General features: G+C 70.9%; 101 protein-coding genes and 1 tRNA gene (1 of these 102 cut by a window edge). 29 read left to right on the top strand and 73 right to left on the bottom strand.

Annotation, left to right across the window (positions count from 1 at the left end):
* Positions 1-645 carry the 3' portion of a ribonucleotide-diphosphate reductase subunit beta gene (locus tag BLQ63_RS17055; protein WP_091037878.1) on the top strand. It extends 351 nt beyond the left edge of the window, so the window shows 645 of its 996 coding nt (coding positions 352-996); its start codon lies beyond the left edge, outside the window; it ends in the stop codon at positions 643-645.
* Positions 646-745: 100 nt separating this feature from the next.
* On the opposite strand, the gene BLQ63_RS17050 is transcribed toward BLQ63_RS17055, so the two are convergent.
* From BLQ63_RS17050 to BLQ63_RS28525, 5 genes are all read right to left on the bottom strand, one after another.
* Positions 746-2659, bottom strand: a complete 1914-nt coding sequence (locus BLQ63_RS17050) for a serine/threonine-protein kinase (protein ID WP_177154979.1) — start codon at positions 2657-2659, stop codon at positions 746-748.
* 532 nt (positions 2660-3191) lie between these two features.
* Complete coding sequence (locus BLQ63_RS17045) at positions 3192-6557, bottom strand: adenylate/guanylate cyclase domain-containing protein (protein ID WP_177154978.1); 3366 nt, start codon at positions 6555-6557, stop codon at positions 3192-3194.
* A 423-nt stretch (positions 6558-6980) separates the two neighbouring features.
* Positions 6981-8102, bottom strand: coding sequence for a GuaB3 family IMP dehydrogenase-related protein (locus tag BLQ63_RS17040; RefSeq protein WP_091037873.1), 1122 nt, complete (start codon positions 8100-8102; stop codon positions 6981-6983).
* Between the two features lie 24 nt (positions 8103-8126).
* A complete protein-coding gene (guaB, locus tag BLQ63_RS17035) occupies positions 8127-9617 on the bottom strand; it encodes an IMP dehydrogenase (protein WP_091037870.1) in 1491 nt (496 codons plus the stop codon).
* Positions 9618-9856: 239 nt separating this feature from the next.
* On the bottom strand, positions 9857-10024 hold the full coding sequence (locus tag BLQ63_RS28525; protein WP_177154977.1) for a hypothetical protein: 168 nt from the start codon (positions 10022-10024) through the stop codon (positions 9857-9859).
* Between the two features lie 229 nt (positions 10025-10253).
* On the opposite strand from BLQ63_RS28525, the gene BLQ63_RS17030 reads away from it, so the two are divergent.
* Positions 10254-10622, top strand: a complete 369-nt coding sequence (locus tag BLQ63_RS17030) for a DUF5319 family protein (protein WP_091037867.1) — start codon at positions 10254-10256, stop codon at positions 10620-10622.
* Between the two features lie 81 nt (positions 10623-10703).
* Here BLQ63_RS17030 and BLQ63_RS17025 read toward each other — a convergent pair whose 3' ends face one another.
* The 7 genes from BLQ63_RS17025 to BLQ63_RS16995 form a co-directional block, all read right to left on the bottom strand.
* Positions 10704-12011 (bottom strand): amidohydrolase family protein, encoded by a 1308-nt coding sequence (locus tag BLQ63_RS17025; RefSeq protein ID WP_177154976.1) that lies wholly within the window; start codon positions 12009-12011, stop codon positions 10704-10706.
* A 117-nt stretch (positions 12012-12128) separates the two neighbouring features.
* Positions 12129-13256: a hypothetical protein gene (locus BLQ63_RS28520; protein WP_091037862.1), complete on the bottom strand. Its 1128-nt coding sequence runs from the start codon at positions 13254-13256 to the stop codon at positions 12129-12131.
* 83 nt (positions 13257-13339) lie between these two features.
* Entirely contained in the window at positions 13340-14191 is an 852-nt protein-coding gene (locus BLQ63_RS17015; protein ID WP_091037859.1) for an ABC transporter permease, read from the bottom strand.
* On the bottom strand, positions 14188-14940 hold the full coding sequence (locus BLQ63_RS17010) for an ABC transporter ATP-binding protein (protein WP_091037856.1): 753 nt from the start codon (positions 14938-14940) through the stop codon (positions 14188-14190). Before BLQ63_RS17010 ends, BLQ63_RS17015 begins: the two co-directional genes overlap by 4 nt.
* A gap of 169 nt (positions 14941-15109) precedes the next feature.
* Positions 15110-16297, bottom strand: coding sequence for an amidohydrolase (locus BLQ63_RS17005; RefSeq protein ID WP_091037852.1), 1188 nt, complete (start codon positions 16295-16297; stop codon positions 15110-15112).
* 72 nt (positions 16298-16369) lie between these two features.
* Positions 16370-17113 (bottom strand): sulfite exporter TauE/SafE family protein, encoded by a 744-nt coding sequence (locus BLQ63_RS17000; protein ID WP_091037850.1) that lies wholly within the window; start codon positions 17111-17113, stop codon positions 16370-16372.
* A gap of 430 nt (positions 17114-17543) precedes the next feature.
* Positions 17544-18245 carry a GntR family transcriptional regulator gene (locus BLQ63_RS16995; RefSeq protein WP_091037847.1) on the bottom strand — a complete coding sequence of 234 codons (702 nt, stop codon included), beginning with the start codon at positions 18243-18245 and terminating at the stop codon, positions 17544-17546.
* 72 nt (positions 18246-18317) lie between these two features.
* Between BLQ63_RS16995 and BLQ63_RS16990 the strand changes: the two genes are divergently transcribed.
* The gene (locus tag BLQ63_RS16990) at positions 18318-19388 is read left to right on the top strand and encodes an acetamidase/formamidase family protein (protein ID WP_091037845.1); all 1071 of its coding nucleotides are present in this window, start codon (positions 18318-18320) and stop codon (positions 19386-19388) included.
* Positions 19381-20547 carry an amidase gene (locus BLQ63_RS16985; RefSeq protein ID WP_091037843.1) on the top strand — a complete coding sequence of 389 codons (1167 nt, stop codon included), beginning with the start codon at positions 19381-19383 and terminating at the stop codon, positions 20545-20547. The genes BLQ63_RS16990 and BLQ63_RS16985 overlap by 8 nt, the downstream gene beginning before the upstream one ends.
* Before the next feature lie 384 nt (positions 20548-20931).
* Here BLQ63_RS16985 and BLQ63_RS29310 read toward each other — a convergent pair whose 3' ends face one another.
* The gene (locus tag BLQ63_RS29310) at positions 20932-21552 is read right to left on the bottom strand and encodes a helix-turn-helix transcriptional regulator (RefSeq protein ID WP_091037842.1); all 621 of its coding nucleotides are present in this window, start codon (positions 21550-21552) and stop codon (positions 20932-20934) included.
* 188 nt (positions 21553-21740) lie between these two features.
* Here BLQ63_RS29310 and BLQ63_RS16975 point away from each other — a divergent pair, with 188 nt between their 5' ends.
* A complete protein-coding gene (locus BLQ63_RS16975) occupies positions 21741-23477 on the top strand; it encodes an ABC-ATPase domain-containing protein (protein WP_091037839.1) in 1737 nt (578 codons plus the stop codon).
* Between the two features lie 362 nt (positions 23478-23839).
* On the opposite strand, the gene groL is transcribed toward BLQ63_RS16975, so the two are convergent.
* Together groL and groES are read right to left on the bottom strand one after the other, a co-directional pair.
* Positions 23840-25477, bottom strand: a complete 1638-nt coding sequence (gene groL, locus BLQ63_RS16970; RefSeq protein ID WP_091037837.1) for a chaperonin GroEL — start codon at positions 25475-25477, stop codon at positions 23840-23842.
* Between the two features lie 81 nt (positions 25478-25558).
* The gene (gene groES, locus BLQ63_RS16965) at positions 25559-25858 is read right to left on the bottom strand and encodes a co-chaperone GroES (protein ID WP_091037834.1); all 300 of its coding nucleotides are present in this window, start codon (positions 25856-25858) and stop codon (positions 25559-25561) included.
* A gap of 229 nt (positions 25859-26087) precedes the next feature.
* Here groES and BLQ63_RS16960 point away from each other — a divergent pair, with 229 nt between their 5' ends.
* Complete coding sequence (locus tag BLQ63_RS16960) at positions 26088-27269, top strand: class I SAM-dependent methyltransferase (RefSeq protein ID WP_218125309.1); 1182 nt, start codon at positions 26088-26090, stop codon at positions 27267-27269.
* Here the strand turns inward: BLQ63_RS16960 and BLQ63_RS16955 are convergent.
* The 6 genes from BLQ63_RS16955 to BLQ63_RS16930 all read right to left on the bottom strand — a co-directional run bounded on the left by BLQ63_RS16955 (position 27235) and on the right by BLQ63_RS16930 (position 30402).
* On the bottom strand, positions 27235-27672 hold the full coding sequence (locus BLQ63_RS16955; RefSeq protein ID WP_091037831.1) for a PIN domain-containing protein: 438 nt from the start codon (positions 27670-27672) through the stop codon (positions 27235-27237). The two genes, BLQ63_RS16960 and BLQ63_RS16955, sit on opposite strands and share 35 nt — an antisense overlap.
* Positions 27669-27929, bottom strand: a complete 261-nt coding sequence (locus BLQ63_RS16950) for a ribbon-helix-helix protein, CopG family (RefSeq protein ID WP_091038048.1) — start codon at positions 27927-27929, stop codon at positions 27669-27671. The genes BLQ63_RS16955 and BLQ63_RS16950 overlap by 4 nt, the downstream gene beginning before the upstream one ends.
* 37 nt (positions 27930-27966) lie before the next feature.
* Positions 27967-28356, bottom strand: a complete 390-nt coding sequence (locus BLQ63_RS16945) for a RidA family protein (RefSeq protein WP_091037828.1) — start codon at positions 28354-28356, stop codon at positions 27967-27969.
* A 38-nt stretch (positions 28357-28394) separates the two neighbouring features.
* A complete protein-coding gene (gene purE / locus BLQ63_RS16940; RefSeq protein ID WP_091037826.1) occupies positions 28395-28907 on the bottom strand; it encodes a 5-(carboxyamino)imidazole ribonucleotide mutase in 513 nt (170 codons plus the stop codon).
* A 2-nt stretch (positions 28908-28909) separates the two neighbouring features.
* Positions 28910-30043 (bottom strand): 5-(carboxyamino)imidazole ribonucleotide synthase, encoded by a 1134-nt coding sequence (locus BLQ63_RS16935; protein WP_091037824.1) that lies wholly within the window; start codon positions 30041-30043, stop codon positions 28910-28912.
* Positions 30044-30141: 98 nt separating this feature from the next.
* Positions 30142-30402: a helix-turn-helix domain-containing protein gene (locus BLQ63_RS16930; RefSeq protein WP_091037823.1), complete on the bottom strand. Its 261-nt coding sequence runs from the start codon at positions 30400-30402 to the stop codon at positions 30142-30144.
* A gap of 93 nt (positions 30403-30495) precedes the next feature.
* Between BLQ63_RS16930 and map the strand changes: the two genes are divergently transcribed.
* Positions 30496-31263, top strand: a complete 768-nt coding sequence (map, locus tag BLQ63_RS16925) for a type I methionyl aminopeptidase (RefSeq protein ID WP_091037820.1) — start codon at positions 30496-30498, stop codon at positions 31261-31263.
* A gap of 6 nt (positions 31264-31269) precedes the next feature.
* Here the strand turns inward: map and BLQ63_RS16920 are convergent, their stop codons facing one another.
* From BLQ63_RS16920 to BLQ63_RS16905, 4 genes are all read right to left on the bottom strand, one after another.
* A complete protein-coding gene (locus BLQ63_RS16920) occupies positions 31270-31932 on the bottom strand; it encodes a GNAT family N-acetyltransferase (RefSeq protein ID WP_091037818.1) in 663 nt (220 codons plus the stop codon).
* 167 nt (positions 31933-32099) lie between these two features.
* Positions 32100-33338 (bottom strand): molybdopterin molybdotransferase MoeA, encoded by a 1239-nt coding sequence (locus BLQ63_RS16915; protein ID WP_245680997.1) that lies wholly within the window; start codon positions 33336-33338, stop codon positions 32100-32102.
* A 54-nt stretch (positions 33339-33392) separates the two neighbouring features.
* Positions 33393-34283: a UTP--glucose-1-phosphate uridylyltransferase gene (locus BLQ63_RS16910; protein WP_091037816.1), complete on the bottom strand. Its 891-nt coding sequence runs from the start codon at positions 34281-34283 to the stop codon at positions 33393-33395.
* Positions 34284-34434: 151 nt separating this feature from the next.
* Positions 34435-36426, bottom strand: coding sequence for a diguanylate cyclase (locus BLQ63_RS16905; RefSeq protein ID WP_091037814.1), 1992 nt, complete (start codon positions 36424-36426; stop codon positions 34435-34437).
* Between the two features lie 157 nt (positions 36427-36583).
* On the opposite strand from BLQ63_RS16905, the gene BLQ63_RS16900 reads away from it, so the two are divergent.
* Both BLQ63_RS16900 and BLQ63_RS16895 read left to right on the top strand, forming a co-directional pair.
* Positions 36584-37216 carry a 5-formyltetrahydrofolate cyclo-ligase gene (locus BLQ63_RS16900; RefSeq protein ID WP_091037812.1) on the top strand — a complete coding sequence of 211 codons (633 nt, stop codon included), beginning with the start codon at positions 36584-36586 and terminating at the stop codon, positions 37214-37216.
* Positions 37217-37306: 90 nt separating this feature from the next.
* Positions 37307-37636: an FmdB family zinc ribbon protein gene (locus BLQ63_RS16895; RefSeq protein ID WP_091037810.1), complete on the top strand. Its 330-nt coding sequence runs from the start codon at positions 37307-37309 to the stop codon at positions 37634-37636.
* Between the two features lie 62 nt (positions 37637-37698).
* Here BLQ63_RS16895 and BLQ63_RS16890 read toward each other — a convergent pair whose 3' ends face one another.
* The 5 genes from BLQ63_RS16890 to BLQ63_RS16870 all read right to left on the bottom strand — a co-directional run bounded on the left by BLQ63_RS16890 (position 37699) and on the right by BLQ63_RS16870 (position 42386).
* Entirely contained in the window at positions 37699-39810 is a 2112-nt protein-coding gene (locus BLQ63_RS16890) for a transglycosylase domain-containing protein (protein WP_091037807.1), read from the bottom strand.
* A gap of 72 nt (positions 39811-39882) precedes the next feature.
* Positions 39883-40836, bottom strand: coding sequence for a complex I subunit 1/NuoH family protein (locus tag BLQ63_RS16885; protein ID WP_091037804.1), 954 nt, complete (start codon positions 40834-40836; stop codon positions 39883-39885).
* Positions 40826-41470 carry an NADH-quinone oxidoreductase subunit C gene (locus BLQ63_RS16880; protein WP_091037802.1) on the bottom strand — a complete coding sequence of 215 codons (645 nt, stop codon included), beginning with the start codon at positions 41468-41470 and terminating at the stop codon, positions 40826-40828. The genes BLQ63_RS16885 and BLQ63_RS16880 overlap by 11 nt, the downstream gene beginning before the upstream one ends.
* On the bottom strand, positions 41467-42027 hold the full coding sequence (locus BLQ63_RS16875) for an NADH-quinone oxidoreductase subunit B (RefSeq protein WP_091037800.1): 561 nt from the start codon (positions 42025-42027) through the stop codon (positions 41467-41469). Before BLQ63_RS16875 ends, BLQ63_RS16880 begins: the two co-directional genes overlap by 4 nt.
* The gene (locus BLQ63_RS16870) at positions 42018-42386 is read right to left on the bottom strand and encodes an NADH-quinone oxidoreductase subunit A (protein WP_091037798.1); all 369 of its coding nucleotides are present in this window, start codon (positions 42384-42386) and stop codon (positions 42018-42020) included. Before BLQ63_RS16870 ends, BLQ63_RS16875 begins: the two co-directional genes overlap by 10 nt.
* A 567-nt stretch (positions 42387-42953) precedes the next feature.
* Here BLQ63_RS16870 and BLQ63_RS16865 point away from each other — a divergent pair.
* The 4 genes from BLQ63_RS16865 to BLQ63_RS16850 all read left to right on the top strand — a co-directional run bounded on the left by BLQ63_RS16865 (position 42954) and on the right by BLQ63_RS16850 (position 47736).
* Positions 42954-43565 (top strand): RNA polymerase sigma factor, encoded by a 612-nt coding sequence (locus tag BLQ63_RS16865; RefSeq protein WP_218125308.1) that lies wholly within the window; start codon positions 42954-42956, stop codon positions 43563-43565.
* The gene (locus tag BLQ63_RS16860; protein ID WP_091037796.1) at positions 43562-44467 is read left to right on the top strand and encodes a hypothetical protein; all 906 of its coding nucleotides are present in this window, start codon (positions 43562-43564) and stop codon (positions 44465-44467) included. Before BLQ63_RS16865 ends, BLQ63_RS16860 begins: the two co-directional genes overlap by 4 nt.
* A gap of 388 nt (positions 44468-44855) precedes the next feature.
* A complete protein-coding gene (locus BLQ63_RS16855; RefSeq protein WP_143014963.1) occupies positions 44856-46712 on the top strand; it encodes a 2-oxoacid:acceptor oxidoreductase subunit alpha in 1857 nt (618 codons plus the stop codon).
* Complete coding sequence (locus BLQ63_RS16850; RefSeq protein ID WP_091037794.1) at positions 46705-47736, top strand: 2-oxoacid:ferredoxin oxidoreductase subunit beta; 1032 nt, start codon at positions 46705-46707, stop codon at positions 47734-47736. Before BLQ63_RS16855 ends, BLQ63_RS16850 begins: the two co-directional genes overlap by 8 nt.
* A gap of 80 nt (positions 47737-47816) precedes the next feature.
* On the opposite strand, the gene BLQ63_RS28515 is transcribed toward BLQ63_RS16850, so the two are convergent.
* Positions 47817-47969, bottom strand: coding sequence for a hypothetical protein (locus BLQ63_RS28515; protein ID WP_177154975.1), 153 nt, complete (start codon positions 47967-47969; stop codon positions 47817-47819).
* A 216-nt stretch (positions 47970-48185) separates the two neighbouring features.
* On the opposite strand from BLQ63_RS28515, the gene BLQ63_RS16845 reads away from it, so the two are divergent.
* On the top strand, positions 48186-48569 hold the full coding sequence (locus tag BLQ63_RS16845; RefSeq protein WP_143014962.1) for a hypothetical protein: 384 nt from the start codon (positions 48186-48188) through the stop codon (positions 48567-48569).
* A gap of 62 nt (positions 48570-48631) precedes the next feature.
* Here BLQ63_RS16845 and BLQ63_RS16840 read toward each other — a convergent pair whose 3' ends face one another.
* Positions 48632-49855, bottom strand: coding sequence for a hypothetical protein (locus BLQ63_RS16840; RefSeq protein WP_091037790.1), 1224 nt, complete (start codon positions 49853-49855; stop codon positions 48632-48634).
* Positions 49856-49932: 77 nt separating this feature from the next.
* Complete coding sequence (locus BLQ63_RS16835; protein ID WP_091037787.1) at positions 49933-50712, bottom strand: IclR family transcriptional regulator; 780 nt, start codon at positions 50710-50712, stop codon at positions 49933-49935.
* A 615-nt stretch (positions 50713-51327) separates the two neighbouring features.
* Between BLQ63_RS16835 and BLQ63_RS16830 the strand changes: the two genes are divergently transcribed.
* Together BLQ63_RS16830 and BLQ63_RS16825 are read left to right on the top strand one after the other, a co-directional pair.
* A complete protein-coding gene (locus BLQ63_RS16830) occupies positions 51328-52500 on the top strand; it encodes an MFS transporter (RefSeq protein WP_143014961.1) in 1173 nt (390 codons plus the stop codon).
* A 77-nt stretch (positions 52501-52577) separates the two neighbouring features.
* Positions 52578-53573 (top strand): polyprenyl synthetase family protein, encoded by a 996-nt coding sequence (locus BLQ63_RS16825; protein WP_245680996.1) that lies wholly within the window; start codon positions 52578-52580, stop codon positions 53571-53573.
* Here the strand turns inward: BLQ63_RS16825 and BLQ63_RS16820 are convergent.
* The 4 genes from BLQ63_RS16820 to BLQ63_RS16805 are packed head-to-tail and all read right to left on the bottom strand — an operon-like array spanning position 53570 to position 56368.
* Positions 53570-53968 carry a type II toxin-antitoxin system VapC family toxin gene (locus BLQ63_RS16820; protein WP_218125307.1) on the bottom strand — a complete coding sequence of 133 codons (399 nt, stop codon included), beginning with the start codon at positions 53966-53968 and terminating at the stop codon, positions 53570-53572. The two genes, BLQ63_RS16825 and BLQ63_RS16820, sit on opposite strands and share 4 nt — an antisense overlap.
* The gene (locus BLQ63_RS16815) at positions 53965-54234 is read right to left on the bottom strand and encodes a type II toxin-antitoxin system Phd/YefM family antitoxin (RefSeq protein WP_091037777.1); all 270 of its coding nucleotides are present in this window, start codon (positions 54232-54234) and stop codon (positions 53965-53967) included. Before BLQ63_RS16815 ends, BLQ63_RS16820 begins: the two co-directional genes overlap by 4 nt.
* Before the next feature lie 39 nt (positions 54235-54273).
* On the bottom strand, positions 54274-54858 hold the full coding sequence (locus BLQ63_RS16810) for an acyl-CoA-like ligand-binding transcription factor (protein WP_091037775.1): 585 nt from the start codon (positions 54856-54858) through the stop codon (positions 54274-54276).
* Positions 54836-56368: an MFS transporter gene (locus tag BLQ63_RS16805; RefSeq protein WP_091037773.1), complete on the bottom strand. Its 1533-nt coding sequence runs from the start codon at positions 56366-56368 to the stop codon at positions 54836-54838. The genes BLQ63_RS16810 and BLQ63_RS16805 overlap by 23 nt, the downstream gene beginning before the upstream one ends.
* A gap of 313 nt (positions 56369-56681) precedes the next feature.
* Here BLQ63_RS16805 and BLQ63_RS16800 point away from each other — a divergent pair, with 313 nt between their 5' ends.
* Complete coding sequence (locus BLQ63_RS16800) at positions 56682-57230, top strand: hypothetical protein (RefSeq protein WP_091037771.1); 549 nt, start codon at positions 56682-56684, stop codon at positions 57228-57230.
* Positions 57231-57284: 54 nt separating this feature from the next.
* Here the strand turns inward: BLQ63_RS16800 and BLQ63_RS16795 are convergent, their stop codons facing one another.
* From BLQ63_RS16795 to BLQ63_RS16715, 17 genes are all read right to left on the bottom strand, one after another.
* Entirely contained in the window at positions 57285-57572 is a 288-nt protein-coding gene (locus BLQ63_RS16795; RefSeq protein WP_091037769.1) for a hypothetical protein, read from the bottom strand.
* Positions 57572-58138, bottom strand: a complete 567-nt coding sequence (locus BLQ63_RS16790; protein WP_091037767.1) for a hypothetical protein — start codon at positions 58136-58138, stop codon at positions 57572-57574. The genes BLQ63_RS16795 and BLQ63_RS16790 overlap by 1 nt, the downstream gene beginning before the upstream one ends.
* 160 nt (positions 58139-58298) lie before the next feature.
* Positions 58299-59852 (bottom strand): NADH-quinone oxidoreductase subunit NuoN, encoded by a 1554-nt coding sequence (gene nuoN, locus BLQ63_RS16785; protein WP_091037765.1) that lies wholly within the window; start codon positions 59850-59852, stop codon positions 58299-58301.
* Positions 59845-61389 (bottom strand): NADH-quinone oxidoreductase subunit M, encoded by a 1545-nt coding sequence (locus BLQ63_RS16780; RefSeq protein WP_091037764.1) that lies wholly within the window; start codon positions 61387-61389, stop codon positions 59845-59847. The genes nuoN and BLQ63_RS16780 overlap by 8 nt, the downstream gene beginning before the upstream one ends.
* Entirely contained in the window at positions 61386-63287 is a 1902-nt protein-coding gene (gene nuoL / locus BLQ63_RS16775; protein WP_091037762.1) for an NADH-quinone oxidoreductase subunit L, read from the bottom strand. The genes BLQ63_RS16780 and nuoL overlap by 4 nt, the downstream gene beginning before the upstream one ends.
* Positions 63288-63297: 10 nt before the next feature.
* Complete coding sequence (gene nuoK / locus BLQ63_RS16770; protein ID WP_091037760.1) at positions 63298-63597, bottom strand: NADH-quinone oxidoreductase subunit NuoK; 300 nt, start codon at positions 63595-63597, stop codon at positions 63298-63300.
* A gap of 40 nt (positions 63598-63637) precedes the next feature.
* Positions 63638-64420: an NADH-quinone oxidoreductase subunit J gene (locus BLQ63_RS16765; protein WP_245680995.1), complete on the bottom strand. Its 783-nt coding sequence runs from the start codon at positions 64418-64420 to the stop codon at positions 63638-63640.
* Positions 64417-64998 (bottom strand): NADH-quinone oxidoreductase subunit NuoI, encoded by a 582-nt coding sequence (gene nuoI / locus BLQ63_RS16760; RefSeq protein ID WP_091037759.1) that lies wholly within the window; start codon positions 64996-64998, stop codon positions 64417-64419. The genes BLQ63_RS16765 and nuoI overlap by 4 nt, the downstream gene beginning before the upstream one ends.
* Positions 64999-66315, bottom strand: coding sequence for an NADH-quinone oxidoreductase subunit NuoH (gene nuoH / locus BLQ63_RS16755; protein ID WP_091037757.1), 1317 nt, complete (start codon positions 66313-66315; stop codon positions 64999-65001).
* Positions 66312-68771 (bottom strand): NADH-quinone oxidoreductase subunit G, encoded by a 2460-nt coding sequence (locus tag BLQ63_RS16750; protein ID WP_091037756.1) that lies wholly within the window; start codon positions 68769-68771, stop codon positions 66312-66314. Before BLQ63_RS16750 ends, nuoH begins: the two co-directional genes overlap by 4 nt.
* 1 nt (position 68772) lies before the next feature.
* The gene (nuoF, locus tag BLQ63_RS16745) at positions 68773-70023 is read right to left on the bottom strand and encodes an NADH-quinone oxidoreductase subunit NuoF (RefSeq protein WP_091038032.1); all 1251 of its coding nucleotides are present in this window, start codon (positions 70021-70023) and stop codon (positions 68773-68775) included.
* Positions 70024-70100: 77 nt separating this feature from the next.
* A complete protein-coding gene (gene nuoE / locus BLQ63_RS16740; RefSeq protein WP_091037755.1) occupies positions 70101-70799 on the bottom strand; it encodes an NADH-quinone oxidoreductase subunit NuoE in 699 nt (232 codons plus the stop codon).
* The gene (locus BLQ63_RS16735; RefSeq protein ID WP_091037754.1) at positions 70796-72130 is read right to left on the bottom strand and encodes an NADH-quinone oxidoreductase subunit D; all 1335 of its coding nucleotides are present in this window, start codon (positions 72128-72130) and stop codon (positions 70796-70798) included. Before BLQ63_RS16735 ends, nuoE begins: the two co-directional genes overlap by 4 nt.
* Positions 72127-72825, bottom strand: a complete 699-nt coding sequence (locus tag BLQ63_RS16730; protein WP_091037753.1) for an NADH-quinone oxidoreductase subunit C — start codon at positions 72823-72825, stop codon at positions 72127-72129. Before BLQ63_RS16730 ends, BLQ63_RS16735 begins: the two co-directional genes overlap by 4 nt.
* On the bottom strand, positions 72822-73457 hold the full coding sequence (locus tag BLQ63_RS16725; protein ID WP_091037751.1) for a NuoB/complex I 20 kDa subunit family protein: 636 nt from the start codon (positions 73455-73457) through the stop codon (positions 72822-72824). Before BLQ63_RS16725 ends, BLQ63_RS16730 begins: the two co-directional genes overlap by 4 nt.
* A gap of 11 nt (positions 73458-73468) precedes the next feature.
* Positions 73469-73828, bottom strand: a complete 360-nt coding sequence (locus tag BLQ63_RS16720) for an NADH-quinone oxidoreductase subunit A (RefSeq protein WP_091037747.1) — start codon at positions 73826-73828, stop codon at positions 73469-73471.
* Between the two features lie 4 nt (positions 73829-73832).
* Entirely contained in the window at positions 73833-75152 is a 1320-nt protein-coding gene (locus BLQ63_RS16715; RefSeq protein ID WP_091037743.1) for a geranylgeranyl reductase family protein, read from the bottom strand.
* A 442-nt stretch (positions 75153-75594) separates the two neighbouring features.
* Between BLQ63_RS16715 and BLQ63_RS16710 the strand changes: the two genes are divergently transcribed.
* Entirely contained in the window at positions 75595-76215 is a 621-nt protein-coding gene (locus BLQ63_RS16710) for a flavodoxin family protein (protein WP_091037739.1), read from the top strand.
* 106 nt (positions 76216-76321) lie between these two features.
* Here BLQ63_RS16710 and BLQ63_RS16705 read toward each other — a convergent pair whose 3' ends face one another.
* The 4 genes from BLQ63_RS16705 to BLQ63_RS16690 all read right to left on the bottom strand — a co-directional run bounded on the left by BLQ63_RS16705 (position 76322) and on the right by BLQ63_RS16690 (position 79737).
* Positions 76322-76891, bottom strand: a complete 570-nt coding sequence (locus BLQ63_RS16705; RefSeq protein WP_091037736.1) for a hypothetical protein — start codon at positions 76889-76891, stop codon at positions 76322-76324.
* A 62-nt stretch (positions 76892-76953) separates the two neighbouring features.
* Positions 76954-78762: an alpha/beta hydrolase gene (locus tag BLQ63_RS16700; protein WP_091037733.1), complete on the bottom strand. Its 1809-nt coding sequence runs from the start codon at positions 78760-78762 to the stop codon at positions 76954-76956.
* 13 nt (positions 78763-78775) lie between these two features.
* Positions 78776-79135: a hypothetical protein gene (locus BLQ63_RS16695; protein ID WP_091037730.1), complete on the bottom strand. Its 360-nt coding sequence runs from the start codon at positions 79133-79135 to the stop codon at positions 78776-78778.
* A gap of 143 nt (positions 79136-79278) precedes the next feature.
* Positions 79279-79737 (bottom strand): MarR family winged helix-turn-helix transcriptional regulator, encoded by a 459-nt coding sequence (locus tag BLQ63_RS16690; RefSeq protein ID WP_091037726.1) that lies wholly within the window; start codon positions 79735-79737, stop codon positions 79279-79281.
* A gap of 80 nt (positions 79738-79817) precedes the next feature.
* On the opposite strand from BLQ63_RS16690, the gene BLQ63_RS16685 reads away from it, so the two are divergent.
* Positions 79818-80678 (top strand): DODA-type extradiol aromatic ring-opening family dioxygenase, encoded by an 861-nt coding sequence (locus BLQ63_RS16685; protein ID WP_091037722.1) that lies wholly within the window; start codon positions 79818-79820, stop codon positions 80676-80678.
* Positions 80679-80877: 199 nt separating this feature from the next.
* On the opposite strand, the gene BLQ63_RS16680 is transcribed toward BLQ63_RS16685, so the two are convergent.
* The 4 genes from BLQ63_RS16680 to BLQ63_RS16665 all read right to left on the bottom strand — a co-directional run bounded on the left by BLQ63_RS16680 (position 80878) and on the right by BLQ63_RS16665 (position 85511).
* On the bottom strand, positions 80878-81516 hold the full coding sequence (locus BLQ63_RS16680; protein WP_091037719.1) for a ubiquinone/menaquinone biosynthesis methyltransferase: 639 nt from the start codon (positions 81514-81516) through the stop codon (positions 80878-80880).
* 973 nt (positions 81517-82489) lie between these two features.
* Positions 82490-83728, bottom strand: a complete 1239-nt coding sequence (locus BLQ63_RS16675) for an amidohydrolase family protein (RefSeq protein WP_091037716.1) — start codon at positions 83726-83728, stop codon at positions 82490-82492.
* A 10-nt stretch (positions 83729-83738) separates the two neighbouring features.
* A complete protein-coding gene (locus BLQ63_RS16670; protein WP_091037714.1) occupies positions 83739-84854 on the bottom strand; it encodes an adenosine deaminase in 1116 nt (371 codons plus the stop codon).
* Between the two features lie 36 nt (positions 84855-84890).
* Positions 84891-85511, bottom strand: a complete 621-nt coding sequence (locus BLQ63_RS16665) for a DUF4272 domain-containing protein (protein ID WP_177154974.1) — start codon at positions 85509-85511, stop codon at positions 84891-84893.
* A 425-nt stretch (positions 85512-85936) separates the two neighbouring features.
* Between BLQ63_RS16665 and BLQ63_RS16660 the strand changes: the two genes are divergently transcribed.
* The 3 genes from BLQ63_RS16660 (at position 85937) to BLQ63_RS16650 (ending at position 89391) form a co-directional block, all read left to right on the top strand.
* Positions 85937-87028 (top strand): hypothetical protein, encoded by a 1092-nt coding sequence (locus BLQ63_RS16660; protein WP_143014959.1) that lies wholly within the window; start codon positions 85937-85939, stop codon positions 87026-87028.
* 168 nt (positions 87029-87196) lie between these two features.
* Positions 87197-88597: a serine/threonine-protein kinase gene (locus tag BLQ63_RS16655; RefSeq protein WP_177154973.1), complete on the top strand. Its 1401-nt coding sequence runs from the start codon at positions 87197-87199 to the stop codon at positions 88595-88597.
* 107 nt (positions 88598-88704) lie between these two features.
* Positions 88705-89391, top strand: coding sequence for a ComEA family DNA-binding protein (locus BLQ63_RS16650; RefSeq protein WP_091037703.1), 687 nt, complete (start codon positions 88705-88707; stop codon positions 89389-89391).
* Between the two features lie 111 nt (positions 89392-89502).
* On the opposite strand, the gene BLQ63_RS16645 is transcribed toward BLQ63_RS16650, so the two are convergent.
* Complete coding sequence (locus BLQ63_RS16645; RefSeq protein WP_091037699.1) at positions 89503-90234, bottom strand: hypothetical protein; 732 nt, start codon at positions 90232-90234, stop codon at positions 89503-89505.
* 321 nt (positions 90235-90555) lie between these two features.
* Positions 90556-91158 carry a hypothetical protein gene (locus tag BLQ63_RS16640; protein WP_091037695.1) on the bottom strand — a complete coding sequence of 201 codons (603 nt, stop codon included), beginning with the start codon at positions 91156-91158 and terminating at the stop codon, positions 90556-90558.
* A gap of 129 nt (positions 91159-91287) precedes the next feature.
* Here BLQ63_RS16640 and BLQ63_RS16635 point away from each other — a divergent pair, with 129 nt between their 5' ends.
* Positions 91288-93033, top strand: coding sequence for an N-6 DNA methylase (locus BLQ63_RS16635; RefSeq protein ID WP_091037691.1), 1746 nt, complete (start codon positions 91288-91290; stop codon positions 93031-93033).
* Between the two features lie 42 nt (positions 93034-93075).
* Here BLQ63_RS16635 and BLQ63_RS16630 read toward each other — a convergent pair.
* Positions 93076-93151, bottom strand: a tRNA-Thr gene (locus BLQ63_RS16630).
* 427 nt (positions 93152-93578) lie between these two features.
* On the opposite strand from BLQ63_RS16630, the gene BLQ63_RS16625 reads away from it, so the two are divergent.
* A complete protein-coding gene (locus tag BLQ63_RS16625; RefSeq protein ID WP_143014956.1) occupies positions 93579-94334 on the top strand; it encodes a hypothetical protein in 756 nt (251 codons plus the stop codon).
* 71 nt (positions 94335-94405) lie between these two features.
* On the opposite strand, the gene BLQ63_RS16620 is transcribed toward BLQ63_RS16625, so the two are convergent.
* The 5 genes from BLQ63_RS16620 to BLQ63_RS16600 form a co-directional block, all read right to left on the bottom strand.
* A complete protein-coding gene (locus BLQ63_RS16620) occupies positions 94406-96385 on the bottom strand; it encodes a hypothetical protein (RefSeq protein WP_091037683.1) in 1980 nt (659 codons plus the stop codon).
* Positions 96386-96623: 238 nt separating this feature from the next.
* The gene (locus BLQ63_RS16615) at positions 96624-99221 is read right to left on the bottom strand and encodes an Hsp70 family protein (RefSeq protein ID WP_091037678.1); all 2598 of its coding nucleotides are present in this window, start codon (positions 99219-99221) and stop codon (positions 96624-96626) included.
* Between the two features lie 190 nt (positions 99222-99411).
* Positions 99412-100419 carry a 23S rRNA (guanosine(2251)-2'-O)-methyltransferase RlmB gene (gene rlmB / locus BLQ63_RS16610; RefSeq protein ID WP_091037674.1) on the bottom strand — a complete coding sequence of 336 codons (1008 nt, stop codon included), beginning with the start codon at positions 100417-100419 and terminating at the stop codon, positions 99412-99414.
* 49 nt (positions 100420-100468) lie between these two features.
* On the bottom strand, positions 100469-101866 hold the full coding sequence (gene cysS / locus BLQ63_RS16605) for a cysteine--tRNA ligase (RefSeq protein WP_091037671.1): 1398 nt from the start codon (positions 101864-101866) through the stop codon (positions 100469-100471).
* Between the two features lie 156 nt (positions 101867-102022).
* Positions 102023-103759, bottom strand: a complete 1737-nt coding sequence (locus BLQ63_RS16600) for a choice-of-anchor I family protein (protein ID WP_218125306.1) — start codon at positions 103757-103759, stop codon at positions 102023-102025.
* Positions 103760-104028: 269 nt separating this feature from the next.
* Here BLQ63_RS16600 and BLQ63_RS16595 point away from each other — a divergent pair, with 269 nt between their 5' ends.
* Positions 104029-105009 carry an ABC transporter ATP-binding protein gene (locus BLQ63_RS16595; RefSeq protein ID WP_091037668.1) on the top strand — a complete coding sequence of 327 codons (981 nt, stop codon included), beginning with the start codon at positions 104029-104031 and terminating at the stop codon, positions 105007-105009.
* Positions 105002-105793: an ABC transporter permease gene (locus BLQ63_RS16590; protein WP_091037666.1), complete on the top strand. Its 792-nt coding sequence runs from the start codon at positions 105002-105004 to the stop codon at positions 105791-105793. Before BLQ63_RS16595 ends, BLQ63_RS16590 begins: the two co-directional genes overlap by 8 nt.
* Before the next feature lie 238 nt (positions 105794-106031).
* On the opposite strand, the gene BLQ63_RS16585 is transcribed toward BLQ63_RS16590, so the two are convergent.
* Both BLQ63_RS16585 and BLQ63_RS16580 read right to left on the bottom strand, forming a co-directional pair.
* Positions 106032-107102 carry an aspartate-semialdehyde dehydrogenase gene (locus BLQ63_RS16585; RefSeq protein ID WP_091037663.1) on the bottom strand — a complete coding sequence of 357 codons (1071 nt, stop codon included), beginning with the start codon at positions 107100-107102 and terminating at the stop codon, positions 106032-106034.
* Between the two features lie 2 nt (positions 107103-107104).
* The gene (locus tag BLQ63_RS16580) at positions 107105-108370 is read right to left on the bottom strand and encodes an aspartate kinase (protein WP_091037659.1); all 1266 of its coding nucleotides are present in this window, start codon (positions 108368-108370) and stop codon (positions 107105-107107) included.
* A gap of 143 nt (positions 108371-108513) precedes the next feature.
* Between BLQ63_RS16580 and BLQ63_RS16575 the strand changes: the two genes are divergently transcribed.
* The 3 genes from BLQ63_RS16575 to leuA all read left to right on the top strand — a co-directional run bounded on the left by BLQ63_RS16575 (position 108514) and on the right by leuA (position 111977).
* Positions 108514-109317: a hypothetical protein gene (locus tag BLQ63_RS16575; protein ID WP_143014955.1), complete on the top strand. Its 804-nt coding sequence runs from the start codon at positions 108514-108516 to the stop codon at positions 109315-109317.
* A gap of 132 nt (positions 109318-109449) precedes the next feature.
* Positions 109450-110028 (top strand): nitroreductase family protein, encoded by a 579-nt coding sequence (locus BLQ63_RS16570; RefSeq protein ID WP_091037652.1) that lies wholly within the window; start codon positions 109450-109452, stop codon positions 110026-110028.
* A 167-nt stretch (positions 110029-110195) separates the two neighbouring features.
* Entirely contained in the window at positions 110196-111977 is a 1782-nt protein-coding gene (gene leuA, locus BLQ63_RS16565) for a 2-isopropylmalate synthase (RefSeq protein ID WP_091037645.1), read from the top strand.
* Between the two features lie 51 nt (positions 111978-112028).
* Here leuA and BLQ63_RS16560 read toward each other — a convergent pair whose 3' ends face one another.
* Positions 112029-112316 (bottom strand): DUF1905 domain-containing protein, encoded by a 288-nt coding sequence (locus tag BLQ63_RS16560; RefSeq protein WP_091038030.1) that lies wholly within the window; start codon positions 112314-112316, stop codon positions 112029-112031.
* Positions 112317-114046 lie beyond the last annotated feature (1730 nt).

Genomic DNA, 114046 nt, shown 5'->3' with positions numbered 1-114046 from the left:
GAGCGCACGAAGGCGTTCGACGCGGTCAACAACATCCCCTCGATCAAGCGCAAGGCCGACTTCTGCTTCAAGTGGATCGACTCGGTCTTCGACATGCAGGAGCTGAAGACCGGCGAGGACCGCCGGACGTTCCTGCTCAACCTCATCTGCTTCGCCGCGTGCATCGAGGGCCTGTTCTTCTACGGCGCCTTCGCCTACGTGTACTGGCTGCGCAGCCGCGGCCTGCTCGACGGCCTCGCCACCGGCACCAACTGGGTCTTCCGCGACGAGTCCTGCCACATGAACTTCGCGTTCAGCGTGGTCGACATCGTGCGCCAGGAGGAGCCCGAGCTGTTCGACGACCGGATGCGGCAGCAGGTCACCGACATGCTGGAGGAGGCCGTGGAGGCCGAACTCCAGTTCGCCGAGGACCTCATCGGCGACGGCATGCCCGGCATGACCGTCAAGGACATGAAGTCGTACCTGGAGTACGCCGCCGACCAGCGCCTCGCGCGCCTCGGCATGCCGAAGAAATGGGGCTCGGAGAACCCGTTCCCGTTCATGGCGCTCCAGGACGTGCAGGAGCTGACGAACTTCTTCGAACGCAGGCCGACCGCCTACCAAGTGGCCGTGGAAGGCAAGGTCGACCTCGACGAGGAGTTCTGATCGGAAGCCGTACCCCTTCTCCCGGTACGGCGACGACGAAGCGCCCCGGCACCAGGTGTGGTGCCGGGGCGCTTTCGTTCCCGGTCGTCTTGCGGCGCCCTCACCCCTCGCGGAAGAAGGTCGGTCCGGTCGCCTCGGTGCCGTCCTTGAGCTGGGCGACGCACATGAACGTGCCGTCGCCGGGCAGGTGGACGTCGGTGAGCCAGTAGATCGAGTCGCTGCCGACGAGCTGCGCGAGCGGCCCGTCCTCGCGTTCGCCGGAGACGCACGCCGCGGCGACGGTCTCGTCGGCCCGCGCGGCCTCGGCGTCCTCGACGCCCTCCGGCAGCCGTCCGGTCGCGTAGCCCTCCCACATGTGGGCGCCTTCGCAACTGGCCGAAGCGAACTCGGCGTCGAAGCAGGTCGGTTCGGTGACGCAGCCCGCGCCGTCCGCGCTGAGCGGGCACTCGCTGACGTAGTCGTCGGCGATGGACTGCTCGGCGAGGTCGGTCGGCTCGTCGCCGCCGAACAGCCACACGCCGCCGGCGATGAGCAGGCCCAGGATCACCAGGCCCGCGGCGCCCATGCCGATGAGGCGGCCGACGCCGGAGCCGCCGCCGTCGCCGTCCTTGAGGCGGCGTTCGCGGCGGGTCAGGCCGGTCTCGTTGCGCGCCACCGGGACGGGAAGGCGCGCGTCGTAGTCCTCGCGGGCCCCGCCCGAAGAGAAGGACTGCCACTTGGCGGTCTCGTTCGCCGCGGGAGGCGGGCTGACCGGCGCGCTCGCCTGGCGGGGCGGGCTCGCCGGAGGCGTCACCGGGGCGCTGGCGACGCGGGCGGTGCCGGTGCGCTCGGGGCTGATCGGCGACACGTACGGGGGCGCGGCCTGCGCTTCGGCGGGGTGGGTCGGGATGCGGCCGCGGCGCTTGCCGGGGGCCAGGCGCAGCGTCGAGGGCGCGTCGGGGAAGGTCGAGGGGTCGAGCTCGACGTACCCGGAGCGGGGCGCGTCGTCGCGGACCTCGGGCCGCGGCGGCGAGGAGTAGGCGCCGTAGACGCCGACGCCTTGGGGCGCGGGGGAGACCGGTCCGCGCAGGGAGCCGTCGTCGGTGAGGCGCGGGATGATCCCGGTGGAGGCCTCGGGGATGCTCGCGAGGAACTCCCGGAACTCGACCGCGGTGGGGCGGCCGTCGGGGTTGTTGATGAGCGCGGTGCGCAGCATCTCCAGGAGCAGGGGCGATATGCCGGGGATCGCCGGGATCGGCTGGTCGAACAGGGCCGCGACCTGGTTGATGTCGGGGACGCCGTCCGAGGGGAAGCGCGGCGGGCTGCCGCTGAGCATCGTGTAGAGCGTGGCCGCGAGCGAGTAGACGTCGGCGCTGGGGCCCGCCTCGCGCATCTGGAAGACCTCCAGCGGCGCGTACGCCGGGGTGGCCATGGTCGACACGGGCTCGCCGGGGCGCGGCACGGGGATGAGGCTGGAGAGGCCGAAGTCGGCGAGGACCGCGTGGCCGGTGTGGTTGACAAGGATGTTCGCGGGCTTGACGTCGCGGTGGACGATCCCGGCCTCGTGCGCCGCGGAGAGGGCGTCGGCGATGCGGATGCCGATCTCGATGGTGCGGTGCGGCGGGATCGTGGTGTGGCGGTCGAGCAGGTCGGCGACCGACCCCCGGCAGCGCTCCATGACCACGTACGGGTTGGCCTGGTGGGTGAGGCCGGCGGACAGCATCTTGACCACGCAGGGGTGGTCGGAGAGGCGCCCGGCGGTCTGGACCTCGTGGCGGAAGCGCTCGAGCCCCGCGTCGTCGGTGAGCGGCCTGGCCTCGATCTTGACGGCGACTTCGGAGCCGTCGTCGAACCGGGTGGCGCTGAAGACGGTGGAGAAGGCGCCGCGGTCGATCTCGGTGAAGCCGGTCAGGCGTTCTATCCCCTGGAGGAGCGCCTCCGGATCGGCTTCGACGTGCAGTCCCGGGGGCGCGAGAGGGGCGTTCGCGGAGAGGTGGGGACCGGTTGGAGCACCGTAGGACGAGATGGTGTCCACTGGATACAGCCTCCGTTCTCGGCGACGCGCGGCCGTGAGCCTGGCGTCGGGCCTTGGTGCAGGTCGGTGCGCACATGCGTGCACGGGTCATTGCGGGGGGACGTTCCGAACCTCAGGTCAGAGCGACCGGATCTGGGGGTTCCGAGTCATGGGACCTTTTGGGAATAACGGTACGGCAACGCGTCCATGATTCTGTATACCCCTGGACGAAAAGCCAGCGATAACTGGCCGAACGGATGATGTGTCGCTCGCCGAGGGCGAAGTACCGGTGGCGCATAGTGAATGCATCCCCCGTGTGACGCGCGGGAGGACGGGCGGTCCGACTGGAACGGGCCCCGGCCGTAGCGGCAGGAGTCCGAAAGGACCGCCCGTCCACCCGTTGCGTCTGCTTCATCCTCTCAGCATCCCAGCACCGGCCCGGCGGGTCGGCAGACAGGGAGTGCGTCGGTCCGCGCGATCGCGCGCGGGAGCCGGGACGGTTCACACTCCGGTGCGCCGCAGGCGGTCAGACCCGGAGTGATCCCCATGGGGCTCAGACGACCGCGGTGCGCTCGAGGTAGCCCTCGGCCCAGGCGGTGGACGCGGGGTCCTCGCCGAAGGACTTGAGCGCGGTCTCGGCCCACTTGGCGGCCGCGTCGATCTGCCCGTCCTCGTCGAGGAGGCGGGCGTAGCGGGCCACGATGGCGCGGCGGGGCCAGCCCAGGGACGGCTCGTCGTAATGGGCCGCAAGGGGTTCGAGCATCCGCAGGGCTTCGGCGCGGTCGCCCTTGGCGGCGCGCACGTCGGCCAGGAGCGCGGTGTTGGCCGCGCGGCCCGGTTCGAGCACGTCGTCGGTCACCAGCGCGAGCGCCTCCTCGGCGGCGGCCTCGGCCATGGCCGGGTCCCCCGCTTCGAGGGCGCAGCGGCCCCTGAGGTTGTGGGTCAGGCTGATCAGGAGCGGGTGGCCGGTCTTGGCCCCGTACTCCTCGGCGCCGGCGGCGAGGTCGAGGGCGTGGTCGAGCGCGCCGATCGAGCGGGCCGCGAGGGCCCGCACGTACTTGGCGAAGCCGCGGCCCCAGTCGTCGTCGATGCGCTCGAAGTCGCGGAAGGAGTTGCGGGCGGCCGCGTCGGCGCCGGCCGGGATGCCCAGGCTGATCTGGGCGGCGGCGCCGATCGCGCGCAGGAGCCCGACGGCGAACACGTCGCCCGAGCGCTCGCCGATCGGCATGAACACGTCGGAGAGCCGCTTGGCCTCGGTGAAGCGCCCGGCCATGAGGAGGGCGAACGCGGAGACGCCGCGGACCCAGGCGCGGCCGACGAGGTCCATCTGGCGCGCGAAGGCCTTGGCGGCCTCGCGCAGGACGTCGTCGGCGCCGTCGAAGTCGCCGCGGGCGACCAGGACCCAGGCGCGGTGCTGGAGGGCCCAGGCGAGCCGCCGGTCGTCGCCGACGCCGAAGGCGGTGTCGTAGGCGTCGAGGAAGCGGGCCTCGGCCTCGGACAGGTGCCCGGCGAGGAAGTCGAGGAGGCCGATGCGGCACTGCGCGTCGCAGCGGGGCCCGGCGAGGCCTTCGCGCCGCGAGAGCGCCAGCGCGGCCGTCCAGGCGGTGCGGGCGTCCTGGAGCTCGCCCTTGTAGCGGTGGAGGCGCCCGCGCAGCAGGAGCAGCTGGGCGACCAGTTCGGCCTCGTCCTCGGGGAAGTCGTCGCCGAAGAGGCGCCCGGACGGGTGCTCGTCGTGGTCGTCGGTGGGGACGATGAGGCCGATGTCGACGGCGAGGCCCTCGATCTCGGCCTCGGCTTCCACGGTGCGGCCCAGGCGGGTCAGGGCCCGGCCGCGCAGGAGGCGGTCGTCGGAGGAGAGCGTCGCGAGGCGTTCGACGCCGTTGAGCAGGGCGACGGCGCGCTCGGGCTCCGAGGCGTCCATGGCGCGGGCGGCCTGCTTGCGGACGGCCTCGACGGCGAGCGGGAGGACGTTCCAGACCTCGTCGAGCGCTTCGATCTCGACCTCTTTGGCGAGGGTGACGGCCTGCTCGGCGTGGAAGACGACGAGGTCGTCGGCGCTCTGGCCCTCGAGTTCGGTGTCGGCGGCCCAGCGGGCGATCTCGGCGTGCGCGTGCGCGGCGTCGGCCTTCCCGATGGGCGCGTAGGCGGCCTGGCGCAGCAGGGGGGTCACGAAGCGGTAGCCGCCGTAGGAGCGGCGGCGCAGCATGCGGCGGTCGAGCAGTTCCTGGAGGGCGCGCTCGAACTCGCCGGGGACCTCCTTCTCCAGCAGCTGCGTGGCCTCGGGGGGCACGGCGTCGCCGAAGATCGAGGCGGCGCGCAGGAGCGAGCGGGCCGCGGGGCTGAGCGCGTCGATGCGGGCGCCGAGGACCTGCGCGAGGTCGCGGGAGAGGACGCGTCCGGTGAGGGACCCGGCGGCGAGGCGCCAGTGGTCGCCGGCGTCGGCGAGGAGGCCCTGCTCGGTGAGGAGGGTGACGAGTTCGGCGAGGTAGTACGGGTTGCCCTGGGCGAAGCCGAGGAGGCGGTCCTCGTCGGGCTTGGGCATGCGGCCGCCGCCGAGGAACTCGCGCAGGAGGCGCGCGGCGTCGGCGCCGGCGAGGGGCGGCAGCGGGTGGACCTCGGCCTCGGAGATGCGGGTGAGGACGCCGGAGGAGCGGGTGAGCTCGGGGCGCCCGTAGAGGAGCACGAGGACGGGGCCGTGGATCTTCGACAGCGCGACGCCGAGGGCGTCGATGCCGTCGGCCGAGGCGGTGTGGAGGTCGTCGATGTTGAGCACGAGCGGGGCCTGCGTCGCCATGTGGGTGATGAGCTCGGCGACGGCCTCGGGGATCGTGTGCGCGTCGGACTGCTGGCCGGTGAAGCCGCCGACGCGGTCGGCGGAGCCGGGGCGGACGTGGCCGAGGAGGCCGAGCAGGAGCGTGATGTTGAGGCGGCATTCGCCGTGGTCGGCGTGGCCGTCGGCGATGCGGCGGATCTTGGCCTCGGCGGTGGCGCGGTCGTCGTCGAAGCGCAGGCCCGCGGCCTTCCTGACCAGGTCGGCGAGGGGCCCGAAGCGGCGGCCTTCGCCGTAGGGAGCAACCCGGACCGTCAAGACTCGAGCGCCGCGCTCGGTGGCGACGGTCCGCACCTCGCGGGCAAAACGCGTTTTGCCCATGCCGGCTTCGGCGGTGTGGATGAGCACCAGGGGTTCGCTGCGGTCGATGACGGCTTCGAGGCGGCCGGTGACGCGGCCGATCTCGGCGTCGCGTCCGATGAAGGACGCGGTGTCGCCGAGGCTGGCGCGGGTGCCGGGCTCGTCCTCGAGGCCGAGGAGCTGGAACACCTCGACGGGCTCGCGCTTGCCCTTGAGGCGCACGGGGCTGAGGCGGCGCCAGGCGGCGGCGTGCTTGGTCGCGCGCATGGTCTCCTCGCCGGCCCAGATGGTGCCGACGGCGGCGGCGGCGCACAGGCGCGACGCGGTGTTCACGGTGTCGCCGATGACGGTGTACTCGAGGTTCGCCTGCATGCCGGCCACGACGAGCCCGGACCTGAGGCCAATGCGAAGCCCGATGGGAAGACCCCCACCGGACTCGGCCTTGAGGAGCCTGCGCACCCGTTTCTGCATGGCCTGGGCGGCGCGCACGGCGCGCTCGGCGTCGTCCTCGTGCGAGAGCGGGGCGCCGAACACGGCCATGAGGCCGTCGCCCATGAGCTTGTCGACGTGGCCGCCGAACTCGTTGACGGCGGAGACGCATTCGGCCAGCAGACGGTCCGTGACGGAGGAAACGCGTTCGGGGTCGAGGCTCTCGGACCAGGTGGTGAAGTCGGAGAGGTCGCCGAAGAGCACCGTGACGTAGCGGCGCTCCGTTTGCGGAGCGGTCGCCTCGGGGGACAGCGGCGCGCCGCAGTTGTGGCAGTAGCGCGCGCCGGGCACGGTGGGCACGGAGCAGAACGGGCAGGTCACAGCAGCACCAACGCCGAAAGCCGGGTGTGTTGTTCCCCACTCCTTGTGGGAACGGGGTGCTTCTTGCGCTTCACGCTCGCAAGGATACGTGGCCTAGCTGACAGATACCTGTGTGCGGACGCACAAATCGCCGGTAAGCGGACAGCCCCTCCCCCGAACAGAGGACCCCGAACCGGACGCTAGGACCGTACCCACGCGTCCCGCCCACCCCACTAAAATCAAGGCGGTAGAGCCGAAACCCCTCACGGCTCCGAACGCGAAGGAGGCGACGTCGTGGACACTCGCCGACATCGGCCACCGCGGTTCGGCTGCAGCCCGGTCGGACGCACCGTGACCGCTCATGGTTTCCAGACGCGCCGAGGCCCGGTCCGCTTTTGCGGGCCGGGCCTCGATTGGCTCTTGTTATGCGGTGACCAGGCTGGCCTTCTGGAATTCCTTGACCGTGGTGTAGCCGGTCTTGGCCATGGCCCGGCGGAGGCCTCCGAAGAGGTTCTGGCTGCCGTCCGAGCTGTTGCTCGGGCCGTACAGGATCGCCTCCATGTCGGGGACCTCCACGTCGCCCGAGTCGCCCTGGCGGAAGCGTCCGCGCGGGAGCTTCGGGTGCGAGGCCGCCGAGTGCCACCACGCGCCCGCCGCCGGGGACTCGGCCGCGTCCGCGAGGATCGAGCCGAGCATGACCGAGTCGGCGCCGCAGGCGATGGCCTTGGCGATCGCGCCCGAGTGGGTGATCTCGCCGTCGGCGATGAGGTGCACGTAGCGCCCGCCGGTCTCGTCCAGGTAGTCGCGGCGGGCCGCGGCGGCCTCGACGATGGCGGAGGCCATCGGCACGTCGATGCCGAGCACGGTGTCGGTGGTCGACCAGTCGTCGGAGCCGACCCCGACGATGACGCCCGCCGCGCCGGTGCGCATCAGGTGCATGGCGGTCTTGTAGTTGGTGGCCCCGCCGACGACGACGGGGACGTCCAGGTCCGCGATGAACTGCTTGAGGTTGAGCACGTCGCCGCCGGAGGAGACGTGCTCCGCGGAGACGATGGTGCCCTGGATGACCAGCAGGTCCACCCCGGCCTCGACCGCGAGCGGCGCGAGTTCGGCGGTGTGCTGGGGGCTGAAGCGGATCGCCGTGGTGATCCCGCCCGCGCGGATCTCGGCGATCCGCTCGGCGACGAGCTCGGGCTTGACCGGCTCGGCGTAGATCTCCTGGAGCCGCTCGATCGCGCTCTCCGCCGGGGTGTCCGCGAGCTCCTTGAGCAGCGAGGTCGGGTCGACGTAGCGGCACCAGAGCCCTTCGCCGTTCAGGACGCCCAGGCCGCCGAGGCGGCCCATCTCGATCACCGAGGCCGGGCTCATCGTCGCGTCGGACGGATGCGCCACGGCCGGGATCTCGAACCGGTAGGCGTCGAGCTGCCATTCGGTGGAGACATCGTCGATGTCCCGGGTCCGCCGGGTCGGTACGAGCGCCACTTCGGACAGACGCCAGCCCCGCGCCACGATCTTGCCGGGGCCGATCTCGACCAATTCCCGCACAGTCTCTCCTCCTACAGGGCCCGACTACCGGGTGTGGTAGTTGGGCGCTTCCACGGTCATCTGGATGTCGTGCGGGTGGCTCTCCTTGAGGCCCGCAGCGGTGATCCGGACCAGACGCCCGCGCTCATGCATCGCTTCGATGGTACCGGCCCCGGTGTAGCCCATCGCGATGCGCAGCCCGCCGACCAGCTGGTAGACCACCTGTGCGAGGGTCCCGCGGTAGGGCACCTGGCCCTCGACGCCCTCGGGGACGAGCTTGTCGTTGGAGGCGACCGCGTCCTGGAAGTACCGGTCCTTGGAGTAGGACTTCGCCTGGCCACGGGTCTGCATGGCGCCCAGGGAGCCCATGCCGCGGTAGGACTTGAACTGCTTGCCGTTCATGTAGATCAGCTCGCCGGGGCTCTCGGCGCACCCTGCGAACAGCTGTCCCATCATGACGGTGGACGCGCCGGCGACGATGGCCTTGGCGATGTCGCCGGAGTACTGGATGCCGCCGTCGGCGATGACCGGGACGCCGCGTTCGCGCGCGACCTTGACGGTGTCCATGATCGCGGAGACCTGGGGGGCTCCGACGCCCGAGACCACGCGGGTGGTGCAGATGGCGCCGGGGCCGACGCCGACCTTGATGCCGTCGACGCCCGCGTCGATCAGGGCGGCCGCGGCGGCGGCGGTGGCGATGTTGCCGCCGATGATGTCGACCTTGTCGCCGAAGTCCTTGGAGATCAGGGAGATCATGTCGAGCACGCCGCGGGAGTGGCCGTGCGAGGAGTCGACGACGAGGAGGTCGACGCCGGCTTCGACGAGCTGTCCGGCGCGGGCGTACTGGTCCTCGCCGACGCCGATGGCGCCGCCGACGCGCAGGCGCCCGGAGTCGTCCTTGGAGGCGTTGGGGAACTCCTCGCGCTTGGCGAAGTCCTTGACGGTGATGAGGCCCCGCAGGAAGCCGTCGGCGTCGACGATCGGGAGCTTCTCGATCTTGTGCTTCTTGAGCAGTTCGAGGGCTTCGTCCTGGGAGACGCCCTCGGGGGCGGTGACGAGGTTGCGCGAGGTCATGACGTTCGCGACCTTGACGGAGTGGTCGGCCTCGAAGCGCATGTCGCGGTTGGTGATGATGCCGACGAGCTTGCCGGCCTCGTCGGTGACCGGGAGCCCGGAGATGCGGTACTTGCCGCAGAGCTTGTCGACCTGCTCGAGGGTGTCCTCGGGTGAGCACGTGACCGGGTCGGCGACCATGCCCGACTCGGAGCGCTTGACGATGTCGACCTGCTGGGCCTGCTCCTCCGCGGGGAGGTTGCGGTGCAGGATGCCGAGGCCGCCGAGGCGGGCCATGGCGATCGCCATGCGGGATTCGGTGACGGTGTCCATCGCCGCGGTCAGGACCGGCACCGAGATGCGAATGTTGCGGGTGAGCTGGGAGGCCGTATCGACCTCGGAGGGCACTACGTCCGACTCGCCGGGCAGCAGCAGCACGTCGTCGAAGGTGAGGCCGAGCGGGATGGCGCCGATCGACCCCATCGGCACCGTGGTGCCTCCGACACGCTCACCGGTGGCACCTTCGTGCCCCTGAATTCCGAAATCCCCTGAGAACGCCATGGGCCAATGGTAGTGCCGTAACCTGCGTCGCTCCGAGGTGCACACGGCCCCTGAGGTGTGATTCGCAGCTGTGACGAGGGGCCCGGTGAGGGGGTCATGGGATGTGCCCGACCCCGCTGGGCGGAACCGGGCACTATGAGTGAACTGAAGTCTGCTGGGGGTTACTCCAGGAGTTCGCCGGCCTCGTCGGAGACGACGTCCCAGGCCTCGGCGGCGCCGTCGCTGACGTCTTCCCACACCTCGCCCGCGTCGATGTCGCCGATCGCGTCGCTCACATCGTCGACGACGTCGTCGAAGATCTCCTCGGCGCCTTCGGTGAAGTCATCCATTGCCGTCTCCTCGTGTCGGTCGGTTGGCTTGCGGCCCATGTTAATGAGCAGGCCCCTGCTTGTCAGCACCCGATCGCGACACTGGCACGCATCCGGGAGAGAGCGCGGGTCGGCGGGGCGCCGTTCTCGGCGGCCGCCGGGCCCGCCTGCTCGTGCGTTCGTGCGCCGTCCGGGGGATCCGCCGTGCGGGAGCCCTGGCAGCGTCGCTTCCGGGCGTTAGGCTGGAACCGTGTATGAGGAGCCTCGCGACCCGTTCGCCGACGATCCCGATCACGCGGAGGCGCTCGCCCCGTTCGAACCCGAGCTGGACGACGACGACCGCGCCGACCTCCTCGAGGACCTCCACGAACTGGAGATGTTCGAGAAGGTGCTGCAGCCGCAGGGATTCCGGGGCGTCGTCGTCGACTGCGCCGACTGCGACGAGCCGCACTACTTCACGTGGGGCCTGCTCATGGCGAACCTGCGCGGCCTCCTGGAGGCCAATTGCGCGCAGGTCCACGAGCCGGCCTTCGATCCCGATCCCGCGCACTATGTGACCTGGGACTACGCCCGCGGATTCTGCGACTGCTGGCTCAAGCAGCACGGCGAGGCGAACTGAGGCCGCGCCGAAGGCGGAGCCGGGCCGGGACTCGAGACGAGGCCGGACGGCCCGGGGCCGCGCCGCGCCTGATGCGGCGCTTCAGGCGCCGTGGACGAGCGCGCCGTCCTTGACGACGGCGGCGACCGGCGCCGACTGGACGATCACGTCCTCCACCCGGTCCGCCTCGATCACCACCAGATCCGCCCGGGCCCCGGCGGCGGGCCCGTGTCCGGGCAGGCCGAGGACCGCGGCGGGGTTCGCGGTGATCGCGTCCAGCAGCACCCGCCGCTCGGCGCGGCCGACGGCCCTGAACAAGATCCCCGCGAGCCAGGCCGCCTGGATCTGGCTGCCGTTCCCATAGGGCGCGAACGGGTTGCAGAGGTTGTTGTTGGTGATCGAGACGCGCACGCCGAGTTCGGCGGCGCGCAGTAGCGGTGCCACCGAACGGGTCGCGAAGCCGGCGCTCGACGGCCGCGGATGCCCGGCGAGGTAGAGGTCGGTGGCGGGCATGACCGCCAGCGCGATCCCGGCGCCGGCGAGGGCCGCGAAGGCCTTGTCCGCGACGGCCGGTTCCATGGCGGCGAGCGTGGTGGCGTGCCCGATCGCGACGCGTCCGGCGAAGCCGAGGGCGCGGGTGCGTTCGGCGACGAGGTCGATCTGGGAGGCGGACGGGTCGTCGGAGAAGTCCAGGTGCAGGTCGACGGGTGCGCCGGTGCGTTCGGCGAGGTCGAAGACGAAGTCGAGGTGGGCCGCGGGGTCGGTGTCGACGTAGGGGCAGCCGCCGACGACCGCGGCGCCTTCGACCATGGCGGCGGCCATGAGGCCGGTCTGGCCGGGCGGTTCGAGTCCGCGCTGGGGGAAGGCGACGAGCTGGAGGCCGATGCGGTCGGCGTTGCGGTCGGCGAGGTCGCGGTGGAGGTCGAGGAGGCCGAGGCCCGTGGCGGGGTCGATCTCGACCATGGCTCGGGCGGCCACGGTGCCGTTGCGGGACAAGGTGTCCACGGCTCGCTGGGCGCCTGCGGCGACGAGCCCGGCGGGCAGGTGCGGCCGCAGGCGGGCGACGGTGGCGATGGCGTCGGAGAGGTCGGCGGTGAGCTCGGCGCCTTCGGCGGCGAGGGCGTCCTCGACGGCGGGCAGCAGGTAGGCCTTGTCGAGGTGGACGTGCGCGTCGACGAACGCGGGGAGGACGACGCGGCCGGCGGCCGCAAGCGCGACCGATTCGGGGGTTTCGCGCAATCCCGGGGTCGGGTGAGTCGCGGCTCGGGGCCCCCCGTTCTCAACAGTGCCCGGCGGGTCCGACGCCGGGCGGTCGACGCGGGTGACGCGCCCGTCGCCGATGCGGAGGTCCGCTGGACCGTCGGGGGTCGTCGCGCCGGTGACGGCGGTGAGCGGGACTGGTGCGGTCACGGCCGCTCCTTCCACGGGTCGCGCGCGGACGGCGCGATCCACGGGTTCGGGATCGCGGCCGGGTCGCGGGAGCGAAGGCCGCCCGGCCGCGTCGGTGCGGCCGGGCGCCGGGTGCGGCTACCGCAGGCCGATGGCCGGGTCGATGAACTCGTTGGTGACGATGTCCTCGGCGCTCAGGCCTTCGGACACGGTCTCGCCGTAGCCTTCGAAGATCGGGATCACCGAGGCGATGACCCGGTCGACGCGTTCGGTGTCGAAGTCCCCGAGCGCGTCGTCGGGGCCGTTGCCGACGATGCCCTCGGCGAGCTGCACGTCGACCGAGTCCGCGTTGCCCTCCAAGGTGATCGGGGGTCCGTCGGGGATGGTCTCGGCGATGCGCAGGATCGCCTCGTTGACCGGTGCGGGGTCGTTCACGTAGTCGACCTGGGCCTGCTGGAGCATCGGGACGAGGGCTTCGAGGCAGGGGCTGAGCTCCTCGAGCTCGCCCGAGCGCACCGACCAGGCGTGCGGGTAGATCTCGTAGCCCGCCTCGTGGATCAGCAGGTAGTCGGTGGGCTTGAGCCAGCCCTCGACGTCGTGCTCCCAGCGGTAGGGCTCGTTGGAGACGTAGCCCTGCTGCATGACCGCGCCGCCCTCCGCGACGAAGCGGCTCGGGGTGCCGTCGAAGGACGCGTCCGCCTGGGACTGGTCGACGTAGCCGTTCGCGACGAGGTAGTCCATGAAGACCTTGCCTTCGCTGTAGACGATCGGCGCTTCGGTCGCGGCCACGTCGTCCCAGGACTCGACGTCGTAGGTCGCCGGGTCGAACATGACGATCTGCGGGTTGATGTCGAGCGAGGCGAACACGCCCGTGACCGGGAACTCGGCGTTGGCGCGCACCGCGTCGTCGGTGGGCACGAACCCGAGGGTGATCGAGGTGTCCTGGTACATCTGCGCCGGGATCGGCTGGCCGCCGAGGAAGGGGCCGCCGAGGCGGACCTCGACGTTGACGCCGGTGTCGCCGAGCGGGCCGGTGTAGGCGCCCTTGTCGACGTCCACGGTCCCGTCGGGGCCGACGAGCTGGAACGCGGCGGCGCGCTCGGGGGTCGCGAACCAGTCGGTCTGGATCACGATCGTGGCGGGGCAGATGTCGGCGAGGACGCCTTCGCCGGTGGGGGCGGGGACGTCGGTGGCGGTCGCGGTGCAGGCGGCGAGCAGGCTCGCGCCGGTCGCGATCGCCGCCGCGGCGGTGAGTCGGCGTTGCATGGGTCGCTCCTAAGGGTTCGGGGGTCGGTGAGGGGCGCGCCCGCGGCGATGGGGGCGGTGTCGGGTCGGGGTTCGGCGGGGGCTCAGCGTTTGCCGTGCATCCGGTCGATGCGCCCGGCGAGGAGGTCGAAGGCCCAGAACAGGCACAGGCCGACCAGGGAGGACAGGAGCAGCGCGGTGAGGAGTTCTTCGGTGGCGAGGCGCTGGCGGTAGACGTCGATCATGCGGCCGATGCCCGGTTCGCCTTGGCGGAAGAAGAAGTCGGCGACGATCGAGCCGATGACGGCCTGGCCGCCGGAGATCTTGAACCCCGAGATCATGGCCGGGAGCGCGGCGGGCAGCTGGAGCTTCCACAGGCGCTGGAAGCGGTTCGCGCCGTGCAGGGTGAACAGGTCGTGCTCGGCCGGGGCCACGGATTTCAGCCCGAAGAGGGTGTTGGTGATGACCGGGAACAGCGAGACCATCACGCAGACGATGACGCGGGAGCCGAACTCGTAGCCAAACCAGAACCCGAAGAGGGGCACGACCGCGAGGATCGGGATGGTCTGGAGCACGACGGCGTACGGGTAGAGGGAGTACTCGGCCCAGCGGGTCTGGCTCATGACGACCGCGAAGAGCACGCCGAGGACGATCGCGAGCACGAGCCCGACGAGGGCGACCTGGACGGTGGACCACAGGGCCGTGAGGATCTCGGTGCGCGCCGTCGGGTCGAGCAGGCCCTGGGCGACGACCTCCTCGGGCGAGGGCAGCAGGAACCGGGAGGCCTCGGGGACGAGGAGGTGGCTGGAGGCGGCCCACGCGGCGATGACGAGGACGAACACGGCGACCGGCGCGAAGACGCGCACCGGGGCGGTCTTGAACGGCCAGAGCGAGCGCTTCGGCTGGGGCGCTTCGTCTTCGGTGACGGGGGCGGCGGCTTCGAGGGTGGCGGTCATGCGTGGGCCTCCAGCTTCGCGCCGCGCAGGGCCGCCGAGACCTCGGAGGCGATGGCGGCGAACTCGGCGGTGTAGCGCAGTTCCGGGTCGCGCGGGAACGCGAAGGGGACGGGGATGTCGGCGGCGACCCGGCCCGGTTGTCCGTTGAGGATGACGACCCGGGTGGACATGAACACCGACTCGGGGACGGAGTGGGTGACGAACACGCCCGCGAAGCCGTCGCGCACGAAGAGGTTCCCGACCTCGGAGTTGAGGCGCTGGCGGGTGATCTCGTCGAGCGCGCCGAAGGGCTCGTCGAAGAGGAAGAGCTCGGGCTTCATGGTGAGTGCGCGGGCGATGGAGGCGCGCATGCGCATCCCGCCGGAGAGCTGGGCGGGGCGGTGGTCCTCGAATCCGGCGAGGCCGACGCGTTCGACGGCGTCCCGGGCGGCTTCGCGGCGTTCGCGCTTGGGGACGCCGTCGAGTTCGGCGGGGAGCTCGACGTTGCGTGCGACGGTGCGCCAGGGCAGGAGCGTGGCCTCTTGGAAGACGTAGCCGAGGTGGCCGGTGGCGACGTCGACGGTTCCGGCCGTGGCCGTTTCGAATCCGGCGGCGAGGCGCAGCATCGTGGACTTGCCGCAGCCGGAGGGTCCGACGAGGGAGACGAACTCGCCGGGGCGGACCTGGAGGTCCACGTCGGCCAGTGCGCGGGTGCCGTTGTCGAAGGTGAGGGACACGCCGCTGAAGGCGAGGGCCGGGTCGATGCTCATCGCGACCGCCCGTGGGAGTCGTATACATGACCCGGCCGGAGCCCGTGATCGGTGTTGAGCCGTGCGTTCATGGCTCAGTTTTATAGGTATACCATTGCGGTCCGCGTACCGAACGATTACGGGATTATTTCGTATACAATCAGTCTCGGCGAAGCTCGCGAGCCGTAGATCAGCGCGGCATGATGGTGCCGCTCGCCGCGACGACGGCGCCGCCCTTGACGACGAGACGGCGTTGCGGGACGCTGACCACGGCTTCCGCTGGGGCGGAGGCGTTCACGGCGACGAGATCGGCTTTGCATCCGATCGCGAGGCCGTAGTCGCCGAGGCCGAGGACGGCCGCGCCGCCGTGCGTTCCGGCCGCGAGCGCGAGTTCGATCTCGGGGTCGGACACGAGGCGGTCGCGGAAGCCGACCTGGTTGATCTTGCGGAGCATGTCGCCGTCGCCGTAGGGGGTCCAGAGGTCGCGGATGCCGTCGTTGCCGATGGCGAGGCGGGCGCCGGCCTCGGCCATGAGCCGCACCGGGACGACGGGGGCGCCGCCGACGGCGCAGGTGATCATGGCGACCCCGGCCTCGGCGAGCGCATCGGCGATGCGCCGCTGGTGGTCGGCCTCCAAGCCGCCCATGGCGTAGGCGTGGCTGATGGCGACGCGGCCCGCGAGCCCGGCGGCCTTGGTGCGCTCGATGATCAGCTCGTACTCCCAGGCGCCGAGGAGGCCCTGGTCGTGCAGGTGGAGGTCGATCTTGGCGCCGTAGCGCTCGGCGAGGCCGAAGACGAGGTCGAGCTGGCCGGCGGGGTCGCGGTCGTAGCCGGCGGGGTCGAGCCCGCCGATGACCTCGACGCCGTCTTGCAGCGCCGCTTCGAGGAGTGCGGCGACGCCGGGGCGGGTGAGGAGGCCGCCTTGGGGGAAGGCGACGAGTTCGACGTCGACTCTGCCGGCGTGGCGGGAGGCGGCTTCGCGGACCGATTCGACGCCGCGCAGGCCCACTTCGGGGTCGATGTCGATGTGGCTGCGCACGTGGGTGGTGCCGCCGGTGATCATGGCGCCCAGGAGGTTCGCGGCGTAGTCGGGGCTGGGGAGGCCGAGTTCGCCGCGGCGGCCCTCGCCGTTGGCGATGCGGCCGGGGAGGGTGCGGCCGCCGGTGTTGGGGGTCCAGGGGCCGCCGAACATGGTCTTGTCGAGGTGGCAGTGGGCGTCGACGAAGCCGGGGAGGACGATCGCGCCTTCGAGGTCGATGACTTGGGCCGCAACGGGCGCGGACGCGGCGATGCGGCCGTCGGCGATGGCGATGTCGGTGGTGTCGAGGGGTTCGCCGGGGGTCCAGGGGCGGGCGTTCTTCAGGAGGAGGTCGGTCACGGCGGTGCCTTTCTCGTGGGTGGGCGTCGTTCCCGGGTGCGCCCGGGGTCCGAGGCCTGTCGGGGGTCGGGATCAGGTCAGGAGCATCACGCCGCCGGCGGCGGTGCCGAAGGCGATGACGACGATGCGGAAGGCGATCGGCTTGAGCCGGGAGCTGAGCTTGGCGCCGGCGACGCCGCCGAGGAGGGTGGCGGGCGCGAGGACGAGGACGATGAGCCAGTCGATGGGGCCGAAGATCGCGACGGCGACCATCGAGGTGGTGGCGACGGTGAGCGTGAGCAGGGTGCGCAGGGCGTTGAGGCGGCCGATCGCGGCGTCGATGCCGAGGGCCAGCGCGGTGAGGAGCACGATGCCCATGCCGCCGTTGAAGTACGCGCCGTAGACGCCGCCGAAGAAGACGCCGCCGTAGAGGAGGGCCTTCGAGCCGCCGCCGCGCGCGGCGAGGCGTTTGGTGAGGAGCGGCTGGAACGCGAAGAGGGCGGTCGCGGCGAGGATCAGCCAGGGCACGAGCGCGGCGAAGACGTCGGGGGACGCGAGGAGCAGCGCGGCGACGCCGACGGTGGCGCCGAGCGCGCCGAGGGCGACCAGGCGCGGGATGAGCGGGCGGAACTCGGTGCGCTGCGAGCGCAGTGCGACGGCGCCGCCGAGGTAGCCGGGCCAGACGGCGACGGCGTTGGTGACGGTGGCGGTCACCGGCGGCAGGCCGAAGGCGAGGAGCGCGGGGAAGGACAGGAGGCTCCCGCCGCCCGCCACGGCGTTGCAGACGCCCGCGCCGAAGCCGGCGGCGACGAGCAGGGCGAGGTGCAGAGGGTCCATGGGGTCCTTCCGGTCGCAGTGCGACGAGCGGCCAGGGGGCGGCGGCGCGCCACTGCGCGTCCGCAGGCCGCGCGGGCGCGACCCGGACCCGATCGTATACGACTATTCGCGAGGACGATTCCAGGGCACTGGGGGGCTTGTAGTGGAGCACTCTGGGGCTTGCGCTAGGGCGCCTTGGGGGCTTGCGGTAGGAGTTGCCATCCCTAACCCCCACCCACCCGGGGGCCGTGGCCGTAACCTTCCCGCGCGGGTGTGACAGAAGCCGGCCGATCGGGCGGTCTTGTCACCCGGAAGTGTGCACCCACCGGCCGTGGCCTGCGGCCCGGTCGGTCGGCGGTCGGCGGTCGGCGGTCGGCGGTCGGCGGTCGGCCATGCTGCCGCCGGTCGGTCCCCCCGCCGGCGGCGCCCTGCCCGTTCAGGCCGCCGCCGGTCAGTCCCCGCCCGTTCGGGCCGCGGTCGGGGCCGGGTCCTCCGGGGCCTGCGCGGCCTCGCGCACCCGGCGCCGATAAGCGTTGGTGGCCTTGGCGATGTGCTCCGCGAGCAGGGCCGAGGCCCGGTCGGCGTCGCCGGCCGCGAGGGCCTCCAGGATCTCCTCGTGCTCGCGCCAGGAGTCCTCGGCCCGGCGCGGCAGCTCCACCGCATAGACCCAGGCGATCTTCTGGCTGAGCTGGCGGATCATCTGCCCGAGCACCTCCGACCCGGAAGCCTCGGCGATGACCTCGTGGAACCGCGAGTTCAACCGCGGCACCTCGGTCAGCCGCCCGTCGTGCACCGCGTCCCAACCGAGGTTGAGCAGCTCCTTCAAGCGGCCCAGCTGCTCCGGGGTCCGGTTGCGCGCGGCCCGCGCGGCGCACATCGGCTCGACGACCGACCGCAGCTCGAGCAGGTCCTCGGCCTCGGCCTCGCTCAGCTCCCGCACGAACACCCCGATATAGGGCTTGGCCTCGACGAACCCCTCAGCCTCGAGCACCCGCAGCGCCTCGCGCACGGGCACCCGCGAGACCCCGTACCTCGTCGCCAGCGCGTCCTCGGTGAGCCGCTCTCCGGGGGCGAAGACGCCCCTGATGATGTCCTCGCGGACGGCTCGGACCGCCTCCTGCGGGGATCTGCGCGGCCCCTTGTCGCCTGCCATGAATGCCTCCACTACGATCAGGCCACCATTGTCGTATACAGTCCCTCGCCCCTGGAACGCGGTGCCTCTCCCATGAAGCTGCTTCAGCCGTTCGACGCCTGCGACGCCGCGGATGCGTACCTCCCTTCCCGCCCCGAGACGATCTCGTGGGGCCTGCTGCCGAACGCGGTCAGCGAGCCGGTGCTGCGGGTCCGCTCCGGGCAGACCGTGTGCGTGGACACCGTGAGCCACGAAGGGCTGCTGGAGGACCAGGGCGGCGACCCGGCGGCGTTCTTCGCGGCGGCGGGCGTCGGCGCGGTCCTGGAGGACGCGGCCGCGATCGCCCGCGACTGCGAGCGGGGTCCGGATGCGGGTCCGCACGTGGTGACCGGGCCGGTCCGGGTGGAGGGCGCCGAGCCGGGCGACGTGCTCGAAGTCGAAGTGCTGCAACTGGAGCGGCGCGCCTCGTACGGGGTGGTGAGCAACCGGCACGGGCGCGGTGCGCTCGCCGGGGAGTACCCGCTCGGCGAGGGCGACGTCAGCATCGTAGCCACAGTGGACGATGCCGGGCGGGGCGTGATCCCGGTCGGGGACGGCCGGTCGCTGCGGTTCGGCCTCGCGCCGTTCCTGGGGATCATGGGCACGGCCCCGGCGACCGAGGGCCCGGTGCACTCCGTGCCGCCGGGCGCGCACGGCGGGAACCTCGACATCCGGCTGCTCGGCGAGGGCGCGAAACTGTATCTGCCCGTTGCGGTCCCGGGCGCGTCGTTCTACACCGGCGACCCGCATTTCTCGCAGGGGGACGGCGAGGTCGCGCTGACGGCGTTCGAGGCGCCGCTGCGGGCGACCCTGCGGTTGACGGTGCACGCCGATCCGGCCTCGCGCAAGCTCGCCGCGGCCCTGGGCGGCCCGTTCGCCGAGACCGCCGAGCACTGGATCACGACCGGGCTCGACGAGGACTTGGACGAGGCGGCGCGCAAGGCGACCCGCAGCGCCCTGGCGTTCCTGCGCGAGCGCCACGGCCTGCCGGGGCCGGTCGCCCTGGCGTATCTCAGCGCGGCGGTGGACCTGCGCATCTCGCAGGTGGTGGACTTGGTCAAGGGCGTGCACTGCACGCTGCCGAAGCATCTGGACCTGATCGACGAGGAGACCGCCGATGTCTGACCCGTTCATCGCCGCCTACGAGGACCATGCGGGCTGCGGCGGGCCTCTGACCGGGCTGCGGCTCGCCGTCAAGGACCTGTTCGACCTGGCCGGTACGCCCACGGGCGCGGGGAATCCGCGCTGGCTGGAGACGCACGCGGTCCCGACGGAGGACGCGGCGGCGGTGGCGCTGCTGCGGTCCGCCGGGGCGAAGGTGGTCGGGAAGACGGTCACGGACGAGCTCGCGTGGAGCCTCAACGGCACCAACGCGCACTACGGGACGCCGGACAATCCGGCCGCGCCCGGGCGGGTGCCCGGCGGGTCCTCCTCGGGGTCGGCCTCGGCGGTCGCGCTGGGGCTGGCCGACATCGGGCTCGGGACCGACACCGGCGGCTCGATCCGCGTCCCGGCCTCCTACTGCGGCCTGTACGGGCTGCGGCCCACCCACGGACGGGTGAGTCTCGAAGGCGCGGTGCCGCTCGCGCCGACGTTCGACACGGCCGGCGTCCTCACGCGGGACGCGGCCACGCTGCGGGCGGCCATGGGCGTGCTCCTGGGCGAGCCGCGGTCGAGCGCGCCGATCACGAGACTGCTCGTCCCCGAAGACGTCTGGGGCGAGATCTCGGACGCGGTGAAGGCCGCGGTCATGCCCGCGGTCGAAGCGCTCGGGATCGACATCGACCCGTCGCCGCTGTTCGCGGGCGCGCTCGAGGGCGCATTGGGCACGGCCCCGAATCCCGTTGCGCCGCTGGAGCACGCCAGGGTCGCCTACGCGACCTTGCAGGCCTGGGAGGCCTGGCAGGCGCACGGCGCGTGGATCGAGGCCGAGGGCCCCGAGTTCGGACCGGGCGTCAAGGCCCGGTTCGCGAACGCGTCGATGATCGGCAGCGCGGAGGTCGCCGCGGCCGGGAGGGTCCGCAGCGGCGTCGTGGCACTGGTCAGGGACCGGATCCCCGCGGGGACGGCCCTGGCGGTCCCCGCCGCGCCCGGACCGGCCCCCCGTATCGGGCAGGAGCCCGACCGGGAGGCGATCGTGCGGTTGACGTGCATCGCAGGGCTGTCGGGGGCGCCGGCCCTCGCCCTGCCCGCCGGCGCGGTCGAGGATGCGCCGGTCGGGCTTCAGCTCGTCGCCACTCCGGGAGGCGACGAGGTACTGCTCGCGCTGGCCGATCGCCGCTGAACCACCGTGGAGCGGCGGCGGCGGCCCTGTTCGCAGGTCGTCCTGCGCGCGTGGTTCGCCTCGCCCACTTCAGTCTCGGCGAGTCGTTCCGCGAGCGTGGACGGCCGCGCTCATCTCACCGTCGGCGAGTCGTTCCGCGAGCGTGGACGGCCGCGCTCATCTCACCGTCGGCGAGTCGTTCCGCGAGCGTGGACGGCCGCGCTCATCTCACCGTCGGCGAGTCGTGCGGCGGGCGTGGATGGGCCACACCCGCTTCACATCGAGCGAGTCGTTCTGCGCGCGTGAAAGATAGAGAGGACCGGCCGTGCGGGGCCCTGCCAGACGCCCGCGGCCCGAATCGCTCGTCCTGCCAGTCGGAGCATTCGAGTCCTCAGTGGACGGCAACTAGCAGACCAGTCCCGAGCGGAAGGCCTCGGCCACCGCGTGTGCGCGGTCGCGCGCCCCGAGCTTGCGGAACATGCGCCGCGCGTGGGTCTTGACGGTGTCCTCGGACACGAACAGGTCGCGTCCGATCTCGGCGTTGGACTTGCCTTCGCTCATGCCGCGCAGGACCTGGAGCTCGCGTTCGGTGAGCTTCATGCCCTGGAGGGTCGAGCGCTGGCGGGGGACGGTCTCCGTGACGCGCTGGAGGCTCGGCGAGGCGAACATGATCGCCTGCGCCAGGGCGACCAGCAGGTCGTCGGAGTTGTTGGACGGCGTGCGGATGACGCCGCGGGCGCCCGCGGCGACCACCATGGCGGCCGTGCGGGGATCGGCGGCCCCGGACAGGAGGACTCCGGTCCGGGGTGAGCGGGTGCGGACGGTCTTGACGAACTTGACCGGGTCGGGGGCGGCGAGCGCCACGTCGACCAGCACCACGTCCACTTGGCGGCGGCCGAGTTCGATGAACAGCTCGGGGGATCCCTCGACCGACTTGACCGCCTGCGCCAGACCCATGCGGGTCGCGCAGGCCGAGATCTTCTGTCCGGCTTGAGGGGTCTTAACACAGACCAGTACGGTTCTCACTTTGTTCTACCTTTCGCTGCGGTAGGCCGTGCGTGTCTCTATATCCAGCACGCAGGCGGTCCGCCGCCATGACGCGAGTTCGCGCGAATTTTTCGAGTGACTTTTCGAGGTATCCGGGATGAGGCGTGGACGCATGGTGTTCGGGCTCGCTGACGCGAAGACCTCGTCCCCGATGGGAAACTGGGGGCATGACACAGCGAAGAGGCGGACGACTCCACCAGAGTGAGTCCCGCGATTTTGGTGACCATCGTTCACATCCACCTCGCCATGACCTGTCTAACGAACTAACGGCCCTGGAAGGTACGAGTTACGGCCGATATAAATCCCTGCGTGGCAAATGGTGGTCAGGTCCGGCGATTCTGGACATTCTCAAAGTCCAGGCCGATCCGTACGCGCCGCCCAGCCGTATCGAACTCCATTTCGACGCCGAGTCGGCGGACCTCGTGTCCGACTGGCACGCCACGGCCGTGCGCCGCCGGGCCCTCGCGGTGCTGCTCGCCAAGCGGCTGCGCAGCGCCTGCCGGACAAGGGATCTGAGGATCGACGCGGGCGGCCAGGAGATCCTGCGGCGGGCCTCGTGCGACGTCGGCGAGGACGGATCGGTGGTGTTCCGCCTGGGCGCGCAGCTGCCCGGGCACGGCCGGCGCATCGCCGGGCGGGAGGCCGCGCGGCTCTTGTGCGAGCTGCTGCCGGACGCCGCCGACGACGCGCTCGCGGTCGACGCCGCCGAGGCCGAGCGGTGGGTGCGCCACGCCGACGACGTTGCGGCCCTGCGCGAGCAGGTCGCCGAGCGGGGCCTGGTCGCGTTCGTCGCCGACGGGTCGATGCTCGCGCGCCGCTCGGGCGTGGACGATCGGCCGATGGAGTCGGGCGTGCCGTTCGCGGCCCCAGCGTCGATGGCGGTCGAGTTCACGCTCCCGCACGCGGGGACGGTGCGCGGCATGGGCATCGAGCCGGGCGTGACGCTCATCGTCGGCGGCGGCTTCCACGGCAAGTCGACCCTGCTGCGGGCCTTGGAGTCCGGCGTGTGGGACCACGTGCCGGGCGACGGCCGGGACTTCGTGGTGGCCGACCCGTCGGCGGTCAAGATCCGCGCCGAGGACGGCCGGTCCGTCACCGGCGTCGACGTCCACGCGTTCGTCGACCATCTGCCCTCGGGCGACGACACGCGGCACTTCACGACCGAGAACGCGTCGGGCTCGACCTCGCAGGCCGCGGCCGTCGTGGAGTCGCTCGAGGCCGGATCGCGGGTGCTGCTCATCGACGAGGACACGGCCGCGACGAACCTGATGATCCGCGACGCGCGGATGCAGGAGCTGGTCGCCAAGGACCGCGAACCGCTGACCCCGCTGGTGGACCTGGTGCGGTCGATGGCCGACGACCACGGCGTCGCCGTGGTCCTGGTGATGGGCGGCTCGGGCGACTACATGGACGTGGCCGACCGGGTGGTGCTCATGGACGCCTACCGGCCCGAGGACGTGACCGAGCGTGCGAAGGCCCTGGCGGCCAAGCCGACCGGACGGAGCGTGGAGGCCGAGGGCTTCCGGATGCCGCGCGCCAGGGTGATCGACCCGCGGTCGGTGTCCTCCGAGGCGAGGGGCAAGCAGAAGATCCGCGCCGAGGGCACGGACGGACTGCGCTTCGGCGAGTCCGAAGTGGACGTCAGATCGGTGGAGCAGATCACCGACCCGGCGATGACCACCGGGATCGGCCTGGCGATCGAGGCGGCCGTGCGCCAGGGCTGGATCGACGGCGAGGCGACCGTGTCGGAGGCGCTGGACCGCTTGGAGGAAGCCCTCGAGGCGGGCGGGACCGCGGCGCTGCTGAAGATCCGGGACGTGGACCTGGCGGTGCCGCGGCGCTACGAGGTGGCGGCGACGCTCAACCGGATGCGGGAGCTGCGGGTGCGCCGGAGCGGGGAGTGAGACCCGAAGGTCCGCTACCCGAACGGGAGGGCGGGGCGGGCGGTCCGGAACGCCTCCGGGAGTTCGGGCTTCGATACCCGGGCAACGCCTTCGAAAGCGGGCGTAAAAGTGCCTTCGCGGCTCCGATCCCCAAAGGCCGCGAAGGCTCTTGAACTCTATCGGTTTCCCGACAGTTACGCGACAAACTGTCGGGATGTTGACACTTGCAGTTCCGTCCGGGGCCGCGGCCAGGGATTGGAGTCGCGGGCGAAGGCCGGAACGGGTTCGCCGGACCCGCTGAACGCGAAGCAGGGCCGCCGACGCGAGTCGGCGGCCCTGCTTTCCGGCTGCGGCCCGGGACTCGCGCCCCGGGCTTTCAGTCCCTAGTGCGAGTGGCTGTGCCCGCCGTGGGAGTGCGAGTGGCCGTGTCCGGTCTCCTCGTCCTCGTCCTCGGGCTTGTCCACGATCGTCACCTCGGTCGTGAGCAGCATGCCCACGATCGAGCCGGCGTTCAGCAGCGCGTTGCGGGTGACCTTCACCGGGTCGATGATCCCGGCCGCGACCAGGTCCTCGTACTCGCCGGTGGCGGCGTTCCAGCCCTCGCGCCAGCCCTTGCCCGTGACCGCGTTGACGATCACGTCGCCCGACTCGCCCGCGTTGATGGCGATGCGGCGCAGCGGCTCCGACAGCGACTCGGCGACGATCTTGAGGCCCACGCGGGCCTCCGGGTCGTCCAGCTCCACCTTGTCGAGACCGGCGATCGCGTGGATCAGGGCCGCGCCGCCGCCGGCGACGATGCCCTCTTCCACCGCGGCCTTGGTCGCGTTGACCGCGTCCTCGATGCGGTGCTTGCGCTCCTTGAGCTCGACCTCGGTGGCCGCGCCGACCTGGATGACGGCGACGCCGCCCGAGAGCTTCGCGAGGCGCTCCTCGAGCTTCTCGCGGTCCCAGGAGGACTCGGTCTGCGAGGCCTGCTGCTTGATCTGGGCGATGCGGGAGTTGACCTCGTCCTTGGTCCCCCCGCCGTCCACGATCGTGGTGGCGTCCTTGGAGACCGTGACGCGGCGGGCCCGGCCCAGGTGCGACAGGTCGGCCTGCTTGAGCTCCAGGCCGATCTCCGAGGAGATGACCTCGGCGCCCGTGAGGGTCGCGATGTCGCCCAGGATGGCCTTGCGGCGGTCGCCGAAGGCCGGGGCCTTGACGGCGCACACGCGCAGGGTGCCGCGCAGCGCGTTCACCGACAGGGTCGCGAGGGCCTGGCCCTCGACGTCCTCGGCGATGATGAGCAGCGGCTTCGAGGTCTCCACGACCCGCTCCAGCACCGGCAGGAGCTCCTCGATGGAGCCGACCTTGGAGTTGCTGATGAGGATGTAGGGGTCCTCGAACACCGTCTGGCGCGAGTCCTGGTCGGTGATGAAGTTCGGCGAGATGAAGCCCTTGTCGAACTGCATGCCCTCGGTCACCTCGAGCAGCGTCTCCAGGCTGGAGCCGTCCTCGACGGAGATGACGCCCTCGGCGCCGACCGCGTCCATGGCCTTGGCGATGAGCTCGCCGATCTCCGGGTCCTGCGCCGAGACGCCCGCGACCTGCGCGATGTTCTCGTGGCTGGAGATCACGATGGCCTGGCTCAGCAGCTCGGCCGAGACGGCGTTCGCCGCGGCCTCGATGCCCTTGCGGATCGCGATCGGGTTGGCCCCGGCCGTGATCGCCTTGATGCCCGCGTGGCTCATCTTCTGGGCCAGCACGGTCGCGGTGGTGGTGCCGTCACCGGCGACGTCGTTCGTCTTGGTGGCGACCTCCTTGACCAGCTGCGCGCCCAGGTTGGCGTACGGGTCGGCGAGCTCGATCTCCTTGGCGATGGTCACGCCGTCGTTGGTGATCAGCGGCGCGCCGAAGGAGCGCTGGAGGACCACGTTGCGGCCCTTCGGGCCCAGCGTGACCTTGACGGTGTCGGCCAGCTGGTCGATCCCGCCCAGCAGGTTGTGCCGCGCGTCCTCGGCGAAGTTGAGAATCTTCGGCATGGTGTGTCCCTTTCCTAAGACACGAACGGGCCCCCTCAGCGCAGCAAGCGGAACGTTGCGCTGCCGAGGGCCCGAAACGTGCTAGTTCTCGACGACCGCGAGGACGTCGCGCGAGGACAGGACGAGGTATTCCTCGCCGTTGTACTTGACCTCGGTGCCGCCGTACTTGGAGTAGATGACCACGTCGCCGACCTTGACGTCGATCGGGAGGCGGTTGCCCTTGTCGTCGAAGGCGCCCGGGCCAACGGCCAGAACGGTGCCCTCCTGGGGCTTCTCCTTGGCGGTGTCGGGAATGACGATGCCGGAGGCGGTGGTGGTCTCGGCCTCGTTCGCCTGGACCACGATGCGGTCGCCCAGCGGCTTGATGGCAGCCTTGCTCACTTGGTTTCTCCAAACCTGACGTGTTCGATACGTTGTCCGCCACGACAGCACGGCTCTCGTCGTCGCGGGTGCCGAGGCACCGGCCGGGTGGCTGTTGGCACTCTCCAGGTGAGAGTGCCAATCCGATCATAGCGCTTAGCAATCTCGGTCTGCGAGTGCTAAGGCGTAAGTTAATTCGCCCAGGTGGGGGCCGTCAAGGCCGGGTCTCCAAAGTCATACCATGAGACGCGTGGACACCAGCCTGCTCGAAGCCCTGAGAGCCGATGACGACCTCCAGCGGAGGGCCGAGAAGGCATTGCGGGAGGACGGCGGCCGGGCTCCGCTGACGCTGCGGAAGGCGGGCGTGGACCCGGCGATGGCGGCGGCGGCCCTGACGCTGGCGGACCTTCGGGTCCACGCGAGGGGCAAGTTCGGCGAGCGCGCGGAGCGGCTCTACTTCACGAGGGCGGGCCTGGAGCAGGCCACGCGGTGGGTGGTGGCCCGGCGGCGGGCGGCGAGGTTCGCGCGGAGCGCGGGCGAGGTGACGGACCTGTGCTGCGGGCTCGGCACGGAGGCGCTGGCGTTCGCGGAGGCGGGGCTGCGGGTCGAGGCCGTGGACATGAGCGAGGAGACGGCCGCGTACGCGAGGGCGAACGCCGAGGCGGCAGGGGTGTCGGTCGAAGTCAGGGTGGGAGACGCGTTGCAGGCGCCCCTGCTGGAGGCGGCCTTCGCGGATCCGGCGAGGCGTTCGGGCGCGGGGCGGAACTTCAACCCGGCCGCGTATTCGCCGCCGTTGGACCGGTTGCTGGAGCACCTGGCGGGCGCGAGGTTCGCGGCGGTGAAACTGGGCCCTGGGGTGGGGCATGAGTGGATTCCGGAAGGGGCCGAGGCGGAATGGGTCTCGGTGGACCGGGACGTGGTCGAGGCGTGCCTGTGGCTGGGCGAGGCCGCGGAGGTCAGACGGAGGGCGAGCGTCTGCAAGGCGGGCGAGTGGCACGAGCTGACCGGAGAAGGCGAGGAGAAGGCCGTGGTCGGCGAGGTCGCGGCGTACCTCTACGAGCCGGACGGAGCGGTGATCCGGGCGGGTTTGGTGGCCGAGTTGGCGGAGCGGTTGGAAGCCCACACGGCGAACGAGACCATCGCCTACCTGTACGGCGACGAGCTGAAGGAGAGCCCGTTCGCGAGGGCGTGGAAGGTCGAGGAGGTCTGGCCGCTGCACCCGAAGAAGCTGAGGTCGCTACTTGCAGAACGCGGGATCGGCCGCTTGACGATCAAACAACGGGGCACCGGGATCGACCCGGCCGAGCTGCGAAAACAACTGAAGCTCAAGGGCCCGAACGAGGCAACGCTAGTGGCGACCCGAGTGGGCGAAGCCCATGTGGCAATCTACTGCCACGCTACAAGTCGTCGGGAAGCAAGCGGAACGCCTTGAACTGCGCCAGCGGTCGGAGCGCTCGGAAATCCCTTCGATCGAGCGTCAAGATCGCGTCAGTCTCGTACTCGGCGGCGATGACGACATTGATTGCATCCGCCAGGTCGAGATCGAGATCAAGATACTGCCGTCGGATGTCCTGGGCGAGGCCAAGCATCCGGGAGGTGATGTGGGGGATTTCGGCACGCTCATTGTCCACCCGCGCCCGCAGGTCGTCGACCGCATGCATCGCCTCAGGCCGACCAAACTCGCGCGTAGCGAGGTTATCGAACTCTGCCAGCAACAGCGGCGAGATCACCAGGTGGCCAGCTTGTCGAAGGACCTCCCTGGCGCCAGGGCCGTCCGGATCCTCAGCGCTTCGCGCGGCGATCAACCCAGAGGTGTCCGCGACTACAACGATCAACGCTCATCCCGCATTCGCCGGTAACGCTCGTACTGGTCATCCCAGACCTGCTCCTTGGCCTCACGATGAGACTCGCTACGCAAGGGCTTCGAAGTTCTACTGAAAAACGGCTCCTCCCAGATCCGACTCGACATCGCGGCACGGTGGATCGCGTTGCGGATGATCTCCGCCTCGGACACGCCGTACCGCTTCGCGGCTTCCTTGATGATCGCGAGGTCTTCCTCGTCCGCGTAGACCATGGTGCGCTTCTTAGCCATATGCATATGGTACCACCGGCATATATACGAGAAATGTTCAATTGGGGAGGCGGGCGGTGAGGTCGACCTCCACCAGTTGGCCGGCGTAGCCCAGGGTGGTCACTCCTACGACGGTGCTCGCGGCGTTGAAGGCCGGGCCGAGTTCTCGGTGCTCGAAGAAGCGGTGCCAGGCGCCGCCTACCACCTTGCTGTCACTGCTCACCACGTAGACGATCGAGCGGACCACGTCTTCGGGCCTCGCCCCGGCGGCCTTGAGCGCGGCCAGGCAGTTCGCGGCGGTCTGCTCGATCTGCGCTTCCAGGTCCCCGACGCCGACCACGTTCTCGTCGGCGTCGACCGGGCACTGGCCCGCGAGGTAGGCCGTGCGGCCCGCCTCGACGATCGTCACGTGCTCGTAGCCGCCGGTGGGGTGCAGAGTTTCGGACATGGGGCGAGGCTATGGGCGGCGGTCCCGCGCCGCAAGCGCTATTCGGGGTGCGCGATGCGGTAGCGGAGGTTCGCGTCCTTCTCGGTGACCATGCGCTCGAGGTCGACCTGGTAGTCCGACATCTTGGAGCGCAGCGCCTCGTCGGTGGCGCCGAGGATGCGCACGGCCAGCAGGCCGGCGTTGCGGGCCCCGGCCACCGAGACCGTCGCGACCGGGACGCCCGCGGGCATCTGCACGATCGACAGGAGCGAGTCCATGCCGTCGAGGTGCGCCAGCGGCACGGGGACGCCGATGACCGGCAGCGGCGTCGCCGAGGCGACCATGCCCGGCAGGTGGGCGGCGCCGCCCGCTCCGGCGATGATCACCTGGAGGCCGCGGGAGGCCGCGGAGTCGGCGTAGGAGAGCATCCCGTGCGGGGTGCGGTGGGCCGAGACGACGCGGACCTCGTGGGGGACGTCGAATTCCTTGAGCGCTTCGACGGCCGCTCCCATGACGGGCCAGTCGGAGTCCGATCCCATGATCACGCCGACGCGGGGTTGCTGCTGTGCCATGCTTATTCGCCTTCCTGGAGCCATTCGGCGGCGCGCAGTGCGCGGCGCCGCAGGGTCTCGGGGTCGTCGCCGCAGACGGTGACGTGGCCGATCTTGCGGCCGGGCCGGACGGCCTTGCCGTAGAGGTGGACGTGCGCGGCCGGGTCCTCGGCGAGGAGGTGCTGGAGCCGTTCGTCCAGGCGCCGGCCGCCGGGCTTCCCGCCGAGGACGTTCGCCATCACGGTGTACGGCGCGGCGGTCTCGGGCGAGCCGAGCGGGTAGTCGAGGACAGCGCGCAGGTGCTGCTCGAACTGGCTGGTCCGGGCGCCTTCGATGGTCCAGTGCCCGGAGTTGTGGGCGCGCATCGCGAGCTCGTTCACGAAGAGGCCGTGCGAGGTCTGGAAGAGCTCGACGGCGAGCATCCCGCAGACGCCGAGCTCGGTCGCGACGGTCTCGGCGATGCGCTTCGCCTCGGCGGCGGTCGCCGGGTCGAGGTGCGGTGCGGGGGCGATGACCTCGGTGCAGATCCCGTCGGTCTGGACGGTCTCGACCACGGGGTAGACGGCGGTCTCGCCGCGCGGGGACCGGGCGATCTGGACCGCGAGCTCGCGCTGGAGGGCCATGCGCTCCTCGGCGATGAGGCGGATGCCCGAGGCGAGCACGGCCTGGGCGTCGGCGGGGGTGTCGATCATCCACACCCCCTTGCCGTCGTAGCCGCCGGTGGCGGCCTTGAGGACGCACGGGAGGCCGAACGCCTCGACGTCCGAGATGGAGTCGACGGGGGCCCAGCGCGGCTGCGGCATGCCGAGGCCGGCGAGGCGGGTGCGCATGGCCTGCTTGTCCTGGGCGTACAGGAGGGCCTCGGGCCGGGGCTGGACGTCGATCCCCTCGGCGACGAGCGCCTTCAGGGCCTCTTGGGGGACGTGCTCGTGGTCGAAGGTGACCACGGTGCAGCCCTTGGCGAAGCCGCGGAGGTCCTCGACGCTGCGGTAGTCGCCGAGGGTCGTCGCGGGGGTGACGACCGCGGCGCTCTCGGCGGGGTCGCCCGCGAGCACCTTGAGGCTCTGGCCGAGGGCGATGGCGGCCTGATGGGTCATGCGGGCGAGCTGACCGGCGCCGATCATGCCCACCGTCGGAAGTTGCGTCACGGCGTCCACGCGCTGAGCCTATCCCGGGGCGGGCGCGTTTCCGGACCCATCGGGACCGGGCGTGACCTGCGCCCTTGGCGCCGTTGACAGGCCATGGAAGGGTCGAGTCAGCCGGTCATCGGATGTTCGGGGCGGGAATGCCCGGCGAGTTCACCGGGGGCGATGTCGAGGGCGTCGCAGAGGGCCATGATGGTGAAGAACGCCGGCGTGGCGATGCGGCCGGTCTCGATCTTGCGCAGCGTCTCCGGGGAGATGCCGGCCTCGGCGGCGACGTCCAGGATGCTGCGCGGGCCGCGGGCCGAGCGCAGCGCCCGCCCGAGCGCGCGACCGCGGTCGTGCTCTTCGGGCCTCAGCGGCGGTCGAATCATATCGGTATTATAGTACCGGTATACAAATACCGACAGCCCTTGAAGGGCCGTCCGTGAAGTGCTTTCCCAATGAGAACGTCTGAGAGGCCGTCCATGATCGAGCTGTACTCCCCCGCCGAGATCGAGGCGATGCGCCCCGCCGGGCGGTTCGTCGCCGACACGCTCACCGAGCTGTCGCGCGTCGCCGACGTCGGCATGAACCTGCTCGAACTCGACGAACTGGTGGCCCGCCGCATCAAGGAGGCCGGCGCGGTCTCCTGCTACGTGGACTACGCCCCGTCCTTCGGCGCCGGCCCGTTCGGGAAGGTCCTGTGCACCTCGGTGAACGACGCGGTCCTGCACGGCCTCCCGCACGACTACAAGCTCAAGGACGGCGACCTGGTGAGCTTCGACTTCGCGGCCGAGGTCGACGGCTGGGTCGCGGACTCGGCCCTGTCGGTCGTGGTCGGCGCGCCCGCGGACAAGGACCTGCGCCTCATCGACACCACGACGCGGGCGCTCGAGGCGGGGATCGGGGCCGCGACCGTGGGCAACAAGATCGGCGACATCGGCCACGCGATCGCCACCGTCGCGCGCGGCGACGGCTACGGGGTGAACACCCAGTTCGGCGGGCACGGGGTCGGGCGCACCATGCACGGCGACCCGCACATCCCCAACGACGGGCGGCCGGGCCGGGGCATGAAGCTCAAGCCGGGCCTGGTCATCGCGATCGAGCCGTGGTTCCTCCAGACCACCGACGAGATCCGCTACGACCCCGACGGCTGGACGCTGCGCAGCGCCGACGGCTCGCGGGGCGCCCACATGGAGCACACGGTCGCGATCACCGAGGACGGGCCGATCATCCTGACGGCCAGGAACTAGCGGGCCTCACTGCGAGGTCTGGCGGGGGTCCTTCGAGGCGCCGCGCTCGGATTCGGCGCGGGCGAGGCGGGCCATCCGGTCGATCATCCGCTCGGTGGCGATCTCCTCGGCGGTGACGGCGTACCCGTAGTGGTCGCGCCAGTCGCCGTCGATGTAGAGGTAGCGCTTGTGCAGGCCCTCCTGGCGCAGGCCCAGCTTCTCGGCGACCCGGTTCGACGGGCCGTTCTCGGGCCGGATGTTCACCTCGATGCGGTGCAGGCGCCCGACGGTGAGGGCGTGGTCGACGACCATGGCCAGCGCCGTGGCGGTGATGCCCTTCCCGGCGTGGCCGCGGTCGATCCAGTAGCCGGCGTAGGCCGAGCCGAAGGCGCGGCGCACGATGTTGCCGACGGTGAGGCCGCCGGCGAGCTGTCCCTGCCAGCAGACGGCGAGCGGCCAGCTGGTGCCGTCCTTGACGGAGCGTTTGAGGCCGCGGAGCATCGCGCGGAACGCGGCCGGGGAGTGGGCTTCGTGCCAGGTGGTGCCGGTGCCGGGTTCCCAGGGGGCGAGCCAGGCTTCGTTGGCGCGGCGCAGCTGGGACCAGCGGGCGGCGTCGGATCGGCGGAAGGGCCGCACGCTGACGTCGCCGTGTTCGAGGTGCACGGGCCAGCCGGGGTTGGAAAGGGTCATCGGTCTCGGTCCAGATCGCGGCGGGCGGTCATCGGCGGCCGTCCGGCCTCAGGTGGGAGGGCGGGTCGTGGGGGGCGGTCATCGGTCACCGCCCGGGGACGGTTCGGATGGCGAGTGGTGCGGGACGGCCACAGGTCGCCGTCCGTGTGCAATTGGGTTCGGCGGGCTCATCGGTTCCGGTCCAGCAGGAGCACGTCTACGGTCGATCCGGCGGGCACCCGGGTCGCGTTCTCGCCGATCGTCATGAGGCCGGTGGCCTCGGCGAGCCCGGAGAGGGTGTAGGACGCCGATCCCAGCGGGGCGACCGTGTAGCCGCCGCCGCGCCTCTCGGCGACGCGGACGGGGCGGAATTCCCTGAGCCCGCTCGGTGAGGATACGGGCTCGGTCAGGTTGGCGCGCACGCTGGGCCGGAAAACCGGTTCGGCGCCGGCGAGCCGCTGGATGAGCGGGCGGGCGATGACTTCGAACGCGATGGTCGCGGCGACGGGGTCGCCGGGGAGGCATACGACGGGGACCTCTTCGGGGCCGATGGTGCCGAAGCCCATGGTCTCGCAGAGGTACACGGCGATGGGCGCGAAGTCGACGGCGCCGTCGCGGGAGAAGGTGCGCCGGACCATGTCGCCGGGGCCGGTGCCGGTGCCGCCGGTGGTGATGACGAGGTCGGCGCGGAGGATCTGGTCGTCGAGGACGGAGCGGAGCGCGTCGGGCTCGTCGTCGCAGATGCCGACGCGGTAGGCGTGGGCGCCGGCTTCGGAGGCGGCGGCGGTGACGAGGTGGGAGTTGACGTCGATGAGCTGGCCGGGCTGGGAGGGCCGGCCGGTGTCGACGAGTTCGTCGCCGGTGGCGATGACGACGACGCGGGGGGTGGGCCGCACGACGACGTCGGCGATGCCGGCGCCGGCGAGGAGGCCGACGAGCTGGGGGGTGATGCGGCGGCCCTCGTGGGCGAGGATCTCCCCCGCGGGCCGTTCGGAGCCCATGCGGCGCACGCCGTGCCCGCGGCGGGGCGCCTGGCGGACGTCGACGGTCGCCATGCCCTCGTCGGTCCAGGCGAGGGGCACGACGATGTCGGCGCCGACGGGGAGGGCGGCCCCGGCGGCGACGGAGAAGCAGGTGCCGGCGACGAGGCGGACGGGCCGCCACGAGGAGGCGGCGAGGTCGCCGAGGACCTTCAGGCCGACGCCGCGTTCGGGGCTGGCGCCGGCGATGTCGTCGGCGGCGCACGCGTAGCCGTCGATCGCGGCGTAGTCGAAGGCGGGCAGCGGCCCGGGGTTGACCGCGTTCTCGGCCAGGACGGCGCCGGTGGACTGGGTCATGTCGATGTCGACCGGGGGCAGGGGTCGGACCAGGGCCAGCGCCTTCGACAGGAAGTCGGCCAATGGCGTCGCGTCGCCGGTCCCCTTCACTGTTCTTCCCCCCGTCGGTCAAATGCCTCTCAGCGCCGCAGCGCGGTCGCCAGGTCAGTCAAGTGTCGCACTGAATTCCCGCAGCCAGGCGTTGAAGCCGGGCAAGTCGTCGCGCTCGCTGGCGAGCTCGACGAGGGTCTGAAGGTACGCGACGGGTTCTCCGGTGTCGTGGCGGCGACCTCGGAAGATGACCGCGTGGACTGGGGTTCCCTTGGCGCGCATGGTGTCCATGGCGTCGGTGAGTTGGATCTCGCCGCCCGAGCCGGGGCCGGTGGCGTCGAGTACGGGGAAGATCGAGCCGGGGAGGACGTAGCGTCCGATGAGGATGAGATTCGACGGCGCGTCTTCGCGGGCGGGCTTCTCGACCAGTCCGGTGACTTCGACGACGTCGGGGTCGTCGGTGGCCTGGACGGCGGCGACGCCGTAGCGGGAGACCTGGTCGTCGGGGACCTCGATGAGGGCGAGGACGATGCCGCCGGTCTCGGCCTGGAGGTCGATCATGCGCGGCAGGAGGCGGTCGCCGAGGGGGTAGAACTCGTCGCCGAGGAGGACGGCGAAGGGCTCGTCGCCGACGTGGGAGGCGGCGCGGCCGACGGCGTGTCCGAGGCCTTTGGCGCCGCCTTGGCGGATCGAGGTGATCTCGGCGATGGACTCGGGGGCCTTGACCTTCGCCAGCATCGCGTCCTTCTTCTTGGCGCGGAGGGCGTTGTCGAGGTCGGCGCGGGCGTCGAAGTAGTCGACCATGGCGTCCTTGCCGGGGGCGGTGACGAGGGTGATGTCGTCGGCTCCGGCGGCGGCGGCCTCTTCGACGATGTACTGGAGCACCGGCTTGTCCACGATGGGGAGGAGTTCCTTCGGGACGGCCTTGGTGACCGGGAGGAATCGGGTCGCGAAGCCTGCGGCGGGAATGACGGCTTTCGTGGCGCGGGGCGAGGTATCAGACATACCGCGAGGGTAGCGTGCACACGCTGCGTCAGATGTCAGCCACCCTGTCGAACATCGGGTGAAGGTTCGTGACTCGCGGTGCCGGTCGGGACCGGTGCGTCCGGTGTGGCGGGCGGTGCGTCCGCGCAGGCGGCGGGGCCGTTCGGAGGGGTCAGACGGGGGCGGTGCGCCAGGTGCCGCGTCCGGCGGCCTTGGCGGCGTAGAGCGCTTCGTCGGCGGCGGCGAGGACGGCGGTGGCGCTGTCGGCGTGGACGCCGAGGACGGCGACGCCGATGGAGACGCTGACGCGCAGTTCGCGGCCGCCGGAGGACTCGTTGACCTTGAAGGGGCGGCAGGCGACGGCGCGGCCGAGGCGCTCGGCGACCACTTCGGCCCCGGCGGCGTCGGTCTCGGGCAGCAGGACCATGAACTCCTCGCCGCCGTGGCGGAAGGCGAGGTCGACCTCGCGGATCTGCGCGGTGATGCGCCGGGCGAGCTCGATGAGGACCTGGTCGCCGACGGGGTGGCCGTAGGCGTCGTTGACGGCCTTGAAGCGGTCGAGGTCGATGGCCAGGAGCGCGGAGGGGCGCTGGTAGCGGCGGGTGCGCTCGGCCTCGCGGCGCAGCGAGGTCTGCATGAACCGGTAGTTCCACAGGCCCGTGAGCGGGTCGGTGAGGCTCAGGCGCTGGGCCTGGCGGTGCAGGAGCACGTTCTCGACGGCGACGGAGGCCTGCCCGGCGAAGGTGCGGAGCGTGTCGACGTCGCCGGACTCGAACGCCTCGCCGGCGACGCGGTTGTAGAGGACGAGGACGCCGAGGACCCCGCCGGGCTGCGGGGCTGCGCCGAGGTCGGGTTCGGAGGGCTGGCGTCCGGCGATGAAGTCCTGGTCGACGGGCTGGCGGCCGCTGAAGGGGACCGCGACGATGGTGCGGGCGTCGGGTTCGGTGTCGGCGCGGTGCCAGTCGCCGAGGGCGCCGCCCGTGATGCGGCCGTGGGCGGGGGCGCCGCTGGCGGCGATCGCGCCGATGATGCCCTGGCCGATGCGGATGGACGCGGGCTGGTCGATGCCGAGGTCGCCTTCGCCGGCCCGCTGGCGCAGTTGGTCGGCGTCGTCGACGTCGACGAGCATGACGACGCCGGCCTCGGCCCCGGCGGTGACCATCGCGGTGTCGAGGATGACCTCCAGGATGCGGTCGAGGTCGAGGGTGGCGGTCAGGGTCTGGCCGAGGCGCCCGAGCTGGCCGCGCATCTGGTCGCGGGAGGCGGTGAGCGCCTGCACGTACGCCTGGGTCTGGGCGGTCATGCGGTTGAACGCGAACGCCAGGTGCGCGACCTCGTCGCGGCCGTGGGCGGGCACGCGCACGTCGAGGTCGCCTTCGGAGACGCGCTCGGCGGCGGCCGAGAGCTCCGCGAGCGGGCGGGTGGTGGAGCGGGCGAGCCAGGCGGCCAGGCCCATGGCGCAGACCGCCGAGGCGGTGACCATGGCCGCGAGGGTCCAGTACATGGGGGTCACGTCGGTGGCGGTGGTGCCGATGCTCAGCGGCAGGAACGCGTCGGTGAAGTCCCAGCGGCCCGCGTCGACCGCGCCGGCCTCGAGCGGGTCGGTGCGGCTGTCCTGGAGGACCAGCTCCGCGTCGGCGACGCGGGCGATGCGGCCGAGGAACTCGACGTCGACCACGCGGAAGGCGCTGAAGACGGCCGTGGAGCCGTCGGCGGCCTGGACCTCGGCCTGGGCGCCGAGGGCTTCGATGGGTCCGGCTCCGGCGTAGGCGGCGGTCTCGCCGCAGTCGACCCACGCGCCGTCGGGGGCCTCGACGCCGACGTCGGCCCGGGGGGCGGCCTCGGCCCCGGCGGTGTCGATGCTGGAGAAGACGACGCCGTCGATGACGGACCGGTCGACCAGGAGGGCGGCCATCTCGACCGCGTCCGCCTCGCTGCCGCTGCTGTTGCTGTAATTGAGGGCGACGGCCGCCGCGGAGGCCTGGATGCGCTCGCAGATCGTGCCGAGGGTGGAGTCGACCATCGTCACGGCCGAATTCGCCAGCGCTTCGCCGCGGGAGTCCGATAGCTGGGACATCACGGCAGCGACGAAGACGGCCCCCACCAGGACCGGCCCGAGCACGACGACGAGGAACGCCGTGGTGAGCCGTGAGCGCAGCGACACCGAAGCCCCCTCAAGTTCACTCCCTAGAACACTACCTAGCGCTACTGAGTGAACACGACGCGGCACGGGGTTTTCTGGCAGTCTGGCCGAAAGGATGAATGCGCCCGGCCATTCGGGGGAAACCCTCGAGGTGCAGGTAGAGACGAAGGGGAAGCCGATGCACGAGACGAAGAGGGCGGCGCGCCGGGAACTGCTCGCGCGGCGCACGGCGATGCCGGGCGAAGCACGCGGACAGGCCGATCTGGCCACATGGAAGGCGTTGCGGGACTTCCTGATCGAAGCGGTCGAGGAGGGCGCGACGGTCGCCGCGTACCGCCCGTTCGGGGCGGAGCCGGGCTCGGCGCTGGAACCCGAACTGCCCGAACGGCTCAGCGTGGTCTACAAGGTGCTCTTGCCGGTGCTGTTGCCCGACAACGATCTCGCCTGGCGCGAGTCGGTACCCGTTGGGCCCCTGGAGGAGACGGGCGACGACGTGGGCGGGGCGGGCTCGTCGGAGCCGGCGACGGGCGAGGCCGGCGAGGTGCCGGGGGCGGACGCGGTGCTGCCCCCGGAGGCGGTCGCGGATGTCGCGGTGGTGATCGTCCCAGGGCTGGCCGTCTCACATGACGGGATTCGACTGGGTCGCGGCGGCGGCTCGTACGACCGGGCGCTGGCGCGGGTGGGACCGGACGTGCCGGTGGTGGCGCTGCTGCGCGAAGGCGAGTTCGGGCTGCCGGTCCCGGCCGAACCGCACGACCGGCCGGTGACGGGCGTCATCACGCCGTCGAAGGGATTCACGTCGCTGCGCTGAGATCACACTCCCCGGGCGGATGGGATTAGCACTCTTCTGCGTTGACTGCTAATGTCGATCGGGATCTGAGTTGACTGCTGGAGGTAGGACGTGCCCGTCTACGAATACCGCTGCAAGGAGTGCGGTTACGAGTTCGACAAGCACCAGTCGTTCTCTGAAGCCCGCTTGACCGACTGCCCGAGCTGCGCCGCCAAGGGCGCGCTGCGCAAGGTCTTCGGGAACGTGGGCGTCACGTTCAAGGGCAGCGGCTTCTACCGCACCGACTCGCGGTCCACCGACTCCTCCTCGCTCAGCTCGAACGGGTCGAAGAACGGTCCGGCGAAGGACGGCGCGAAGAAGGCCGAGACCAAGTCCGAGGGCGGCGGCGACAAGAAGTCGGCCGCGAAGTCGGACTCCGGCAGCGCCGCCAAGGCCGCCTGAGCCTCACGAGAACCTCCACCGGTGCCCGGTCGCTGTCGCGGCCGGGCACCGGTGTTCGTGTATCAAGCGGGGTCTTCGGTCGGCGGCTCGGCGACGGGGTCCTCGGCGCCGGGCTTCGCGGACTCCTCGTACGCGAGCTCGTCTTCCCACACCTCGGCCTGCAGGGCCTCGTAGTCCTCCCGGTCGGCGATGAAGCGGTCGGGCCTGGACTTCATCAACGTCCACCAGATCCCCTCGGCGACCGTGTTGTACGGGGAGGCGCCGTCGCCTTCCCGGCGCTCGTCCCCGGCCCAGACCGCGAGCGCCAGGTTCGGGTCGGACCCGAGGTGCCAGGTCGCCGAGGCGTTGACGGCGAGGGGGAGCTCGTCCCGGTCGTTCGCGGGCGTCAGAAGGTACGCCTGGGCCCTGTTGACCGCCCACGAGGGGATCGTCTCCTCGGCGATCTCGGGTTCGGCCTCGTAGAGGAGGCCGTCGGGGCCGCTCACGCGCTCCACGAAATAGGGTTCGGCGACGGTGCCTCCGGCCGCGAGGGCCGCGTACACGGACGCGGCGTCGAGGACCGTCATCGGGTAGGCGCCGATGCCGAGGTCGGGGTGGAACCGGGCCGCGGCGTCGCCGGTCGCGATCTCGGCGGCCACGCCGTTCTCGTCCAGGTCGTGCGGGTCCCACAGGCGCTCGACCCCGAGTCCGGCGGCGGCCGCGGCGATCGCCTCCCCACCGATCTGCTCGGCGACCGAGTAGACGGGCGTGTCGAGCTTCTCGACGACGGCCCGCTCGAAGCTGATCGACTCGACCGAAGCGCCGCCGGTGTTCACCAGCGGCTTCGGTTCGCCGTCCTCGTCGAGGTAGGTGTCGAAGTACTGCGGCGAGGAGCCGTCCAGGACCGGGCTCATCAGGTCGAGGCCCGCCAGGTTGGCGGCCACCGCGGTGACGACGTTGAACGCGGTGCCGGGGCGGTGCCCGACGTCGTCGGCCTGGTCGAGTCCGGCCCCGTCCTCGCCGCCGTAGTAGGCGAGGACCCGCCCGGTGCCCGGTTCGACGGCTGCCAGAGCGGCCGACATGTCCTCGTCGTCCGCGGTGACCTCGCGCAGGCCCGTGCGGTCGAGCGCGGTCTCCTGGAGTTCGGCGTCGAGCGTGGTGGTGATGGCGAAGCCCCCGCGCAGCACCTCGTCGGTGGTGAGCCCCGCGTCGGCCAGCTCGGCGAGCACGAACCCGTTGGTGACGAAGCCCTCGGGGCCGAGCCCTTCGGCGTCGTCGGTCGGGTCGAGGGTCTCGGGGAGCTCGGTCAGCGCTCCGCGTTTGACCGGGTCGAGTTCGCCGGTGGCGACCATCTGGTCGAGCACGTACGCCCAGCGTTCGGTGGCCTCTTCGACGGTGCCGCCCTGGTCGTAGGGGTCGCGCGGGTCGTAGGGCCCGTCCGGGGACTTGATCTGGGCGACCAGGAGCGCCGACTGGGACGTGGAGAGGTCGGCGGCCGGGCGGCCGAAGAATGCCTGCGCGGCGGCCTCGACCCCGTACGCGCCGCGTCCGAAGTAGACGATGTTGAGGTAGTGGTTGAGGATCTCGTCCTTGGTGAACTCCTCCTCCAGCTTCATCGCCATCGCGGCCTCGCGGGCCTTGCGGAGGTAGGAGCCGTCGCCGCGGATGTCGGCGACGAGGCCGACGTACTGCTGGGTCAGGGTCGAGGCGCCCTGCTGGGAGCCGCCGGTGAGGTTGTTGACGAGGGCGCGCAGCACGCCTTTCGCGTCGATGCCGGGGTGGGAGTAGAAGTTGGCGTCCTCGGCGGCCACGAGCGCGTGTTCGAGGTCGTCGGCGATCTCGTCGAGGCCCACGGAGGTGCGCTGCTCGGCGGCGAGTTCGCCCATGACGGTGGTGCCGTCGCTGTAGTAGACGGTGGAGCCCTGGGAGAGGGCGGCGTCGAGCTCGTCGGGGAGGTCGACGCCGGCGTAGAAGACCGAGCCGACGACGACGGCGGTCCCGGCCAGGAGCGCGAGCACGGCGGTGAGGGCGGCCATGCGGCGCCGGCGGCCCCGGCGTCGCCTGCCTCTGCGGCGGTGTCCCTTGCGGCCCGGCTGCTCGGAGGGGACTTCGGCGGCGCCGACGGCGGCGTTGCGGCGAATCCGCCGCAGCCGCAGCGTGCGTCCCGTCCGGGTGGAGGTTTCTCTGCCTTCCATGCGGTGTAGACGCGGGTTGCGGTCGATTCAGTTGCGTTGGGGCGCAATCAAACCAAATGGTACAGAGGCGTATCAGAGGGCCAGGGCGACGGTCGTGGTGAGCACGAGCTGGGCGAGCGCGACGGGCACGAGGCCCTTCCAGCACAGGGCCTGGATCTGGTCGACGCGGAGCCGGGGCCAGGCCACGCGCAGCCAGATGACGACGGCCGCGAGGGCGCCGGTCTTGAGGAGCGTCCACAGCCAGCCGAGGGATTCGGGGCCGGGGCCGCGCCAGCCGCCGAGGAAGAGCACGGTGGTGAGCGCGGCGATGACGACGATGCCGACGTACTCGGCGAGGAGCAGCAGCGCGAAGCGCAGCCCGGCGTACTCGGTGAGGTAGCCGAAGACGAGTTCGGAGTCGGCGATGGGCGCGTCGAACGGGGGCCGGCGGATCTCGGCGAGCCCGGCGGTGAAGAACACGACCATGGCCGGGAACTGCCACAGCAGCCACCAGGGGTTCCAGGCCTCGACGATCGCGGGGAGGCTCAGGGTCCCGGCCGCGACGGCGACGGACGCGGCGGCGAGCACGAGCGGCAGTTCGTAGGCCATGAGCTGGGCGGCGCCGCGCAGGGCTCCGACGAGGGTGTACTTGTTCGCCGAGGACCAGCCGGCCATGAGGACGGCGAGGACGCCGATGCCGACGAGCGCGACGACGACGAACAGGCCCATGTCGAGGTTCGAGCCGACGAGGTCGCCGGGGCCGAGCGGGATGAAGAGGATGACCAGGAGGTAGGGCAGGAGGGCGACGGCGGGCGCGAGCTTGAAGACGGGCTTGTCGGCGGCGTCGGGGACGAGGTCCTCCTTCTGGGCGAACTTGACGCCGTCGGCGATGAGCTGGGCCCAGCCGTGGAAGCCGCCGGCGTGCATGGGTCCCAGGCGGCCCTGCATGTGCGCCATGAGCTTGTGCTCGGTCTGGCCGACGACCAGGGGCAGCACCAGGAACGCGGCGAGGACGGCGGCGATCTTGACGACGAGCTCAAGCAGCACCGGGGGCCTCCGGCGGGTCCGGGCGCCGGGTCGAGGGCGCGGGCCGGGTCTCGGGTTCGATCCAGTCGTCGGGGACGCCGGGCGGGCGCTTGGGGGCGCGCTTGGTCGGGCGGTCGCCGCCGGGTTCCTTGGCTCCGGGCCAGGCCTTGACGACGCGGGAGGCGAGCACGAAGTCCTTGCGGAGGGGGTGGCCCTCGAATTCGGGGGCGAGCAGGAGCGGCTTGAGGTCGGGGTGGCCGGGGAAGTCGACGCCGAACATCTCGTGGGTCTCGCGCTCGTGCCAGTCCGCGCCGGGGTAGAGGTCGGTGACGGAGTCGACGGCGCCTTCGGCGAGGAGTGCGCGCAGCAGCACGCCGCGGCGCTCGGCGACCGACCAGAGGTGGGCGACGACGCGGAAGCCGCCGGGGCGCCCGCCTTCGGGGTCCGCCGGTCCCTCGTCCACGGCGGAGAGCCAGTCGAAGAAGTCGCAGCCGAGGTCGTCGCGGCAGATGCGGACGGCTTCGCGCCAGTCCTTGGCGTCGACGTCCGCGACGGCGCGGGGGCCGTCGGTACCGGTGTCGTCGAGGCCGAGGGCGGCGCCGACGCGGCCGTGCCAGGGGTCGGGTGCGGGGGCCTGGGTCTGCGGGTCGGTCATCGGGGCCTCCTCAGCAGCGGGCGCAGGCCGGGCTTGCGCGGCGCCGATTCACCGGCTCGCGCGCTTCGCCGAAGCGGTTCGGCGCCGATCTGCTTCTGGAGCTGCCCGATGCCGTACAGCAGGGCCTCGGGGCGCGGCGGGCATCCGGGGACGTACACGTCGACGGGGATGATCTGGTCGACGCCCTTGGTCACGCAGTACGAGTCCCAGTAGGGGCCGCCGGAGTTGGAGCAGGCGCCGAAGGAGATCACGTACTTGGGCTCGGGCATCTGGTCGTAGAGGCGCTTGATCGCCGGGGCCATCTTGTCGGTGACCGTGCCGGAGACGACCATGAGGTCGGCCTGGCGCGGCGAGTGCGCGAACGGGATCACGCCCAGGCGCATGAAGTCGTGGCGGCTCATCGAGGCGGCGATGAACTCGATCGCGCAGCAGGCCAGCCCGAAGTTGAAGACCCACAGCGAATAGCGCCGGCCCCAGTTGAGCACGAAGCGGATCGGCTCCCCGAGGACGTTCGGGTTCTCGCCGGCGCGGGCGGGATTCGGCAGGTTCACCGCCATCGCAGGACCCCTTTCCTCCAGGCGTAGGCGAGTCCGAGGGCGAGGACGCCGACGAACAGGCCCATCTCGACCGCCGCGGCCGTCCCGAACTCGCGGAAGACCGCGGCCCACGGGAACAGGAACACGGCCTCGACCGCGAAGAGCACGAACAGGAACGCGTAGACGTAGTAGCGGATCTGCACCTGGGCCCAGTCCTTGCCGACCGGGTCGACGCCGCACTCGTACGTCGCGCCCTTCGCCGGCGAGGGCGCGGAGGGCCGCAGCAGGCGGTTCGCCGCCATGGCGGCGGCCACGAACGCGAAGCCGGCCAGCAGCAGCACCCCGAATACCGCGTAATTCCCGAGTCCGGAGGTGTCCATACCGACACCCTAATGCCGCAAGGGGGTTGGCGGGAACCTCTGAACGCCGGGTTTCGCGGTCCTGCGGAGAAGGTTCTGGTTTGAACAATTTTCGTAGAACTCCAGCGCACTGTGCGCAACCGCTCGGCACCCGTGGACGTGTTGTTGTACGAAGAGGATTCACGCCGGACGGCTCCCAGGGCCGCCGCCCGCGCGCCGCAAGACGCACGAGAACCGTTCGGCGCCAGTCGGGCGGCCGTACCGCCCGCTGAGCACAGACATAAGGAATGGGATCACCGCATGACCGCCGCCAGCGCTCCGCTGCACCGGGCCGACCGCCGGCCCGCCGCAGCCTCGGCGAAGTGGACCCGGATCGCGTCGGGCACCTGGCCGGTGGGCGTCGAGTTCGACGCGCTCGTGCGCGGCCCGGCCGGTCGCGGAAGCGCCGTCGCGGTCGCCGACCGCGTTGTCGACATGGCGACCCCGCCTCGTGTCTCCGCCTTTGCGAAAGCGACAATGGGTGCCGCCGGGCACGACGGACAGGGCCCGATGGATGCCCTTGATTCCCCTACTTGCGCTGGAGCGGATGTGCGAACGGAGGCGGAGTTCACCGACCTCTACGAGAATCACTTCTCGGAGCTCGCTGCCCAGGTATGCGCGTACCTCGGGGACGCCACCGAAGCGCAGGACCTGGTCCAGGAGGCCTTCCTGCGGGCGTGGCAGCGGTGGGACAAGGTCGGCGGTTACGAGGAGCCGGTCGCGTGGGTGCGCCGCGTGGCGTGGAACCTCGCGACGAGCCGGCACCGCCGGAACCAGGTGGCGCGCAAGTTCCTCCAGAAGTCCTCGGCCCCCGAGCCCGCCCCGGCCGCGAGCGCCGACCACGTCGCGCTGGTCGCCGCGCTCAGGAAGATCCCGACCAAGCGGCGCCAGGCCCTGGTCATGCACTACATGGCCGACATGACGATCAGCGCGATCGCGGCCCAGACGGGCGCGCGCGAGGGGACCGTCAAGTCCTGGCTGCACCGCGGCCGCAAGGAGCTCGCGGTGCTGCTCACCGACGGCGGGGCCCCGTCCGCGAAGACCGCGGCCTCCGACGACCCCGACACCATGCCGATCCGCATCAGGCGCGCGATCCCGGGCGCGCAGCGCCTGCCGCGGCCCGCGGGCCGCCGAGCTTCCGTGAAGGAGGACCGCTCATGACCATCGACCCCCACGATGACGACCGCGCGGTCGCGGAGGCCTTCGCGAGCCTGAAGGCCGAATCGGCGGCGCACTTCCCGCCCCCGCCGGTCAACGACCTCATCATGCGCGGCCCGGCCGCGCTGCGCCGGCGCCGCCTCGTCTCGCTCGCCGCGGTCGTGGGCGCCTGCACCGCGGTCACCGCGGGCGGCTTCGCGGTCGCGCAGACCCTCGGCCCGCTCTCGGGCGGGCCCGAGTCCCCCGACGCCGGCAGTGCCGCCGTGGGCGACGCGACCTCGGAGGAGTCGCCGAGCGCGTGGCCCGGCGACCCGGCCTCGCCGGGCATGTCCGGCGGCGAGTCGACCGTCTCCACGCCCCCGCCGCCCGCCGACGACCTCGAGGCGCTGATCGTCAGCGGCCCGTTCGAAGGCGACTGGGCCGACTCCTGCGAGGAGGGCGCGCAGGCCGCGGACTTCGAGTCGTGGGAGATCACGGCCGAGACCGGCTGGAGCATCGTCGGCGTCACCGAGGGCGACGCCGACGGCGACGGCGAGAACGACACGATCCTGGCGCTGCGGTGCGACGAGCTGATCGGCGTCGCCGCGTTCACGATGGAGGAGGACGCGGACGAGGGTCCGGTGCTGGCCTCCTTCGGGTGGGTGTGGCAGCCGGACGGCGAGCACGAGCTGACCGCCGTCACCTCGGTCGAGGACGGGATCGTCGCGGTCGAAGGCCTCGACGGGGCCGAGGCGGCCTGGACGGCCGACTACGAGTGGGACGCCGAAGAGGAGCTGTTCGTGCTCGTCGACGACGGCGCGACCGCCGAGCCGACCGCCGACGAGAGCTCCAGCAGCTCCACGCCGTCGGAGACCCCGACCACCGACGCCGGCACGAGCGCCGGCACCTCCTCCAGCGGGTCCTGACCGCGCCGCTCCTGGCAGCGCCGCTCCAGAAAGTACGGTCGACTCGGCCGGGACGCGAGTCCGATCCGCGGCCGCGAGCGGTCCGCGGCGTGTCGCCGGACCCCATGAGAGCCCACGATCCGGGACGATGGAAGGACGCGCCGCCGGTTCGGATCCGGCGTCGGCACAGCCGGATCGAGAGGTCCACGTCACTTGTTAGGCTGTCCTATCCCAGCAGGTGAGAGGTATGTCGTCAAGTGGTGTCGCCTACATCGCGCACGCCGCGCTGCATTGGCATCGCGCCGCGGGCGCCGCGTAGCATCGCAAGTAAGACCTGGCGGAGCCCCCCGCTCCCCAGCCCGAAACGCCGCAGTCCTGCGTGCACCAGAACCCGCATGAGGAGAACTAGGTGAACACCGTCCGGCAGCTTGACCGGGTCGTCATCCGCTTCGCAGGGGACTCCGGCGACGGAATGCAGCTCACGGGAGACCGCTTCACCGCCGAGACCGCAAAGCTCGGCAACGATCTGTCGACCCTCCCGAACTACCCCGCCGAGATCCGGGCCCCCGCCGGGACCCTCCCGGGGGTGTCGAGCTTCCAGATCCACTTCGCCGACACCGACATCCTCACCCCGGGCGACCACCCCGAGGTCCTCATCGCGATGAACCCCGCGGCGCTCAAGGCGAACCTGCGCGACCTCAAGTCCGGCGGCACCATCGTCGTCAACACCGACGAGTTCACCAAGCGGAACCTCACCAAGGTCGGCTACGAGGCGAACCCGCTCGAAGACGGCTCGCTGGACGACTTCCAGGTGCACCAGGTGGCGCTCGCGAGCCTCACCATCGGGGCCCTGGCCGAGTTCGAGGTCAGCAAGAAGGACGCCGAGCGGTCCAAGAACATGTTCGCCCTCGGACTCGTGTCGTGGATGTACTCGCGCCCGATCGAGGCGACCGAGGAGTTCCTGCGCGGCAAGTTCAAGGCCAAGCCGCTCATCGCCGAGGCGAACATCGCCGCGCTCAAGGCCGGGTGGAACTACGGCGACACCACCGAGGCCTTCGCGGTCCGGTTCGAGATCCCGCCGGCGAAGCTCAGCGCGGGCACCTACCGCAACATCACCGGGAACACGGCGCTCGCGTGGGGCATCACCGCCGCGGGCGTCGCCTCCGGGCTGCCGGTGTTCCTGGGCGCGTACCCGATCACCCCGGCCAGCGACATTCTCCACGAGCTGTCCAAGCACAAGCGCTTCGGCGTCACCACCGTGCAGGCCGAGGACGAGATCGCCGCGGTCGGCGCGGCCCTGGGCGCCTCGTGGGGCGGGGCGCTCGGCGTCACCACCTCCTCGGGCCCGGGCATCGCGCTCAAGTCCGAGACGATCTCGCTCGCCGTCTCCCTGGAGCTGCCGCTCCTGGTCGTGGACGTGCAGCGCGCCGGCCCCTCGACGGGCCTGCCGACCAAGACCGAGCAGGCCGACCTCGTGATGGCCATGTTCGGCCGCCACGGCGAGGCACCGATCGCGATCCTCGCGCCGCAGTCCCCTTCGGACTGCTTCGGCATCATGCTCGAGGCCGCGCGCATCGCGCTGGCCTACCGGACGCCGGTCATGGTCCTGTCCGACGGGTACATCGCCAACGGCGCCGAGCCGTGGAAGCTGCCCGAGCTCGCCGACCTGCCCGACATCTCGGTCCCGTTCGCGACCGAGACGAACGGCGTCGACGCCAAGGGCGAGCCGGTGTTCCTGCCGTACCTGCGCGACCCCGAGACCCTGGCGCGGCCGTGGGCCGTCCCCGGCACTCCCGGCCTCCAGCACCGCATCGGCGGCATCGAGAAGGCCGACAAGACCGGCGACATCTCCTACGACCCGGCCAACCACGACTTCATGGTGCGCACGCGCGCGGCGAAGATCGCCGGAGTCGACGTGCCCGACCTCGAAGTGGACGACCCGGTCGGCGACGCCGACGTGCTGGTCCTCGGCTGGGGCTCGACGTGGGGCCCGATCGGCGCGGCCGTGCGCGGCCTGCGCGACAAGGGCGTCCCGATCGCCCGCGCGCACCTGCGCTACCTCAACCCGATGCCGAAGAACACCGCCGAGGTCCTCGCCCGCTACGACCGCGTCGTAGTCCCCGAGATGAACCTGGGGCAGCTCGCGCTCCTGCTGCGCGGCAACTTCCCCGGCACGAACGTGGTCGGCTACAACCAGGTGCGCGGACTGCCGTTCACCTCCAACGAACTGCAGGACGCCCTCGAGGAGGTCATCAAGAATGGCTGACGTCAAGCTCGACGCCCCGAAGTTGAAGGCCAAGGACTTCAAGTCGACCCAGGAGGTGCGCTGGTGCCCCGGCTGCGGCGACTACGCCATCCTGGCCGCGGTCCAGTCGTTCCTGCCCGAGCTGGGCCTGGAGCGCGAGAAGATCGCGTTCGTCTCCGGCATCGGCTGCTCCTCGCGGTTCCCGTACTACCTGAACACGTACGGCATCCACTCGATCCACGGCCGCGCCCCGGCCATCGCCACCGGCCTCGCGGTCTCGCGCCCGGACCTGTCGGTGTGGGTCGTCACCGGCGACGGCGACGCGCTGTCGATCGGCGGCAACCACCTCATCCACGCTTTGCGCCGCAACGTGAACCTGAAGATCCTGCTGTTCAACAACCGGATCTACGGGCTCACCAAGGGCCAGTACTCCCCCACGTCGGGGGCGGGCACGCTCACGAAGTCGAGCCCGATGGGCTCGGTCGACTCGCCGTTCAACCCGCTGTCGCTGGCGCTGGGCTCCGAGGCCACGTTCGTGGCCCGCACGCTCGACTCCGACCGGGCGCACCTCCAGGAGGTGCTGCGGGCCGCGGCCGAGCACGAGGGCTCGGCGTTCGTCGAGATCTACCAGAACTGCCCGATCTTCAACGACGGCGCGTTCGAGGTCCTCAAGAACCCCGAGACCCGCGACGAGTCGATCATCCGCCTCCAGGACGGCGAGCCGATCCGCTTCGGCGGGGCCGACGGCGACAAGGTCGTCGTGCAGTCCGGCTACGGGCTCCAGGTCAGGGACGCCGCCGAGGTCGACGAGGCCGACGTGGTGGTCCACAAGGCCGACGTCGACGACCCGGCCTACGCGTTCGCGCTCTCGCGCCTGTCGGGCGTCGCGCTCGACCACACCCCGATCGGCGTGTTCCGCAACGTCAAGCGGCCCACGTACGACAAGGGCGTGCGCAGCCAGGTCGACGAGGCCGCCGCGGGCGTCGACCGCACCGAGGCCCTCGACCGCCTCCTGCACTCCGGCGACACCTGGACCGTGCTCTAAGGGACACAAGGGGAAGGGCCGACCCCCGCGGGGGTCGGCCCTTCCGCTTCGCTAGACGGCATGGACCTGCACCAGCGAGCTCAGCGGCTCGAACAGTCATCGCTACGCTCGTAGGGGTCGCTCAGTTCGGTGTCGAAGGCTTCGTCCAGGTCGGCGCGCAACCGGCGGTAGTCCAGAGGGGGCGTGCCCGCCATTCCCCGTTTCACCTTCTCCTTGATGATCGTCTCGCCCATAGACCGACGATACAGGCGATGTGGCACATCGCCACGAACCACTACGTCAGTGCGGCGGCCCGTGGACACGATCCGCGGGCGGCAATGCTTTCCGGGAACGGTGCGGGAGGACACCTGTCCATTGAGGCAACCGGTGTGACGCAGGGAACGTCCTCCCACCGCGAAGTCATCTCGACACCATCGAGGTGATCGCTTGCGGTACAAGGAGGAACACGCATGATCAAGCGTTGGACAATGCGCCTGGGGCTCACGCTCGCCCTCGGCGTCACGGTGCTGCTGAGCACCACCAGCCCGGCCTTCGCGGGCAACACGCTGCTGCTGCTCTCGGACATCGACGGCCGGCAGGTCGCGCACATGGTCCACGTGGACGACGGCGACGTCTTCAAGATCTACGACGACCAAGCCGACGGCTACGGGCCCGAGGGGTGCCTCCAGGTGTACACGCCGACACACGGCTGGGCCACGCTGCGGTGCGAGCACAACGGGGCCGGCGACGGCAACCCGGTGAGCTTCAACTACAACGTGCTCGAACTCGTCGCCTACCGGATGCGCCTGTGCCACGCCATCGCCGGGTGCTCCTACCAGGGGTTCACCGAGTAGCGGTCCCGGTGGCCTGCGAACGTCGGTCCGCAGGCCACCGCTGAGCACTCGGTTGCGGTGGCTCAGCCCCCGATGACCTCTTGGGCCGTCTCGAGGATGCCGCGGATCTGGTCCTGCCAGGCGTACACCGACGTCTCGATCGACAGGTAGTACTCGTTCTGCGTGTCGGCCCACGCCTGCGCCGCCGTCTCGCGGTAGCCCGTCTCGTCGCCGCACTCGGCGAGCTCGACGGCGAACGCGATCTCGAAGGCCTTCTTGCCCTCGTAGTCGGACGGGGCGTCGCCGGGCAGGTCCGGGTGCTCGTGGACGTCCACCTCGCCGTCGTACAGCTCGTAGAGGTAGTCGGAGATCGGCAGGGAGCCCTCCTCGTCGAACTCCCAGCCGGGGCGGCCGTGCTCGGCGAGGCAGTCGACCAGCTCGCCCTGGACCGCGGCAAGCCGCTCGCCGTAGAGGACGTCGAACTCCTCGTAGACCGCGAAGTCGTCCACGGGGTTCACCGGGACCCAGGTCCAGACCGCCGTGCGGTCCGCGTCGCCCTCGCCCTCGGAGTCCACGACCAGCTGCAGGTCGTCGTAGAGGGCGTCGATCATCTCGCGCTGGCAGCCGCCCGGTTCGGCCTGCACGTAGTCGAAGTCGCCGCCGAGCTCGATCTCGCCGTCGGTGGCCTCGCCGCCGGAATCCGGCCGGTCCTCGCCGATCAGGTAGCCGTTCTCCTGCGCGGCGGCCTCCTCGCCCCAGTAGGCGACGTACCAGTCGTACTGCTCCTGGGGACTGAGCGCCTCGAACGCGCTGTTGTCGGGCATCGCGCCCCCACCCCCGTCGCCCGAGGCCATGGCCTCCTCCGCCGAGGGGTCGATGCCCTGGTGCTCGTAGTAGGCCTCGAGGGCGTCGTCGGACTGGCCCTCGTCGCTGTACGCCCAGTGGCCGAGGCCGAACTCGGCGGCCTCCTCGACCTCGGGAATCCAGTCGCCCCAGTCGTCGGCGCCGAACAGCGCGTCCTGCTCCGCGGGCTCGCCGGCCGTGAACCAGAACTGGTCGTGGACGGTGAAGCCCTGGAGCTCCATGCAGTTCTTGATGATCCGGATCTCGGCGCTCTCCAGTTCGTACTGGAGCCGGGCGCTCTCGTTGACCATGTCGACCAGGCGCGGCCCGTCGAACTCCTCCCCCGCGCCGGCGGGCTCGCCGTCACCGCCGGCCGCGTCGGCTCCGGAGTCGTCGGAGCAGGCGGCCGTGGCCGCCAGGATGACCGCGAGGCCGATCAGGCCCGCGGTGGTGGTCCGCTGCATCGGAAGGCTGTCCTCTCAGAAGGGGTCGGTACTTCGACCCCCTCAGTACGCGCGCCCGATGCGGCGGGGTTGCCCGGCTAGAGCAGCGGTTGGAGTTCGGCGGCGGCCTCGCGCAGGCGCTGGGTGAGGATCGGCCAGGTGTTGCGGAGGTCCTCCAGGGGCAGCGCGACGGCGAAGACGATCCGCTCGGCCGGGGCCTCCCCTTCGCGGATCACGACCCCGGCGCAGGCCACGTCCTCTTTGAACTGGCCGATCTCGGCGTACACGCCGGACTCGCCGTAGACGGCGAGGTCGTACTCGAACGCGTCGGGCTCGGTGAGGGTGTGGCCGGTGAACTTGCGCATCCCGGCGGACCGCAGGAAGCGGGCCCGGTCCATCGGCTGGAGCGTCGCCAGGAGGGCCTTGCCGAGCGCGGTGGCGTGGGCGCCGTCGTCGAAGCCGACGATGAGGTCCTCCACGTGCGGGCTCTTGTTGCCCTCGATGACGTCGGTGACCGCGGGGCGGCCCTCGACGAAGCGCGCCACGAAGGTCGAGTAGCCCGTCTCGGTCGACATGCGGCGCATGTACTGCCCGCAGGTGCTCGGGCCCGCCATCGCGCGCGTCAGCTCGGAGTACCGGTCGGAGACCTCCAGGCCCAGGGAGTAGCGGCCCTCGTCGTCGCGGCGCAGGTAGCGCTCGTAGACGAGGGTCCGCAGCAGGTTGTAGGCGGTGGCCCGGTTGAGGCCGCACTCGAACGCGATGCGCGGCGCGGAGACGCCGTCCGCGTGGCGGCCGACGAGCTCCATGATGCGCAGCGCCCGCTGGACGCTCTGGATCATCTTGGTCGGTTCGGCCTGCGCCGGATGTATTCCGGCCATTTTGGGGGCCTTGATATTCGGTCGATCGGGCCTGGAGCGCCCCACGCGCGAGCGCGCGCCGGACTCGCCCGGGTCGCCCCTGCGCGACTCGTCTCCTGGTCGCCGCTGCTCCACCATGCCGCCGCTCCAATTGCCGCCGTTGACCCGAAGGCTCGGCGCCGGGTCCGGCACCGGCCAGGTCGGCCGTGATCTAACTATATAAACAACAGCCGGTTGCGTCACCGTCGCATTCAAGGCAGTATCTATGTGTCAGCACCGTTCGCGCACCGGCTTGCCGGTCGCGGACAACCCGCGGCGGCGGCGTCGAGTCCCCACCAAACTTCCTCGTCGCCTCCGCGGACATTCGAATAACCGAAACGCGGCGGCTCCCTCCCACCAGGGCCGCCGCGTTTCGTCTCCCCCGCAAGGGGAAGGGCTGATCGCGGACGGAACCGGGGCGGGGAACGACTGGGTGACGCGGTCTTCTGAAGCCCGAAATGCGAGGCCGAGTCCACCGTCGCACACGCTGTGTGGTCGCGTCAAGACGGTTCACCCGTACTGGCTACGCATAGCGCTAAATCCCTGTATGTGAACAGGATCTGGGACGATTCGGCCGCTTGGAGTACGGTTGCCGACGTGCCCACCGCCACCGCAGCCCCCACGGCCCCCAGGACTTCCACGACCGTCGTGACCGCCATGAGCGTCCAGGTCGCCGCCGTCCTCCCGCTGTTCCTCTTCGGCGGGCTCGCCGTCCAGGTCTCGGGCGAACTGGGCATGAGCGTCAGCGCGATCGGCCTGGTCTCGGGGCTCTACTTCGCGGTCTCCGCACTCACCACAGTGCCCTCGGGGCGCCTCGTCGACCGGTTCGGCGCGCTCATCACGGCGAGGATCGCCGTCGCGCTCTCGGCCGCGGCGATGCTCGGGATCGCGGCCTTCGCGCACCACCCGGCGGTCTTGACGGCGTTCATGATCCTGTGCGCGCCCGCGAACGGGCTCGGCCAGCTCGCGTCCAACACGGTGCTCACCGAGTGGGCGCCCATGGGCCGCAGGGGACTCCTGTTCGGCGCCAAGCAGGCGTCGGTGCCGCTGTGCATCATGCTCGGCGGGCTCAGCGTCCCGGCCGTGGCGCTGACCCTCGGATGGCGGTGGGCGTTCGTGCTCGGCGCCGCCCTGGTCCTGCTCGCGCTCATCCCGCTCGCCGGGCTCGGCAAGCCCGCGGTGCGGCCCAAGAAGGCCGACGCCAGGGGCTTCGACCTGCGGCTGCTGCTGTTCGCCGCCGCCACCTGCCTCGGCGCCTCGGCGGCCACGCCGATCGGCTCGTTCCTGACCACGTACACCGTGGACATCGGCGGGTCCGAGCGCTACGCGGGGCTCGTGCTGACGATCGGCGGCATCGCGGGCATCATCGGCCGCACCGGCTTCGGCGCGATCGCGGACTTCCGCAAGGGCGGCGAGTTCGGCATCATCGCGCTCATGCTCGTCGGCGGCGCGGCCGGCCTCGCGACGTACCTGTTCGAACTGCCGTGGCTGCTGCCGCTGGGCACCGTCGCGGCCTACGCGCTCGGCTGGGCCTGGCCGGGGCTGATGAACCACGCCGTGACCCAGCGGTACCCCGACGCTCCGGCGCTGGCGACCTCGGTGACGCAGACCGGGATCTTCCTCGGCGGCGCCGTCGGGCCGATCGGCTTCGGACTCCTCGTGGACCACCACGGGTGGGCCGCGGGCTGGATCGCGACGATCGTCGCGATGGGCCTGTCGGCCCTGTTCATCGTCGCGGGAAGCCTCGCCTACAAGCGGGCCCGGCATTGACGATCCTCATTGCGGCGCGGACGACTCCCAGTTCCCGTGCCGTCTCAGCCGCAGCGGCCACACGATAAGGTGAGGCCGTGGTGACCACCCGACGCTCCCAGACAGCGCTGACCTTTACCGACGAGGCCTTCGCCGAGTCGATGCAGGCCTCCCTCGACCTCGTCGAGGAGCGCCTGCTCAAAGCGGTCGACACCGACCAGCCGCTGCTGCGGCAGTCCGGGTCCCACCTCATCCGCGCCGGCGGGAAGCGGTTCAGGCCGATGCTGACGCTCGCGTGCGCTCACCTGGGAGACCCCAACCGCCCCAACATCCTCGAGGCCTCGGTCGGGCTGGAGCTGACGCACCTGGCGACGCTCTACCACGACGACGTCATGGACGAGGCGCTCATGCGCCGCGGCGCCCCGAGCGCGAACGCCCGCTGGGACAACTCGGTCGCGATCCTCACCGGCGACTACCTGTTCAGCCAGGCCGCGCAGATCATGTCCGAACTGGGCACCGAGGCCGTGCGCCTCCAGGCCGCGACGTTCGCGCGGCTCGTGCGCGGGCAGATCAACGAGACCATGCCCAGGCCCGACGGGATCGACGCCGTCGAATGGCACCTGGAGATCCTCTCGGAGAAGACCGGGTCGCTCATCGCCACGTGCGCCAAGTTCGGCGCGTGGCTCTCGGGCGCCGACGAGCGGACCATCGCGACGGCCGAGGAGTTCGGCGAGGTCATCGGGGTCGCGTTCCAGATCGCCGACGACATCATCGACATCACCTCCGACTCGTCGGGGAAGACGCCGGGCACGGACCTGCTCGAGGGCATCCCGACGCTGGCGGTGCTGTACGCGCTCGCGGGCGGCGAGGAGCAGGACGCGCGGCTGAGGGAACTCGTCGCGGGCCCCGTGGCGGAGGAGGACCTGCCCGAAGCGCTGGCGCTGCTGCGCGGTTCGAAGGCGATCGGGCAGGCGAAGGCCACGCTGCACCAGTACCAGGAGCGGGCCAGGACCCTCGCCGAGTCGCTGCCCGAAGGCCACGCCCAGAAGGCCCTGGTCGACATCTGCGACTACATGATCGAACGCGACGCCTAGACCGCGATGACCCGCAGAACCGACTCCAATCCCTTGAAGTCGGCGGGATTGCGGGTGTACAGCGGCAGCTCATGAACCGAGGCGACGGCTGCGATCATCAGATCCATTTGTCGCGGTTTCGGTGAGCGCCCTTGGTCAACCGTCATTGCCGCGAGCGTCCCGAACCTGCTGGCCGCTTCGGCATCGTAAGGGAGCGGGTCGAACTGGTCGATCGCGGTATTGAGAACCTCCAACCGGAGAGCGCGCTTAGTAGCGGTGGTGGCCATCGCGACACCCTGGTGGAGCTCGGTCATGCTGATCGCGGTCAGCTCAGAGATCGCGGGGAGCAGCCCGAGATCGATTTCGGTCAGATCGATGAACGTACAGGTGTCGAGCACACCACGAGGCTCGGTCACCGTCGCTCCCACGGATCGTTGTCACCAAGGCGGTTCTCGCCGAAGAACTCGTCCGCTTCGGTGCGCATCTCCGCGTAGTCGAGTTTCGGCACCCGCCGAAGCTTCTCAACCAACTCGGCAGTGGTGAGCTTGCGGCGGCGGTTGCGTGGGCGGACCTCCGCGACCTCGACACCGTTGCGGGTGATCACGAAGGTCTGGCCGTGCTCGACCGCGTCCATGATCGCGGCGGAGTTGTTCCGCAGTTCGCGTTGAGTAATGGTCTCCATACTAAAATCGTAGCACCGCGTGTCACGGCGCGCTACAGGTTAGAGCGGGACTCCCGCTTCGAGGTGGACGAGGCAGCGGTCCATGACCGCGACCAGGTCCTCGTCGCCCGCGTGGGCCCAGGTGTCGATCGCGACGATCCAGGAGGCGACGACCATCGCCGTGAAGTGGCGGACCTCCAGGTCCTCCGGCGAGCGGCCCGACCGCTCGGCGACCATCGCTGCGAGCAGGCGCTCGGTGGCGGTGGTCTGCTGGAGCTGCCGGGCGCGCAGGGCCGGAACGGCGAAGATCAGTCTGACCCTGCGGCGGATGCGTTCGAAGTCCTCGGCGGTGAACTGCGCGAACAGGTCGGCGAGCACCGCGCGCAGCGCTTCGAGCGGCGGCGCGTCGGCGGGCTGGGATTCGAAGACCCGCACGATCATCGGGTCGTACTCGTCCTGCACCACCACGTCCTCCTTGACCGGGAAGTAGCGGTAGAAGGTCGAAGGGGAGACCCCGGCGGCCTCGGCGATCTGCTCGATCGTGGTCGCGTCGTAGCCCTGCTCGTCGAACAGGCGCAGGGCCTCCCCCTGGATTCGGTGCAGGGTCTCGATCTTCTTGCGCTCACGCAGCCCGGGACGGTTCATGCTGCGATTGTCCCTCGTCCGCGGACGGGGCCACCCGCTTGGGGAACTTCAGCCCCGCCGCGACCTTGACGGCCCCGGCGAGCACCGCGCAGACCAGGAACACCGCGAACATCGCATCGGTGAACGCGCCGTTCGCGGCCTCGGCGATCCCCGGTGCGCCGAGCGCCTCGGCGACGGCGGCCGCTCCCGCGACCGAGTCCTCGGCGGCCCGCTCGGCATCGGCCGGGAGCGGCGGCAGGTCGAGTTCGGCGCGGTAGACGCTGGAGGCGATCGAACCGAGGACGGCGACGCCGACCGCGCCGCCGGTCTGGCGCATCGTCTGCATCAGCGCCGAGCCGACGGCCGCGCGCTCGGGGGGCAGCGCGGCGAGGACCGCGTCCGTCGCGGGGACGAGCGACATGCCGAAGCCCGCGCCGAGGACGGCGAGCCAGGTCGCGGCCAGCCCGTAGCTCGAGCCGGGGTCGGTGAGCAGCGCGATCAGGCAGCCGGCGGCGGTGAGCCCCAGTCCGCACACGATGGCGGCCCGGTGCCCGAAGCGCTCGGCCACGCGTTCGGAGGCCAGGCCGCCGACCATGAGGCCGCCGATCATCGGCAGCAGCCGCAGCCCGGTACCGAAGGCGCTGTGGCCCTCCACGATCTGGAGGTACTGCGGCACGAGGAACAGCGCGCCCATCATGAGCATCGAGGCCGCGGTGGCGACGATCGAGCCCCACAGGAACGCCCGGTCGCGGAAGAGGCCGAGGTCGACCATCGGGGCGCCGGACCGCAGCTGCGAGACGGCGAACGCCGCGATCAGGAGGAGGCCGCCGATGCCGCCGACGAGCGTGGGCGCGGAGGTCCAGCCTTCGACGGGCGCCTCGATGATCCCGTACACGAACGCGCCGAGACCGAGCACGGCCGCGAGGGTCGCGAGCGGCTGGAGGCGGGGCGCGCTGCGGTCGGTGGACTCGGGCAGGAGCACCGCGATCGCGATGAAGCCGAGGACGAGCAGCGGGACGTTGATGAGGAACACGGAGTTCCACTCGTAGTGCTCCAGGAGCCAGCCGCCCAGGAGCGGCCCGAGCGGCAGGCCGATCGCCATGCCGGCGGTCAGGAACGCGATGGCGCGGGTGCGCTCGGCGCCGCTGAACATCGAGGGCACGACGGCCATCGAGACGGGCATGACCACGGCGGCGCCGACACCCATGAGGGCGCGGGCGGCGATGAGCATGCCGACGGAGTCGGCGAACGAGGCGAGCGCGCAGGCGGCGGCGAAGATCGCGAGTCCGGCGAGGAGGACCTTCCTGCGGCCGAGCCGGTCGCCGAGCAGGCCCGCGGGCAGGAGCAGGGCCGCCAGCGCCACGAGGAACGAGTCGACGATCCACTGGAGGTCGGCGGTGGAGGCGTCGAGATCGACGGCGAGGGTCGGCAGGGCGACGTTGAGGATCGTGACGTCCAGGCCGACGACGAGGAGGCCGAAGAAGAGCGCGAAGAGGGCCCACCAGCGGCGGCGGGCGGATACGGGTGTCATGGTCTCTCATTTCTGGAAGTAGCTATCATTTGACAGTAACTTTCAGAATTATGGCTGTCAAGGGCCCGGGAACCGGGCGCGGCGACCGGCTCCGAGGGGGCGGTCGGGCCGTCCGGGACCGGTTCCGGGCATGCGGCTGTGTTCCCGGCCGCACCGCCTGCCTGGAGGTGGACGAGATTCGCTATCGTTCAAAGCGCCGTCGCTCCCCAGGGCGCGGCAGTTGTTCGTCCCCCCGGCCGCCGGGCGCTCCGCCGCCCCACCTCGCCGGGCGACACTCTCCGGCGCGCGGCACCGCCGCCGAGAAGGGAGCGCAGTGCGACCCAAGCTCACCGGGCCCTCTGCCAAGCCGAAGACCGTCCTCGCCGCCCAAGGCGTGATCTGGCTCCAGTTCGCCGCGATCGTGCTCGTCTACTCGATCGGCGTGCGGTTCCTGTTCGACGCGACCAGATCCGAGTCCAGCCACGAGACGATGCTCGACATCGTCAGCGGCATCGGGCTGGAGAACGCGGTGACGATCCTCCTCAGCGTCGCCATCACCGTCTCGATGCCGTTCATCGCGATCCGCCTGGGGCAGCGCCGCGCGCACGCGGTCAGGGCCGCGTGGTGGGCGCTGGCGATCGTGCCGTTCGCGATGTACCTGTGGATCCTCGGCCGGGCGTACTTCGCGACGTTCCCCGACGAGGCCCCGTTCTTCCTGAGCGCCGCCGCGATGCTGGTGGTGTGCGGCTCGTTCCCGACCGCGACGCTCCTGCTGCTGCGAGCGCGGGGCGCGAGGGCCTGGTTCGCCGCCGAGGTCCTGTTCGAGGAGATCGACCGCGAGCTGTCGGACACGGCGGAACTCGAATCGGTCGAAGCCGCCTAGAGCGCTGCCGAGGGGCCGCGAGGAGCGAATGCTCCTCGCGGCCCCTCGCCGTCTTCAGCTCCAGAACGCGCGCGGCCCCAAGGCGCCCCAGATGCCCAGCACGCGAATCACCAGGTAGCACACCACCATCGCGGACACTCCCTTGACGAACCCCTTCAGTTGGAGACGATCGGTCTCCTCCTTCACCTCGTGAAGCCGCTCGTCGGTGAGCGCCGAGATGCGCCACTCCAGCTGCTCACGGGCCTGCTCGTGCTCGAAGCACACACGGTTGAGGCGCCGGATCTCGGCAACGAGATCGTCAGTCGAGTGCTCCTCGAGCGGCGCATAGGGATCGATCACCACTAGGCGGTCCCGTCGACGGCCGTTTCAAGGCCGGCGTGCAGCTCTTCGAGATGCCCGCTCGTCGCAAGGAACTCGGCCATGGAGGTCGCGGTCATGACGCAGTCCTCCCCGGCGATCGGCCCGCAATCTGCACGCTGCACCGTTCCAGGTTCGAACCGCACCAGAATCTCGAGAACATAGAAGTCGCCGAGCAGCACCGCGGTCGCCATCACCCGCTGCTCCGACTTCACCGTGGGAGTCTCCTGGGCGGTGATGCGCGAAGCCTGCCAGGCCGAGTCGGCACCGAGTTCGGTCGAGTAGTCGATCTCGGCGTCGCTGAACCGCTCGGGAGTGTAGAAGGCGAAGTCGTGGTAGCGCTCGAAGGAGGTCTCGGTCGTCGCATTGCGAAGCAGCAGATGGTAGTCGGTGAAGTAGGCGTTCATCTCCTCTGAGACACCGCCGTTCTCCATGTTCTCACCGGCGTCGACCACCTTCTCGCTGAGTTCGGCGTAGGCAGTGGCGATGGTCGGCACGGCGTTCTGTGCGACTTCTCTGGTGGCTTCAGGGTCGAAGTTTCTGTCGCCCAAGGCGGGATCTCCTCTGCGTCAGGGGTTGGCGCATTGGCGACTTCAGGGGCGAATCGGGCCAATGCGGAGCAGTACTCATAGTAGCGGAGCGCTCCCGTTGCCGCGGTACGCGAAAAGCCGCCGGAGAGCCCTGCTCTCCGGCGGCTTTCCTGTTGGCGTGCTAGGTGTTCAGGAAGGTGCTCGCCTGGTCGACGATGTCGAGTAGGAAGCCGGGGGCCACGCCGAGGACCAGGGTGGCCGCCACGCCCACGGCGACCACGCTTCCGGCCATCGGGCTCGGCAGGTTGACCGTCGGGGCGTCCGGTGCGGGCTCGTTGAGCCACAGCAGGACCACCACGCGCAGGTACGGGAACGCCAGGATCGCCGAGGACACCACGCCCACGATCACGAGGCCGACCTCGCCGGCGCCGAGGGCGTCGGCGAACAGGCCGAACTTCGCGGTGAACCCGCTCGTGAACGGCAGGCCCGCGAGCGCCAGCATGAGGACCGTGAAGACCGCGGCGGTGCCCGGGGACTTCTTGCCGAGCCCGGCCCAGCGCGACAGGTGCGTCGCCTCCTCGTCGCCGTCGCGCACGAGCGAGACGACGGCGAACGCGGCGATCGCGGTGAAGCCGTAGGCGGCCAGGTAGAACATCGTCGAGCCGACCGCGTCGCCGAGGGTGATGATCCCGATGAGCAGGTAGCCCGCGTTCGCGATGGAGCTGTAGGCGAGCAGGCGCTTGATGTTGCGCTGCGTGACGGCGAAGATCGCGCCGCCGAGCATCGTCGCGATCGCGATGATCGTGAGGATCATGTGCCAGTCCCAGGCCGAGGACTCCAAGCCCACGTTGAAGACCCGCAGCAGCCCGCCGAAGGCCGCGACCTTGACGCACGCGGCCATCAGGGCGGTCACCGGCGTCGGCGCGCCGGTGTAGACGTCCGGGGTCCACATGTGGAACGGGACGGCGGCGGCCTTGAACAGCATGGCGACCGCGAGCATGGCGACGCCGATGTACAGCAGCAGCCGCGGCTGGCCCGAGGAGACGCCCGCCTGGTTGATCCCGGCGAGGTCCACGGTGCCGGCGAAGCCGTAGAGCATCGCCATGCCGTAGACGTAGAACGCCGAGGCGAACGCGCCCAGGAGGAAGTACTTCAGGGCCGCTTCCTGGCTGATGAGGCGGCGGCGCTTGGCGAGGCCGCACAGCAGGTACAGCGGGAGGCTGAACATCTCGAGGGCGACGAACATGGTGAGCAGGTCGCCGGCGACGACGAACATCATCATGCCGACGACCGCGAACAGCGTCAGCGGGAAGATCTCCGTCGCGCCGTCCTCGCGCTGCTGGGACCTGTCGGCCGCCGAGTCGGCGACCACCGCGGCCTCGGCGACGAAGTCGCCGCCCCTGGTGGTGCGGCGCTCCGCGAGCAGGAGCACCGCGATGACCGACAGGACCGCGATCGTGCCCTGGAGGAACAGTCCGGGACCGTCGAGGACGACGGAGCCGAGGTCGGTGCCCTCGATGGAGAACGCCGCACTGGCCTTGCCGCGGTTGAGGATCACGGCCACCAGGGCCGCGAGGAGCGCCGCGACCGCGAGGGCGGTCTGGACGACGAGCCGCCGGGCCCTGGGCACGGCGGCCTCGACCAGGAGTCCGCCGAAGGCCGCCGCGAACACGATGATCATGGGGGCCAGGCCGGCCCAGTCGATCTGGAGCCCGGCTTGCTGGGCCTCATTCATTGCTGACTCCTTCAGCGGCGGGCAGTTCTGCCTGTTCACCGGAGATGAACAGGAGCGTGTTGTCGACGGCGGGCTCGACGGCGTCGATGAGCGGCTGCGGGTAGAAGCCGAAGCCGAGGATCGCGATCACCAGCGGCGCGACGAGGACCTTCTCGCGCAGCGTCAGGTCGCGCTTCATCGCGGGCACCTCGTCGAGCGCCGGGTTGCGGTCGCCCTGCATGGTGCGCTGGTACATCCACAGGACGTACGCGGCGGCGAGGATGATCCCGAGGGCCGCCAGGACCGCGACGGGCTCGTTCTCGCTGAAGGCGCCGAACAGGACCAGGAACTCGGAGATGAACGGCGCGGTGCCCGGCAGCGAGAGCGAGGCGAGCCCGGCGAACAGGAAGATCCCGGCCAGGAGCGGCAGGGTCTTGGCGGCCCCGCCGTAGTCGGCGATCTGCGCCGAGCCGCGGCGGATCGCGAGGAACCCGACGACGATGAACAGCAGGCCCGTGGCGAGGCCGTGGTTGAACATGTAGAGGACCGCGCCGGTGGCCGAGGCCTGCGTGAACGCGAAGATCCCGATGCCGATGAACCCGAAGTGCGCGATCGACGTGTAGGCGACCAGGCGCTTGAGGTCGGTCTGCCCGATGGCGACGAACGCCGCGTAGAGCACGCCGATGACGCTCATGCCGATCACCCACGGCGCGAACGTCTGCGTCGCGTCCGGGAACAGCGGGATGCAGTAGCGCAGGATCGCGAACGTGCCGATCTTGTCCATCACGCCGACCAGGAGCGCCGCGACCGCGGCCGGGGCCGCCCCGCCCGCGTCCGGGAGCCAGGTGTGGAACGGGAAGAACGGGGCCTTGATCGCGAAGGCGATGAAGAAGCCGAGGAACAGCCAGTTCTGGAGCGACCCGGCCTCCATCGGCTCGGCCGCGACCAGCGTCTGCCAGTCGAAGACGCCGCCCGAGTGGACCCACAGGCCGATGACGGCCACGAGCATGAACAGGCCGCCGACGAGCGAGTACAGGAAGAACTTGACCGCCGCGTACTGCTTCTTCGGGCCGGTGCCGTAGGAGCCGATGAGGAAGTACATCGGCACGAGCATCGCTTCGAAGAAGAAGTAGAACAGGAGCACGTTGGAGGCCAGGAAGGTCGCCAGCATGGCCGCTTGGAGCGCGAGGATCAGCGCGAAGAACGCCGGGACCGAGCGCTTGACGGCGTCCAGGTCCCTCCAGGCGGCGAGCATCGCGATGGGCGTGAGCCCGGCGGTCAGGGCGACCAGGAGCAGCGCGATGCCGTCGACCCCCCACGACAGGCTCAGGTCCCAGGCCTCGATCCACGTGTAGGACTCGGTGAACTGGAGCCAGGGGGCGCCTGCCGAGTAGTCGAAGCCGAAGGCCACCAAGGCGGTGAGGACGGCGACGAGGCCGGAGACCGCGAGCGCGGTCCATTTGGCCGCGCCCGCGTTCTCGCGCTTGATCGACGCGACGACCACGGCCCCGATCAGGGGCACGGCGACCAGCGCCGACAGCAACGGGAGTTCGTTCATTGGACGACCACCACCATGAGCGCGGCCACCACGATGACGGCGCCGGACAGAATGGACAGGGCATAGGAGCGGACGAATCCGGTTTGGAGCTGGAGGAGCCTCCGAGAAGTGCCGCCGATCGCGGCCGAGAGGCCGTTGACGGCGCCGTCGACGACGCGTCCGTCCATGGAGACGGTCGCGCCGGCGACCAGTCGGCTCGGGCGCTCGAAGACGCCGCGGTTGACGACCTCGCCGCCGAGGTCGGCGCGCGCGAAGCGGACCGGCCAGGAGGCGGCCCGCGGCACTTCCTCGGTGCCGCCGCGGAACAGGAACCAGCCCAGTGCCGCACCGAGGACCACCACGGCGGTGGTGGCGATGGTGACCTGCATGTGGGTCAGGTGCCCGTGGGCCTCATGGTGCTCCCCGAAGACCGGGGTGAGCCAGGTGGTCACGGGGCTGGCCATCAGGCCGCCGGCCGCGAGCGAGCCGAGGCCGAGGAGGACGAGCGGGCCGGTCATGATCGCCGGGGACTCGTGCGGGTGCACGTCCTCGGTCCATCGCCTGGGCCCGTGGAAGGTGAGCACGAACAGGCGCGTCATGTAGAACGCGGTGAGCGCGGCGCCCAGGAGCGCGGCGCCGCCGACGACCCAGCCCTGCCAGCCTTCGCGGGCGAACGCCGAGGCGATGATCGGGTCCTTGGTGAAGTAGCCCGAGAACGGGAACAGGCCGATGATCGCGAGCCACCCGGCGGCGAACGTGGCGTAGGTCCACGGCATGACCCGCCACAGGCCGCCGAAGCGGCGGATGTCGGTCTGGTCGTTCATGGCGTGCATGACCGAGCCGGAGCCGAGGAACAGGCCGGCCTTGAAGAAGCCGTGCGCGAGCAGGTGGATGATGCCGAGCGCGAACGCCCCGCCGCCGAGGCCGACCGCGAGGAACATGTAGCCGATCTGGGAGACCGTGGACCAGGCGAGGACGCGTTTGATGTCGTCCTTGGCGCAGCCGACGATCGCCCCGAAGAGCAGGGTCAGCGCCCCGACCACGACGACGACGGTCTGCACGTCCGCGTTGAGGCTGAAGATGACGTTCGAGCGGGCGATCAGGTAGACGCCCGCGGTGACCATGGTGGCCGCGTGGATGAGGGCCGAGACCGGGGTCGGGCCCTCCATGGCGTCGGGGAGCCAGGTCTGGAACGGGAACTGGCCGGACTTGCCGCAGGCCGCGGCGAGCAGCAGCAGCCCGAGCGCGAGGCTCGTTCCCGTGGACAGGGACTCGGCGCCGTTGAACACGGTCGCGAAGTCCACGCTGCCGAGCGCGCCGATCATGACGAACATCGCCAGGAGGAAGCCGACGTCGGCGACCCGGTTGGTGAGGAAGGCCTTCTTGCCGGCGGTCGCGGCGGACGGCTTGAGCTGCCAGAACGCGATGAGGAGGTAGGAGGCGAGGCCCACGCCCTCCCAGCCGATGAAGGTCATGAAGTAGTTGCCGCCCAGCACGAGCACGAGCATCGCGGCGGCGAACAGGTTGAAGTAGGCGAAGAACTTCCGGCGTCCCGCGTCGTGCGCCATGTAGCCGATGGCGTAGACGTGGATGAGGAAGCCGACGCCGGTGATGAGCAGGCAGAAGACCGCGCTCAGCGGGTCGAAGAGCAGGCTCGCGTCGATCTGGAGGTCCCCGACCGAGATGATCGTGAACAGGTCCAGGTGGGCGCTCTTGTCGTCGAGTCCCGCAAGGGAGGCGAAGAGCGCCAGGGCCAGGGCGAAGGCGGCGCCGATGGTGGCGGTGCCGAGCCAGTGGCCCCACTTGTCGGCGCGGCGGCCCGCCAGGAGCAGGACCGCGGCGCCGAGCGCCGGGAGCGCGATGAGCGCCCACGTCCAGGCGAGCGCGCCGGTCGCGGGCGCGTACGAGATGTCGTGCACGGTGTCCCCTCTAGGCCTTCAGGAGGTTGGCGTCGTCGACGGAGGCGGAGCGCCTCGACCGGTAGATGGCCATGATGATCGCCAGGCCGACGACGACCTCGGCGGCGGCGACGGCCATGACGAAGAACGCCATGACCTGGCCGTCGATGGTGCCGCTGGTGCGCGCGAAGGTGACCAGGGTCAGGTTCCCGGCGTTGAGCATGAGCTCGACGCACATGAACACGACGATCGAGTTGCGCCGCACCAGGACGCCGACGGCGCCGATGCAGAACAGGGCGGCGGCGAGGATGAGGTAGTACTCGGGGTTCATCGTCCGCGCCTTTCAGCGGGGGCGCAGTGGTGCTGCGGGCTCATGCGTCCTTCCCTTCCGTGTGCTTCGGCGCGGTCTCGGCGGCGGTGAGCTGGCGCGGCGGGACGTACGGCGAGAGGCTCGCCGGTTCCACGGTCCCGTCGGGTCGCAGCGCGGGCGTCGCGGTCGAGTCGGAGGTGGCGAACACGCCGGGGCCGGGCCGGGGCCCGGGGTAGACGCCGGGAGCGAACCGCTCGCGGCTGTGCTCCTTCTGCCCCTTGTGGCCGCCCTTCTTCGCGACGTGCGCGAACATGAGGGCGCCGACCGCGGCGACGGTGAGGACGCCGGAGACGACCTCGAAGGGGAACAGGTAGGTCGAGAACAGCGCGTCGGCGATCGCCTCGACGTTGGACTGGGCGCCGGTGGCCCAGGCGGCCTGCTCGGCCGGGACGACCAGGCCGGAGACGGCCCGGGCGAGGCCGGAGGTCAGGAGCGCGGCGAGGCCGATGCCCAGGCAGATCGCGAGGAGCCGCTGGCCCCTGAGCGTCTCGAACATGGAGTCCTTCGAGTCGCGCCCGAAGAGCATGAGCACGAACAGGAACAGCATCATGATCGCGCCGGTGTAGACCATGATCTGCACGAAGCCGAGGAACGGCGCCGACAGCATGATGTAGAAGACCGCCAGGCACATCATGGTGACGGCGAGCATGAGCGCCGCGTGGATCGCCGAGCGGGCCAGGACGAGGCCGATGGCCCCGCCGAGCGCGATCGGCGCGAGGATCCAGAAGAAGACCGCCTCGCCCATCGAGGCGTTCTGCGCGACGGTCTGGGCCAGGTCGATCACTCGTGCCCCCTCTTGGCTGCGCCCTCTTTGGTCTGCGCGAGCATCTCGGACAGCGAGAACTCCGCGCCCTCGCTCGCGCCCGGGTTGACCGGGCCCGAGTCGTAGTAGGCCTTCTCGCTGTCGCCCAGGCGCATCGGGTGCGGCGGCTGCTCCATGCCCTCCAGGAGCGGCGCGAGCAGCTCCTCCTTGGTGAAGATGAGGTCGCGGCGGTCGTCGCGGGCCAGCTCGTACTCGTTGCTCATGGTGAGCGAGCGGGTCGGGCAGGCCTCGATGCACAGGCCGCAGAAGATGCAGCGCGCGTAGTTGATCTGGTAGGTCTTGGCGTACCGCTCGCCGGGCGAGAACCGCTCGGCCTCGGTGTTCTCCGCGCCCTCGACGTAGATCGCGTCGGCCGGGCAGGCCCACGCGCACAGCTCGCAGCCGATGCACTTCTCGAGGCCGTCGGGGTGGCGGTTGAGCACGTGGCGGCCGTGGAAGCGAGGCTGGAGCTTCGAGGGCTCCTCGGGGTAGTCGACCGTCACCTTCGGCTTGAACATGTGCGAGAAGGTGACACCGAAGCCCTTGGCGAAACCGGACATCTACTCATCCCCCTTTTCACTGGATGCGGTGCCCGAACCGTTGATCGGTGCTGGAGCGGTGGCCGGCTCGAGTTCCTTGAGGGCCCGCGGGTTCGGCGGGACGGCGAGGTCGAGCGGCGGCACGGGGAAGCCGCCGACGCCCGCGTCGGGCTCCGCCGGGACCTCGTACTGCTTCCGGCTGGGCCAGAAGAAGATCAGGGCCATCACGGCGATGGCCGCGCCCCCGGCGAACGCGATCCGGGTCGGCAGGTCGTTCGCGGTGTCGAGCCCGATGTTCATGGCCGCCAGGACCATGAGCCACACCAGGGAGACCGGGACGAGGACCTTCCAGCCCAGGCGCATGAACTGGTCGTAGCGCAGCCGCGGAAGCGTGCCGCGCAGCCACACGTAGAAGAACAGGAACGCCAGGACCTTCCCGAAGAACCACACCAGCGGCAGGTAGCCCTCGTTCGCGCCGGGCCACCACGAGTTCGGGAACGGCGCGGCCCACCCGCCCAGGAAGAGCGTCACGGCCAGGGCCGACATCGTGATCATGTTGACGTACTCGGCCAGGAAGAACGAGGCGTACTTGAGGCTGGAGTACTCGGTCGCGAACCCGGCCACCAGCTCCGACTCGGCCTCGGGGAGGTCGAACGGGGCGCGGTTGGTCTCGCCGACCATCGCGATCACGAAGATCACGAAGCTCGGCGCCAGGACGATGAAGTACCAGCCCGGCAGCGTGATGTCGAGGCCGCCGATGGACATCGGCAGCCCTTCGGCCTGCGCCTCGACGATCGCGCCGGTCGACATCAGCTTCGACTGGAAGAACACGGTGAGCACGGCCAGGCCCAGCGCGATCTCGTACGAGATCACCTGCGCCGCGGCCCGCAGCGAGCCCAGGAGCGAGTAGGCCGAGCCGGAGGCCCAGCCCGCGAGCACGATCCCGTAGACGCCCAGGGCCGAGCAGGCCAGGATGACCAGCACGCTCACCTCGAAGTCGGTGAGCTGCAACGCGGTCTCGACCCCGAACATGTTGACCTCGGGGCCCATCGGGATCACCGAGAACGCGGTGAACGCGCAGGTGACCGCGATCATCGGGGCCGCGATGAAGATGACCTTGTCGGCCGTCCGCGGCATGATGTCCTCTTTGAACGCGAGCTTGAGCGCGTCCGCGAGCGACTGGAGCAGGCCGAAGGGCCCGTTCCGGTTCGGCCCCGGCCGCACCTGCATGATCGCGACGACGCGGCGCTCGAACCAGATGGTGAAGATCACCAGCAGGACCAGCATCACGAAGACGAGGACGCCCTTGACGAGCATCAGCCAGATCGGATCGTTCATGAGTTGACCGCCTCCACAGATTCCCCGGCGGACTCGGCCGGGCGCGGCACGTTCGGGTAGGCGCGGATCGTGACCACATCGCCCGAGCCCGCGCCCAGGTGGCGGTAGATCCCGCGACCGGGTGCGTTCTGCGGCAGCCAGACCACGCCCTCGGGCATGGCCGTCACCGCCAGGGGCAGCGTGATCCCGCCGATCGCCGTGGCGACCGTGACGCCCGAGCCCTCGGTCGCGCCGATCGCCTTCGCGGTGGCCGCGCTCAAGCGCACCACCGGGTCGGGAGCGCAGCCCGCCAGGTGCGGGTTGTTCTCCTGCATCGAGCCGCCGTCCAGCAGCTGGCGCCACGTGGCGAGGACCGCCTTGCCGTCTTCAGTGGCGTGGGCCGGACGGTCGGAGCTCCACTCGGGGGCCTCCTGGCGCGTGATCGGGTCGGGCAGGCCGGCCAGTTCGGCGCGGACCGTGCGCGTGTCGGACAGGCCCAGTTCGACGCCCATCGCCGAGGCGAGGGTGTCGAGGACCGCGTGGTCGCTCATCAGGTCCGAGTCGATCACGGTGTCGAAGGTGCGCAGGCGCCCTTCCCAGTCGAAGTAGGCCCCGGCCTTGCCGGTGACCGGCGCGACCGGCAGGATCACGTCCGCGACGCGGGTGACCGCCGAGTGCCGGATCTCCAGGGAGACCACGAAGCGGGCCGCGTACAGCGCCGCCTCGACCGCGGGGGCGTCGGCGAAGTCGTACGGGTCGACGCCGCCCACCAGGAGCGCGTCGATCTCGCCGTCGGCGGCGGCCTGGAGGATGTCCCAGGCGCCGCGCCCGTCGCCGCCAGGAAGCGCCTCGACGCCCCAGTACTCGGCGAGCTGCTCGCGGTCGGCCGCGTAGGAGGCGAGCCCGCCGCCGGGCAGGAGCCCGGGCAGGCAGCCCGCTTCGACCGCGCCGCGGTCCCCGGCGCGCCGGGGGATCCAGGCCAGGCGCGCGCCGGTGGCGCGGGCGAGGCGCACGGCCGCGGAGAACGCGCCCTCGACGGTGGCCAGGCGCTCCCCGAGGAGGATCACCGCGCCGTCCTCCGAGAGCGCGTCGCGGACGTAGCCGCCGTTCTTCCAGCCGTCGAGGAGTTCGGCCTCCTCGCCGGGCAGGGCCTCGATGAGGTTCGCGTCGAGCTTGCGGGTGCCGCGGGTCGCGAACGGCGCGACCACGTGGACCCGCTGGCCGTTGGAGCGCACCGCTTTGCGCATGCGCAGGAACGCGATCGGGCACTCCTCCTCGACCTCGAGGCCGACGGTGAGGACCACGGGGGCCTGCTCGAGGCCCTCGTAGGTGACCGCGCCGCTGGAGGGGTAGACCCCGGCGACGGCGTGGGCGAGGAACTCGGACTCCTCGGTCGAGTGCGGGCGCGAGCGGAAGTCGACGTCGTTGGTGCCCAGGGCGACCCGCGCGAACTTCGCGTACGCGTAGGCGTCCTCGACGGTGAGGCGCCCGCCGGGGAGGACCCCGACGCTCGCCCGGTTCTCCGAGGCGCTGGCGAGGCCGGCGGCGGCCCGGCGCAGGGCCTCGGGCCAGGAGGCTTCACGCAGGGAGCCGTCGGGTTCGCGGACCAGCGGCTTGGTGATGCGGTCGGCGGCGTCGGCGTAGGAGTGGGCCCAGCGGCCCTTGTCGCAGTTCCACTCCTCGTTGACCGCGGCGTCCTCGCCCGCGAGGCGCCGGAGCACCTTGCCGCGGCGGTGGTCGGTGCGCTGGGCGCAACCGGCCGAGCAGTGCTCGCACACGCTGGGGCTGGAGACGAGGTCGAACGGCCTGGAGCGGAACCGGTACTGGGAGCCGGTGAGGGCGCCGACCGGGCAGATCTGGACGGTGTTGCCCGAGAAGTAGGACTCGAACGGCTCGTCCTCGTAGACGCCGACCTGCTCGAGCGCGGAGCGCTCCATGAGCTCGATGAACGGGTCGCCGGCGACCTGGTCGGAGAAGCGGGTGCAGCGCGCGCACAGGACGCAGCGCTCGCGGTCCAGGAGCACCTGGGAGGAGATCGGCAGCGCCTTCTTGTAGTGGCGCTTGTCCTTGGCCTCCATGCGGGTCTCGGTGCGGCCGGTGCTCATCGCCTGGTTCTGGAGCGGGCATTCGCCGCCCTTGTCGCAGACGGGGCAGTCCAGGGGGTGGTTGATCAGGAGGAACTCCATGATCCCCTCCTGGGCGTCCTTGGCGACCTCGCTGGTGTGCTGGGTCTTGACGACCATGCCCTCCATGGCGGTGGTCGTGCAGGACGCGGCGGGCTTGGGCATCCCGCGCCCGTTGCCCATGTCGGGGACGTCGACCAGGCACTGGCGGCAGGCCCCGGCGGGCTCCAGCAGCGGGTGGTCGCAGAACCGGGGGATCTCGATGCCGAGCTGTTCGGCGGCCCGGATGATCAAGGTGCCCTTGGGGACCGTGATCTCGACGCCGTCGATGGTGAACGTGACTTGATCGGTCATGTCAGTGCGCTCCGATCTTCTCAGCGTCGAAGAGGGCGGGTTTGTGCCCCTCGATGTAGTCGAGGTAGTCCTGCCGGAAGAACTTCAGGGAGGAGGTGACGCAGGAGGTCGCGCCGTCGCCGAGGCCGCAGAAGGAGCGGCCCAGGAGGTTCTTGCAGGCGCTCTCCAGGAGCTTGAGGTCGCCGATCGACCCCTGGCCCGAGAGGATGCGCTCGTAGACGCGGACCATCCAGTAGTTGCCCTCGCGGCACGGGGTGCACTTGCCGCAGGACTCGTGGGCGTAGAACTTGATCCATCGCCAGCAGGAGACCACCGGGCAGTCCTGGTCGGAGAAGATCATGACCGCGGTGGTGCCGAGGATGGACCCGGCCTTGGCGACGTTGTCGAAGTCCAGCGGGACGTCGATCGAGTCGGCCGAGAGCATCGGGGTCGAGGATCCGCCGGGGGTGAAGAACTTGAGCTCGTGGCCGTCCTCCATGCCGCCGGCGAGTTCGATGAGCTCGCGCAGCGTGGTGCCCATGGAGCACTCGTACTGGCCGGGGCGCTTGACGCGGCCCGAGAGCGAGTAGATCATCGTGCCCGCGGCGTTCTCGGAGCCGAGGTCCTTCCACCACTGGGCGCCGCCGAGCACGATGTGCGGGACGGCGGCGATGGAGCCGACGTTGTTGATGCAGGTCGGCTTGTTGTAGAGCCCGTGGGTGGCCGGGAAGGGCGGGCGCAGCCTCGGCTGGCCCCGCTTGCCTTCCAGGGAGTCGAGGAGGGCGGTCTCCTCGCCGCAGATGTAAGCGCCTGCGCCGGAGTGGATCACGACCTCGAGGTCGAAGCCGGAGCCGAGGATGTCCTTGCCGAGGTATCCGGCCTCCTTGGCCTCGCGGACGGCGTTGCGCAGGCGCCGGGCGGCGTGGATCGCTTCGCCGCGGACGTAGACGAACGCGCGGGAGGCCTTGATGGCGTAGGAGGCGATGGCGATGCCCTCGATGAGCGAGTGCGGGTCGTTCATCATGAGCGGCAGGTCCTTGCAGGTGCCCGGCTCGCCTTCGTCGGCGTTGACGACGAGGTAGTGCTCCTGGCCGTCGTCGGGCACGAACTGCCACTTCATGCCGACGGGGAACCCGGCGCCGCCGCGGCCGCGGTGGCCGGACTCCTTCATGAAGGCGATGAGGTCGGCCTCGGCGTAGCCGAGGGCCTTGCGCAGGGCCTTGTAGCCGTCGAGCTGCTCGTAGACGTCGAGTTTCCATGCGCCCGGGGACATCCAGCGCTTGGTGACCACGGGCTTGAGCTTGTTGAGGACGTCCTCGCGGGGCCGCCTTGGACCGGGCACGGTTACGCTCACTTCGCTTCCTCGGGTTCTTTGGCGAGCAGGGGCGCGTCGGGTTCGCCTGCGGGCGCGGTGATGCCGGCTTCGGCGGCGAGGCGGGCCCCGGCGAGCGTCGCGTCGCCTTGGGCGTTGCCTTCGAGCCCGGCGGTGCGCTCCTCGTCGAACCCGGCCAGCTGGACCGAGAGTTCGCGCAGGGTGCACAGGGGCGCGCCGCGGGTGGGGATCGGGCGGCGCCCGTCCTTGAGTTCGCGGACCAGTTCGACGGCCTTGTCCTCGCCGTACTCGTCGAAGAACTCGTAGTTGACGGTGACGACGGGCGCGTAGTCGCACGCGGCCAGGCATTCGGCGTGCTCGAGCGTGATCTTGCCGTCGGGCGTGGTCTCGTTGTGCGCCACGTCGAGTTCGTCGCTGAGCGCGTCGAAGACCTTCTGCCCGCCCTTGGCCTGGCAGAGGGTGTTGGTGCACACCGAGACCAGCCAGTCGCCGGCCGGTTCGCGCTTGTACATCGTGTAGAAGGTCGAGACCGCCTGCACCTGGGCCTTGGTGATGTCGAGGACTTCGGCGCAGAAGGCGATGCCGGCGTCCGAGACGTAGCCGTCGTGGGACTGCACGAGGTGCAGCAGCGGCAGCAGCGCGGAGCGCTCGCGGCCTTCGGGGTAGCGCACGAGGATGGCCTCGGCCTGCTCGCGGATCTTCTCCGGGTAGTTCACCGGTCGCAACCTCCCATGACGGGGTCGAGCGAGGCGCCGCCGGCGATGACGTCGGCCAGGAGGCCGCCTTCGGCGAGCGCGGGGATCGACTGCAAGTTGATGAACGAGGGTTCGCGCATGTGGATGCGGAAGGGCCTCGTGCCGCCGTCGGAGACGGCGTGGATGCCGAGTTCGCCTCGGGGGGCCTCGATCGAGGTGTACACCTGCCCGGCCGGGACGCGGAAGCCCTCGGTGACGAGCTTGAAGTGGTGGATCAGGGCCTCCATCGACTGGCTCATGATGTGCCGGATGTGGTTGAGGCTGTTGCCCATGCCGTCGCCGCCGAGGGCGAGCTGCGCGGGCCAGGCGATCTTCTTGTCCTCGACCATGACCGGTCCGGGCTCGAGCTTGTCGAGGCCCTGGCTGATGATCTTGAGGCTCTCGCGGATCTCGGCGAGGCGGATGACGTACCGGGCCCAGGCGTCGGCGCCGTTGTGGGTCGGGACCTCGAAGTCGTACTCCTCGTAGCCGCAGTAGGGCATGGTCTTGCGCAGGTCCCAGGCGAGTCCGGCGGAGCGGAGCACGGGGCCGGTGACGCCGAGGGCGAGGCAGCCGGAGACGTCGAGGTAGCCGACGCCCTGGGTGCGCTCCTGCCAGATGGCGTTGCCGGTGAGCAGGCCCTCGTAGTCGTCGAGGCCCTTGGGCATGTAGTCGACGAAGTCGCGGATCATCTTGACGCCGTTGGCCGGGAGGTCCTGGGCGACGCCGCCGGGGCGGACGTAGGCCATGTTCATGCGCAGGCCGCAGACGGCCTCGAAGATGTCGAGGATGTACTCGCGGTCGCGGAAGCCGTAGATCATCATCGAGAGCGCGCCGAGCTCCATGCCGGTGGTCGCGAGGGCCACGAGGTGGGAGCTGATGCGGTTGAGCTCCATCATGATCACGCGGATCGTGTTGGCGCGCTTGGGCGCCTCGATGCCGAGGAGCTTCTCGACGGCGAGGCAGTAGGCGGTCTCGTTGAAGATCGGGGCGAGGTAGTCGGCGCGGGTGACGAACGTGGTGCCCTGCGTCCAGTTGCGGTATTCGAGGTTCTTCTCGATGCCGGTGTGCAGGTAGCCGACGATGGGCCGGACCGAGCGGACGGTCTCGCCCTCGAGTTCGCAGACCAGGCGCAGCACGCCGTGCGTGGACGGGTGCTGCGGGCCGAGGTTGACGATGAGGCGCTCTTCGGAGACCGGGTCGACCGAGGCGACGAGTTCGTCCCAGTCGCCGCCGGTGACGGTGTAGACGCGGCCTTCGGTGGTGTCGCGTTCTGCGGCGTACGCATCGGCGGCGTTCTCAGTGGCGGTCACTTGTAGGCCCTCCTCTCATCGGGAGGCGGGATGTGCGCCCCCTTGTATTCGACTGCGATGCCGCCGAGCGGGTAGTCCTTCCGCTGCGGGTGGCCCTCCCAGTCGTCGGGCATGAGGATGCGGGTCAGGTGCGGGTGGCCCTCGAAGACGACGCCGAACATGTCGTAGGCCTCCCGCTCCTGCCAGTCGGCGGTCGGGTACACGGCCGTGACCGACTGGACCGTCGGGTTGTCGAGGCCGACGGCGGTCTCGAGGCGGACGTTGCGCCGGTAGGTCATCGACGTCAGGTGGTAGACCACGTGGAGGCGGTTGCGCCGGTCCGGGTAGTCGACGCCGGAGACCGAGGCGCAGAACTCGAAGCGCAGGCTCTCGTCGTCGCGCATGGCCCGGCAGACCTCGGCGGTCCGGTCGGGCGCGATGTGGATGGTGAGTTCGCCGCGGTCGACGACCACCGCGCGGGTGACGTCGTCGCCGAGCAGTTCCCTGAGGGCGCCGACGATCTCGTCGAAGTAGCCGCCGAGCGGTTCGGGCGAGGACGGGATCTCCGCGGGGGTCGGCTCGGCGCGCACGAGGCCGCCGAAGCCGGAGGTGTCGCCGGTGTCGGCGACGCCGAAGAGCCCCTTGGGGCGCTGGACGCCGACGGGCTGGACCCCGTCGGGGGCCGAGCCGCCGGTTCCGGTCGCGTCGGCGCTCATCGCTTGGCCACCGCCTTCCGGATGCGCAGCTGCTCCTCGTCGCCGGCCTTGACCGCCTCGATCCACTCCTTCTTGCGCCGCTTGTCGAAGCGGTAGGAGGAGGGCATCGCGCCGGGCTTGACGAGCGGCTCGGGGAGGTCGGCGAGGGCCTGCTTGCGCTTGTCGCCCAAGGGCTCGTGCATGACCTTCTCGTGGAGCTTGAGGATCGCGTCGAGGAGCATCTCGGGCCGGGGCGGGCACCCGGGGAGGTACATGTCGACGGGGACGACGTGGTCGACGCCCTGGACGATCGCGTAGTTGTTGAACATGCCGCCGGAGGTGGCGCACACGCCCATCGACAGGACCCACTTCGGTTCGGGCATCTGGTCGTAGATCTGGCGCAGGACCGGCGCCATCTTCTGGCTCACGCGCCCGGCCACGATCATGAGGTCGGCCTGGCGCGGGGAGGCCCGGAAGACCTCCATGCCGAAGCGGCCGGTGTCGTAGCGCGCGGCGCCGGTGGCCATCATCTCGATGGCGCAGCAGGCGAGTCCGAACGTGGCGGGCCACATCGAGGACTTGCGCGTCCAGTTGATCAGGGCCTCGACGGTGGTGAGGATGATGCCTTGCGGGAGTTTCTCTTCTACACCCATGGTCGGTGCCTCTAATCCCAGTCCAGTCCGCCGCGGCGCCATTCGTAGGCGTAGGCGACGAACAGCGCGGCGATGAACATCAGTACGGCCCAGAACCCGAAGATCCCGAGCGCGTCGTGGTGGACCGCCCACGGCACGAGGAAGATGATCTCGATGTCGAAGACGATGAACAGCATGGCGGTGAGGTAGAACTTCACCGGGAACTTCGTGGGGCCCGCGGTCGTGGGCGCGGGCTCGATGCCGCACTCGTAGGGGTCGTATTTGGCGCGGTTCTTGCGGTGGGGCCCGGCGACGCGCGAGCCGACCACCGAGACGACGCCGAACCCGATTCCGATCGCGAACATGATGACGACCGGTACGTAGACTTCCATCGGCTCAGACCCTCCTTTCAGAAGCACTTGCGAGCCGGACGCTGGGCCGGCCCAATCCGGGCGTGACGATCCGCATGCCGTTGACGATCCGGTCGGCGGCGTCCCGCCCGGGTCGGTCGGTGAGGTTCGCCAGCAGTTTCAGCACGACGCGCATGAGCGCGGGACGCTTCAGGCCGTGCTCGGTGCACAGCTTCATGACGGCGGGCCGGCCGATGAGGTGCACGAAGATCCCGCCCATGCGGTAGTAGGAGCCCCACAGCTCGTCCATGCGCTCCGCGTAGGAGCGCAGGAGCGCTTCCCGCCGGGGGACGCTCCCGGCTCTGAGTGCGGCGGCGGCGACCTGGGCGGCGATCTCGCCCGCTTCGACGGCGTAGGCGATGCCCTCGCCGTTGAAGGGGTTGACCATGCCGCCGGAGTCGCCCACGAGCATCAGGCCCCGGCTGTAGTGCGGGGTCCGGTTGAAGCCCATGGGGAGTGCGGCGCCGCGGACGGGGCCGTCGGCGTTGGCCTCGTCGGCCAGGCCCCATTCCTCGGGGGTGTTGGCGAGCCAGTCGCGCAGGAGCGCGCGGTAGTCGGTCTTGCCGTAGCCCTCGGAGGAGTTGAGGACGCCGAGGCCGACGTTGACGCGGCCGTCGCCGAGGCCGAAGATCCAGCCGTAGCCCGGTTGCAGGACATCGGGTTCGGCGGCGGTGCGCAGGGCGAGCCAGGACTCGAGGTAGTCGTCGTCGTGCTTGGCCTCGGACCGGTAGTACTGGCGGACCGCCACGCCCATGGGGCGCGACTCGTTCCGCTTCAGGCCCAGGGCGAGGGCGAGGCGCCCGGAGACGCCGTCGGCGGCGATCACCAAGGGGGCCTTGAAGGTCACGTGCTCGCCGTCCTGGACGGCGGTGACGCCGGCGACGCGGCCGGCGAGGTCGAAGACGGGCGCGGTGACCTTGACGCCGGTGAGCATCTTCGCGCCGGCGTCGACGGCGCGGTCGGCGAGGATCTGGTCGAAGTCGAGGCGGGTGCGGGTGAGCCCGTAGTCGGGGAAGTGCTCGAGGGCGGGCCAGTCGAGTTCGATGACGGCGTCGTCGGCGACGACGCGCAGGCCGCGGTTGCGGACCCAGCCGGCGGACTCGGAGGTGTCCACGCCCATCTTGAGCAGCTGCGCGACGGCGCGCGGGGTGAGGCCGTCGCCGCACACCTTCTCGCGCGGGAAACGGGTCTTCTCCAGCAGCAGTACGTCGAGGCCCCGGGCGGCCAGATGGTAGGCCGAGGCCGCACCACCAGGCCCGGCGCCGACCACGATGACGTCGGCGTCCGGGGTTGCGTGAGTGGTCACGGGCGTCCTCTCAGGCGTTTCGGGGTGGTGATCCTCATAACGATCAGCCTGCTTGTGAAGCTCTTCACAAGCGTTTGCCGCAAGTCTAGAACTCCGCTATCTACGGCCTGTCACTTAGGTCCGCCTTAGTTGTCATTATTCGAGGTCACGAGCCGAACGGGCGTGCCTGAACCAGAGTTGCGGGAGCGAAGGGAGCGCCTGAGGAGGCGAGGCCGAAGCGCGTGATAAAGGCGACAGTTCACACGCCTGGCAACTTTCGATATCTAGAAACACTCTCGTAACACGAGAAGTGAGGCCCCTGTCAACCTGAGGCGGAAAAGGGCCGGTACGCGATGAAGCGTGGCCAGCGCCACATCGTTCAAATTTGAAACTTCAATCGGGGAGTCGTATGGTCGTTGGGTAATTCAAATCTGAACTATCACGCTTTCCCGGAGGAACGCACATGTCAGTCGAGCCCGTCAAGGTCACCGTGGTCTTCTACTCGGCCACCGGCAACGTCACCGCCCTGGCCCGCCAGATCGCCGAGTCGGCCGAGAAGCTGGGCGCCGAGGTGCGTCTGCGCCGCGCGGCCGAGCTGGCCCCCCAGGCCGCGATCGACTCGAACCCGGCGTGGGCCGCGAACGTCGCGGCCATCAGCGACATCCCCGAGGCCACCGCCGACGACGTGGTGTGGGCCGACGCGGTCCTCATGGGCTCGCCGACCCGCTACGGGAACATCGCGTCGCAGCTCAAGCAGTTCATCGACACGCTGGGCCCGCAGTGGTTCCAGGGCCTGCTCGCCCGCAAGGTCTACTCCGGCTTCGCCGCGGCCTCCGGCAAGCACGGCGGCAACGAGTCCACGATCCTGGCCCTGTACAACACCTTCCACCACTTCGGCGGCATCGTCGTGTCCGCCGGCTACGACGGTGAGGCGCTGGCCGCCAACGCCAGCCCGTACGGCGTCTCGCACTGGAACGGCTACGACATCGACGAGACGACCCTCGCCGCCGCCGCCGCGCAGACCCAGCGCGTGGTCGAGACCGCCGCGGCCCTCAAGGCCGGCCGCGCCGCACTCGCCGCGTAAGCAAGCGCCAACACGGCTAGAGAAGCGCCCGCTTCGATCCCCGGCACCGGGATCGGGGCGGGCGCTTTCGCGTGCTCCGTTCACCGACTCGGCGGGAGTCCGCGGACTACAACTGGTCGTCGTAGGTGTCGGGGGCGTCGAACGGGTTCGCCGGCCGCGCGGCGGGGATGCCCTCGGGGAAGTACTCGCCGACGCCGTCGCCCTTGCCGCCGGGCCGGATGCCGCCGCTGGGCGGCACGTACGGGATCTCGGAGGGGTCGCTGCGGGGGACGCAGCCGGACTGGACCATGAGCGTGGCGAGGTGGGCCGCGGAGTACCAGAGGGTGATGCCGTCCTCCCGGACGGCGGTCAGGTCGCGGTACGTCGCGTCGTCGAGTTCGGTCGTGTCGTCGCGGATGATCTCGTGGCCCAGGCCCCTCCAGTGCTCGCGCAGGAGGTCGACGTACCGCTCGTTGACGAGCGGCGTCGCCGAGTCCTCGGCAGAGAACTGGTAGCGCAGTTCGACATTGGTGTAGTCGGGGTCCTCGACGCCGGCGCGGGTGCAGGGCAGTTCGGCCCAGGACCGCTTCGCGAAGCCGGGGAAGTCGGGCAGGGCCGCGACGAGGTCGGCGACCGCGCCCTCGGCGGGCGCGTAGGACTCGGCCTGGGTGTACACGCTCTCGGGCGGGCTCTCCATGTCTTCCTTCCGTGTCGAGCAGGCGGCTGCGAGGGCGAGCGCCGCGGGCGGCGCCCGCCGGTTCACCGCACGCCGGCTTCGTTGCCGGTGACGATGTACGCCTGGTTGTCGCGGCTGATGCCGTTGTTCTCGTCCCAGTAGGAGCTGTGGTCGGCGATCGGGCCCTCCCAGAACTTCCACCACTCGCTCGACTCGGCGGGGGCGTCGCTGGTGAACGTGTTGGCGCCGAACCCGTCCTCGGTCGGGTCCATGCCGTGGACGGGCGCGTACCGGATCGGGTCGTCCCGGTTCACGGTGGCCCACACGCGGTCCTCGTCGGCGCCGAGCGCGGACGCGGTGTCGACGCCGGTGCCCGGCGAGGCGATCATCACGAGGTTGTCGGCGGGCAGTCCCTCGGAGGCGGCGGCGGTGCCGACCATGGTGGTGCCGTAGGAGTGTCCGGTCACGGTGAGGTTCGCCGGGTCGCCGTCGGCGGTGGCCCGCAGGCCCTTGGTGAAGGACTCCAGGTCGCGGGCGCCCTCCCGGGCGAACGCGGCGTCGGTGGCCTGGACGAGGTCGTCGGGGGTGTCGTAGCCGAGCCACATGACGGTGGCGGTGTCGTCGCCGCCGCCGAGGCGCTGGGCGTCGAAGGCCATGGTCTCGGCGCGGCTGAGGAGGCCGCCGGCGGTGCCGAGGCTGTTGCCGGTGCCGGGCACGTAGGTGTTGACGTTGTCGGCCCCGTCGGGGTCGCCGATGGCGATGACCGCCCGGCCGCCGCCTTCGGTGTCGAAGCCGAGGAGGTTGAACGGCTGGCCGGTCTGGCTGGAGGCGGCCGGGCCGCCGTCGTCGTCGGTGATCCTGTCGTGGAGGCGGCCGAGGTCGGCGCGGTCGTCCTTGAGGCCGTCCACTGCTTCTGTGAGGGTCTCGTACTCGTCGGATTCGGGGTCCGTGCCGGCCAGGAGCCGCTCCTTGTCGGCGATCTGCGCGTCGAGGCCGTCGATCTCGCGGTCGAGGAGCGAGCGGTTGGCGGTGTCGCGGGGGCCGGTGGGGATGCCGTCGACCGGGCCGACCCATCCGGGGTGGTCCTCGACGAGGGCGTCCCTTTCGCTGTCGGACAGGTGGTCCCACCACTGGTTGACCTGTTCGGGCGACATGCCGGAGGTGCCTTCGGCGATGGCCTTCGCCTCGGCCGCGACCTCCTCGGAGACCGCTTCCCTGTAGTCGCCGACGAGTTCGTCGTAGGCGGCGCCGAGGCGCGGCGGGAGTTCGGTCGGGTGCTCGCGCATCTCGGTGAGCGCCGCGGCGGCCTCGTCGTCGGCGTCGCGGGTCCGGGACATGACCGCGCGCAGCCAGTCCTGGTACTGGCCCGCGAGCCCGATGGCGGTGCCGTAGAGGTCGACGCCGTTGAAGAGGACCTTGAGGCGGTCGAGGTCGAAGGCGCCGGCGGGCTTGGCGATGCCGACCATGTCGCACAGCCACTGCGGCGGGTCGGTGGTCAGGATCGCCCGGTGCAGTTCGCCGGAGAGGTTCACGTCGTACTCGGCCGGGTCGCCCTCGATTTCGAAGTCGTGCGCCGCGATGAGCGGCACGAGCTCCTTGATCTCGCCCTGCTCGGCCTCGAAGGCGTCGGCGGCCTCGTGGAGGGTGGTCGCGATGCGGGTGGAGGCGTAGTCGGACAGGTCGTCCTCGTAGCGGTCCGCGGTGAGGCCGATCTGCTCGCGCACCCTCGCGGCGGTGTCGGACTCGTAGTGCTCGACGGCGAGGTGGCCGTCGACGACGTCGGTGCGCAGCCGCTCGGTCTGGTCGAGCATGGCGTCGACGTAGGACTTCCAGCCGTCGCCGAGGGCGCGGATCGCGCCGCAGTCGAGGTCGCGCAGCTGCTGCCAGGTCATGGCGCCCACGGATTCAGCCTCCGGTCCCGGAGGCGCGCCCGGGGTAGCGGCCCGAGTCGGCGAGGGAGGCGAAGTCGGCGGCGGAGTAGTCGTCGATCTCGACGGCCTGCTCGGCGCAGACGGCGAGGTATTCGCCGGTGTCGCCGACGAGCCCGGTGAAGCCGCCGGCCCGGTCGGTCCCCCACCACCGGCCCGCGGCCTCCAGGGCCGGTCCGAGTGCGGTGCCCGCGTCCTTGAGGGGCCCGGCCGCTTCGGCGTTGGCGGCGGTCATCTCGCCGGTGCGGCGGCCGACCTCCTCCTCGATCTCGAAGAGGACCTCGACGGACTTGTGGACCTCGTCGGGGTCCATCGCGAAGACGTCAGCGCCGGGCATCGCGCACCGCCGGCGGGGACGGAGTCGGGTTATGCAATTGCGGGCTCCTCGGGGGTACGAGCGAAAGGAGATCTAGCCCACTATATCGAGCACCCGCAAACCGGGGTGATCACGCGCATACGCGGCGTCCGAGCGGTTGCGCCTCAGGGGTTGATGCGGTCGAGCATGCGCTTGGAGAGCTCGCCGAGCTGGCGCATCTCGTCGCGGGTGAGTTCGTCGAAGACCAAGGCGCGCACCAGTTTCACGTGGCCGGGGGCGGCCTCGGCGAGCTTCTGGAGGCCGTCCTCGGTCAGGGCGGCGAGGGTGGAGCGGCCGTCGGTGGGGCAGGCGAAGCGCCTGATGAAGCCCTCCTTCTCCAGGCGGCGGGCCACGTGCGAGAGCCGCGAGAGCGAGCCGTTCGCGAGGTAGGCGAGGTCGCTCATCCGCATGGTCCGGTCCTCGGCGTGTTCGAGGACCACGAGCACGGTGTACTCGAAGTAGCTGAGGCCGGCGTCGGTCCTGACCTGGCCGTCGAGGGCGTTGGGGAGCCGCGAGACCAGGCTGACGAAGGCCAGCCACGTCGCCATCTCCTCGTCGTCCAACCAGGGCGCCGCATCACTCATGCAACAAGCTTAACTTCACTAGTTGATGCCTCAACGAACACGAGTAGTATTTATTGAAGATTCAACGACTTGGAGCCGCCATGCCAGCCCGCCCCGGCGCCGCCTTCGACGCCTTCCTCGAGACCGACGCGCCGCGTGCCGCCGAGCGCCGCGACTGGACGCCGGCCGACGGGGCGCTTCCGGCGCTGTACCTCAGCCACGGCGCGCCGCCGCTGTTCGACGAGGCCGAGTGGATGGGCCGGCTCTTCGAGTGGGCGCAGGGCCTGCCGCGGCCCAAGGGCATCCTCATCGTCTCGGCCCACTGGGAGGCCGCGCCGCTCATGATCTCCAGCCCCGCGGCGGCGACGCCGCTGGTCTACGACTTCGGCGGCTTCCCCGAGCGCTACTTCAAGATGCGGTACGAGACGCCGGACGCGACCGCGATGGCCCGGCGCGTGGCCTCGGCGATGCCCGATTCCGAACCGCTGCACCAGCACGCGAGCCGCGGGCTCGACCACGGGGCGTGGGTGCCGCTCAAGGTCATGTACCCGCAGGGCGACCTGCCGGTGCTGCAGCTGTCGATCCCGACGCACGACCCGGACCGGCTCATGGCGATCGGCCGGCGGCTGCGGCCGCTGCGCGAGGAGGGCTACCTGGTGGTGGGCTCGGGCTTCATGACGCACGGGCTGCCGTTCGTGGACTTCCACCACCCCGAGAAGGTGCCGGGCTGGTCGGCGGACTTCGACGTGTGGGCCTCGGAGGCCTTGGCGCGCGGGGACATCGAGGAGCTGGCGCGCTACCGGTCCCAGGCCCCGGGGATGCCGTACGCGCACCCGACAGTGGACCACTACGTGCCGCTGTTCGTGACGTACGGCGCGGCGAGCGAGCAGGAGCAGGCCGCGCAGACGGTGATCGACGGCTACTGGTTCGGCCTCTCGAAGCGCTCGTTCCAGCTCAACTGAATCGCAGGGACCGCGGGCCGGTGATCGTCATAATCTCCGCCCGCTGCGCCGTCCGCGCCGCCGCCCACCATGGCGGCGCGGGCGGCGCGTCAGTTCACGGGTCGCCGTTCGAACAACGGCTTGTCGCACCCCTCGGGCACATTTGAAATCGGGGGCCCACCCCTTCCGGGCCCCGGGGGGCCGGAGGCTGCGCCTCGGGCTACTTGAAGCCGCGGTGCATGGCGACGGCGCCGCCGGCGAGGTTGCGCCAGGCGACCTTGCGGTAGCCGGCCTTCACGATGCGGTCGGCCAGGGCCGCCTGGTCGGGCCAGGCCATGGTCGAGTCGGCGAGGTAGCGGTAGGCCTCGGGGTCGGAGGCGACGCGGGAGGCGACCTTCGGCAGCACGTGCTTGACGAACACGCCGTGGGCCTTGCGGTAGGGCTTCCAGACCGGCTGGGAGACCTCGCACAGCACCATGCGGCCGCCGGGGGCGAGGACGCGCAGGATCTCGGCGAGGCACGCGTCGAGGTCGACCACGTTGCGGATGAAGAAGGAGCCGGTGACCGCGTTGAAGGTGCCGTCGCCGAACGGCAGGTTCAGCGCGTCGGCGTTCACCAGCGGGACCTGGCGGTCCTGGTGGGCCTGGAGCATTCCGAGGGAGAAGTCGACGCCGATGACGTCGGCGCCGGACTTGGCGAGCTCGGCGGTCGAGACGCCGGTGCCCGCGCCCAGGTCGAGGCAGCGCTCCCCGGGCTGGAGGCTCAGGGCCTCGCGGGTCGCCTTGCGCCAGCGCTTGTCCTGCCCGGCGACCATGACGGTGTTGGTGCGGTCGTAGCCCGGCGCGACGCGGTCGAACATCGCCGCGATGCGGCCGGGTTCCTTACGCGGGGTATTCGCTTCGTTCGCTTCGATCACTCCGACAGCCTTGCACACGCCGGAGATAAAATCCGCCGGAGCCCTGTCGGTGTGGGCCCCGGCGGATCAAGGGGTTAAAACGGGCGCGCGCGGGGTCAGCGCGGCGCGTGCGGCCCTGAGGGAGCAGGGAATGGCCGCACGCTCGCCCAGTGGGGAGCCTTTGGAGAGGTCGAAGACGAGATCGCCTGGGGCGCAGCGAGAGGCGCGGCATCGGACCGGGGTGAACTGGTCACCTGCGCCTCCTCGTCGTCGGGTCGGAACTCGCGCGGGCGGATCGCTGCCTCGGTTGGGATGACGCTGAGAGATCCCTCGAGTGCGGCCTGCGCTACAGGACCACACTGACGCATCAAGGCTGTGATGTCGATCTATGAAACCGAACCGTTATCGCGTGTAACCCATCCGATAACTAGGGCGTGCCGGTGATCACAGTGAGCGGCCGCATCGTCACGAAGGCCGGATAGTCGCTGGTTCAGCCCTTTTCGGGTGTGACGTCCGATGCGTCGGGCGGGCCGTTCTCGCGGGCCGTTCCCTCGGGGAAACGGGGCGGCGGGGCGCGCGGTGTCCGCACGCCCCGCCTTCTCCAGGGGATACACAGAGAGGCTGGGCCTCTCCGGTGAATCAAGACTCTGGGCCGGTGCTGTCACATCCGCCCCATTCAGCATCGCGGACGAAAGGTGGATCGGCAAGCGCCGACGCCGAAGCGTTACCTGCCGCGGGTCCTGCGGCGCATCCCGTCGCACTTCCTGCCGTGCTTCCTGCTGAGCTTCCTGCTGTGCTTCCTGAAGCGGGCTTCAGGCGGCTTCAGCGCCCCTTCAGGTTCGCGGGCGCAGACTCGACGGACCATCACCGCCGGGAAACGAACAGCACAGCGCGAAACGAGCAGCGCAGCGAGACGGGAAACGGAAGGAGGTCGGGCCTATCGATCGACGAGTTCGCCCTTGAGCACGGCCGCGGTGCACTTGCCCGCCGCGCCGGTCACGAGGGCCGCGTACGGGTCGCCGTCGGTGTCGACGTCGAAGACCGCGAGGTCGGCTCGGGCGCCGGTCTTGAGGACGCCGATGTCGTCGCGGCCGAGGGCCTTGGCGCCGCCTTCGGTGGCCGCCCGCACGAGCCATTCGTTGAGGCCTTCGCCGCCGTCGCCCTGGGCGAGCGCGAGCTTGCGGAGCACGGGCCACTCGGCGGCCACGTCGAGGTCGGGGCTGGAGGCGCGGGAGTCGGTGCCGATCGCGACGGGGTTGCCTTCGGAGCGGAGGTCGGCCACGGGAGGCTCGCCGGCTTCGAGGCGGGCGTTGGAGCGGGCGCAGAGGGCGACCGCGGTGCCGCGGGAGCGCAGGAGTTCGCGGTCGGCCTTGTCGAGGTGGACGCCGTGGGCGACATGGGAGTCGGAGCCGAGCCAGCCGACCTTGTCCATCTGCGTGGCCGGGGAGTGCCCGGCGCCGCCGTCGGCGATCTCGAGTTCGAGTCCGGCGCGGCGGTTCATGAACGCGAACGGTCCGGAGCCGCGGCGCACGAACATGTCCTCGTGCTGGGTCTCGGCGAGATGGGGGTGGAGGCGGATGTCGAGGGTGTGGGCGAGTTCGGCGAGGCTCTTGCCGACTTCGGTGCCGAGTGTGTAGAGGGTGTGGGGGCTGATGCCGACGGCGATGTCGGAGTTGTTGACGGCGCGGCTCTCGGTGACGACCTCGCGCCAGGCGCTGCGGCGCACGGCCCAGGCGGCGTCGTCGATGAAGCAGGCCTCCCAGTAGGCGACCCCGGCGAGCTTGGACTCGAAGAGGGCCTCGAAGGCGACGGCGGGGGTGACGATGTCGGCGACCGCGGTGACGCCGTGGGAGAGGGATTCGGCGATGCCCTGGCGGACCGAGTCCTTCCAGGCCTCGTCAGCGGTGGTGGGGTTGCGGCGCGCGAAGTCCTGGATCCACTCGAAGAACTCCTTCTCGTTGCCGTACATGTCGGCGAAGGCGGTGTAGCACAAGTGGGTGTGGGCGTTGACGAGTCCGGGGGTGACGATGCCGTCGAAGGCGGTGGCGCCCTCGGCTTCGGGGGCGTCGGCGGCGGGGCCGACGTAGGCGATCCGCCCGCCGTCGACCCCGATCGCACCGTCGCGGATCGGCTCGCCCGCGATGGGGACGACGACGGGAGCGGTGTAAACGTGCATGCAGCCGAGGTTACTCGGCGTCTGATTCGGATGCTTCGAGCGCCGCGTACGCGGGACGGACGACCTCTTCGAGGAGGCGCCGGCGCTCGGGGTGGTGGAGGAAGGAGGCCTTGACCGCGTTCTCGGTGCAGCGGCGGACCTCGGCCCAGCCCCAGCCGAAGGTCTCGGAGAGCAGGTGGAACTCCCGCGAGGTGCTGGTGCGGCTCATCAGGCGGTTGTCGTTGTTGACGGTGACGCGGAACCCGAGGTCGTAGAGCGCCTTGATCGGATGCGTCTCAATGGACTCGGCGCCCTCGGTCTGGAGGTTGGAGGAGGGGGCGACTTCGAGGGCGATGCGCCGGTCGCGGATGTAGTGGGCGAGGTCGGAGAGCTTGGCCTCGTCGCCGGTGAGGTCGATGTCCTTGATGAGCTGCACGCCGTGGCCGATCCGGTCGGCGCCGCAGACGGCGACCGCGCCCCAGATGGACTCGGGGCCGCATGACTCGCCCGCGTGGATGGTGAAGGGCATGGACTCGCGGCGCAGGTAGTCGAAGGCCTCGACGTGGCGCTCGGCGGGGTTGCCGATCTCGCCGCCGGCGATGTCGAAGCCCACGACGCCCTTGTCGCGGTAGGCGACGGCGAGCCGGGCGATCTCCAGCGTCCGGTCGGCGTGGCGCATCCCGCACAGGATCGTGCGGGCGGTGATCTTGTTGCCGGCCTTCTCGGCGAGGCGCTGGCCCTCCTCGAATCCGGCGAGGGTCGCTTCGACGACCTCCTCGAGGCTGAGGCCGCCGAGGAGCTGCTGCTCGGGTGCGTAGCGCAGTTCGGCGTAGACGACGCCGTCGGCGGCGAGGTCCTGGGCGGCCTCGGACGCGATGCGGAAGCAGTGGTCGGCCTTCTGGGACACGGCGATGGTGTGCGCGAAGGTCTCCAGGTACCGCTCCAGGGTCCCGGAGTCGGCGGCCTCGAAGAACCAGTCGCCGAGCGCGCCGGCCTCGGTCGCGGGCAGGGTGTGGCCGATCTCGTCGGCGATCTCGATGAGGGTCTGCGGGCGCACGCCGCCGTCGAGGTGCTCGTGGAGCACGGCCTTGGGCGCGGAGCGGATCTGGTCGATGGACAGTGCGTCGGAAGGCGCGGTCGAATTCATCCCATGAATATAGTCAGCGCGCTATGCGTGCCTGGCTCACAGGCGGACTTCGTCCCAGTGGACGGGTCGCTCGTCGGCGAAGACCACGGCCCACTCCAGGGCCCAGCGCCGGTGCCAGACGAGGTTGTCGTCGACGCCGCGCGGCGGGGCCTGCCCGGCGCGGCGGGCCTGGTCGCAGAGCCAGTCGAGGCAGTAGTAGAGGTCGAGCATCTCGGCGACGACCCCGGCGTCCCGCGTGGGGGTGAGCTGGCGGTCGCGCCAGGAGCCGAAGGACTCGGGGCGGCGCAGGTCCGGCAGCATCTCGGGGAGGTCCTCGGCGCAGGGCACGGCCGGGTCGAGGTGGTCGACGAGGCCGAGCAGCCAGGAGACGGTGTAGAGGCTTTCGAGCTGGTCGGCGTACCGGCCCCGTTCGCCTCTGCCGCAGGCGATGAAGCCCCACTCGTCGGGCGCGAGGTGGTCGAGGACGTGGGCGTCGAGGAGCCAGCGCATGGCGAGTTCCTCGGGCATGTCGAACACGCGGGCCTGGACGATGTTGAGGATCGCGGCGCGGGCCTCGATGTGGCCGCGGGGGCGCAGGCGCGGGAGCTTGCCCGAGGGGAACGGGACGGGGAACTGCGCGGGGGGCGCGGGGATGCCGAGGGCACTGAGTCCGTCCACTGTGCGCAGTCGGACGCTCCGGGGGTCTGAGATCACCGTCGGCATATGGCTCCCTACCACTTGGGGTTCACCTGTGGGGGTGAGTGCGCATTCACTCGTGGGGGTGTTTGTGAAGAACTGTAGCGTCCGACACAGGCCCCAGTCAACGCGGGCCGTGGAAATCCTTGGAGCCGAACATACGTGTTACGCAGGCGTTTCGCCGCGGCCTGAGTGAGTCGCAAGTGTCCGGAGGGGCGAAATGCCCCGGGTTGTTGCCTGTTTCCGCGGGTCGGGACGCGGGGGCGCAGGCGCACCCGTGGTCGACAAGCCGCCCGAAGCCGATGAATCCGACGCGCCGGGGCAACCCGCCGGAGTGTGAGCAGCGTCGTACGAATGTCGAAATCACCAGATTCCGACGCTCCGCTCACCGAAGGGACGACGCTGCGATGTCAACCACGGCGAAACGAATGGTCAAGGGCCGCAAAGCCTTCATGGCGGCGACCGCGGTTGCGGCGGCGGCCGGGGCGATCGTGCTGCCGGTCCAGGGTGCCGCGGCGGCCGAGACCGGGACCGGGCAGGCCTGCACGGTCGAGAAGCTCCCGATCCCCGACGGCCTGCTCTTCACGTTCACCACCGGCATGAGCGACGACGGATCGGTCGTCGCCTACCGCGCCTACCCGGCCGGCAACGGGGACGAGCGCTTCCCGCTCCTGTACTCGGACGGCGAGGTCACCGAGGTCCCGATCCCCGGCCTGGACCAGCAGATCGCCGACGTCAACTCCTCCGGTGACGGCGCCGGATACGGCTTCCTCGGCGAAGGAGGGGCGGTGCCGTACGCATGGCGCGACGGCGCCCTCGTCGAACTGGCGAACGCAGACTCCGGCCAGGCCAACGGCATCAACGAGCACGGCGACATCGTCGGGACCGTCGCGAAGTGGGACGGGGAGGCCGAGTCGGAGCTGCCGGTGATCTGGCCCGCGGGCGAGACCGAGCCGGTCGCACTGCCGCTGCCCGAGGGGGCCGGCCGGGCCGGCGCCTCCGAGATCGGCGACGACGGCGTCGTCGTCGGCGACTACGAGAACGCCGAAGGCGTCCCCGTGCCTTATATGTGGGACGCGGACGGCAAGGGCTCCCACCTGCCGATGCCCGAGGGCGTCGACCCCGAGACCGCGTGGTCCTACGCCTCGGACCTCCAGGGCGACTGGGCCTCGGGTTACCTGGAGACGCCCGAACTGGGCGCGGTCGGCGTCGTCTGGAACCTGGCCGAGGGCACCGCGCACGTCACCGGTCTCGAAGGGCGGGCGACGGTCAACGCCGAGGGCACCGCCGCGGGCGAGACCTTCCCGAACGCGGCGTTCCAGCCCCGGGACGGAAAGGTCGTCGAGCTGCCGGGCGCCTGGGACCCGGCCGACAACTACTTCGGCGACACGGCCGACCAGATCAGCGCCGACGGCTCCACGATCGCCGGGAGCGTCTACGTGGGCGAGGACGCCGACGGCTGGCACGTGCTCAACGCGGTCGTCTGGACCTGCGCGTAGGCGCGGGAAGGGCGGCGCCGGCCGGACCGCGGAAGGGCGAGCGCGACTGAGGAGCGGCCCCGGGGCGGTGCGCCCCGGGGCCGCTTCGACCGCGCGGCGGTGACGCCGGTCGCCGCCGCCGGGGGTACGGCCTCGGGCCCCGCGAACGCGCCGGGCATGCTTGTAGACGTGAGTAGTCTCCAGGTCGTCGGCGGCCGCTATGAGCTGGTGCGGCCGGTCGGCGCGGGCGGCATGGGCCGGGTCTGGCAGGGCGTCGACGTCCACTTGGAACGCGAGGTCGCGGTCAAGGTCGTCAAGCCCGACCTCCTTGAAGGACCGGGCCGGCACGAGGCGGCGGCGCGGTTCCGCCGCGAGGCGCGCGTGACCGCCCAGATCGACCACCCCGGCGTGCCCGCGATCTTCGACGCGGGATTCGACGAGGCCACCGGCGAGCTGTTCCTCGTCATGGCCTACCTGCCCGGACTCAACCTGCGCGACCTGCTCGACGAGAACGGCGCCCTGCCCGCGGACTGGACCCTCGCGATCGGCGCGCAGCTCGCCTCGGTGCTCGCCGCCGCCCACTCGCGCCAGGTCGTCCACCGGGACCTCAAGCCCGCCAACATCATCGTCGGCCCCAGCGGCCTGGTCCACGTGGTGGACTTCGGCATCGCCGCCGTGCTGGAACCGGACGCCGCCCGGCTGACCGCCACCGGCGACAAGCCCGGGACGCTCAACTACATGGCGCCCGAGCAGATCCGCGCCCAGCCGGCCGGGCCCGCCGCCGACCTGTACGCGCTCGGCGCGCTCCTGTACGAGATGGCCACCGGCGAGCGCCTGTTCGCCGACCGCGGCTCGGCCTACGAGGTCCAGACCGCGCACCTGAAGGAACTGCCCGACCCGGTGCGCCGCGCCCGCCCCGACCTGCCGTCCGAACTGGACGGACTGGTCTCGCGGCTGCTGTCGAAGGAACCCGCCGAACGCGGCTCCGACGCCGCCGCGGTCCACCTCGACCTGGCCGCGATGCTCACGGCCGCACCGGCTTCCGGCGCGCCCGCACGCGACTTCGGCGACCCGACCTGGCCGTTCCGGGCCCCGCTCGCGCCGCGGTGGGTCGCGCGCGAGGCCGTCCAGACCGCCGGCCGCGCCGCCGCGGGGACCGACCGGGCCGAACTCCTCGCCGAAGCCGACCGGTCCTACGCGGCCGGGGACTTCAACGGGGCGCTCTCGGCGTTCCGCTCGCTCGCCAAGACCTTCGAGACACCGGACCCGGCGCTGGCGCTGCACTGCCAGGTGCGGGCCGCGCAATGCCTTGCGTCCCTGGGTAACGCGGCCAGCGCGTTGGCGGGCCTGTCGAGCGTCATCGAACGCCAGCGGCGCCTGGAGGGCGAGCGGGCGCGCTCGACCCTGCGGTCGCGGCGCATCGCGGTGGACATGCTCGCGGCCCTGGCCCGGGGACCCGAGGCGCACCACCGGTTGTCGGAGCTGGTTCGCGACATGGCCGCCGCGCTGGGCCCGGCCGATGCCGATACCATCGAAGCCGAACGGCTGCTGCGGGCCTGGTCCGCGCCCCCGCAGGGACCGGTCCGGTGAATCCCGCCCTGGTCCACGGCGGGCCCTGAAACGGGGCCGCCGGAATCGCCCTCCACCCCGCCTGGGAGTCCTCCTCGATGACCGCCCCCGGTCCTTACGCCCCTTCGGTGAACGAAGCGAAGCTCCGCACGCGCAGGTTCTGGCGGGGCGTCGGCACGTACCTGTGGGCGTTCTTGCCGCTCTTGACATGCGGGTTCGGCGCGCCGATCGCGTTCGCCACGGCGCTCGCCCGGCGGCGCGACAATCTGACGATCATGGCCCTGTTGTTCCATTCGGTGCTGATCCTCTCCGGCTGCGGCGTCATCGGCGCGACCGAGTACCCGGCGCCGGACTGGGCCACCACGGTCCTCACGTTCACCATGGCCATCACCTCGCTCGCGGGGACCGCGCAGCTGCTGATGATCCGGTCGGCGGTGTGGGCGGCGCCGGCGCCGGCCCCACCGCAGGTGCCGGTGGCGCGGCTGGCGAGCATGGAGGTCGTGGACCGGGCTCGGAAGCTGCGCGAGCAGGCGCGGCGGACGGCCGAGGCGGATCCGATGCTGGCCAAGCGGCTCGGCATCGGGCGCCCGGACCTGCCGCGGCAGTTCGACGACGGCGGCCTGGTCGACCTCAATCATGCTCCATTGTGGGTGCTGGTGACGCTGCCGGGGGTGACCGAGCGCAGCGCCAGGCAGATCCAGGACTGGGTGGAGCGGTCCGGGCCGTTCGCGAGCCTCGGCGAGGTGCTGCTCGTGATCGAGATCAGCCCGACGTTCGAGCATCATCTGCGCGAGTACTGCGTGTTCATTCCCTGAGGGGTGCAAGGTTTCCCGGGTGGACCGGTTGCGGCGCAGGGAGAAGGCCCCGAGGCGAATGCCTCGGGGCCTCACACCGTGTCGCGTTCGGATCCGCCGTGGGCGTCGCGTCTAGTTGGTGCAGTAGATGGTCGCGGTGCGGCCGAACTGGTCGATGGCCGGGAGGTAGTAGGACCAGTCGCCGGAGCACTCGCTCATGGCGATGGACTCGGCGTCGGCGTCCGCGCCGAGCCAGCTGGCCGGGTCGACCTCGACGGTGTCGATGAGCTCGGAGTCGACCGTGGCCGAGTCGCAGGGGTAGGTGCCGATCATGTAATCGGTGCTGGCGAAGCACTCGCCCTCGGCCGAGGGGTAGACCGGGGTGGCGCCGTCGACGGTCGGGTTGCCGAGGGCCTCCAGGCAGAACAGGTAGTCCACGTTGCCCGAGGTCTGGTCGTAGACCATGTTCCAGTCGGTCCAGGACGCGCCCGGGATGTTGGCGCCGACCTCGTCGCCGCACAGCTCGTAGATGGGCGTCGGGTCCGCGATGGTTCCGTCGGCCTCGGCGGTGATGCCCGGGTCGGCCTCGATGGCGGTGAGGGTCCAGAACGCCTCGGCGCTGTCGCACTCGATGGCGAAGGTGTCGGTGGCGCCGCCGACGGGGGGCTCGGGCAGGCAGTCGCCGGCGGCCGCGTCGGCCACCGCGTCGAACTGCTCGCTGTTGACCTCGTCGGTGGCGGTGTCGTCGGACGCGGCCTCTTCGAGGATGCCGCAGCCGGTGAGGGCGACGGCGCCGGCGACGGCGAGGCCGCCCACGGCGAGGAGGCGGCGGATGGAGCCGAGGGTCTCGGTGTTCGAGTTCATGAGCTGCTTTCTGTGCGGCGCCGCCGATCGGGTGAAGCGACGCTTCTGAGTTCAGTCGAGACCCTATGCAGGAGTCTCAACTACCGGTACGGCGGAACTCGTCACCCGATGCGAAGCCGGGCCTTTGACCTGGGATTCCTCGTCCGTTATGCGACCGTTGCCCTGGCTTCATGACGAGGATCACGATGGTTGCAATTCGGTCAAGAAGGAAGGAATCTTCATTGTTTACGGCGATCGCCTTGGAGTGCAGAGGAGGACGCGGGTTCCGCCCATGGTCGCCGCGTCCTCCCGTCTACGGGTGCCGGTGCGCGCACCGGTGCATCAGGCGATCTCGATGAAGTACTGGGTGCCCTCGAAGGACCAGAGGTCCTCGATGTAGAGCAGGTAGGTCTCGGCGTCGGCGGGGACCTCGACGCAGGCGCCGCCCGAGGTGGAGGAGCCGCCGGAGACCTCCCCGGCGTCCATGAGGTCGTTCTCGACCATGTTCAGGCAGTCGATGCTGTCGTAGAAGGTGCCGTCGGCCCAGATCCCGAACGTGGTGTCGATCCACAGCGAGCTGCTCTCGGTGCCGCTGTAGGTGCCCTCCAGGGTGACCAGGCTCTGCTGGAAGCCCTCCGCGGGCGCCTCGTTGTACTCGTTGGCGGCGAGGACCTCTTCGGTCGCGTCGAGGACGACGGAGCCGCCGACGGTCCAGTCGGTGATCTCGACGGTGGAGCCGGCGGGGAGCGGGGACTCGGGGCTGGTGCCGTCGCCGGTCGCGGCGGCCTCCTCGGCGCCGTCGTCGGCGGCCTCTTCGGTGGAGCCGGTGTCGCCGTCGGAGTCGGCTTCCCCGCCACCGCAAGCGGTCAGGGCGGCCAGGCCGATGAGGGCGGCACCGCTGACGGCGAGGAGGCGCTTGGAGATCTCGGGGAATTCGATGTTCATGGTCAACCTTCCGTGGGGTGTGGTTCGCGATTCGAAGCTTGTGAAGTTACTTCACGAGACTAGTAGACTGTGTCGAGCCTCAGCAACGCGGGGTGGGTTACGATTCGATAAATCCGACAGGAGTGCCGCATGACCACCCGTGACGCCGGTTCCGGCGAGACCATCACGCTGACCGACCTCGCCCGCCTCGCCGGGGTCGGCCGCAACGCCGTCAGCAACTGGCGCCGCCGCGAGCCCGACTTCCCCGCACCCGTGGACGAGTCGGCCCGCAGGTCCCGCTTCTCACTTGCGGCCCTTGAGGAGTGGGCCGAAGCCCACGGCCGCGCGCTGCACGTCACGGACGCCGACCGGCTCTGGTTCGCCCTCGCGGTCACGCACCCGACCGCCGAGGCGGCCCTGGGCGCGGTGGCGGCGGCGTTCGCCGACCTCGGCCCGCGGCCGAGGACCGGGCCCGCCGCGTTCGCGCCCGAGGCCGACCCGGCGCTGGTCGAGCAGCTGCGGAAACTACAGGACACGGAAGCGGGCGCGGACCTGTTCGAGTTCTTCATCGAGCGGGCCCGCGAGGCGGCGGGGACCGGGGTGCCGCCGGGCATCGGACCCCTCGCCGACATCGCCGCGATCGTGGCGGAGGCGGTCGCGGCGCCCTCGGTCCACGACCCGGCCTGCGACGAGGGGGACCTCCTCGCGGCCCTCGCCGACCGGATCGGGCACTGCGCGGCGCTCACCGGGAAGGACCTCTCCCCCGCCCGCGCCGCGATCGCCGAGCAGCGCCTCAGACTCCTGGACGACGAGGCCGACGTGCAGGCGCGCGTGGGCGACTCGCTGCTGAGTTCGCTCCCGGACGAGCGGTACGACCTGGTGGTGTGCGACCCGCCGTTCAACGTCAAGGACTGGGGCTACGACCGCCTCCCCGACGGGGACGACCCGCGCCTGGCCTACGGCACGCCCCCGCGCACCGAGCCCGAACTGGCGTGGGCACTGCACTGCGTCGCGCTCCTGGCCCCGGGCGGGCACGCCGTCGTGCGCATGCCGGCCCAGGTCGCGCACCGCCGCACCGGCAGGCGCATCCGCTCCGAGCTCCTGCGCTGGGGCGCGCTCAGGGCCGTGGTGGACCACCCGGAGGCCAAGGCGCACCTGTGGATCCTGGCCCCGAGGGGCGAGACGACCCAGGTCCTGGTCTCCAACGGCGGCGACTTCGCCGAAGCGTGGCGGAACTTCACCGCCGCGCCGAACGCGCCCGTCGCGACGGCGGACTCGGCCACGGTGCCGCTCATGCGGCTGTGGGACGAGGACGTCGACATCTCCCCCGCCGTCTACCTCGCCAGCGCGGCGGGGGACGCCGCGGACCTGCCCGAGGCGGTCGGCCGCCTCGGGGAGCGGCTCGGCGAGATCGCCGGACGGCCCCTGCCGCGCTTCGGCACCGGGGCCGAGGAGTCGGCGCCCGAGACGAGCCTGGGCGACCTCGAACGCGACGGGCACCTCATGGTCGTGCCGGGGGGCGGAGGCGGGGAGTCCCGCTGCGTGATCGTCGACCCGGTGGGCGAGCCGCCGGTGCGCCTGGGCCGGCGCGGGGACGCCGCGGAGACGCAGTGGACGATCACCGTCGAGCCGACGATGGACCTGGGCTGGATCGCGGCCGCGCTCGCGGCGCGGCTGCCGAGCGCGACCAAGCGGACGGCGACCGGCGCCAAGCGCCGCATCCTGTCGGTGAAGATCCCGCGGCTCCCGTTGGCCGAGCAGCGCAGGCGGGGGTCGGCCTACGCGAAGCTGGAGGAGCTGCGGGCGGCCCTGAAGACCTCGGAGGCGGCCGCGGCGGCGCTGGCGGCGGAAGCGGCGGCCGGGCTGGTGACGGGCGCGGTGACGGTGGAGGACTGACGGGTCCGCAGACGGCGAGCGCCCGGTCCGGAGACCGGGCGCTGGAGCCGCTGACAGGAGTCGAACCCGCGACCTGCTGTTTACAAGACAGCTGCTCTACCAACTGAGCTACAGCGGCTGGTCGGCGCCGTTTTCGCGGCGCGACGCCACGATTCTACTGGACCGGTCCGCGAACGTCGCCGTGACCGAGCCCCGGTCCGCGGGCCCGGGTCCGGGCCTTGAACGCCCGATTGCGGGTCGTGGCGGGCGCGGCCCGTTTGGCGGAAACCGAGAAACATAGGGGTCGAAACCGGCAGAGGTGTCGCCGGTGTTGTGGGAAGGCCACAACTATGGCGCCGTTCAGGTAGTCGATCCGTTGCGCTGGGTGCGGATACTGGTTCCATGACCCCTCGGTCGACCCCGCGGCCCGCTCCTTCGCCGCCGGCCCGCTGGTGATCCTCCTGAGGCCGCCTTGTGGTTCCGGGCCCGAGCGGCCCGAACCCCCCGACCCGGTCCGCGAAGCCTCGCGGGCCGCGCACCCCTGATCGAAAAGAGGCATGCCCGCCATGGAGACCACCCCTCGAAGCCGGGGCAACCCGGTGCTGCGCCCCGAAACGCTGGGAGGCGCGTTGGCGATCAGTCTGTTCGCCACCGCGGTCGCGATGCTCGTCTCCGGACCGCTCCTCCCCGCCGCCGGAGCGTTCGCGCTCTCGGCCCTCCTCGCGCTCACGGTCGCCGTGTCCGCGGCGAGCACCGCCGTGCGCGTGTGCGGCTGGGTCGGCGTCGCCGCCGCCTGGTTCCCGCTCGCGTTCCTCGTCCCGATGTCCGCCGTCGAAGCGTTCGACACGGAGTACACGGGGTTCGGGGAGAGCGTCCTGATCACCGTGCTGGTGTACGCCCAGTACGCCGCGCTCGTCGTCCTGTTCCTTTGGGCGGCATGGCGGCGGCCCCGGGCCGCCGCCGACGGGATCGCGGGCGAGGCGGCGCTGATCCTGCTCATGGCGTGGTCGCTGTTCCTCCTGTGGACCGATTCCATGCTCGACTTCGAGGCCTCCGATCACCCGCTGGTGCTCGGCCTCATCGCGGCCGCGCTGCTGCTCGTCGTCGCCGAGTACCGGGCGCAGGGCCGCGAGATCGCCTACGGGGCGCCGGCGTGGGTCTGCCTGGGCTCGGCCGCGTGGATCCTCGCGGAGGGCGGGGTCGAGGGCGGTCTCGACGGCGACTGGCGCACGGCGCTGTGGTGGCTGCTGGCCGTCCCGGTCCTGGCGATGGTCGCGCGGCTCGCGTGGTGGCGGGTCCGGTACCGGCCGCGGAGCGAATAGCCTTGCGGCCGAACGGGATGCGAAACAGGCCGTCCGGTCCGCGTCGCGGACCGGACGGCCTGTCGCAGTCCTTAACGAAGCCCGTAGGAGCGGATGGTGGTGTGCTCGACCTCGGTGCCGTGGTCGTCGAGTGCGGTCATGCGCACCGAGACCCACCGGGCCTTCCCGGGGTGGTCGAGTTCGGCGGTGGCGGTGTTCCCGTCGCGGTCGAGTTCGACCTCCTTCCAGGTCGCGCCGTCGTCGTAGGACACCTCGAAGGTCATGTCCTCGGCGTGCACGACCTGCTCGGAGTCGCGCCAGCGCAGGTCGAGCGTGATCTGTTGGCAGAGGTCGCGTTCGGCGTAGCCGCCCTCGACGCCTCCGGAGGTGAGCTGCACGACCGGCAGCGGAAGGGACGCGAAGTCGTCGCCGTCGGCGAGCTGGGCCGAATCGAAGCTCCATCGGACGCTGGCATCCGTGCCGAAGACGGAGGCGGTCGAGGCCCGGGTGACGTCGGCGCTCAGCGTGTAGCGTCCGGCGTCGCCTTCGGGGAGTTCGACCCACACCGGATCCCAGTAGAAGTCCATGTCCGTGGCGGTGGCGATGACCTCGCCGTCGCGGCTCAGCACCGCGTCGCCCCTGGCGCCGATGACGATCAGTTCCTCGTCGTTGCCGCCGCCGACCGGAGTGGGCTCGCCCCCGATGTAGTTCGCGCCTTCCCAGACCTCGCGGTAGAACTCTCCGACGCCGCTGGAGAGGCCGCCGTTGGGCAGCACCTGCGCGGTCTCGCCCGCCTTGAAGATCTGGTATCTGGAGACGAAGACGCCGTTCACGATGTCGCCGTTCACGTCGTACTCGCCGGCTTTGAGCACGTTCCTCCAGATGATCTCGGGGTCCGCGGTGTAGTACACGGTCCGCTCGGAGGGCACTGCGGTGGGGATGAGCCGGCACAGGCCGCTGCCGAGTTGGCGGCCGGTGTAGTCGCCGTAGTCGCAGGTGTCGGACGTGTCGGCGCCGTAGGGGGTGCCGAGGTCGCGGTAGGAGGTCGCGACGGCGGCCAGGTCCTCGTCGGCGACGACGAACGCGGTGTCGTCGGGGAAGCCGATCACGTCGTGGAAGGCGAGGTTGTAGGCGTACGGGTCGCCTGATCCCTCCGGACTGGCGAGGACCGGCTGGTAGAGGAATTCGAAGTCGAATTCCGGGAGGACGGGTTCGGGCAGCAGGAACAGGTCGTGCAGCGGCCCGAGGTGGGAGCCGAGGCCCATGTACGTGTGCTCGCTGCGGGCCCGGAGGTGGACGATGGCGCCGAGGTATTGCGCGTCGTCCCGCTCGACGTCGACGGTGACCGGGTCGGCGGCGGCGCCGTCGAGGGCGACCTTCACGGGTCCGTCGCCGATGGTGACGGTGGTCAGGCCGAAGACGAACTGGCCGCGTTCGGTGTCGGTGGCGTCGGACCAGTAGTCGCCGTAGATCACGTAGTCGCCGGGCGGGAGCTCGGTGCCGCCGATGCCGTCCTCGCCGATCGGGATGCGGCCGGAGCCCTCGCCGTCGCGTTCCTGCCAGGTGATGTAGGCGCCGTCGGGCGCTTCGCCGGCAGGGTCGAAGAGGGAGACGTTGAGCAGCTGGAGGTCCGCCGCGGCGAAGGTCTCCGCGGTGCCGGGGACGAGCCCCGCATAGGGGCGGTCGTCCAGTTCGGACTCCGAGGCGGCGGCGGCGTCGGTCTCGCCGGTGCGCAGGAGCTCGGAGACGTTGTAGCGCCTGGGGTCCTCGTCGCCGTTCTCGATCGCCTCGACTTGGTCGGTCGGGACGACGACGAGATCGCCGCTCGGCGACGGCGGCGTGATGAAGGAGGCGTCCTCGCGGCCCGGTGCGGGCTCGATCGCCTTGGAGCCGTTGGGAAGCAGGGTGACCCGGTCCCCGGTGGGAAGGACGACCGAGGTCGGCGCGGCCTCCTGGACGACCAGTGCGGCGTCGAGTGTCTCGGCGGTGGCGGCGGTGCCGCTCGCGAACACGGAGCCGGCGAGCACCGCGGCGGCCGCGACCGCCGATCCGATGCGTTTGCGTTGTCGCATGAGGTGATCCTTGGTGGGAGGCGCGGGCGGACCGGACGGCCCGTCCGCTTCGAGAGCGCTGCCCTGGAGCCGGAATGGTCGCAGGCCGAGTCGGCCTGCGCCGCTTGACGAACCGAAGCGAAAGTCCTCGGAGGGTCGGGCTCGCGGAAGCGCACCCCTCACACGAACGGGGGCCCCGGTGCGACGCACCCGGATCGGGGGTTCTTCAGATGAGCGGTCGCTCGCCTCAGGGGCGGCGCTACTTGTCGCGGAACGAGTAGACCTGCATCCCTTCGAGCGTGAGGCACGACAGGTGCGTGTCCGAGGCGTCGCAGGCGTACGCCTCCAGGCCGGTGCGCAGCTCGCTGCGGGACCCGTCGCGGCCCAGGCCGATCACGTTCCCGGTGCTGGTGGCGAATCCCGAACTGGAGGGCCAGGTCAGAGCACTGCCGCCGTCGATCGCGTCGTAGGTCTCCTCAAGGCTGTTGTTCTCCTTGTCGAAGCCCTTGTCGAAGATCTGGGTGCGCAGGTCGTCGCCCGCGTAGTACTCGACCATGAGGCGGTCGCCGAGCGGCTCGATGTCGCCGTAGCCGCCGTCCTCGTCCTCGAATTCGTGGACGAACTTCTCGCCGTCGGCGTCGTAGACCCTCCAGGTGTAGACGTCGGTGAGGTCCTCGATCGGCTCCCGGACGCACACCAGGGCCGCGCCGCAGGCCTTGATCGGGTAGTCGGCGAGCGTGCCCGACTCGACCTCTTCGCTGTCCACTTCGTCCAGATCGTTCTCGATGTCGTAGACGTTGAGGTCGTAGCCGGTCGTCTTGACGACGCCCACGTAGACCTTCCCGTCCCAGGCGAAGTAGTGGTCCTCGACGGTCTCGACCTCGCGTTCGGCGAGCAGATCGCCGGATTCGATCTCGTAGACGTGCAGCACGTTGTCGCTGGTGAGGGCCCAGACCCGGCCGTCGCCGTTCACCGTCTGCGCGGGCTCGGCGATGTCGTCGGGACTGCCGACGAGGTCCCAGGAAGCGGTCGTGACGCTCTCCTCGGCGTCGCCGAGCTCCCACTCCGCGACGTCCTCGCCGTCGGCGTCGTACACATTGAACGTGTTGCCGCTCAAGGGGGCGATGACGAGGAGGTCGCCCGAGCGGGCCGCGTCGCGCGCGGGGCTGGTGACGGTGTTGCGCGTCTCGCCGGAGTCCCAGTCGAGGAAGTAGTGCTGGAACGCGGTGCCGCCGTCGGCCTCGACCTCCTGCGAGAAGGAGATCAGCTCCTCGGAGACGAAGTAGGTGTTGTCCCAGCCGCCGCCGGGGAAGACCTTGTCCTCGCTCCAGAGCGGCTCGCCCGTGGCGGTGTCGACCGCCCGCACGTGCAGCTCCTCGCCGCTGGCGTCACTGGAGGAGGTCGTGTACGCGAACAGGGTCTTGTCGTCCCACACGCGGACCTCGTAGATCCCGTCGTTGACCTCGCCGGAGAACGCGGTCGCCGATCCGACCTCCGTCAGCTCCTCGGCGAACGGGCGCTGCTTGTACGGGTTCAGCATCCACCACAGGCCCAAGGGGATCGCGATCCCCAGGAGCACGACGACGACGCCGATCGCGATCCACTTCCGGGGGATGCGGCGCTTGGGCGCCTCGGGGGCGCTGCGCCGCAGCGCGATCGTCTCGTCCGAAGCGGGCGGGAGCGGCGGCAGGCTCCCCGCGGCCTGCGTGACCGGCGAGTACTGCGGCGGCGACGCCGGGGCCGCCGCGGGCGGGGTCACCGTCACCGGCGGCGTCACCGTGGCGACGGTCGTCATCGCCAGCGCCGCGCCCTCGCTGACGGGCAGTTCCGGCTGCTCCAGGACCGTCGGCGCGATGCCGAGCCCTTCGTGGAGCATCTTGGAGACCATGGGCATCCGCGACGAGCCGCCGACGAGGAACAGCCCCGCGAGCTGCTCGGGGCGCCGCCCGGTCAGGCCGAGGACCCGCTGGGTCTCCCCGACCGCGCGCGACAGGAGCGGGCGCGAGATCTGGTCGAGCTCGCCGCGCGTCAGGTGCAGCGACTGGGCCATGTCCGGGACCGTCACCGGCGCCACCGAGGAGCGCGACAGCATCTCCTTGGCCGCCCGCACCTCCTCCCACAGCTCGCGGCGGTTGCGCATCTCCGAAGCGCCGCTGGGCTGCTCCAGGCGCTGCCAGATCTCCGGCTCCTTCTGCCGGACGGTGATCCCGATGTGCGCGACGAGCGCCGCGTCGAAGTCCAGGCCGCCCAGGTCGTGCAGGCCGCCGTCGGCGAGCACCCCGAACGAGCCGTCCTGTCGCCGCTCCAGCACGGCGATGTCGAGCGTGCCCCCGCCGAAGTCGAACACCGCGAGGGCCTGGCCCGGCGCGAGCGGATGCGACAGGCGCGACGTGTAGTAGTGGGCGGCCGCGACCGGCTCGGTGAGGATCTTGACCGGCCGGTAGCCGGCCTGCGCGGCCGCGTCGTGCAGGGCGCCGCGGCGCTGCTCCGACCACGCCGCCGGGCACGTCAGCACCGCGTTCGGCAGGTGCCCGACCGATTCGATCGCCGTGCGCGCCACCCGCGAGAGGATCGCCGCGAACGCCGCCGTCACCGGGATCTCCCGGTCCCCCAGCAGCATCGTGCCGTCCGAGACGCGGTGCTTCGGGTTCGGCTCGAACCGCTCGGGGGCCGTCAGGCCCAGCCGTTCGGCGTCCCTGCCCGTGTGGATCGCGCCCGAGGGGTCCAGGAACACCGCGGAGGACATGACCGGGGACCCGTCGAACAGCAGCGGGCGGGTCCGGCCGTCGGGCCAGACCACGACCGCGACCGTGTGCGAGGTACCGAGGTCGACGCTGAGCAGGTAATCGGCCGGCATGCGGGGCAGCTCCGGGGGGCTAGGCAGTGCGGGATCGCTTCAGGTTAATCCGGTGCGGCGACAAGTGCGGGCACGGGACCACCCATTGTGGGAGACGGCTTGGCGACAGCACCGGACCCGGCCGGGTCCGGGCGAGGGGTCGCGACCGGAGCACCGGCCCCGCGGAGCGCGTTCCAGGGGCCGGCGGGCGCTAACGGCGCTGGCGCTGCACCTCGGCGAGGGCGATCGAAGCCGCGACTGAGGCGTTGAGCGACTCGACGGCGCTGGCGATCGGGATGCCCACGCGGTGGTCGCAGGTCTCGGCCACGAGGCGCGAGACGCCCTTGCCCTCGTCGCCGACGACGATCAGGAGCGGGTCGCCGGCCACGGGCAGGTCGAACACGTCGACGTCGCCGCCGCCGTCGAGCGCGACGGTCATGAACCCGGCCTGCTGGCAGGCCTGGATGGTGCGCGTCAGGTTGACGACCTTGGCGACGGGCAGTCGCGCGGCCGCACCGGCGGAGGTCCGCCAGGCGACGGCCGTGACGGACGCGGCGCGCTTGGACGGGATGATGAGGCCGTGACCGCCGAACGCGGCGGCGGAGCGGATGATCGCGCCGAGGTTGCGCGGGTCGGTGACCCCGTCGAGGGCGACCAGCAGCGGGGCGGTGCCCGAGGTCTGGCTGATCTCCAGGAGGTCTTCGAACTCGGCGTACTCGTACGGCTCGATCTGGAGGCCGATGCCCTGGTGGAGGGCGTTGTTCGTGCGCCGGTCGAGGTCGCGGCGGGCCAGTTCCTTGATCGGCAGGTCGCGGTTGCCGGCCAGGCGCACCGACTCGGCGACCCGGTCGTCGAGCTCGGTGCCGAACGCGACGTACAGGGCCGTGGCCGGGACCTTCGCGCGCAGGGCCTCCAGGACCGGGTTGCGCCCGAGGATCATCTCGGCCTCGTCGGAGCGGCGCGTCGTCGGGCGGGTCGGCTTGACCCTGCCGATGTTGGTGGTGCGGCCCTCCGAGGCGGCCTTGGCGCGCTCGGTGGCCTGCTTGCGCTGCGTCTTCTGGGGCTTGTCGTCGCCGGTGTAGGACTTGTGCCAGGGGCGGTCGGTCGCCTTCAGGGTGCGGCCCTTGCCCGCCAGGCCCTTCTTGCCACCGCCCGAGCCGATCTTGGGGCCGGCCTTGCTGGTCTTGCGGCGGTTCGGGTTGCCACCCTTGGTGCTCATCGGTTCAGATTCCCCAGGTAATTCGGTCGTCGGAGGCAGGCGGCTTCGCCTAGTCCACAGTCCACACGGGACCGCGAGGGGTGTCTTTGACGGTGATGCCGGCGTGCGCGAGCTCGTCGCGGATGCGGTCGGCAGCCGCGTAGTCCTTGCGGGCCCTGGCGTCGGCGCGCTGTTCGAGCGCGATCCGCACCAGCGCGTCCACGGCGCCGGTGAGCTTCGCGTCCCCCGGGTCGTCCCAGTGCGGGTCGAGCGGGTCGAGGCCGAGCTGGTCGAGCATAGCTCGGACGCCCGCGCCGATGCGGCCCGCGGCCGCGTCGTCACCCGAGTCGAGTGCGGCGTTGCCCTCGCGGGCCGCGTCGTGGACGACCGCGACGGCCGCGGGTGTGTTGAGGTCGTCATCCATGGCGGCGGTGAACGCGGGCGGGAGGGGCCCGCCGATGGTCGACTCGACCCCGAGCGCCTCGGTCGTACGGTGTACGAAGTTCGAGAGGCGGTCCCACGCGGACTGGGCCTCGCCCAGGGCGGTCTCGGAGAAGTCCAGCGGCGACCGGTACTGGGCGCTGGTCAGGTAGTAGCGGATGTCGGCGGGCCGGAAGCCCTTCTCGCCGAGCGCCGGGACGCTGAGGGTGTTCCCGAGGGACTTCGACATCTTCGTGCCCGCGAGGTTGAGCATCCCGTTGTGCACCCAGTAGTCCGCGAACCCGAGCCCGGCCGCCCGCGACTGGGCGAGTTCGTTCTCGTGGTGGGGGAACATGATGTCGGTGCCGCCGCCGTGGATGTCGAAGGCGTCGCCGAGGTAGCGGCGGGCCATCGCGGAGCACTCGATGTGCCAGCCGGGACGGCCCGGGCCCCACGGGGAGGTCCAGGAGGCGTCGGCGGGCTCGCCGCTCTTGTGGGCCTTCCACAGGCCGAAGTCGCGCGAGTCGCGCTTGGCGCCGGGCTCGGCGGTGGAGAGCATGTCCTCGGGGCGGCGGTGCGACAGCTCGCCGTAGTCGGCCCAGGAGGCCACCGAGAACCAGACGTCGCCGGCGGGGGTGGCGTAGGCGTGGCCGCGTTCGACGAGCATGGCGATGAGGTCGATCATCTGCGTGATGTGCCCGGTCGCGCGCGGCTCGTACGTGGGGGCGAGGACCCCGAGGGCGGCGTAGTCGCGGGCGAGGACGCGCTCGTTCTCGTAGGCGATGGCCCACCAGGGGCGGCCCTGCTCCTCGCCGCGGACGAGGATCTTGTCGTCGATGTCGGTGACGTTGCGCACGTAGGTGACGTCGTAGCCGGTGCGGCGCAGCCACCGGATGAGCACGTCGTAGGTGACGCCCGAGCGCAGGTGGCCGATGTGGGGCGGGCCCTGGACGGTGAGCCCGCACAGGTACACGCCGACATGGCCGGGCTTCCGGGGCTGGAAGTCGCGAACGGATCGGGTGCCGGTGTCGTACAGTCGCAGGCTCACTCGTCAAGTCTAGACAACCGGCACGCGCCCATACGACGCCGAGCCCCGCGTGTCAAGCCCTGTGACCGAAGCCCCATCGGGGCAAGCGAAAACGCGCGGCGGCGATGTGGGTCGCCGCCGCGCGACCGACCGGTCGGACTCCGGTCGGGGGTGGCGCTAAGCCGTGCGGCGGCGGGCCAGGACGATGGCGCCGCCCGCGAGGGCCAGCACCGCGGCGAGGCCGACGAGCAGGCCCGTGGCGCCCGTGCCGGTCACCGGCAGCTGCGGCGAACCGGTAGCGCCCTCGCTCGGGTCGCCGTCGCCGCCGTCGCCCCCGAGGTTGTCGGCCACGTCGTACAGGGTCGTGGTCCCCGAGACCTCGTTGCCGACCACGATCATGGCCCGCCCGGTCGGCGAGTCCGCGGCGGCGACGAACTTGATCGACTCCGGGCCGAGGTCGCCCGCGTCGCCCTCACCGGGCTCGACCGCGAAGTCGCGCTCGGACACGTAGTCGACGAACGAGGCCGAAGCCGGGTCCGTCACGTCGTAGACCATGACGCCGCCCTGGCGCTCCAGCCCGACGAACGCGTACGTGCGGTCGCCGACCTTCCCGACCGCGACCGCCTCGGGCTCGGGGCCCTTGTCGTCGGAGCGGTCGTCGAAGTCGTTGGACTCGTTGTCCGCGTTGAAGTGGTCGGCGTAGTCGGCGGCGATCAGGGCCTCGAAGTCGTCGCCGGAGTCGAAGACCAGCTCACCGCCGGTCGTCCAGATCGAGAACGAGCGCGAACCGAACGAGTACAGCTCGTCGTAGCAGCCCTCCTCGGTCTCGCCGAGGCTCGCGGTGACCTTCAGGCGGCCCAGCTCCTCCTCGGACTGGAGCTCGGCCAGGTCGACGCCCGCGAACGCGTCCGCGCACAGCTCCAGGTCCTCGACGCGGGCCTCCTCGGAGTATTCGCCCCACTCGCGCACATCGCCCTCGTTGGCGGTGACCAAGTACGTCTCGCCGCCCGTGGCGTAGGCCGCGATCGTGTCCGGCAGGTACAGGCCCTGCACCGGCCAGTTCCGGATGCTGACCGCGTCGTCCTTGTCGGACGCGTCCAGCCCGTTCCCGGGGGCCGAGTGGTCCTTCGTGCCCAGCGCGTGGACCGCGGTGACCTCGCCGGCGGCCAGGTCCACGGTGGCGATCGCGTTGTTCTCCTGGAGCGTCACGTAAGCGGTCGCGTCGTCGATCGCCGTCACGTACTCCGGCTCGATCCCAGCGGCGACGTCCGACGGGTCCGGGCCGAAGACCCGGAAGCCCTCGGGCAGGTCCTCGTCGCCCGAGGCGTACGCCGCGAAGTCCGCGGTCCGCACCTCCCGGGCCTCGACGTCGATGATCGAGACGGTCCCGTCGGGGTCCGCCGCGTAGTCGTCGGAGGGCTCGCCCTCGTTCGCGACCACGATGTACTTCCCGCCGGGCGTGAACGTGAGGCTGTCGGGGAGCGCGCCGGCGGCGAACTCCGCGATGAACTCGCCCTCGGTGCTGAACAGGGCGACCCAGCCGGCGTCGGTCTTCACCGGCGCCTCCACGGCGACCGCGACGAGGCCGCCGGAGACCGCGACCGAGTTGGCCACCGCCCCGTCGACGCCGATCGCCGCGGCGACGTCCAGCGAGGACTCCTTCACCGGGGCGGCCGGGTCGGCGACGTCCAGGACGTCGACCACCGCCGCCTGCGCGTTCACGGTGAACACCCGGTGCGACTCCGGGTCGTACGCGACGATCTCGGCGGCGCCCTCGGCGAACACACCGGAGTCGTACGTGCCCAAGGGGCTGATCGAAAGAGCGGGTTCGTCCTGCGCGGCGGCGGGGGCGGCCGGAACGGCGAGGACCGCGAGGCCGATGGCCAGCGGGGGAACGAGCAGGCGCTTGAGCACAGTGCGGCTCCTGTTCTTCAGTTGGGACGGGAGGGACGGACCCAGTCCACCGACCATAGGGAACCCGCACCGGAGCGAGGCGTGAACCGAACATGAACAGCCGAGCGCGAAACGACGCGAGTAGTACCCCAGTACTGCGCAAACCGCCCGCTCCTCCCTGAGGAGGACACCGAAACCGGTCCGAGCGCCGATGCACGGGCGCGCGCGTCCTCCATAGACTGGCAACGTCCAAGACCCGCGAAACCAGACCGCTGAGAACTGGAGCCCCCTTGATCACCGCGAAGGGTCTATACAAGCGCTACCGCAAGACGGTGGCCGTAGACCAACTCTCATTCGACGTCAGGCCCGGCGTCGTCACCGGATTCCTCGGGCCCAACGGCTCGGGCAAGTCCACGACCATGCGACTCATGCTCGGCCTCGACCACGGCGGGGGTGAGACCCTCTTCGACGGCGAGAAGTTCACCGACATCCGCCGCCCCATGAACAAGGTCGGCGCCCTCCTCGAGGCCAAGCCCTTCCACCCCACCCGCTCCGCCCGCAACCACCTCCGGATGCTCGCCAGCGCCAACGGCGTCGGCGAGAAGCGCATCGACGAGGTCATGGAACTGGTCGGCCTCGGCACGGTCAAGCGCAAGAAGCCCAAGGGCTACTCGCTCGGCATGGCCCAGCGCCTCGGCCTCGCCCAGGCGCTCCTGGGCGACCCCAAGATCCTCCTGCTCGACGAGCCCACCAACGGGCTCGACCCGCACGGCATCCACTGGATGCGCGACATGCTCAAGCACCTCGCCTCCGAGGGCCGCACCATCTTCGTCTCCAGCCACCTGCTGTCGGAGATGCAGCTCATGGCCGACGAACTGGTCGTCATCGGCCGCGGCAACATGATCTTCAACGGCGACGTGGACCAGTTCGTCCGCGACTTCACCCAGTCCACCGTCATCGTCCGCAGCCCCGGCGCGGACGGTTTCGTCCCCGCGCTCGAAGGCGCGGGAGCCGAAGTCGCGAAGGGCAAGGACGGCGAACTCGTCATCTCCGGCATGGAGATCGGCGCGGTCGGGCACCTCGCGTTCACCGAGAACGTCGAGCTGTCCGAGCTGTCCACCCGCAGCGCCTCGCTCGAAGAGGCGTTCATGTCCGCGACCGGCTCCTCGGAGGAGTTCATCGCGGCCGAACCGGTCGCCGCCGGTGCGCCGGCGGCTCCCGCCGCGCCCTCCGCTCCTGCTACTCCGTCAGGTGGTACCGAGAATGCTTGACGCTCTGCGTTACGAGTGGACGCGGCTGACGACGCTGCGGTCCACGTACTGGCTCACCGGCATCGGCGTGCTCTGCGCCCTGGCGATCCCCGTGATCGCCGGCATCGCGGTCTCCGACATGCCGCTCGACCCGGAGTCGCTCGCGACCGGCCTCAACGGCGGCGCCGCGTTCGGCATCCCGTTCCTGGCCGTGTTCATGGCGATCATCGGGATCTTCGCGACCGGGCACGAGTACCGGCACGGCACGATCCAGCCGACGCTGACGGCGCTGCCGCAGCGCTCGCGGCTGATCCTCGCGAAGATCCTCGTGGTCTCGGGCGTCACCGTGGTGGTGACGGTGCTGTCGGTGGCGCTCAACGCGCTGGCGATGCAGCTGCTGTGGGGCGACGTGCCGGGCCTGTTCGAGGACCCGCTGCGCTCGGCCCTGGTCGGGTACCTGGCGTACACGCTGATCTACACGCTGGCGGGGCTCGGCCTGGGCCTGCTGTTCCGGGGCGTGCCCTCGGCGCTGGTCGTGATCTTCCTGGTGCCGCTGATCGTCGAGAACCTGATCTTCGGGCTGTCGTTCCTGCCGTCGGTGGACTGGCTGGTGCCGGTCGTGAAGTTCCTGCCGTTCTCGTCGGGGGCGCGCCTGATGGCGGTCGACCTGTCGGCGATGGACATGGGTCCGGGGATGCCGGACTTCGACTACTTCGGCCGCTGGGGCTCGGGCGGGGTGTTCGCGGTCTTCGCGGCCCTCATCATCGCCGCGGCCTGGACGCTCTTCAAGAAGCGCGACGCTTAGAACAGCGGATTGTCGGACCCGCCGGGCACCCTCGTATCGGGGGCCCGGCGGTCGGCTTCTGCGGACACTGGCGGTGCCCGCGGATCGCGTGTCGTTCGAACACCGTTTCGTCGGACCCCCGTGGCAGGGTTCTTGCCAAGGGACGCCCGATTCGCGAAACGACCGGTGTCCGTGGTGCCCGCCGAACGCACGGCGGCCCGGGGCTCCCACCCCGGGCCGCCGTTTCGCCGTCTTGCGGTTACGCCTGCGCCGCTTCGAGTTCGCGGCGCACGAGGTCGGCGGTCTCGATGGAGTTGAGGGCCGCGCCCTTCATGAGGTTGTCGGCGACCACGAAGAACTCGAGCGAGTTCGGGAAGTCGATCGACTGGCGGATGCGCCCGACCTGGGTGCCGCCCTTGCCGACCGAGTCGATCGGCATCGGGAAGACCATGTTCGCCGGGTCGTCCACGACGTCGACGCCCTCGGCCGCGTTCAGCACCCGGCGGGCCTCGTCGACGGTCACCTCGCGGTCGAACGTCGCGTGCACGACCTGCGAGTGGCCCACGGCCACCGGCACGCGCACGCACGTCGAGGCGACCTTGAGGTCGGGCAGGCCGAGGATCTTGCGGGACTCGTTGCGGACCTTCAGCTCCTCGGAGGTCCAGCCGTCGTCCTTCCAGCCGCCGACCTTCGGCACCACGTTGAGCGCCAGCGGCGCCCCGAACGGGGCGTTGAAGTCCTCGCCGAGGATCGCGCGCACGTCGCCGGTCTCGGTGCCGACCCTGTCGGCGCCGATGAGCTTCTGGACCTGCGCGTACAGCGCCTCCAGCCCTTCCTTGCCCGAACCGGAGGCGGCCTGGTAGGAGGCCACGGACATCGACACGAGCCCGAAGTGCTCGTCGAGCGCCGCGAGCGTCGGGATGAGCGCGAGGGTCGTGCAGTTCGCGTTCGCGATGATGCCCTTGGGGCGGTGCAGCGCCGCCTCGGCGTTGGCCTCGCGGCACACCAGCGGCACGTCCGGGTCCATGCGGAAGTACCCGGATTTGTCGATCACGACGACGCCCTTGGCGGCGGCGACGGGCACCCATTCGGCGCTGACGTCGTCGGGCAGGTCGAAGTGGGCGATGTCGATGCCGTCGAAGACGTCGGCGCCGATCGCCTGGACCTCGATGGTCTCGTCGCCGACCTGCAGGAGCTTCCCGGCCGAGCGGGCCGAGGCGATGAGGCGGACCTCGCCCCAGTTGCCGCGCTCGGCGGCGATGAGGCGGCGCATGATCGAGCCGACGACGCCGGTGGCGCCGACGATCGCGACGTTCAGCTTGCGTCCCATGCCTATCGCCCCGTCCCCGCGTAGACGACGGCCGCTTCCTGGCCGCCGAGTTCGAACTTGTCGTGGACCGCGCGCACCGCCGCGTCGAGGTCGGTGTCGCGGCAGACCACGGAGATGCGGATCTCCGAGGTCGAGATGATCTCGATGTTCACGCCCGCGTCGGCCAGCGCCTGGCAGAAGTTCGCGGTCACGCCCGGGTGCGAGCGCATCCCGGCGCCGATGAGGGACACCTTGCCGATGTTCTCGTCGTAGATGAGCTTCTCGAACCCGATCGGGCCCTGGTGCTTCTTCAGCGCCCCGGTCGCCTTCGGGCCCGACTCCTTGGGGAGGGTGAAGGAGATGTCGGTGTGGCCGTTGCCGGAGGTCGACACGTTCTGCACGATCATGTCGATGTCGATCTCGGCGTCGGCGATGACCTGGAAGATCGCGGCCGCGGCGCCGGGCTTGTCCGGGACGCGCGTGACGGTGATCTTGGCTTCGGAGCGGTCGTGCGCGACGCCGCTGATGAGTGCTTGCTCCACGGGCAGCTCCTCCATGTAACCCGACACGAGCGTGCCGGTCTTGGTCGAGTACGACGATCGGACGTGCAGCGGCATCCCGTAGCGGCGGGCGTATTCGACGCTGCGCAGGTGCAGGATCTTGGCGCCCGAGGCGGCCATCTCCAGCATCTCCTCGAACGTGATCGTGTCCAGCTTCTTCGCGTTGGGGACGATGCGCGGGTCGGCGGTGAAGACCCCGTCGACGTCGGAGTAGATCTCGCACACGTCCGCTTCGAGCGCGGCGGCCAGGGCGACGGCGGTCGTGTCCGACCCGCCGCGCCCGAGCGTGGTGATGTCCTTGGTGTCCTGGCTGACGCCCTGGAACCCGGCGACGATCGTGATGAACCCCTCGTCGAGCGAGGAGCGGATCCGCCCGGGCGTGACGTCGATGATGCGCGCGACGCCGTGCGCCGCGGTCGTGATCATGCCCGCCTGCGAGCCGGTGAACGACCGGGCCTGGAAGCCCAGGTTGTTGATGGCCATCGCCAGCAGCGCCATCGAGATGCGCTCGCCGGCGGTCAGCAGCATGTCCAGTTCGCGCGGTTCGGGGACCGGCGAGACCTGCGCGGCGAGGTCGAGCAGTTCATCGGTGGTGTCACCCATGGCCGAGACGACGACGACGACGTCGTCGCCGCGCTTTCGCGTCGCGACCACCCGCTCGGCGACGCGCTTGACGCGCTCGGCGTTCTCGACCGATGATCCGCCGTACTTCTGCACGACTAGCGCCACAGGTGTCACCTCACTCAGCTGTTGTCTCCGGCGGCTCACGGCCGCCCGGCCGAGCCGTCGTCACAGCGACGGCCATGTCACCTTAACCGCGACCACCGGTGTGTCGCCAGGTCGTTCTGGGTGATGGGACAGAGAATCGGCGGGTGGCACACATCAGGACCGGGACGGCAGTGGCGGCGCTCACGGTGTCCCTCGCGCTCGTACTCGCGGGCTGCGGCACCGCGACCGCCGTCGACCAGCCCGAGCCGGCCCCGCGGCGCACCAGCGCCCAGTCGGCCCTCATCGGCCGCGTCACCAAGGCCCTCGACGCGACCTTCACCGCCGAGTACACGTGGTCGGAGGGCGGCACGGTCACCGTGTGGGCCGCCGACGACGGCACCTGGCGGGTCGACGTCCCCGACTGGGCGCTCGGCGGCACCGTCGACGTCACGGTCGCGTGGACCACCGGCGGGTTCTTCCAGTGCGCGGCGAACCGGTGCGTGAAGCTCGCGGGGATCACCGGGGAGATCCCCCGCGCCTTCGACCCGCACGTCCAGCAGCCGTTCGTGGCCTGGCTGCCGCAGCTGCTCGACCGGCACCTGCCGTTCGCGGTCTCCCAGGAGGGCGACTGCTTCACGCTCACTCCGAACACCGTGGTCGTCGACACGCCCATCCCCGCCGGCGAGTGGTGCCTCGACCAGTCGGGGACGATCCTGTCGGTCGCCAGCGGCGCCTTCGGCACGCTCGAACTGGCCGCGCCGCCGACCGCCGCCGCCGGCACGGTCGAGCTGCCGGGCGAGATCACCGACGAAGAGCCGTTGGGGCGCAAGGCACCCGAGGAGCCGAGCCCGTCAGTGGACCCGTCGGCGACGCCCTCCCCCGGGGCGTCGGGGACGCCGAGTCCGGATCCGTCGGGGACGCCGTCGCCGAGTCCGACGCCCTCCCCCAGCGCGACCGCCGGAGAGTAAGGAAGGCGACACGAGCAGCGGTTCGACCGGCCCGGCGTGGCACTATGAACGGTGGCGACGACGCTGACCGGCCCCCGCCGGGCGACCCGACCGGAGCCCCGGCAGGAGCCCCCTGCTACCGAAGGACCGCGCATGAACGCACCGACCGACCGCCACGCACAGACCGCGGTCCCCATCCACCCCTTGCTGGCCGCACGCGCCTCGACGCGCGCGTTCGCCCCCGACGTGGACCTCACCGACGCCCAGGTCACCGCCCTGCTCGAGGCCGCCCGCTGGTCCCCGAGCGCGGGCAACACGCAGCCGTGGCGGTTCCTGCTCGCGAAGCGCGAGACCGGCGAGTTCAAGCGCGTCCTCGACTGCCTCGACCCCGGCAACCGCGACTGGGCCTCGCACGCCTCGGCGCTGCTGGTCGGCGTCCGCACCGACGCCAACGCGAAGGGCCCGCTCCCGCACGCCGCCTACGACCTCGGGCAGGCCATGGCGCACCTGACGTTCCAGGCCGCGGCCGAGGGGCTGACGGTACGCCAGATGGGTGGTTTCGACGCGGCGGCCCTGGCCGCCGAGTTCGAGCTCGCCGCGCCGCTCGTGCCCACGACCGTGATGGCGATCGGCGTCGCCGGCGACCCGTCCTACCTGCACGAATCGGTGGCCGGACCCGACCGCAACCCTCGCGTGCGCCTCCCGATCGACGAGCTGCTCATCCAGCCGTGACGGCCGCCGGCGCCTGATAGGACGGCGCCGCGCCGTCCCAGTATCCGGGCGTTCGAGTCGACCGGGGTATACGCCGCGGTGTACGCTCTCGGGGTCATGCGGTTTTCCATGCTCCTTAGTCGCCGCGGCGGGGCCAACTAGGTCGGCTCCTCGTCGCGGGTTCTCGCATGCCGGCTGGATCAAGCAACTACGGCTCAGACCACCAGCGACACTTCACAGGAGCATCCGTGACTTCCACGTCGACCAGCGGCGCATCGTTCGCCGAGCGCGCGAAGCGATACCAGCCCTACCATTCCCAGTTCAGCGTCCCCATGCCCGACCGCACCTGGCCGGACAGGATCACCGAGACGGCGCCCGTATGGTGCGCGGTGGACCTGCGCGACGGCAACCAGGCCCTCATCGACCCGATGACCCCCGACCGCAAGCGGAAGATGTTCCAGCTGCTGGTCGACATGGGCTACAAGGAGATCGAGGTGGGGTTCCCCTCGGCTTCGCAGACCGACTTCGACTTCGTGCGGATGCTGATCGAGCAGGACCTCATCCCCGACGACGTCACCATCCAGGTCCTGACCCAGTGCCGCGAGCACCTGATCGAGCGGACCTTCGAGAGCATCCGCGGCGCCAAGCAGGCCATCGTGCACTTCTACAACTCGACGTCGACGCTGCAGCGCCGCGTCGTGTTCGGCCTGGACAAGGACGGCATCACCGACATCGCGACCCAGGGCGCGCGGCTGTGCCTGAAGTACGCCGAGATGCACACGCCCGACACGGCCGTCCGCTACGAGTACTCGCCGGAGTCCTACACGGGCACCGAGCTGGAGTACGCCGTCGAGGTGTGCGCGAAGGTCGCCGAGGTCATCCAGCCCACCCCCGAGTGGCCGCTGATCCTGAACCTGCCGGCCACCGTCGAGATGGCCACCCCCAACGTCTACGCCGACTCGATCGAGTGGATGCACCGCAACCTCCCCGACCGCGAGTCCATCATCCTGTCGGTCCACCCCCACAACGACCGCGGCACCGGCGTCGCGGCGGCCGAGCTGGCCGTCCAGGCCGGGGCCGACCGCGTCGAGGGCTGCCTGTTCGGCAACGGCGAGCGCACCGGCAACGTGTGCCTGGTGACCCTGGGCATGAACCTGTTCAGCCAGGGTGTGGACCCGAAGATCGACTTCTCCAACATCGACGAGATCAAGCGCGCCGTCGAGTACTGCAACCAGCTGCCGGTGCCCGAGCGGCACCCGTACGCCGGGGACCTGGTGTACACGGCGTTCTCCGGCTCGCACCAGGACGCGATCAAGAAGGGCTTCGCGCACCTGGAGGCCGACGCCGCCGCGGCGGGCGTCCCGGTGGACGAGTTCACTTGGGGCGTACCGTACCTGCCGATCGACCCGAAGGACGTCGGACGCAACTACGAGGCGGTCATCCGCGTCAACTCGCAGTCGGGCAAGGGCGGCGTCGCGTACGTCATGCAGAGCGAGTACGGCTTCGACCTGCCGCGGCGCATGCAGATCGAGTTCAGCGGCGCGATCCAGCGGCACACCGACGCCTCCGGCAAGGAGGTCTCGACCACCGAGATCCACGACATCTTCCGCCGCGAGTACCACCCGGAGTACCAGCCGACGCCGCGCCTGGTCGTGGAGGACCACAACACGGCGTACGCCGACGAGAAGCTGACGCTGGACGCGACGATCGTGCTCGACGGCCTGGAGCAGAAGGTCTCCGGGACCGGCAACGGCCCGCTGTCGGCCTTCACCGATGCGCTGAGCACCGTCGGCGTGCACGTCGAGGTCCTGGACTACGCCGAGCACGCGCTGTCGGCCGGCCAGCACGCGCAGGCTGCATCCTATGTGGAGTGCGCTATCGAGGGCAGGACCGTGTGGGGCGCCGGCGTGCACCCGAACATCGTCCTGGCGACGATGCGCGCGGTGGCGAGCGCCTACAACCGGGCGTAAGAGCTCGTTGACGGGGGCGGGCCGCGAAAGCGGCCCGCCCCCGTCGGCGTGTCAGAGGTCGAGCGCCAACCGGACGGTGACCTCGTCGCCCTCCTCGACGCCGGTCGCCTTGCGGACCGCGGCCTTGACCGGGACGATGTAGCGGCCGTCCTTGGGCCACAAGGAGGTCGTCCAGGAGACCTGCCCGATCCAGGCGGTCACCGGAATCATGCCCCAGCCATAGCTGACCGCCCCGGAGGCGGCCGCGAGCTCACGGCACCCGGCTTCGGGAACGGTCACGAAGTACCAGGGCGCGGGCCCGCGCCAAAACCAGACCTCACCGGAGAACTCGAGTTCCATGCCGCCGAGCATAGGAACCGGCACCGACACTCACGGTCCAGGGCGCGACGCTCACGCCGATCACGCGGGATGCCGTGCAGTTAAGGCTCTGCGCAGCCTGCGACATCGGACGGTCGGCAGCGCATCGCCGTGAAGCGGCACTTTGCTTGCGGCCCAAGCGGGATCGGCAAAGCAGAGAGTGGCCACGCGGCCGTGCATCGCTGGGCCCGAGCTGCATCTCGTTCGCGGCTCGAACGGAAGGCGAGTGGTACACAGAAGTTCAAGCGGGAAGCGACGGAGTGGTGGGTGGTAGGCCGAGGGCGCGTCGCTGATCCGGGCGGCGGTTCGCTAAAGCTTCGAGCGGGCGGCGACGAAGCGGTCGGTGGTGGGTCGGGGTGTGTTGCCGGGTGTTTTGCTCGGTGGTCGTGGTTCGAAGCGGTGCGAGGCGAATGCGGGGCCGGGCGCGACGTCCGTGGCCTCCGGTGCCGGTGGATGGTGCGGGGTACTTCGCCGATCCCGAAGCATCGCTTCGGGTTGCGGTTCGGGCGGGCGCCGACGGTGCGTTGTGCGGTGGGCCGGGGGTGGGTTGCCGACCTGGGGCGCCGTCTCGGTTGTGGCTCAAACGGGCGGCGATGATGAGGTGGGGCGGGGTCGATGGCGGCCTTGAGTGCCGTCTCGGGCGGGGTCAGAGCGGGCAGCGACGAAGCGGTTGGTGGCGGGCCGGGCCTGTGTTGCGGCCCCTGGGCGCCGTCTCGGCTGTGGTTCGAGCGCGCCAATGCGGAGGTGCGTGGCGGGGCGGGGTACTTCGCTGATCTCGAAGCGACGCTGCGGCTTACGGTTCGAGCGGGCACCAACGGACCAGCGGGCCGGGCCTGCCGTGCCGACTCTAGGCACCGTCTCGTTCGCGGTTCGAACAGGCAGCGACGAAGCGGTGAGTGGTGGGCCGGGCCTGTGTTGCGGCCCCGGGGCGCCGTCTCGGCTGCGGTTCGAGCAGGCGGCGACGATGAGGTGCGTAGCGGGCGGGGCGTGTGTTGCCAGGGCCTGCCCGGTGATGGCGCGGCAGTGGCAGTGGTGGTGGGTGTGGTTGCGGTGCACGGTCGCGCCCGCGAGGCGCACCATGGTGTCGGTGTCGGTGGGTGTGCTGGTGTTGGTGTCGGCGTTGGTGGTGTTGGTGGGTGTGCCGGTAGTGGTCATGTCGGGGTCTCCTCCTTCCTGCTCCAGTCGTCGGCGTCCTGCGGTAGGCCCCCTTGCGATGGGCCTCTTGCACTGAGCACCACCGCACCGGCCTCGCCTTTGGCTTCGGCTCCTCGGCGCCCGTTCCCACTCCCGCCCCTGCTCCCGCTTCTGTTCCTGCTCCTGTGCCGGTTCCCCGCTCCTGCCCTGGTGGTGCTGGCAGGCTGGGCGGGTACCGGTCGGCGTGCAGGGCACCGGCGTGGGTGCTGGTCCCTTGGGGTTGGTGCTGGCAGTGTGCGCGGTGGCATCAGACTGCCAGCCCCCAGGGCGCGGGCGTAGTACCGGGGTAGTGATGCCCGGCGCCCGTGCTCGAGCGTGCGGGTACCGCACCCGGGGTGCGGGTGGTGTTGGGTGGTGGTGGTGGTGGTGGTGAATGGTGGTGCCGGGTGGTGCTGCTTGCGGTGGTGGGTGTTGGTCGGGACTGTCGGGGTGCGCGTGGATCGGGCGCAGATGCCAACCGGTCGTGATCATCGCAGGTGGCGCTTCAGAGGGCCTTTGCCTACGGTATGTGCCTCGTT

It is taken from the genome of Glycomyces harbinensis, from assembly GCF_900101745.1.
Classification (GTDB): domain Bacteria; phylum Actinomycetota; class Actinomycetes; order Mycobacteriales; family Micromonosporaceae; genus Glycomyces; species Glycomyces harbinensis.
The sequence above is the reverse complement of the archived record's forward strand: the minus strand, read 5'-3'. Positions and strand labels throughout refer to the sequence as shown.

Bases quoted from the DNA above. Each gene is read 5' to 3' on its own strand.
- BLQ63_RS17000 (WP_091037850.1), bottom strand. From the start codon at position 17,113: ATGGACCCTCTGCACCTCGCCCTGCTCGTCGCCGCCGGCTTCGGCGCG.
- BLQ63_RS16570 (WP_091037652.1), top strand. From the start codon at position 109,450: ATGAACGCACCGACCGACCGCCACGCACAGACCGCGGTCCCCATCCAC.
- nuoN (WP_091037765.1), bottom strand. From the start codon at position 59,852: ATGAATGAGGCCCAGCAAGCCGGGCTCCAGATCGACTGGGCCGGCCTG.
- BLQ63_RS16585 (WP_091037663.1), bottom strand. From the start codon at position 107,102: ATGGGACGCAAGCTGAACGTCGCGATCGTCGGCGCCACCGGCGTCGTC.
- groL (WP_091037837.1), bottom strand. From the start codon at position 25,477: ATGCCGAAGATTCTCAACTTCGCCGAGGACGCGCGGCACAACCTGCTG.
- nuoH (WP_091037757.1), bottom strand. From the start codon at position 66,315: ATGAACGATCCGATCTGGCTGATGCTCGTCAAGGGCGTCCTCGTCTTC.
- BLQ63_RS16635 (WP_091037691.1), top strand. From the start codon at position 91,288: ATGACCACCCGTGACGCCGGTTCCGGCGAGACCATCACGCTGACCGAC.
- BLQ63_RS16780 (WP_091037764.1), bottom strand. From the start codon at position 61,389: ATGAACGAACTCCCGTTGCTGTCGGCGCTGGTCGCCGTGCCCCTGATC.
- BLQ63_RS16845 (WP_143014962.1), top strand. From the start codon at position 48,186: ATGATCAAGCGTTGGACAATGCGCCTGGGGCTCACGCTCGCCCTCGGC.
- BLQ63_RS16930 (WP_091037823.1), bottom strand. From the start codon at position 30,402: ATGATTCGACCGCCGCTGAGGCCCGAAGAGCACGACCGCGGTCGCGCG.
- BLQ63_RS16690 (WP_091037726.1), bottom strand. From the start codon at position 79,737: ATGAGTGATGCGGCGCCCTGGTTGGACGACGAGGAGATGGCGACGTGG.
- BLQ63_RS16560 (WP_091038030.1), bottom strand. From the start codon at position 112,316: ATGGAACTCGAGTTCTCCGGTGAGGTCTGGTTTTGGCGCGGGCCCGCG.
- BLQ63_RS16950 (WP_091038048.1), bottom strand. From the start codon at position 27,929: ATGGCTAAGAAGCGCACCATGGTCTACGCGGACGAGGAAGACCTCGCG.
- BLQ63_RS16590 (WP_091037666.1), top strand. From the start codon at position 105,002: ATGCTTGACGCTCTGCGTTACGAGTGGACGCGGCTGACGACGCTGCGG.
- BLQ63_RS16750 (WP_091037756.1), bottom strand. From the start codon at position 68,771: ATGACCGATCAAGTCACGTTCACCATCGACGGCGTCGAGATCACGGTC.
- BLQ63_RS16805 (WP_091037773.1), bottom strand. From the start codon at position 56,368: ATGACACCCGTATCCGCCCGCCGCCGCTGGTGGGCCCTCTTCGCGCTC.
- BLQ63_RS16710 (WP_091037739.1), top strand. From the start codon at position 75,595: ATGTCAGTCGAGCCCGTCAAGGTCACCGTGGTCTTCTACTCGGCCACC.
- BLQ63_RS16890 (WP_091037807.1), bottom strand. From the start codon at position 39,810: ATGGAAGGCAGAGAAACCTCCACCCGGACGGGACGCACGCTGCGGCTG.
- map (WP_091037820.1), top strand. From the start codon at position 30,496: ATGATCGAGCTGTACTCCCCCGCCGAGATCGAGGCGATGCGCCCCGCC.
- BLQ63_RS16975 (WP_091037839.1), top strand. From the start codon at position 21,741: ATGACACAGCGAAGAGGCGGACGACTCCACCAGAGTGAGTCCCGCGAT.
- BLQ63_RS16810 (WP_091037775.1), bottom strand. From the start codon at position 54,858: ATGAACCGTCCCGGGCTGCGTGAGCGCAAGAAGATCGAGACCCTGCAC.
- BLQ63_RS16720 (WP_091037747.1), bottom strand. From the start codon at position 73,828: ATGGAAGTCTACGTACCGGTCGTCATCATGTTCGCGATCGGAATCGGG.
- nuoF (WP_091038032.1), bottom strand. From the start codon at position 70,023: ATGTCCCCGGGCGCATGGAAACTCGACGTCTACGAGCAGCTCGACGGC.
- BLQ63_RS16835 (WP_091037787.1), bottom strand. From the start codon at position 50,712: ATGGCCGGAATACATCCGGCGCAGGCCGAACCGACCAAGATGATCCAG.
- BLQ63_RS28520 (WP_091037862.1), bottom strand. From the start codon at position 13,256: ATGCAACGCCGACTCACCGCCGCGGCGGCGATCGCGACCGGCGCGAGC.
- BLQ63_RS16680 (WP_091037719.1), bottom strand. From the start codon at position 81,516: ATGTTCGACCGCGTCGCGCCGGGCTACGACCGCACCAACACCGTCATG.
- BLQ63_RS16660 (WP_143014959.1), top strand. From the start codon at position 85,937: ATGTCAACCACGGCGAAACGAATGGTCAAGGGCCGCAAAGCCTTCATG.
- guaB (WP_091037870.1), bottom strand. From the start codon at position 9,617: ATGGGGTCGATCGGCGCCATCCCGCTCGGCCTCACCTTCGACGACGTG.
- BLQ63_RS16945 (WP_091037828.1), bottom strand. From the start codon at position 28,356: ATGTCCGAAACTCTGCACCCCACCGGCGGCTACGAGCACGTGACGATC.
- BLQ63_RS16730 (WP_091037753.1), bottom strand. From the start codon at position 72,825: ATGAGCGCCGACGCGACCGGAACCGGCGGCTCGGCCCCCGACGGGGTC.
- leuA (WP_091037645.1), top strand. From the start codon at position 110,196: ATGCCGGCTGGATCAAGCAACTACGGCTCAGACCACCAGCGACACTTC.
- BLQ63_RS16860 (WP_091037796.1), top strand. From the start codon at position 43,562: ATGACCATCGACCCCCACGATGACGACCGCGCGGTCGCGGAGGCCTTC.
- rlmB (WP_091037674.1), bottom strand. From the start codon at position 100,419: ATGAGCACCAAGGGTGGCAACCCGAACCGCCGCAAGACCAGCAAGGCC.
- BLQ63_RS16840 (WP_091037790.1), bottom strand. From the start codon at position 49,855: ATGCAGCGGACCACCACCGCGGGCCTGATCGGCCTCGCGGTCATCCTG.
- BLQ63_RS16645 (WP_091037699.1), bottom strand. From the start codon at position 90,234: ATGAACTCGAACACCGAGACCCTCGGCTCCATCCGCCGCCTCCTCGCC.
- nuoK (WP_091037760.1), bottom strand. From the start codon at position 63,597: ATGAACCCCGAGTACTACCTCATCCTCGCCGCCGCCCTGTTCTGCATC.
- BLQ63_RS16700 (WP_091037733.1), bottom strand. From the start codon at position 78,762: ATGACCTGGCAGCAGCTGCGCGACCTCGACTGCGGCGCGATCCGCGCC.
- BLQ63_RS16910 (WP_091037816.1), bottom strand. From the start codon at position 34,283: ATGTCTGATACCTCGCCCCGCGCCACGAAAGCCGTCATTCCCGCCGCA.
- BLQ63_RS16990 (WP_091037845.1), top strand. From the start codon at position 18,318: ATGAAGCTGCTTCAGCCGTTCGACGCCTGCGACGCCGCGGATGCGTAC.
- BLQ63_RS16705 (WP_091037736.1), bottom strand. From the start codon at position 76,891: ATGGAGAGCCCGCCCGAGAGCGTGTACACCCAGGCCGAGTCCTACGCG.
- BLQ63_RS16995 (WP_091037847.1), bottom strand. From the start codon at position 18,245: ATGGCAGGCGACAAGGGGCCGCGCAGATCCCCGCAGGAGGCGGTCCGA.
- BLQ63_RS16620 (WP_091037683.1), bottom strand. From the start codon at position 96,385: ATGCGACAACGCAAACGCATCGGATCGGCGGTCGCGGCCGCCGCGGTG.
- BLQ63_RS17015 (WP_091037859.1), bottom strand. From the start codon at position 14,191: ATGACCGCCACCCTCGAAGCCGCCGCCCCCGTCACCGAAGACGAAGCG.
- BLQ63_RS16880 (WP_091037802.1), bottom strand. From the start codon at position 41,470: ATGACCGACCCGCAGACCCAGGCCCCCGCACCCGACCCCTGGCACGGC.
- BLQ63_RS16640 (WP_091037695.1), bottom strand. From the start codon at position 91,158: ATGAACATCGAATTCCCCGAGATCTCCAAGCGCCTCCTCGCCGTCAGC.
- BLQ63_RS16625 (WP_143014956.1), top strand. From the start codon at position 93,579: ATGGAGACCACCCCTCGAAGCCGGGGCAACCCGGTGCTGCGCCCCGAA.
- BLQ63_RS16875 (WP_091037800.1), bottom strand. From the start codon at position 42,027: ATGGCGGTGAACCTGCCGAATCCCGCCCGCGCCGGCGAGAACCCGAAC.
- BLQ63_RS16685 (WP_091037722.1), top strand. From the start codon at position 79,818: ATGCCAGCCCGCCCCGGCGCCGCCTTCGACGCCTTCCTCGAGACCGAC.
- BLQ63_RS16870 (WP_091037798.1), bottom strand. From the start codon at position 42,386: ATGGACACCTCCGGACTCGGGAATTACGCGGTATTCGGGGTGCTGCTG.
- BLQ63_RS16985 (WP_091037843.1), top strand. From the start codon at position 19,381: ATGTCTGACCCGTTCATCGCCGCCTACGAGGACCATGCGGGCTGCGGC.
- nuoI (WP_091037759.1), bottom strand. From the start codon at position 64,998: ATGTCCGGTTTCGCCAAGGGCTTCGGTGTCACCTTCTCGCACATGTTC.
- BLQ63_RS16920 (WP_091037818.1), bottom strand. From the start codon at position 31,932: ATGACCCTTTCCAACCCCGGCTGGCCCGTGCACCTCGAACACGGCGAC.
- BLQ63_RS28515 (WP_177154975.1), bottom strand. From the start codon at position 47,969: ATGGGCGAGACGATCATCAAGGAGAAGGTGAAACGGGGAATGGCGGGC.
- BLQ63_RS16815 (WP_091037777.1), bottom strand. From the start codon at position 54,234: ATGGAGACCATTACTCAACGCGAACTGCGGAACAACTCCGCCGCGATC.
- BLQ63_RS16670 (WP_091037714.1), bottom strand. From the start codon at position 84,854: ATGAATTCGACCGCGCCTTCCGACGCACTGTCCATCGACCAGATCCGC.
- BLQ63_RS16695 (WP_091037730.1), bottom strand. From the start codon at position 79,135: ATGCCCGGCGCTGACGTCTTCGCGATGGACCCCGACGAGGTCCACAAG.
- purE (WP_091037826.1), bottom strand. From the start codon at position 28,907: ATGGCACAGCAGCAACCCCGCGTCGGCGTGATCATGGGATCGGACTCC.
- BLQ63_RS16850 (WP_091037794.1), top strand. From the start codon at position 46,705: ATGGCTGACGTCAAGCTCGACGCCCCGAAGTTGAAGGCCAAGGACTTC.
- BLQ63_RS16900 (WP_091037812.1), top strand. From the start codon at position 36,584: ATGCACGAGACGAAGAGGGCGGCGCGCCGGGAACTGCTCGCGCGGCGC.
- BLQ63_RS16725 (WP_091037751.1), bottom strand. From the start codon at position 73,457: ATGGGTGTAGAAGAGAAACTCCCGCAAGGCATCATCCTCACCACCGTC.
- BLQ63_RS17010 (WP_091037856.1), bottom strand. From the start codon at position 14,940: ATGAGCATCGACCCGGCCCTCGCCTTCAGCGGCGTGTCCCTCACCTTC.
- BLQ63_RS28525 (WP_177154977.1), bottom strand. From the start codon at position 10,024: ATGGATGACTTCACCGAAGGCGCCGAGGAGATCTTCGACGACGTCGTC.
- BLQ63_RS16675 (WP_091037716.1), bottom strand. From the start codon at position 83,728: ATGCACGTTTACACCGCTCCCGTCGTCGTCCCCATCGCGGGCGAGCCG.
- BLQ63_RS16615 (WP_091037678.1), bottom strand. From the start codon at position 99,221: ATGCCGGCCGATTACCTGCTCAGCGTCGACCTCGGTACCTCGCACACG.